Source organism: Acetobacter sp. KSO5 (genome assembly GCF_044094635.1).
Classification (GTDB): Bacteria; Pseudomonadota; Alphaproteobacteria; order Acetobacterales; family Acetobacteraceae; genus Acetobacter; species Acetobacter cerevisiae.
Window position 1 is genome coordinate 1410433 of record NZ_CP172014.1, and the last position, 112461, is coordinate 1522893.

General features: G+C 58.8%; 108 protein-coding genes, 2 tRNA genes and 1 riboswitch (2 of these 111 cut by a window edge). Of the genes, 73 read left to right on the top strand and 37 right to left on the bottom strand.

What is annotated here, in order from left to right:
* The 7 genes from ACHQGU_RS06380 to ACHQGU_RS06410 form a co-directional block, all read right to left on the bottom strand.
* A protein-coding gene (locus ACHQGU_RS06380) for an AAA family ATPase (RefSeq protein ID WP_395496221.1) crosses the window boundary here: on the bottom strand, nt 1-439 show its 5' end (the start). 4088 nt of this gene lie to the left of the window's left edge; the window shows 439 of its 4527 coding nt (coding positions 1-439); it begins with the start codon at nt 437-439; its stop codon lies beyond the left edge, outside the window.
* A 41-nt stretch (nt 440-480) separates the two neighbouring features.
* Complete coding sequence (locus ACHQGU_RS06385) at nt 481-1107, bottom strand: thioredoxin domain-containing protein (protein WP_062140063.1); 627 nt, start codon at nt 1105-1107, stop codon at nt 481-483.
* A gap of 70 nt (nt 1108-1177) precedes the next feature.
* Entirely contained in the window at nt 1178-2125 is a 948-nt protein-coding gene (locus ACHQGU_RS06390) for a hemolysin family protein (RefSeq protein ID WP_062140422.1), read from the bottom strand.
* On the bottom strand, nt 2122-2619 hold the full coding sequence (ybeY, locus tag ACHQGU_RS06395) for an rRNA maturation RNase YbeY (protein WP_395496224.1): 498 nt from the start codon (nt 2617-2619) through the stop codon (nt 2122-2124). The genes ACHQGU_RS06390 and ybeY overlap by 4 nt, the downstream gene beginning before the upstream one ends.
* Before the next feature lie 25 nt (nt 2620-2644).
* Complete coding sequence (locus ACHQGU_RS06400) at nt 2645-3697, bottom strand: PhoH family protein (protein WP_231558335.1); 1053 nt, start codon at nt 3695-3697, stop codon at nt 2645-2647.
* A 65-nt stretch (nt 3698-3762) separates the two neighbouring features.
* Nucleotides 3763-5181 carry a tRNA (N6-isopentenyl adenosine(37)-C2)-methylthiotransferase MiaB gene (miaB, locus tag ACHQGU_RS06405; RefSeq protein WP_395496226.1) on the bottom strand — a complete coding sequence of 473 codons (1419 nt, stop codon included), beginning with the start codon at nt 5179-5181 and terminating at the stop codon, nt 3763-3765.
* A gap of 94 nt (nt 5182-5275) precedes the next feature.
* On the bottom strand, nt 5276-6352 hold the full coding sequence (locus ACHQGU_RS06410) for a lysophospholipid acyltransferase family protein (protein WP_215753616.1): 1077 nt from the start codon (nt 6350-6352) through the stop codon (nt 5276-5278).
* A 334-nt stretch (nt 6353-6686) separates the two neighbouring features.
* Here ACHQGU_RS06410 and ACHQGU_RS06415 point away from each other — a divergent pair, with 334 nt between their 5' ends.
* Both ACHQGU_RS06415 and ACHQGU_RS06420 read left to right on the top strand, forming a co-directional pair.
* Nucleotides 6687-8573 (top strand): autotransporter assembly complex family protein, encoded by a 1887-nt coding sequence (locus ACHQGU_RS06415; protein ID WP_062140430.1) that lies wholly within the window; start codon nt 6687-6689, stop codon nt 8571-8573.
* Nucleotides 8573-12952, top strand: a complete 4380-nt coding sequence (locus ACHQGU_RS06420) for a translocation/assembly module TamB domain-containing protein (RefSeq protein WP_395496229.1) — start codon at nt 8573-8575, stop codon at nt 12950-12952. Before ACHQGU_RS06415 ends, ACHQGU_RS06420 begins: the two co-directional genes overlap by 1 nt.
* Nucleotides 12953-13051: 99 nt before the next feature.
* Here ACHQGU_RS06420 and ACHQGU_RS06425 read toward each other — a convergent pair whose 3' ends face one another.
* Complete coding sequence (locus ACHQGU_RS06425) at nt 13052-13858, bottom strand: exodeoxyribonuclease III (protein ID WP_395496231.1); 807 nt, start codon at nt 13856-13858, stop codon at nt 13052-13054.
* 101 nt (nt 13859-13959) lie between these two features.
* Between ACHQGU_RS06425 and ACHQGU_RS06430 the strand changes: the two genes are divergently transcribed.
* The 6 genes from ACHQGU_RS06430 (at nt 13960) to ACHQGU_RS06455 (ending at nt 19383) form a co-directional block, all read left to right on the top strand.
* Nucleotides 13960-15048 carry a dipeptidase gene (locus ACHQGU_RS06430; RefSeq protein WP_395496233.1) on the top strand — a complete coding sequence of 363 codons (1089 nt, stop codon included), beginning with the start codon at nt 13960-13962 and terminating at the stop codon, nt 15046-15048.
* Between the two features lie 261 nt (nt 15049-15309).
* The gene (gene uvrC / locus ACHQGU_RS06435; RefSeq protein ID WP_253553717.1) at nt 15310-17226 is read left to right on the top strand and encodes an excinuclease ABC subunit UvrC; all 1917 of its coding nucleotides are present in this window, start codon (nt 15310-15312) and stop codon (nt 17224-17226) included.
* A gap of 99 nt (nt 17227-17325) precedes the next feature.
* A complete protein-coding gene (pgsA, locus tag ACHQGU_RS06440) occupies nt 17326-17898 on the top strand; it encodes a CDP-diacylglycerol--glycerol-3-phosphate 3-phosphatidyltransferase (RefSeq protein WP_062140071.1) in 573 nt (190 codons plus the stop codon).
* Nucleotides 17899-18064: 166 nt separating this feature from the next.
* Entirely contained in the window at nt 18065-18601 is a 537-nt protein-coding gene (locus tag ACHQGU_RS06445) for a hypothetical protein (RefSeq protein WP_062140073.1), read from the top strand.
* 37 nt (nt 18602-18638) lie between these two features.
* On the top strand, nt 18639-18929 hold the full coding sequence (gene moaD / locus ACHQGU_RS06450) for a molybdopterin converting factor subunit 1 (protein ID WP_373687411.1): 291 nt from the start codon (nt 18639-18641) through the stop codon (nt 18927-18929).
* Nucleotides 18930-18981: 52 nt separating this feature from the next.
* Nucleotides 18982-19383 (top strand): molybdenum cofactor biosynthesis protein MoaE, encoded by a 402-nt coding sequence (locus tag ACHQGU_RS06455; RefSeq protein ID WP_231874842.1) that lies wholly within the window; start codon nt 18982-18984, stop codon nt 19381-19383.
* A 137-nt stretch (nt 19384-19520) separates the two neighbouring features.
* On the opposite strand, the gene ACHQGU_RS06460 is transcribed toward ACHQGU_RS06455, so the two are convergent.
* Nucleotides 19521-20726: an adenosylmethionine--8-amino-7-oxononanoate transaminase gene (locus ACHQGU_RS06460; RefSeq protein ID WP_395496393.1), complete on the bottom strand. Its 1206-nt coding sequence runs from the start codon at nt 20724-20726 to the stop codon at nt 19521-19523.
* Between the two features lie 202 nt (nt 20727-20928).
* Between ACHQGU_RS06460 and ACHQGU_RS06465 the strand changes: the two genes are divergently transcribed.
* From ACHQGU_RS06465 to bioD, 3 genes are read left to right on the top strand one after another with little or no spacing between them, the layout of a single operon-like run.
* On the top strand, nt 20929-22125 hold the full coding sequence (locus ACHQGU_RS06465) for an aminotransferase class I/II-fold pyridoxal phosphate-dependent enzyme (RefSeq protein ID WP_395496236.1): 1197 nt from the start codon (nt 20929-20931) through the stop codon (nt 22123-22125).
* A complete protein-coding gene (locus ACHQGU_RS06470) occupies nt 22122-22814 on the top strand; it encodes an alpha/beta fold hydrolase (RefSeq protein ID WP_395496238.1) in 693 nt (230 codons plus the stop codon). The genes ACHQGU_RS06465 and ACHQGU_RS06470 overlap by 4 nt, the downstream gene beginning before the upstream one ends.
* The gene (gene bioD / locus ACHQGU_RS06475; protein ID WP_395496240.1) at nt 22811-24259 is read left to right on the top strand and encodes a dethiobiotin synthase; all 1449 of its coding nucleotides are present in this window, start codon (nt 22811-22813) and stop codon (nt 24257-24259) included. Before ACHQGU_RS06470 ends, bioD begins: the two co-directional genes overlap by 4 nt.
* Nucleotides 24260-24365: 106 nt before the next feature.
* Here the strand turns inward: bioD and lexA are convergent, their stop codons facing one another.
* Nucleotides 24366-25031, bottom strand: a complete 666-nt coding sequence (gene lexA / locus ACHQGU_RS06480) for a transcriptional repressor LexA (RefSeq protein WP_043552469.1) — start codon at nt 25029-25031, stop codon at nt 24366-24368.
* Nucleotides 25032-25288: 257 nt separating this feature from the next.
* On the opposite strand from lexA, the gene ACHQGU_RS06485 reads away from it, so the two are divergent.
* Nucleotides 25289-26596 (top strand): carbohydrate porin, encoded by a 1308-nt coding sequence (locus ACHQGU_RS06485; RefSeq protein WP_395496243.1) that lies wholly within the window; start codon nt 25289-25291, stop codon nt 26594-26596.
* A 5-nt stretch (nt 26597-26601) separates the two neighbouring features.
* Here the strand turns inward: ACHQGU_RS06485 and glp are convergent, their stop codons facing one another.
* Nucleotides 26602-27801, bottom strand: coding sequence for a gephyrin-like molybdotransferase Glp (glp, locus tag ACHQGU_RS06490; protein WP_395496245.1), 1200 nt, complete (start codon nt 27799-27801; stop codon nt 26602-26604).
* Between the two features lie 152 nt (nt 27802-27953).
* On the opposite strand from glp, the gene rpmG reads away from it, so the two are divergent.
* Nucleotides 27954-28121, top strand: a complete 168-nt coding sequence (gene rpmG, locus ACHQGU_RS06495) for a 50S ribosomal protein L33 (RefSeq protein WP_003623017.1) — start codon at nt 27954-27956, stop codon at nt 28119-28121.
* A gap of 195 nt (nt 28122-28316) precedes the next feature.
* Here the strand turns inward: rpmG and ACHQGU_RS06500 are convergent, their stop codons facing one another.
* Both ACHQGU_RS06500 and eno read right to left on the bottom strand, forming a co-directional pair.
* On the bottom strand, nt 28317-28646 hold the full coding sequence (locus ACHQGU_RS06500) for a septum formation initiator family protein (RefSeq protein WP_253553350.1): 330 nt from the start codon (nt 28644-28646) through the stop codon (nt 28317-28319).
* A gap of 167 nt (nt 28647-28813) precedes the next feature.
* Complete coding sequence (eno, locus tag ACHQGU_RS06505) at nt 28814-30091, bottom strand: phosphopyruvate hydratase (RefSeq protein ID WP_062272717.1); 1278 nt, start codon at nt 30089-30091, stop codon at nt 28814-28816.
* A 182-nt stretch (nt 30092-30273) separates the two neighbouring features.
* Between eno and ACHQGU_RS06510 the strand changes: the two genes are divergently transcribed.
* From ACHQGU_RS06510 to ACHQGU_RS06540, 7 genes are all read left to right on the top strand, one after another.
* Nucleotides 30274-30750, top strand: coding sequence for a DUF3429 domain-containing protein (locus ACHQGU_RS06510; RefSeq protein ID WP_062272719.1), 477 nt, complete (start codon nt 30274-30276; stop codon nt 30748-30750).
* 77 nt (nt 30751-30827) lie between these two features.
* The gene (locus ACHQGU_RS06515; protein ID WP_395496246.1) at nt 30828-31811 is read left to right on the top strand and encodes an FAD-dependent oxidoreductase; all 984 of its coding nucleotides are present in this window, start codon (nt 30828-30830) and stop codon (nt 31809-31811) included.
* Between the two features lie 67 nt (nt 31812-31878).
* Nucleotides 31879-32076, top strand: a complete 198-nt coding sequence (gene thiS / locus ACHQGU_RS06520; protein ID WP_062140095.1) for a sulfur carrier protein ThiS — start codon at nt 31879-31881, stop codon at nt 32074-32076.
* A 6-nt stretch (nt 32077-32082) separates the two neighbouring features.
* Complete coding sequence (locus ACHQGU_RS06525) at nt 32083-32859, top strand: thiazole synthase (RefSeq protein WP_062272725.1); 777 nt, start codon at nt 32083-32085, stop codon at nt 32857-32859.
* The gene (locus tag ACHQGU_RS06530) at nt 32856-33470 is read left to right on the top strand and encodes a thiamine phosphate synthase (protein WP_395496247.1); all 615 of its coding nucleotides are present in this window, start codon (nt 32856-32858) and stop codon (nt 33468-33470) included. Before ACHQGU_RS06525 ends, ACHQGU_RS06530 begins: the two co-directional genes overlap by 4 nt.
* Nucleotides 33471-33581: 111 nt before the next feature.
* Complete coding sequence (locus tag ACHQGU_RS06535) at nt 33582-33821, top strand: hypothetical protein (protein WP_395496248.1); 240 nt, start codon at nt 33582-33584, stop codon at nt 33819-33821.
* Between the two features lie 67 nt (nt 33822-33888).
* Nucleotides 33889-34191 carry a hypothetical protein gene (locus tag ACHQGU_RS06540; protein WP_062140106.1) on the top strand — a complete coding sequence of 101 codons (303 nt, stop codon included), beginning with the start codon at nt 33889-33891 and terminating at the stop codon, nt 34189-34191.
* A gap of 45 nt (nt 34192-34236) precedes the next feature.
* Here the strand turns inward: ACHQGU_RS06540 and ACHQGU_RS06545 are convergent, their stop codons facing one another.
* Nucleotides 34237-34632 (bottom strand): nuclear transport factor 2 family protein, encoded by a 396-nt coding sequence (locus ACHQGU_RS06545; protein WP_395496249.1) that lies wholly within the window; start codon nt 34630-34632, stop codon nt 34237-34239.
* Between the two features lie 227 nt (nt 34633-34859).
* On the opposite strand from ACHQGU_RS06545, the gene ACHQGU_RS06550 reads away from it, so the two are divergent.
* Nucleotides 34860-35519: an AraC family transcriptional regulator gene (locus ACHQGU_RS06550; RefSeq protein WP_395496250.1), complete on the top strand. Its 660-nt coding sequence runs from the start codon at nt 34860-34862 to the stop codon at nt 35517-35519.
* Nucleotides 35520-35529: 10 nt separating this feature from the next.
* Here ACHQGU_RS06550 and recG read toward each other — a convergent pair whose 3' ends face one another.
* Nucleotides 35530-37674, bottom strand: coding sequence for an ATP-dependent DNA helicase RecG (gene recG / locus ACHQGU_RS06555; RefSeq protein WP_395496251.1), 2145 nt, complete (start codon nt 37672-37674; stop codon nt 35530-35532).
* Nucleotides 37675-37743: 69 nt separating this feature from the next.
* Between recG and ACHQGU_RS06560 the strand changes: the two genes are divergently transcribed.
* Nucleotides 37744-38067: a succinate dehydrogenase assembly factor 2 gene (locus tag ACHQGU_RS06560; protein WP_395496252.1), complete on the top strand. Its 324-nt coding sequence runs from the start codon at nt 37744-37746 to the stop codon at nt 38065-38067.
* Nucleotides 38064-41543, top strand: a complete 3480-nt coding sequence (gene mfd, locus ACHQGU_RS06565; protein WP_395496253.1) for a transcription-repair coupling factor — start codon at nt 38064-38066, stop codon at nt 41541-41543. Before ACHQGU_RS06560 ends, mfd begins: the two co-directional genes overlap by 4 nt.
* Before the next feature lie 132 nt (nt 41544-41675).
* Here mfd and ACHQGU_RS06570 read toward each other — a convergent pair whose 3' ends face one another.
* Nucleotides 41676-42566 (bottom strand): hypothetical protein, encoded by an 891-nt coding sequence (locus ACHQGU_RS06570; RefSeq protein WP_062272873.1) that lies wholly within the window; start codon nt 42564-42566, stop codon nt 41676-41678.
* A gap of 155 nt (nt 42567-42721) precedes the next feature.
* On the opposite strand from ACHQGU_RS06570, the gene ACHQGU_RS06575 reads away from it, so the two are divergent.
* Both ACHQGU_RS06575 and ACHQGU_RS06580 read left to right on the top strand, forming a co-directional pair.
* Nucleotides 42722-43711 (top strand): bile acid:sodium symporter family protein, encoded by a 990-nt coding sequence (locus tag ACHQGU_RS06575; RefSeq protein ID WP_061503240.1) that lies wholly within the window; start codon nt 42722-42724, stop codon nt 43709-43711.
* Between the two features lie 3 nt (nt 43712-43714).
* Nucleotides 43715-45169 (top strand): pyridoxal phosphate-dependent decarboxylase family protein, encoded by a 1455-nt coding sequence (locus ACHQGU_RS06580; protein WP_395496254.1) that lies wholly within the window; start codon nt 43715-43717, stop codon nt 45167-45169.
* A 99-nt stretch (nt 45170-45268) separates the two neighbouring features.
* Here ACHQGU_RS06580 and cobT read toward each other — a convergent pair whose 3' ends face one another.
* The 3 genes from cobT to ACHQGU_RS06595 form a co-directional block, all read right to left on the bottom strand.
* The gene (gene cobT / locus ACHQGU_RS06585) at nt 45269-47212 is read right to left on the bottom strand and encodes a cobaltochelatase subunit CobT (RefSeq protein ID WP_395496255.1); all 1944 of its coding nucleotides are present in this window, start codon (nt 47210-47212) and stop codon (nt 45269-45271) included.
* 36 nt (nt 47213-47248) lie between these two features.
* The gene (locus ACHQGU_RS06590) at nt 47249-48247 is read right to left on the bottom strand and encodes an AAA family ATPase (RefSeq protein ID WP_395496256.1); all 999 of its coding nucleotides are present in this window, start codon (nt 48245-48247) and stop codon (nt 47249-47251) included.
* Nucleotides 48248-48342: 95 nt separating this feature from the next.
* The gene (locus tag ACHQGU_RS06595) at nt 48343-48951 is read right to left on the bottom strand and encodes a DnaJ domain-containing protein (RefSeq protein ID WP_082782772.1); all 609 of its coding nucleotides are present in this window, start codon (nt 48949-48951) and stop codon (nt 48343-48345) included.
* 47 nt (nt 48952-48998) lie between these two features.
* Here ACHQGU_RS06595 and ACHQGU_RS06600 point away from each other — a divergent pair, with 47 nt between their 5' ends.
* Both ACHQGU_RS06600 and ACHQGU_RS06605 read left to right on the top strand, forming a co-directional pair.
* Nucleotides 48999-49334 (top strand): BolA family transcriptional regulator, encoded by a 336-nt coding sequence (locus ACHQGU_RS06600; RefSeq protein WP_253553396.1) that lies wholly within the window; start codon nt 48999-49001, stop codon nt 49332-49334.
* Nucleotides 49331-49882: a hypothetical protein gene (locus ACHQGU_RS06605; protein ID WP_395496257.1), complete on the top strand. Its 552-nt coding sequence runs from the start codon at nt 49331-49333 to the stop codon at nt 49880-49882. The genes ACHQGU_RS06600 and ACHQGU_RS06605 overlap by 4 nt, the downstream gene beginning before the upstream one ends.
* Here ACHQGU_RS06605 and lipB read toward each other — a convergent pair.
* A complete protein-coding gene (gene lipB / locus ACHQGU_RS06610) occupies nt 49860-50549 on the bottom strand; it encodes a lipoyl(octanoyl) transferase LipB (RefSeq protein ID WP_395496258.1) in 690 nt (229 codons plus the stop codon). The genes ACHQGU_RS06605 and lipB overlap by 23 nt on opposite strands.
* A gap of 73 nt (nt 50550-50622) precedes the next feature.
* Here lipB and ACHQGU_RS06615 point away from each other — a divergent pair.
* The 4 genes from ACHQGU_RS06615 (at nt 50623) to moaA (ending at nt 54416) form a co-directional block, all read left to right on the top strand.
* Nucleotides 50623-50709: transfer RNA gene (locus tag ACHQGU_RS06615), tRNA-Leu, on the top strand.
* Nucleotides 50710-51019: 310 nt separating this feature from the next.
* Nucleotides 51020-51904 (top strand): UTP--glucose-1-phosphate uridylyltransferase GalU, encoded by an 885-nt coding sequence (gene galU / locus ACHQGU_RS06620; protein WP_062140130.1) that lies wholly within the window; start codon nt 51020-51022, stop codon nt 51902-51904.
* Nucleotides 51904-53313, top strand: coding sequence for a phosphoglucomutase/phosphomannomutase PgmG (gene pgmG, locus ACHQGU_RS06625; RefSeq protein ID WP_395496259.1), 1410 nt, complete (start codon nt 51904-51906; stop codon nt 53311-53313). The genes galU and pgmG overlap by 1 nt, the downstream gene beginning before the upstream one ends.
* Before the next feature lie 86 nt (nt 53314-53399).
* The gene (moaA, locus tag ACHQGU_RS06630; RefSeq protein ID WP_395496260.1) at nt 53400-54416 is read left to right on the top strand and encodes a GTP 3',8-cyclase MoaA; all 1017 of its coding nucleotides are present in this window, start codon (nt 53400-53402) and stop codon (nt 54414-54416) included.
* Here moaA and ACHQGU_RS06635 read toward each other — a convergent pair.
* Complete coding sequence (locus ACHQGU_RS06635; protein ID WP_395496261.1) at nt 54413-55300, bottom strand: methyltransferase domain-containing protein; 888 nt, start codon at nt 55298-55300, stop codon at nt 54413-54415. The genes moaA and ACHQGU_RS06635 overlap by 4 nt on opposite strands.
* Nucleotides 55301-55378: 78 nt before the next feature.
* Between ACHQGU_RS06635 and ACHQGU_RS06640 the strand changes: the two genes are divergently transcribed.
* The 5 genes from ACHQGU_RS06640 (at nt 55379) to ACHQGU_RS06660 (ending at nt 58842) form a co-directional block, all read left to right on the top strand.
* On the top strand, nt 55379-56164 hold the full coding sequence (locus tag ACHQGU_RS06640; RefSeq protein ID WP_408874602.1) for a double zinc ribbon domain-containing protein: 786 nt from the start codon (nt 55379-55381) through the stop codon (nt 56162-56164).
* A gap of 57 nt (nt 56165-56221) precedes the next feature.
* Nucleotides 56222-56485: a glutaredoxin 3 gene (grxC, locus tag ACHQGU_RS06645; RefSeq protein WP_062272744.1), complete on the top strand. Its 264-nt coding sequence runs from the start codon at nt 56222-56224 to the stop codon at nt 56483-56485.
* Nucleotides 56486-56501: 16 nt separating this feature from the next.
* Nucleotides 56502-56969 (top strand): DUF1178 family protein, encoded by a 468-nt coding sequence (locus ACHQGU_RS06650; protein WP_062272745.1) that lies wholly within the window; start codon nt 56502-56504, stop codon nt 56967-56969.
* 95 nt (nt 56970-57064) lie between these two features.
* Nucleotides 57065-57538 carry a DUF2147 domain-containing protein gene (locus ACHQGU_RS06655; protein ID WP_231874843.1) on the top strand — a complete coding sequence of 158 codons (474 nt, stop codon included), beginning with the start codon at nt 57065-57067 and terminating at the stop codon, nt 57536-57538.
* A 26-nt stretch (nt 57539-57564) separates the two neighbouring features.
* Nucleotides 57565-58842, top strand: a complete 1278-nt coding sequence (locus ACHQGU_RS06660) for a lactonase family protein (RefSeq protein WP_062272749.1) — start codon at nt 57565-57567, stop codon at nt 58840-58842.
* Here the strand turns inward: ACHQGU_RS06660 and ubiG are convergent.
* The gene (gene ubiG, locus ACHQGU_RS06665) at nt 58829-59569 is read right to left on the bottom strand and encodes a bifunctional 2-polyprenyl-6-hydroxyphenol methylase/3-demethylubiquinol 3-O-methyltransferase UbiG (protein ID WP_043552523.1); all 741 of its coding nucleotides are present in this window, start codon (nt 59567-59569) and stop codon (nt 58829-58831) included. The genes ACHQGU_RS06660 and ubiG overlap by 14 nt on opposite strands.
* Nucleotides 59570-59689: 120 nt before the next feature.
* Between ubiG and ACHQGU_RS06670 the strand changes: the two genes are divergently transcribed.
* The 6 genes from ACHQGU_RS06670 (at nt 59690) to prfA (ending at nt 67146) form a co-directional block, all read left to right on the top strand.
* Nucleotides 59690-60943, top strand: a complete 1254-nt coding sequence (locus ACHQGU_RS06670) for an aspartate kinase (RefSeq protein WP_062251090.1) — start codon at nt 59690-59692, stop codon at nt 60941-60943.
* Nucleotides 60936-62021 (top strand): nitronate monooxygenase family protein, encoded by a 1086-nt coding sequence (locus ACHQGU_RS06675; protein ID WP_062272751.1) that lies wholly within the window; start codon nt 60936-60938, stop codon nt 62019-62021. The genes ACHQGU_RS06670 and ACHQGU_RS06675 overlap by 8 nt, the downstream gene beginning before the upstream one ends.
* Complete coding sequence (locus ACHQGU_RS06680; RefSeq protein ID WP_395496263.1) at nt 62014-63399, top strand: RodZ domain-containing protein; 1386 nt, start codon at nt 62014-62016, stop codon at nt 63397-63399. The genes ACHQGU_RS06675 and ACHQGU_RS06680 overlap by 8 nt, the downstream gene beginning before the upstream one ends.
* A 130-nt stretch (nt 63400-63529) precedes the next feature.
* On the top strand, nt 63530-64690 hold the full coding sequence (ispG, locus tag ACHQGU_RS06685; RefSeq protein ID WP_062140149.1) for a flavodoxin-dependent (E)-4-hydroxy-3-methylbut-2-enyl-diphosphate synthase: 1161 nt from the start codon (nt 63530-63532) through the stop codon (nt 64688-64690).
* A 129-nt stretch (nt 64691-64819) separates the two neighbouring features.
* Nucleotides 64820-66091, top strand: coding sequence for a histidine--tRNA ligase (hisS, locus tag ACHQGU_RS06690; RefSeq protein ID WP_281701293.1), 1272 nt, complete (start codon nt 64820-64822; stop codon nt 66089-66091).
* Entirely contained in the window at nt 66088-67146 is a 1059-nt protein-coding gene (prfA, locus tag ACHQGU_RS06695) for a peptide chain release factor 1 (protein WP_061504849.1), read from the top strand. The genes hisS and prfA overlap by 4 nt, the downstream gene beginning before the upstream one ends.
* Before the next feature lie 13 nt (nt 67147-67159).
* On the opposite strand, the gene ACHQGU_RS06700 is transcribed toward prfA, so the two are convergent.
* The gene (locus ACHQGU_RS06700) at nt 67160-67636 is read right to left on the bottom strand and encodes a hypothetical protein (RefSeq protein WP_395496264.1); all 477 of its coding nucleotides are present in this window, start codon (nt 67634-67636) and stop codon (nt 67160-67162) included.
* 32 nt (nt 67637-67668) lie between these two features.
* On the opposite strand from ACHQGU_RS06700, the gene prmC reads away from it, so the two are divergent.
* On the top strand, nt 67669-68556 hold the full coding sequence (prmC, locus tag ACHQGU_RS06705; RefSeq protein ID WP_395496265.1) for a peptide chain release factor N(5)-glutamine methyltransferase: 888 nt from the start codon (nt 67669-67671) through the stop codon (nt 68554-68556).
* Between the two features lie 253 nt (nt 68557-68809).
* A complete protein-coding gene (locus tag ACHQGU_RS06710) occupies nt 68810-69247 on the top strand; it encodes a DUF4167 domain-containing protein (RefSeq protein ID WP_215753651.1) in 438 nt (145 codons plus the stop codon).
* Nucleotides 69248-69487: 240 nt separating this feature from the next.
* On the opposite strand, the gene ACHQGU_RS06715 is transcribed toward ACHQGU_RS06710, so the two are convergent.
* A tRNA-Met gene (locus ACHQGU_RS06715) sits at nt 69488-69562 on the bottom strand.
* Between the two features lie 89 nt (nt 69563-69651).
* Complete coding sequence (locus ACHQGU_RS06720; protein WP_395496266.1) at nt 69652-70110, bottom strand: MlaD family protein; 459 nt, start codon at nt 70108-70110, stop codon at nt 69652-69654.
* Nucleotides 70111-70239: 129 nt separating this feature from the next.
* On the opposite strand from ACHQGU_RS06720, the gene ACHQGU_RS06725 reads away from it, so the two are divergent.
* The gene (locus ACHQGU_RS06725) at nt 70240-71088 is read left to right on the top strand and encodes an undecaprenyl-diphosphate phosphatase (RefSeq protein WP_062140163.1); all 849 of its coding nucleotides are present in this window, start codon (nt 70240-70242) and stop codon (nt 71086-71088) included.
* A gap of 100 nt (nt 71089-71188) precedes the next feature.
* Nucleotides 71189-72718 (top strand): amino acid permease, encoded by a 1530-nt coding sequence (locus ACHQGU_RS06730; RefSeq protein WP_062140165.1) that lies wholly within the window; start codon nt 71189-71191, stop codon nt 72716-72718.
* Nucleotides 72719-72748: 30 nt separating this feature from the next.
* Here ACHQGU_RS06730 and ACHQGU_RS06735 read toward each other — a convergent pair whose 3' ends face one another.
* On the bottom strand, nt 72749-73864 hold the full coding sequence (locus ACHQGU_RS06735; protein ID WP_395496267.1) for a D-alanine--D-alanine ligase: 1116 nt from the start codon (nt 73862-73864) through the stop codon (nt 72749-72751).
* Nucleotides 73861-74436 carry a DedA family protein gene (locus ACHQGU_RS06740; RefSeq protein ID WP_062140169.1) on the bottom strand — a complete coding sequence of 192 codons (576 nt, stop codon included), beginning with the start codon at nt 74434-74436 and terminating at the stop codon, nt 73861-73863. Before ACHQGU_RS06740 ends, ACHQGU_RS06735 begins: the two co-directional genes overlap by 4 nt.
* 220 nt (nt 74437-74656) lie before the next feature.
* On the opposite strand from ACHQGU_RS06740, the gene ACHQGU_RS06745 reads away from it, so the two are divergent.
* The 8 genes from ACHQGU_RS06745 to ACHQGU_RS06780 are packed head-to-tail and all read left to right on the top strand — an operon-like array spanning nt 74657 to nt 82518.
* Nucleotides 74657-75661 carry a lytic transglycosylase domain-containing protein gene (locus ACHQGU_RS06745; protein ID WP_395496268.1) on the top strand — a complete coding sequence of 335 codons (1005 nt, stop codon included), beginning with the start codon at nt 74657-74659 and terminating at the stop codon, nt 75659-75661.
* Nucleotides 75658-76539, top strand: a complete 882-nt coding sequence (locus tag ACHQGU_RS06750) for a septal ring lytic transglycosylase RlpA family protein (RefSeq protein WP_395496269.1) — start codon at nt 75658-75660, stop codon at nt 76537-76539. The genes ACHQGU_RS06745 and ACHQGU_RS06750 overlap by 4 nt, the downstream gene beginning before the upstream one ends.
* A gap of 8 nt (nt 76540-76547) precedes the next feature.
* Nucleotides 76548-77765 (top strand): D-alanyl-D-alanine carboxypeptidase family protein, encoded by a 1218-nt coding sequence (locus ACHQGU_RS06755; protein WP_062272773.1) that lies wholly within the window; start codon nt 76548-76550, stop codon nt 77763-77765.
* A 3-nt stretch (nt 77766-77768) separates the two neighbouring features.
* Nucleotides 77769-78407, top strand: a complete 639-nt coding sequence (gene tmk / locus ACHQGU_RS06760) for a dTMP kinase (RefSeq protein WP_395496270.1) — start codon at nt 77769-77771, stop codon at nt 78405-78407.
* Nucleotides 78408-78411: 4 nt separating this feature from the next.
* Complete coding sequence (locus tag ACHQGU_RS06765) at nt 78412-79359, top strand: DNA polymerase III subunit delta' (RefSeq protein ID WP_395496271.1); 948 nt, start codon at nt 78412-78414, stop codon at nt 79357-79359.
* Nucleotides 79356-80897, top strand: a complete 1542-nt coding sequence (metG, locus tag ACHQGU_RS06770) for a methionine--tRNA ligase (protein ID WP_395496272.1) — start codon at nt 79356-79358, stop codon at nt 80895-80897. The genes ACHQGU_RS06765 and metG overlap by 4 nt, the downstream gene beginning before the upstream one ends.
* Before the next feature lie 11 nt (nt 80898-80908).
* Complete coding sequence (locus ACHQGU_RS06775) at nt 80909-81697, top strand: TatD family hydrolase (RefSeq protein WP_395496273.1); 789 nt, start codon at nt 80909-80911, stop codon at nt 81695-81697.
* 17 nt (nt 81698-81714) lie between these two features.
* Complete coding sequence (locus tag ACHQGU_RS06780) at nt 81715-82518, top strand: MBL fold metallo-hydrolase (RefSeq protein ID WP_253553446.1); 804 nt, start codon at nt 81715-81717, stop codon at nt 82516-82518.
* 143 nt (nt 82519-82661) lie between these two features.
* Here the strand turns inward: ACHQGU_RS06780 and ACHQGU_RS06785 are convergent, their stop codons facing one another.
* Both ACHQGU_RS06785 and pdxH read right to left on the bottom strand, forming a co-directional pair.
* Complete coding sequence (locus ACHQGU_RS06785) at nt 82662-83540, bottom strand: universal stress protein (protein WP_062140187.1); 879 nt, start codon at nt 83538-83540, stop codon at nt 82662-82664.
* Between the two features lie 63 nt (nt 83541-83603).
* Nucleotides 83604-84239 carry a pyridoxamine 5'-phosphate oxidase gene (gene pdxH, locus ACHQGU_RS06790; protein WP_062140451.1) on the bottom strand — a complete coding sequence of 212 codons (636 nt, stop codon included), beginning with the start codon at nt 84237-84239 and terminating at the stop codon, nt 83604-83606.
* Between the two features lie 168 nt (nt 84240-84407).
* Here pdxH and fabI point away from each other — a divergent pair, with 168 nt between their 5' ends.
* Entirely contained in the window at nt 84408-85247 is an 840-nt protein-coding gene (gene fabI / locus ACHQGU_RS06795; RefSeq protein ID WP_061509200.1) for an enoyl-ACP reductase FabI, read from the top strand.
* 8 nt (nt 85248-85255) lie between these two features.
* Nucleotides 85256-86326 (top strand): chorismate synthase, encoded by a 1071-nt coding sequence (aroC, locus tag ACHQGU_RS06800; protein ID WP_062272784.1) that lies wholly within the window; start codon nt 85256-85258, stop codon nt 86324-86326.
* Between the two features lie 3 nt (nt 86327-86329).
* On the opposite strand, the gene ACHQGU_RS06805 is transcribed toward aroC, so the two are convergent.
* Entirely contained in the window at nt 86330-86761 is a 432-nt protein-coding gene (locus ACHQGU_RS06805) for an OsmC family protein (RefSeq protein WP_062140453.1), read from the bottom strand.
* Between the two features lie 257 nt (nt 86762-87018).
* Here ACHQGU_RS06805 and ACHQGU_RS06810 point away from each other — a divergent pair, with 257 nt between their 5' ends.
* Nucleotides 87019-88518 (top strand): malate:quinone oxidoreductase, encoded by a 1500-nt coding sequence (locus ACHQGU_RS06810; protein ID WP_062140455.1) that lies wholly within the window; start codon nt 87019-87021, stop codon nt 88516-88518.
* 54 nt (nt 88519-88572) lie between these two features.
* Here the strand turns inward: ACHQGU_RS06810 and ACHQGU_RS06815 are convergent, their stop codons facing one another.
* The 7 genes from ACHQGU_RS06815 to ACHQGU_RS06845 form a co-directional block, all read right to left on the bottom strand.
* A complete protein-coding gene (locus tag ACHQGU_RS06815) occupies nt 88573-90045 on the bottom strand; it encodes a carbohydrate porin (RefSeq protein WP_395496274.1) in 1473 nt (490 codons plus the stop codon).
* 256 nt (nt 90046-90301) lie between these two features.
* A complete protein-coding gene (locus ACHQGU_RS06820; RefSeq protein ID WP_395496275.1) occupies nt 90302-90826 on the bottom strand; it encodes a 6-pyruvoyl trahydropterin synthase family protein in 525 nt (174 codons plus the stop codon).
* A complete protein-coding gene (gene queC / locus ACHQGU_RS06825; protein WP_253553455.1) occupies nt 90819-91547 on the bottom strand; it encodes a 7-cyano-7-deazaguanine synthase QueC in 729 nt (242 codons plus the stop codon). Before queC ends, ACHQGU_RS06820 begins: the two co-directional genes overlap by 8 nt.
* Nucleotides 91548-91550: 3 nt before the next feature.
* Nucleotides 91551-92195, bottom strand: coding sequence for a 7-carboxy-7-deazaguanine synthase (queE, locus tag ACHQGU_RS06830; RefSeq protein ID WP_253553458.1), 645 nt, complete (start codon nt 92193-92195; stop codon nt 91551-91553).
* A gap of 45 nt (nt 92196-92240) precedes the next feature.
* Nucleotides 92241-93242, bottom strand: a complete 1002-nt coding sequence (gene bioB, locus ACHQGU_RS06835) for a biotin synthase BioB (protein WP_395496276.1) — start codon at nt 93240-93242, stop codon at nt 92241-92243.
* 135 nt (nt 93243-93377) lie between these two features.
* Entirely contained in the window at nt 93378-94418 is a 1041-nt protein-coding gene (locus tag ACHQGU_RS06840) for a threonine aldolase family protein (protein ID WP_395496277.1), read from the bottom strand.
* 54 nt (nt 94419-94472) lie between these two features.
* Nucleotides 94473-94590, bottom strand: a riboswitch (SAM-I-IV-variant riboswitch).
* A gap of 96 nt (nt 94591-94686) precedes the next feature.
* Nucleotides 94687-95460, bottom strand: a complete 774-nt coding sequence (locus tag ACHQGU_RS06845) for an SDR family oxidoreductase (RefSeq protein ID WP_395496278.1) — start codon at nt 95458-95460, stop codon at nt 94687-94689.
* 147 nt (nt 95461-95607) lie between these two features.
* On the opposite strand from ACHQGU_RS06845, the gene ACHQGU_RS06850 reads away from it, so the two are divergent.
* From ACHQGU_RS06850 to ACHQGU_RS06925, 16 genes are all read left to right on the top strand, one after another.
* Nucleotides 95608-96531 carry a LysR family transcriptional regulator gene (locus tag ACHQGU_RS06850; RefSeq protein WP_395496394.1) on the top strand — a complete coding sequence of 308 codons (924 nt, stop codon included), beginning with the start codon at nt 95608-95610 and terminating at the stop codon, nt 96529-96531.
* A gap of 99 nt (nt 96532-96630) precedes the next feature.
* On the top strand, nt 96631-96912 hold the full coding sequence (locus ACHQGU_RS06855; protein ID WP_395496279.1) for a DUF333 domain-containing protein: 282 nt from the start codon (nt 96631-96633) through the stop codon (nt 96910-96912).
* A 1156-nt stretch (nt 96913-98068) separates the two neighbouring features.
* On the top strand, nt 98069-98755 hold the full coding sequence (locus ACHQGU_RS06860) for a phosphoadenylyl-sulfate reductase (RefSeq protein ID WP_395496280.1): 687 nt from the start codon (nt 98069-98071) through the stop codon (nt 98753-98755).
* 49 nt (nt 98756-98804) lie between these two features.
* A complete protein-coding gene (cysD, locus tag ACHQGU_RS06865) occupies nt 98805-99599 on the top strand; it encodes a sulfate adenylyltransferase subunit CysD (RefSeq protein WP_061491034.1) in 795 nt (264 codons plus the stop codon).
* 24 nt (nt 99600-99623) lie between these two features.
* Nucleotides 99624-101516, top strand: coding sequence for an adenylyl-sulfate kinase (cysC, locus tag ACHQGU_RS06870; RefSeq protein WP_062140213.1), 1893 nt, complete (start codon nt 99624-99626; stop codon nt 101514-101516).
* A 136-nt stretch (nt 101517-101652) separates the two neighbouring features.
* Nucleotides 101653-102504 (top strand): sulfate ABC transporter permease subunit CysT, encoded by an 852-nt coding sequence (gene cysT, locus ACHQGU_RS06875; RefSeq protein WP_395496281.1) that lies wholly within the window; start codon nt 101653-101655, stop codon nt 102502-102504.
* Entirely contained in the window at nt 102501-103304 is an 804-nt protein-coding gene (locus ACHQGU_RS06880; RefSeq protein ID WP_062251114.1) for a sulfate ABC transporter permease, read from the top strand. The genes cysT and ACHQGU_RS06880 overlap by 4 nt, the downstream gene beginning before the upstream one ends.
* Nucleotides 103301-104374 (top strand): sulfate/molybdate ABC transporter ATP-binding protein, encoded by a 1074-nt coding sequence (locus ACHQGU_RS06885; protein WP_395496282.1) that lies wholly within the window; start codon nt 103301-103303, stop codon nt 104372-104374. Before ACHQGU_RS06880 ends, ACHQGU_RS06885 begins: the two co-directional genes overlap by 4 nt.
* A gap of 146 nt (nt 104375-104520) precedes the next feature.
* A complete protein-coding gene (locus ACHQGU_RS06890; protein ID WP_062140220.1) occupies nt 104521-104865 on the top strand; it encodes a DUF2849 domain-containing protein in 345 nt (114 codons plus the stop codon).
* 26 nt (nt 104866-104891) lie between these two features.
* Nucleotides 104892-106586 carry a nitrite/sulfite reductase gene (locus ACHQGU_RS06895; RefSeq protein ID WP_395496283.1) on the top strand — a complete coding sequence of 565 codons (1695 nt, stop codon included), beginning with the start codon at nt 104892-104894 and terminating at the stop codon, nt 106584-106586.
* Nucleotides 106573-107061, top strand: a complete 489-nt coding sequence (locus ACHQGU_RS06900) for a DUF934 domain-containing protein (RefSeq protein WP_395496284.1) — start codon at nt 106573-106575, stop codon at nt 107059-107061. Before ACHQGU_RS06895 ends, ACHQGU_RS06900 begins: the two co-directional genes overlap by 14 nt.
* Before the next feature lie 18 nt (nt 107062-107079).
* Nucleotides 107080-109092, top strand: a complete 2013-nt coding sequence (locus tag ACHQGU_RS06905) for a glycosyltransferase N-terminal domain-containing protein (protein ID WP_395496285.1) — start codon at nt 107080-107082, stop codon at nt 109090-109092.
* Nucleotides 109092-110078, top strand: coding sequence for a tetraacyldisaccharide 4'-kinase (gene lpxK / locus ACHQGU_RS06910; protein ID WP_395496395.1), 987 nt, complete (start codon nt 109092-109094; stop codon nt 110076-110078). The genes ACHQGU_RS06905 and lpxK overlap by 1 nt, the downstream gene beginning before the upstream one ends.
* Nucleotides 110075-110995 (top strand): lysophospholipid acyltransferase family protein, encoded by a 921-nt coding sequence (locus tag ACHQGU_RS06915; protein WP_395496286.1) that lies wholly within the window; start codon nt 110075-110077, stop codon nt 110993-110995. The genes lpxK and ACHQGU_RS06915 overlap by 4 nt, the downstream gene beginning before the upstream one ends.
* 138 nt (nt 110996-111133) lie before the next feature.
* Entirely contained in the window at nt 111134-111931 is a 798-nt protein-coding gene (locus ACHQGU_RS06920; RefSeq protein ID WP_062272816.1) for an inositol monophosphatase, read from the top strand.
* A gap of 93 nt (nt 111932-112024) precedes the next feature.
* Nucleotides 112025-112461, top strand: the 5' portion of a protein-coding gene (locus tag ACHQGU_RS06925; protein WP_395496287.1) for a lipid-binding SYLF domain-containing protein. Its footprint extends 418 nt past the window's final position; the window shows 437 of its 855 coding nt (coding positions 1-437); it begins with the start codon at nt 112025-112027; its stop codon lies beyond the right edge, outside the window.

The window sequence follows — 112461 nt, forward strand, 5'->3', positions numbered from 1 at the left end:
TGACCATGGCGGAAGAGCGGGCGCCGGAGGCCAGATCGGCAAACAAAGTCTGCACATCACGCGCGCGGGCGGGTTTGCCGTTAATGCGGTATTCACTGCCGGAGCCGCGTTCAGCCCGGCGGGTAATCTGGAGTTCGTCCTGATCGGCAAAGGCAGCGGGGCCACGGCCCTGCGTGCCTTCCAGCGTGACGGTGACTTCTGCCAGAGAGCGGGCCGGGCGGCCAGCTGTGCCGGCAAAAATCAGATCATCCATTTCTCCGCCACGCAGGGAGCGGGCGGAGGATTCCCCCATCACCCAGCGCAGGGCTTCCACCACGTTGGATTTGCCGCAACCGTTAGGCCCCACAATGCCGGTCAGACCGGGGAGGATTTCCACGGTGACGGGTTCAGCAAAGCTTTTGAACCCGACAATCCGCAAACGGACAAAACGGACGGTCATGCAGAAACGGACTTACTGCAGGATAAAGGGGGAAGAGCGCGTCAGCTGGCGTCTGCCACGTTTTTGGCGAAGGCTTCGTACGTCATGTCATTCGACATCTGGATTTTGTTGTTGAAGCGGAAGGTCGGCGTGGAATCGAAATGATATTTGTTCTGCGCTTCTGTCTGCTGAGACAGGATGAACTGCATCATCTGCTGGTCAGCAACCGTCTTGTCGAACACATCGCCCGGCATACCGGCGAAGGCAGCCATTTTCTTCAGGGCTTCCAGCGGGCTGCTGTCCCGGATGTAAGCCCAGCGGTCCAGACTGGCGAGCAGGGACGCGGTGAACGGCTCATAGCGTTCCGGCGGCAGGGTGCGGGCGACCATGGCGGCCACGGTTGCCAGCTGATCGGTCGGGAAGTCATGGAAAACGTAGCGGATTTTCCCGGTGTCGATCAGGTTCTTCTTCACCAGCGGGAAGGTGTTCTCGGAAAAATGGGCGCAATGAATGCAGGTGAGGGAAAACCATTCTTCCACAACAATTTTCGCGTTCGGGTCACCCAGTTCACGCGTCGCCATGCGCGGGTCTGTTGCGGGAGCCGTATCGGCAAAAGCCAGGCCATGCGTTGCCGTTGCGGCCAGAGCCGTGCCAGCGGTGACAAGGAGTGAGCGGCGGGAAAAGGACATCGGAAATCCTGGCTTCATTACTGGTTGAACAGATCAGAGTTTTAGGGATGACGGCAGAACGGTCTTTCCGTCAACCCGTACGCGGGGTCTCGTCGCCGCGCTCGCCTTCGCTGGGCGTGGGTTCTGCGGCATTTGGGAGTTTGCGGACCCGTACCCTGCGGATATGCCGGGCATCGGCATCAAGCACCCGGAAAACATAGCCGTTTTCGTGCGTCAGCACTTCCCCGCGGGCTGGCACATGGCCCGCCATCCGGAACACCAGACCGCCGATGGTCTCGATTTCCGCTTCCTTTTCAGAGGCGGTGAGAATCGCGCCAATCCGCTGCTCAAATTCCTGCACGGGGCAGCGGGCATCCACGTCATACGTGCCGTCGGGGCGTTCCGTAATCATCGTCACGGCGGGTTCATCATGCTCGTCGGAAATATCGCCGACGATGGTTTCAATCAGATCCTCAATGGTGACCAGACCGTCCACGCCGCCATATTCATCAATCACCAGCGCCAGATGCGTCTGCCGCAGGCGCATTTGCAGCATCAGGTCCATTACCGGGATCTGCGGGGCAATCATCAGCGGCTGGCGGAGCAGGGGTTCGATATTGAACGCCTCGCTGGTGCCAACATAGGCGATGAGATCCTTTACATGGATCATGCCCACAATATCATCCAGCTGGTTGCGATAGACCGGCATGCGGGAGTGGTTTTCCCGCCGCATCATGGCCAGTGCGTCATCCAGACTGATGGAGACCGGCATGGCGACAATATCCGGGCGCGGGATCATCACGTCATCCGCCGAGATGTTCCTCAGGCGCAGGATGTTGGCAATCAGCACGCGCTCCTGCCGGTCCAGCTCAGGTTTTTCGCCTTCCGGCGTTTCCGATTCGTTGGCGGCCTGCTGGACAAGGGCGGCAATGGAGCTGCGCAGGCCGGGAGCCTGCTTCTTACGGCTGAAAAAGGAGAACAGACCGCCGCGACCAGGCGTGTCCTGTCCCTCAGACCGTGTGGACTCGTGCTCGCTCATGCCCGTGGCTTCCATGGATTGGGAATATGCAGCCGGGAGAGCAGGCGCGCTTCCAGCATTTCCATTTCGCGGGCTTCTCCCGCCTGATGATGATCATACCCAGCCAGATGCAGGCTGCCATGAACGATCAGATGCGCCAGATGATGGCTGACGGACTTGCCTGACTGACGGGCCTCCCGCAGCACGGTTTCCAGCGCGAGAATGACGTCTCCGCCGGGAATGCCGGGGGGCGGGTCAAAGGTCAGGACATTGGTGGGGCGGTGCTTGCCGCGGTGCTGCCCGTTGAGGACACGCACGACGCGGTCTGTTGAGAGCACAACGCTGCCGGGCTGCCGGCCATAGCCTTCACAGGCGGCCAGTGCGCGCCGTATCAGGTGTTCCGGGCGGGGCACATAGCAGTGCCACCGCCGGTCCTCTATCAGAATTTCAGGCGTTTCTTCAAACGCGCATGATGGGAAAAACCCTGCAGCGGCAAGACTTTCCGGGCCAGCCACATTCCTTTCGTGAACGTGGCTTGTGCTACTTGGCGGTTCCATTGTTCTCCTGACGGCGATTGTTACGGGGCGATCCCCTGAGAGCCGTCGTCCTTGCATCATACGCTTCCACAATGCGCGCGACCAGTCTGTGACGTACGACATCTGCCGCGTCAAACTGTGTGATGCTGATACCGCGCACATTTTCCAGCGTTTCCAGAGCGTCCTTAAGCCCGGATGTCGTGCCCGGAGGTAGGTCGATCTGGGTGAGGTCTCCGGTAACTACCATGCGTGATCCCGGCCCGAGGCGGGTCAGGAACATCTTCATCTGCGCGATGGTGGTGTTCTGGGCTTCGTCCAGAATGACGAACGCGTGGGAGAGGGTGCGCCCGCGCATAAAGGCCAGCGGGGCGACCTCAATATCGCCTGCTGCCATCCGCCGCACCACCTGATCCCCCGGCAGCATATCGTGCAGGGCGTCATAAAGCGGGCGGAGGTACGGGTCGATCTTGTCTTTCATGTCGCCGGGCAGAAAGCCGAGACGCTCGCCTGCTTCCACTGCCGGGCGGGAGAGGATGATCCGGTCCACCGAGCCCGCCTGCAACATGGCGACTGCCTGCGCCACGGCCAGATAGGTTTTGCCGGTGCCTGCGGGACCAATGCCGAACACCATTTCCTTTTTGGCCAGCGCCTGCATATAGGCCGCCTGACCGGGGGAGCGGGGTTCAATCACGCCGTGGCGCATTTTCAGGGCAGGGAGAGTCGGTGTGGCCTCAGAGCGTGGTGCGGGGGCAGTTGTCTCGGTCTCAGAGCCTGAACGCTGCATATCGGTGTGCCTTGTGCTTTCGCGCAGTTGGGTCATGCGGATGACAGCTTCAATCATGCTGACATCCACCACGCCCCCGGCGGCCAGTTTCTGGTAAAGTGTGCTGAGCGTTGTGCGGGCCAGAGCGACATGCTCCGGCGTGCCCTTGATGGAGATGCGGTTTCCGCGATGGGCGACCTGTACATCCAGCCCTTCCTCCAGATGTCGCAGATTGCGATCATGGTCTCCCACCAGTCGGGCCAGCAGCGTGTTGTCTTCAAACAGCAGGGTCACCGGTTTTTCCGGAGCCGTACCGCCAGAGAGGGAGGGAGCGGAGGAAAGGGGCTGGACTATGGTGCTCAAGCGTAAACTTTCTCCTCTTCCAGAATACCGTTCAGAGAGTTGGTCAGGCGTTCAGTAATGCGTACGGGCACTTCCCGGCCAATCAGATCAGGCGATCCGGTGACGTGCACAGGCTGGAGCCAGGGGGAGCGACCGGAAATCTGCCCCGGCTTACGCCCTTCTGACGTGAACAGGACCGGCACCGTCTGCCCGACCAGAGACTGATTGAAAGCATCCTGCTGTTCCCGCAGCAAGGCCTGCAAGGCTTGCAGGCGTGCGTCTTTTACATCCTCTGGTACCTGCAACGGGGCACCGGCTGCCGGAGTTCCGGGGCGCTGGGAGTATTTGAAGGAATAGGCCTGGGCAAAGGTGACATCCCGCACCAGTTGCATGGTGGCCTCAAAATCCTCATCCGTTTCACCCGGATGGCCGACAATGAAGTCAGACGACAGGGCGAGGTCCGGCCGCGCGGCATGCAGTTTGCGGACAATCTCCCGATACTCATCCGCCGTGTGGCCACGGTTCATGGCGCGCAGAATTTTGTCGGACCCGGACTGCACGGGCAGGTGCAGGTAGGGCATGAGTTCCGGCAGATCCCGATGAGCGGCAATCAGGGCGTCATCCATATCGCGCGGGTGGGATGTGGCGTAGCGAATGCGGTTCAGGCCGGGGATGGCGGCCAGTGCGTACGCCAGACGCGCCAGATCCCAGACCTCTCCGTCCGGGCCGGTGCCGTGATAGGCGTTTACATTCTGGCCCAGCAGGCTGATGTCCTGCACGCCGCTTTCCACCATCCGGCGTGCTTCCGCCAGAACGGAGGTGACCGACCGGCTGACTTCCGCGCCGCGTGTGTAGGGCACCACGCAGAAGGAGCAGAACTTGTCACACCCTTCCTGAATGGTGAGGAAGGCAGTGAGATTGCCGGGCGTCTGCGGCGCTGCGGTGTCTGGCAGGAAGTCGAACTTCTGCTCTGCGGGGAAGTCCGTCTCAATCACCGCGCCACCGGCGCGGGCGGCGCGGGCCACCATTTCCGGCAGACGATGATAGGTCTGCGGGCCGAGCACGATATCCACATACGGCGCACGGGCCAGAATTTCCTGCCCCTCCGCCTGTGCCACGCAGCCTGCGACGGCAATAATGGTCGGCTGGCCGGTGGTTTCACGCGCTTCCTTGATCTTCCTCAGGCGCCCGAGTTCGGAGAACACCTTTTCCGCTGCTCGGTCCCGAATATGGCAGGTGTTGAGGATGATCATGTCGGCAGCGTCAGGAGTGTCTACCGGCTGGTAGCCGAGCGGACGCAGCACGTCGCTCATCCGTGCGCTGTCATACACGTTCATCTGGCAGCCCCATGTGATGACATGCAGGCCGCGCGGGGCGGTGGAAGAAGAAGGAAGTCCAGTCATGACAGCAGGGGCTCCGGCACGCCGCAGGCCCATTCCATACGGCAGGGGGAGGAAATCGGGCCAGTGAGGCCAGAGGTCAAGAGTCTTTTCCGCAAACGGAGGGGTGGTGTGCCATGAAAAGGGGTCCTCACCGGATCTTCAGGTATGAAGCAAAACGTGGGGGCAGTCTGTCAAGCAGACGTTTCATGACACGCGGTTTGTTGTAGGGAATTTCCGACGGCTCGCACCGGCCGGGTTGCGGAACCGGGTTCTGGTTCTGGCGCAAATCGGCCGCGCCGCGCGCGACGGCATTCCATGCGGCCTGCGCCAGAGCTTTTCGGCTGGGGAACAGTTCCGGGTCCAGAGGCTCATGCAGAACAACGGTGGCGCGGGACTTGTGCCACTGCACCAGCTGCCAGAGGTGCGGGCCGAGATCCATATCGCCATACCACGCAAAAACCGGGCGGCGCAGGCGGGAGACGGGCAGGCCTTCCAGCTCATCATACACCACGGAAACCGGCTGAATGATGGGGGACATGCCGGGGGCGTAGGTAATAGGCAGCAGGCTTTTTTCACCATTGCGCAGCCGGGGCAGCTTGGCGATGGCGAAGAAGGCGGACATGAATGGCAGCACGCGGGAGCCGTCGGACGATGTGCCTTCCGGGAAGAGAATGAGATTATCCCCATCCACCATGCGGCGGATCATCAGGTCACGCTCACGTCCGGTGGTGCTGCGCTGGCGGCTGACAAAAATGGTCCGGCCAATTTTGGAGACCAGCCCCATGATGGGCCATTTCTCAATATCGCCTTTTGCCACAAAAACAGATGGCAGCAGCGTGCCCAGCACCAGCACATCCAGCCACGAGGAATGGTTGGAAATATAAATAACCGGACGTTCCCCTCGCGCACGGGCGCGCGCGCCACCCACGGTGCCGGCCCGCTTGCCGATAACCCGGATACGCAGGCCCAGCAGCTTGCACAGCACGCCCCAGATCACCCGCGTCCAGCGGATTTTGACGGTGCCCGGCACCAGCAGCAGGCAGGCTTCAAACCCGACGGAGAGCGGAACCCATAGGGTAATAGCCCCCAGCCGCAGGCCGCCCTGGACCTGGCTGCTGACCTGACACCACTTTTCGACCCATGACGGCAGGGGCGACAGCATGTCACGGCCCGGCGGGGCTGATGTCTCGGAAAACCGCGTCTGAGCGGGGGAGGCACGCTTCATGATCTTGGGCCTGCCTTGCACGGGCAGGGGCTGGGTTTGCGGCAGGAATGGCAAATCATAGGCTCTCATAACGCGAACTGATGCCCTCGGACAATCGTGCTTCGCAAGATGCCTGCAAGATGGCACAAGGGACTATGGGGCGGAGAAATCCATAACGCCTGAAAATGATCTCATTTTTGTCATGGTGATGCGCCATGACGCAGGCCGTGATCATGAAAAGGCAGGATGCACGAGGCGTGAGGCAAGGGAGTGAGACAGGCTGTGAGAGCAGAGGTGCGTGCAGGTGAGCAGTAAAGGCGTTCTGGATGGCCTCGTGCTGACAGCGAATCGTGTGATGACGGGTGTGACGCTGTGGGGTGCGGCAGCAGGCTGCGCCTGGGCGGCGGACCCGCAGCCTTATGTGACCCAGCTTGCAGGCACCGGGCAGGCCGATCTTGATGCTGCCCTGAAATCCTCCTCCGATCTGCTGAGCCTGCAGGCGACGCATGCCGTCGGGCCGTTTGCGCTGGCCGGGCGGGTGCGGAATGAATATGACCGCATGCGCTCTGCGCTGGAGAGTTACGGCTATTACGAAGGCACGGTGCAGATTTCCCTGCATCGGGCGAAGGAAAAAGATTCCGTCACGGTCGATGGGATGTCTCCGGCTCTGTCCGACTGGCTGTCGGGCGTTCCTGCAGGGGAAAAAGTAACCGCTGAGATCAAGGTGCAGAAGGGGCCGCTTTATCACCTTGGGTCGGTGAGGGTTGTGGACCCGAAAACCAATACTCCCGTTACGCTGACACAGTCTGAGCAGACGGCTTTCGGTCTGAAATCCGGGCAGGATGCTGTGGCGCAGGATGTGCTGGGCAGTGGCGGCAACCTGCTGGATGCCTGGCGGGAAGAAGGTCATGCGCTCGCACAGGTGGACAAGCCGCGCGCTTATCTCCAGCCGCAAACGCATACGCTGGATATTGTCTATCCTGCCTCAGCGGGGCCGGTGCTGAATATTGGCAAGATTGATGTGGACGGGTTGCAGCGTGTGCATGAACCTTTTGTGCGCCGCAGGCTGACTGTGCAGGAAGGGGAGCTGTATCAGCCCTCCAAAATTGAGGCGGCCCGTCAGGATCTGAGCTCGCTGGGTGTGTTTTCCAACGTGGGGGTCAAGGACGGGTCCACTAAGCCGGTCAATGGCACCATGCCGCTGGATTTCACGCTCAAGGAAGCCAAACGGCGGTCTGTGGGGGCGGAAGCCGGGTATTCAACAGACCTTGGGGCCCGTGTGGGTGCGACGTGGACGCATTACAACATTCTGGGCAATGCCGAGCGTCTGAAGCTGACGGCTCTGATTACCGGTCTTGGCGGTTCTGCCCAGCAGGGGCTGGGTTATGATGTGTATGCGGATTTCATGAAGCCAGATTTTTACAGTCGCAACCAGAACCTGAGTGTGCGGGTTGAAGCGCTGCGCCAGCTGTTCTGGTCTTATCGCCAGACGGCGTTTCTGGTGAATGCCGGGATTACCCGCAAAATTGATAAAAACTGGAATATCAATTTCGGGCTGGCCGCCGAACAGGAAAATATCGAACAGTTCAATGTGAGCCGGGATTACACCATTGTCTCTGCCCCGCTGGGCGCGACGTTTGACAATACGGGTGTGGGCAACCCCATTGAACCGGCTCTGCATGGCGTCCGTGCCAGCATTAACGCCACGCCGTCTGTCTCGCTGGGGGATAAGGGGAGCGGGACGTCCTTTTTCGCCATTCTGAATGCGTCGGCTTCGACCTATTTTGACCTCCATCATCTGGGTATCAGCAAACCGGGCCGCAGTATTATTGCGCTGCGCGGGATGATTGGCAGCATTCAGGGCGCATCCACTTACGATATCCCGCCTGACCAGCGCATGTATGCCGGTGGTAGCGCCACGGTGCGAGGCTATCGCTGGCAGGGTGTGGGGCCGCAATATGGGCGCACGCGCTACGCCATTGGTGGGACATCGCTGGATGCCGGGTCCATTGAATACCGGCAGAGACTGTTCAAAAGCTTCGGCATGGCCGGGTTTGTGGATGCCGGGCAGGTGGGCAGCAGTAGTATGCCCTTTACCGGCACGCTGCGTGTGGGTGCTGGTGGCGGCGTGCGTTATTATACTCCCATCGGGCCGGTGCGTGTGGACGTCGCCGTACCGTTGAACCGCGCCTATCGTGGCGACAAATGGGATTTGTATATCGGTCTTGGGGAAACGTTCTGATGGCTGAGTCTAACGAGGCAAATCCTGCCCCGCGTCGCTCGGTCCTCCGTCGCGCCGGGCGAGTTATTGGTCTGTCCGCCGGTGTTCTGACAGGTGTTGCCGTTCTGGCTGTAGGCGCCATTCTGGTGGGTGCCAATACCGGGCCGGGCCGTGGGTTGCTGATCAAGCAGACAACGGCGCTGACGGGCGGCACCGTGACGCTTGCCGGGATGTCTGGCCGGTTCCCGGATAATTTCCATCTGGATTCCATCGCCTTGCATGACAAGGACGGAGTCTGGCTCTCTCTGCGGAATGTTGACCTGAACTGGTCCCCGCTGAGCATGGTGTGGCGCACTGCCCGCATTTACACCCTGAAGGCGGATGAGCTGAATATTCCGCGTCTGCCGGTGTCTGACCCTAATGCAGCGCCTGCGGCTCCGGCCTCGACATCAAAGTCTAAACTGGGGCTGAGTGTTGATATCCGCACGCTGGCTGTGCAGCGGATTAACGTGGGTGCGCCGCTGGCGGGTGTGCCTGCCAGTTTCTCTCTGGCGGGGCATGGGAGCCTGTCTTCCATTGACCCGGTGATTGACGGGCTGAGCCTGCCCACACTGCCGAAATCCGATATTGCTCTGCACGTCAAACGGCTGGATGCCAGCGGTCAGATTGATCTGACGACCACCACCGGTGGCGGCAAACTTGGGCTGCATCTGGATGCGCAGGAAGGTCAGGATGGTTTTGCTGCGGCTAAGCTGAAAATGCCGCAGCTCACACCGTTGTCTCTTGCGCTGGATATTAAAGGCCCGACGAACGCGGCTGTGCTGGGTTTTTCCGCCTCTGCCGGGCCGGTGAAGGCCAAAGCGGACGGCGAGCTGAATTTGCTGGCCGGAAACATGGCGCGGTTGTCTGCGCAGTTTGATTCGCCGCAACTCGCTCTGACCCCGGATATCGGCTGGGATACGATTCATCTGGTTGCCCAGCTTAAAGGCAAAATGACTGAGCCAGAGGGCACGGGGCAGTTGCAGGTGGACAGACTGGCGGCCGCCGGAGCCGCTGTGGGGACGCTGAAAGCGACGTTCACAGGTCAGACCGGGCAGTCCGGTGTAACGGACCTGCTGCATCTGGTTATGACGGCGGATGGTGTGCGCCTGCCGGGCAAAGCGCCCAATCTGCTGGCGTCTGCGCCGGTGCAGCTGGATGCTAAGCTCTCACCGCAACCCGCCGGTAAACCGCTGGAACTGGATATCTCACACCCGTTGCTGCATCTGACGGGTTCCATCATGACGGCAGCGCCCCAGCGCGGCACCGTGACGCTGAGCCTGCCGGATCTTGCTCCCATCGGGCAGGCGGCAGGGACGCCGCTTAAGGGGAATGCCGGGGTTACAGCGCAGTTTGACCTGCCGGCGAAAGCGGAGGGTGATACGCACCTGAAAGCGGACGGCACGCTGGCTATTACCGGTGGCCAGCCGCAAGCCGCAGGGCTGATTGGCCCGAAAGGCACATTTGCGCTGGCGGCCACGATGCGTCCGCATGCGGCTCCGGCTCCGGCTCCGGCTCCGGCTCCGGGTGCAACTGTGCCGACATCAACGCACGCGCCTTCTGTCACGCCCAAACAAACGGGTTCTTCGACACCAGATACGTCTGCTCCCACACCTCATCCGGCTGGTTCTGCCGTTGAGACTGAGCAGAAAACGCAGACCACTCAGCCTGCGGCCCAGTCTGCCGGGCAGCAGATTGATCTGGCATCCCTGACTGTGGATGGGCAGGCGCTGCATCTGAAGGCGCAAGGCCGGGTGAACACCGGGCAGGATATGGATGTCACGTCCACGCTGGCGCTGCCTGATCTCGCCAAGGCGCTCCCGTCTTTACGCGGTGGGGTGACGCTGGCGCTGTCAGCCAAAGGGCTGATGCAGGATTTTGCAGCCAACCTGCATCTTGAGGGAGATCCCGGCACGGCCACCATGCCGCGTGGGCCGGTGGTGCTGGACGCGGCTCTGCAACATCTGCCGTCCGCCCCTGCGGGCACAGTGGAGGCCCACGGTTCCGTCAATAAAGCCCCCTTGCTGCTGAATGCCGTTTTTGCGCAGGATGAGAAGGGCAGCAGGCAGCTTGATCTGAAAAAGCTTTCCTGGAACAGCGTGCAGGGGCAGGGGACGCTCTCTCTTGCATCGGGCGAGGTCGTGCCGCTGGGCACACTGGACCTGAAAGTGGGCCGACTTGCAGACCTGAAAGATGTGATCGGGCAGCCGATTTCCGGCGCGCTGGCCGCTTCCGTCAAAACCACGCAGGTTAATGAGAAGCCGCTGGTGGCATTGAAGCTGGATGGTAATGTGGCCATGCCGCAGGCCAAAATTGGGTCACTTGCTCTGGCGGGCACGGTGAAGGACCCGGCTGCGCACCCGGATGCGGATCTGAGCCTGAAGCTGGGTGGGTTGGCCGCCGCTGGCATGACCGGGCAGGCGCGAGTGACAGCTAAAGGGCCGGAAAATGCCATGGCGCTGACGGCGCAGATTGGCCCGGCAACATGGTCAGGCAGCCCACTTGCTCTGGATACGGCAGCTCTGCTCAATCTGCCTGCTAAAGAAGTCAAACTGCAAAAGCTGACGGCGACCGCCAAGCAGGAAAATCTGCGTTTGCAGGCTCCGGCTTTGATCTCCTTTGGCGAGACAATGGGCGTTGACCGTCTGCGTGCCACACTGGGCACGCAGGGGGCTGAACCGGCAACAGCGGATATCGCTGGCCGCATCAAGCCGACGCTGGCGGCCATGGTGGATGTGCGAAACCTGACACCCGGACTGGCTCGTCCGTTCATGCCGGACCTGCATGCTCAGGGCACGTTGGCTGTGCAGGCCAAAGTCAGCGGCACCATAGAGCGCCCGCAGGGGCAGGTGCATCTGATGGGCAATGGCCTGCGGATGCAGGGTGTTTCGGCTGCGGCGTCTCTGCCGCCGTTGCATCTGGACGCTACGGCCGATCTGGCAGGCACGTCCGCCAGGGTAAAAATGCAGGCGGATGCCGGGTCTAAACTCGCACTTGGTCTGGCTGGTACCGCGCCGCTTACCAGCACCGGGCCGGTCAATCTGCGCACCAACGGGCATCTGGATCTGGCGATTGCCAATGGCTATCTGGGCGCGCAGGCGCGGCAGGCTCTGGGGCAGGTTCTGCTGGCCCTGCAGGTGGATGGCACAATGGCCGCTCCGCACATTACGGGCACGGTGGACCTGCAGAATGCTGATATTCAGGACTTTGCGCAGGGTGTGCATCTGTCTGCCATCAATGGGCGCATTGTCGGGCAGGGCAACAGCATTGTCATTCAGAACCTGACCGCCAAAGCGGGCGATGGGACAATGGGCGTGACAGGCTCCGTTGGTGTTCTGGCACCGGGTCTGCCGGTGGATATCCATTTTGTGTCTCGTGATGCCCGCCCCATCTCCAGCGACCTGATTACAGCTGTGATGAATTCAGACATGACCATTAAAGGTCAGGCCGCAGGCCGGCTGGATGTGGCGGGGAATGTTGATCTGCGGAAAGTGGAAATCAATATTCCCAACTCGCTCCCATCCTCTGTGGCCCGGCTGGATGTTGTGCGGCCGGGGGACAAGCCGCAGACTGATGCTGCGACGACGAATGCCAGCGCAAGTGTGATCGGCCTTGATCTGAGCCTGACATCACCGGGCAAGTTCTTTGTGCGCGGCCATGGTCTGGATGCCGAAATGGCGGGCAAGCTGAAGGTAAAAGGCACAAGCTCTGCGCCGCAGGTCAGCGGTGGGTTTGACCTCAAGCGTGGGAACTTCGATCTGGCGGGGATTTCCCTCAACTTCACCAAAGGTCGCGTGGCCTTTAACGGCAGCAGCGTGGACCACAAGCTGGACCCCACACTGGACTTTGAGGCCGACCGTGCTGTGAACGGGGAAACCGCGATGCTGAAGGTTGGTGGCTACGCCAGCGCGCCGAAAATCAGCTTTGAGTCCATTCCGTCTTTGCCGCAGGATCAGGTTCTGGCCATGCTGCTGTTCGGCACGGATGCGCATTCCCTGTCGTCTACTCAGATGGTGGAACTCGGCACGGCGCTGGCTACGCTGACGGGTGTCACCTCTTTCGACCCGATGGGTACCATACGTAAAACACTGGGTCTGGACCGTCTGGCCGTTGGCGGTGGTTCAGGCGTCGGCAATGGCGGCACCACGGTGGAAGCCGGGAAGTATGTAATGCGCGGCGTGTATGTGGGGGCCAAACAGGCCACATCCGGTTCGGGCACGCAGGCGCAGGTACAGGTTGATCTGACCAAGCACCTCAAGCTGAACACGACGGTTGGGACAGGTGGTAACGTGACCGGCTTTACCACGCCGGAAAATGACCCCGGCAGTAGCGTGGGCCTGCTCTGGCAGTATCGTTACTGAGGCACGGGCGCTGGCTGGCTCACAGAGAGCTGGTCAGCATTTGCTCGAATGCGGGATTTTTGAAAGGAGCAGACTGATCTGCTCCTTTCCCCGACACTCTTAAAACTGGAAATCGACTACAACGGGCACATGGTCCGAGGGGCTGGTCCAGTTACGGGCTTCCCGCACGACGGTCATGCCGGTGAGGCTCGGGACCAGATCCGGCGTTACCCACACATGGTCCAGACGGCGGCCGCGGTTGGATTTTTGCCAGTCCCGGTTGCGGTAGGACCACCATGTGTAAAGCTTTTCCTGCGGCGGGATGAAATGCCGCATGGCATCCACAAAGCCTGTATCCAGCCAGCGGTTGAGCCGCTCGGTCTCCGGCGGTGTGTGGCTGACAATTTTGAGCAGCTGTTTGTGGCTCCACACATCATGCTCAAGCGGCGCGATGTTGAGGTCCCCCACCAGAATGGCGCGGGCCGGTTTGCGCTCTTCAAACCACTCGGTCACTTCCTCAACAAAGGCCAGTTTGTGCGCAAATTTGGGGTTGGCGTCAGGGTCCGGAATGTCACCGCCCGCGGGCACGTAAAAATCATGCAGCTCAACGGGGCCGGAAGGTGTGGTGATAACCGCCCCGACATGGCGGCAATCTTCCTTGCCATGCCAGTCCGGCAGATTGTCCAGGGGTGTTATGGGATGGCGGGAGAGGATGGCCACGCCATTATAACTTTTCATGCCTTTGTAATGCAGATGCTCAAAGCCCAAAGAGCGCACGGCGTCTTCCGGGAAGAGGGGATCTGGCACCTTGGTTTCCTGCAGGCAGATAATGTCGGGGGCCAGCTCGGTGACGAGATCTTCAAGCCGGGGCAGGCGCAGGCGGAGGGAATTGATATTCCAGGTTACAAGTCGCATGGGCTGAGGCATTGCGCATCCGGGTTTGCGGAGCAAGAAAAAACAGTCACATAAGAGAAGGCACAGCAGGGCATGCGCCTTGCAATCTTGACTGACAGGACCATTTTTCTCTCATGACGTCTTCCTCACAGGCTCAGCCGGGCCAGCCCCCCGTTCCTTCCGCCGAGGCACACGCGCTGCATCGCGCTCTGTTCACGCTGGACAGCCATATTGATATCCCCTGGCCGGATCGGGGGGATGCGTTTGAAGACACGGAAACCCGTCGGGTTGATCTGCCCAAGATGCAAAAGGGCGGCATGTCTGCCGGCTGCTTTGTGGCCTATATCGCTCAGGCGATGGTGAATGCAGAAGGCCATGCGCAGGCGCAGGCCCAATGTCTGGCCATGCTGGACGTCATCAACGGCATGCAGGGTACCCACAACGGGGTGACGGCGCGCGTCTGTTCTACCGTGGCGGAAATCAGCGCAGCGTATGAGGCTGGCGTTCTGGCGGTCATTCCCGCGGTCGAAAACGGCTACGCCATGGGGGATAATCCGGCAGTTCTGGCGCAGTTCCGCGCCAAGGGGGCCCGTTATGTGACGCTGACCCACAATGGCCATAACGCGTTGGCGGATGCGGCCGTGCATCGACCCAGTCTGGGCGATAAGCCGGAAAATCATGGGGGGCTTTCAGCGCTGGGGCGTGAGGCGGTGCGGGAAATGAACCGTCTGGGTCTGCTGATCGACGTTTCTCATGCGTCCAAAAAGACCATGTTGCAGGCTGTTGCGGCCTCTGCCGTGCCGGTGGTAGCCAGCCATTCCTGCGTGCGGACGCTGTGTGACCATCCGCGCAATCTGGATGATGAACAGCTGGATGCGCTGAAGGAAAGCGGTGGGGTCATTCAGATTACCGCCATGCCAGCTTTCCTGAAGCCGAAAGACGAGAACGGTGCGCGCTCTGCTGGCGTATCGGATTTTGTTGACCATATTGATTATGTGGTGCGGCGGATTGGCGCAGAGCATGTCGGGATTTCCTCCGACTTTGATGGCGGCGGTGCGCTGGCAGACTGGCAGAACGCCACGCAGGGTGTGAACCTGACAGCGGAACTCCTGCAGCGCGGGTATGACAAAAGTGAGATTGCCGCTTTCTGGGGCGGAAACTTCATGCGTCTGCTGGCCAGAGCCGAAGCTGTGGCGGCGGAACAAACCGGGACTATTGGCTAAAAACTGCAGCCAGATTTTTGTGGCATTTGTCCACTTCCGCTCTTGACAGATTTTATTTCAATAAAGTCTTCAGGTGTGATCTGGCTGTTACGTAACGTAAGATATAAAATCGTTTCAAATCAATAGGTTGCTTTGTTTGGCTAAAAAATATGCAATGCGTCAGGACCACGGGAAATCTGCGGATTTCGGGGTGTCAAGCCCGGCTCTTCCACAGACTTATCCACAAAATCGGTGGATGAAATTGTTTTCTCGAAAGAGCGCCTGATGACAGCTGAAAATTCTCCAAACAATTCCCAGCCGGATGCCGCAAAAGACGCGCCTTCTGCCCCGCTGAAAGGCGTGGAGGTCATCCGGCACGCGCTCAAAACCATGCCGCTTTCACCGGGCGTGTATCGCATGCTGGGTGAGAAGGGGGATGTGCTGTACGTCGGTAAGGCGCTTGCGCTGAAGAAGCGGGTGACGTCCTACACCCACGTGAATCGCCTGCCTGAACGTCTGCGCCGTATGGTGTCTGAGACAGCCTCCATGGAGATTGTCACGACCCATACCGAGGCCGAGGCTCTGCTGCTTGAGGCCAACTACATCAAGCGCATGAAGCCGCGCTTCAACATCCTGCTGCGGGATGACAAGAGCTACCCCTGGCTAATGCTAACGGATGCGCATCCGTTCCCGCAGATTGCCAAACATCGCGGCAAGCCGGTGAAAGGGGCAAGCTTGTGGGGGCCATTTGCTTCCGCATGGGCGGTTAATCAGACCCTCAATCTGCTCCAGCGGGTTTTCCTGCTGCGCTCCTGTGCAGATTCTGTGTTCAACAGCCGCTCTCGCCCATGCCTGCTGTATCAAATCAAACGCTGCTCCGGCCCGTGCGTGGACCGGATTGATCAGAACTCCTACGCGAAGCTCGTAGAACAGGCGCGGGAGTTTCTCTCCGGCAAGGATCACGCCTTGCGGGAGGAGATGAGTGCCGAGATGCACCGGGCGGCCGAAGCGCTGGATTTTGAGCGCGCTGCGACCATGCGGGACCGTATCCGCGCTCTGGCGCAAATGCAGGAATCCAGTGTGATCAATCCAGCCTCTCTGCAGAACGCCGATGTGTTCGGCATCTGGCAGGAAGCCGGCCAGGCCTGCATTCAGGTGTTTTTCATCCGGGGTGGGCGCAATAACGGCAACCGTTCGTTTTTCCCGGCCCATACGCAGGATCAGGAAGCCGGTGAGATTCTGGCGTCCTTCATCGCCCAGTTTTATGACGACAAGCCTTGTCCCGCACAGGTGCTGGTGAACCATGAACTCCCGGAAGAAGCCTTGCTGGCGGAAGCGCTGACGTTACGGCGCGAGCGCAAAGTGGAAATTCTTCACCCGCTACGGGGTGAGAAAAAGCAGGTGCTGGACCATGCCGTGGCGAATGCGCGGGATGCCCTGCATCGCAAACTGGCCGAGAGTGCCGGGCAGGCCAAACTGCTGGAGGGCGTGGCCCGTGTTCTGGGGCTGGATGCGCCGCCTGAGCGGATTGAGGTTTATGATAACAGTCACATCATGGGTTCCCATGCCTATGGCGTGATGATTGTGGGCGGCCCGGAAGGGTTTGACCGCCGCGCGTATCGTAAATTCCTGATCAAAGGCCCCGTCACGCCGGGGGATGATTTTGGCATGATGCGGGAAGTGCTGGAGCGTCGCTTTGGTCGGGCTTTGAAGGAGGCCGCCGAGGGCGATATGTCCAACTGGCCGGATGTCCTGCTGATTGACGGCGGGGCAGGGCAGTATTCCGCCGTGCGCGGTGTGCTGGATGACCTTGGGGTGACGGGTGTCAAACTGGTGGGGATTGCCAAGGGACCAGACCGTGATGCCGGGCGGGAATGGTTCCATACGGGGGATGCCCCACCATTCCAACTCGAACCACGAGACCCGGTTCTCTATTACCTGCAACGGCTGCGCGATGAGGCGCATCGCTTTGCCATTACCACCCATCGGGCCGGGCGCTCCAAGACGCTGGTGACATCCGAACTGGATGAAATTCCGGGGGTTGGTCCTGCGCGGAAAAAGATGCTGCTCAATACGTTCGGGTCAGCCCGGGCGGTCAAGCAAGCGGGGCTCTCGGAGCTCGAATCGGCGCCGGGAATTAACCGTGAGACAGCGCGGGCCGTGTATGGTCACTTTCATCCGGACTGGACACCGGCATAGTCCCGGTTTTCAGCCCTGCACTGAACTTCTGGGTGAGTGGTGAAAAGTGGCAGTCAGAAACCATTTCAGCTCTGCCGGAAATAGGCTAGCATTCCGCCAATGCTGACAGACCTGCCGAATGTTCTGACTATCTCGCGTATCGTGGCGATCCCGATCGTGGTGCTTTTTGCCGCATGGGGTTCTCCGCAAACGGATGCGCTGGCCTGTCTTCTGTTCATCCTCGCCGGGGTGACGGACTATTTTGATGGTAAGCTGGCCCGCTCCCGCCACCAGATGTCTGACTTTGGCCGGATGTTTGACTCCATTGCCGATAAGCTGCTGGTAGGCGCCTGCCTGATGGTGCTGGCCGGGCTGGGGCGCATGGCCTATTTCAGCCTGTGGCCCGCCATCATCATCCTCTGCCGGGAAATTCTGGTGTCCGGCATGCGGGAATATCTGGCCGAGCGTCGCGCCAGTCTGCCGGTTACACGGCTGGCTAAATGGAAAACCGGCTTCCAGATGACCGCCATTGGGTTTCTGCTGGCAGGGGATGGCACGGGGATGCTGTTGGGTATGCCCTGGCTGCATGTCGCGCTGATCGGCGCTATCCTTCTCTGGATTGCTGCCGTTCTTACGCTGATCACCGGTTGGGATTACCTTACAACCGGCTTGCGGCATGTTAATCTCTCGTGAACGATCGTTTTAAACGCACATAAGGTGTGTCTCATTAGCCTCAAATGGCTTTCATCGGCTTGTATCCCCTCCGCAAACCGTTATTTAAGCTTTGGACGGCATGTTCTTGCCGGTAGCAGGTCTCTCTGATTTGCCTGCATGGTGTCATGGTTAGCGGAGTCAGGTGATGCGGAAAGCCGCTCTTGTAGGGTTGTGTCTGGTTTTGAGCGGATGTTCCGGCTTCGGGAAATTTGTGTCCGATACCGCGACCCTGCCGGGAGAAAACCCGAATGCGCCCTCCGGGGACAATCTCAATATGCGGCGTGTGCATGGATATTCCACCGCAGAAACGCCGCTGCTGCCTGCTGGCGGGGATATCTGGCCGGGGCCGCCTGCGCCGTTGCCCACGCTTGAAGACGTTGAGAAAGACCGGGCTGGCACCATTCTGGGTGGCGTGCCCAATTCCGGTGGCAAGCAGTTGCAGGACGGCGGGGAAATGAGTGTTGGGGAGCCGGACGGCATGCCTGATACGTCGCAGTCCATCACAGGTAAACTGCCGGATGCGGAGCCTGATGCCGCAGCCAAATACGGCGCGCAGCGTGGCTCTGCCTCGACGATTGAAATCCCCAATGGCGACGGCACAGTCACACTGATCCATCCGGATGGGTCGGTAAGCACAACGCAGGCTAAAAAGAGCGAAGCCCCCGCGACACCCCGGCACTAACGGGAGAAGGGGGTGGCCCCGCGCAGGCCGCTGTCGCGTGAATAAATCAAGTAAGGAAGCAGGTATGGCGCAGGACGTCACAATTTTCTATTTCGCCGCATTGCGTGAGCAGATGGGGCGGGAAAAGGAGACCGTCCCCCTGCCTGCGCAGTCCATAACAGTGGAAGCGCTGGTTACGGAGCTGCGCCAGAAGGATGTGGGCATGGATGAGGTCTTTGCGGCCTCGCCTCGTATCCGGGTTGCCATCAACCAGACCCTTGCGACGTTTCAGGATACCGTCAAACCCGGTGATGAACTGGCCTTTTTCCCGCCCATGACGGGGGGATAAGCCGGTGCTGCGCGTTCTTGTCCAAAACGAGCTGTTTGATATGGGGGCGGAGATGGATCGCCTCTCTGCGGACTCACGGGGGATTGGCGGCATCAGCGTTTTTATGGGGCAGGTGCGGGATGGACCGGATGGGCTGGAAAGCCTCACTCTGGAACATTATCCCGGCATGACCGAAAAAGTGCTGACGGAACTGGCCGCTGAGGCTGTCAAACGGTTCAGGCTTATTGGCTGCACGCTCATTCATCGCGTGGGCACACTCGTTGTGGGGGCACCCATTGTTTTTGTCGGCACGTCGTCCGCGCATCGGGCGGAAGCTCTGGCGGGCACGAATTTCCTGATTGATCGGCTCAAGACCGGCGCGCCTTTCTGGAAGTGCGAACGCTATCAGGATGGACGTCAGGTATGGGTGGATGCGCGGGAAGCAGACGATAAGGCTGCTGCGTCCTGGGATTAAGAATATCCCTTAGCGGTTTGATTTTAAAATTCTTCGAAGTTTCTTTTTGGGTGCACGCATAGGTTTTTTTCACGAAAAACCGTGCCTGCAAAGCCGGATGGCACAACAGGCTTTTCCCTGCCGTGCCTGTGTGGCGTTCAGTTGTCCGTCGATAAAACGCGATAGATTGCGTCCGTCAGGGCAGTCAGGTCTTCCGGCGGAATGGTGAAGGCCGGGGTCAGATAGACAATTGAGCGGAACGGTCTGATCCACACATTTTCCGCAATAAAGCGCTGCCTCAAAGCGTCCGGGTTGGCGATTTTCTCCAGTTCCACCACACCAATCGCGCCCAGAACACGGACATCCTTCACGCCCGGCAGGGTGCGGCAGCGTTCCAGTTCTCTGGTCAGGTGCGCGTTGATGGCGGCAACCTGTTCAAGCCGGGGTTCACTTTCAAACAGATCCAGCGAGGCATTGGCGCAGGCGCAGGCCAGAGCGTTAGCCATAAAAGTCGGCCCGTGCATCAGGGCGTGTTCCGGGTTGTCGGACAGGAACGCTTCAAACACATGCGGGCGTGCAATGGTGGCCGCAAGCGCCATGGTGCCGCCTGTCAGGGCTTTGGAGAGCGTTACGATATCCGGTACAATTCCTGCCTGTTCGCACGCAAACATCGTGCCGGTGCGGCCAAACCCGGTAAAAATTTCATCCAGAATGAGTAGCAGGCCATAGCGATCTGCCGCAGCGCGCAACGTGCGCAGCACATCGGGGGAATGGAAGAGCATGCCGCCCGCACCCTGCACCAGAGGCTCGGTGATGATGGCGGTCAGCTCATGCGCGTGGTGATCCAGTAACCTGAAAAATTCGGCCTCGCTGGCCTCGTCCTGCGGGAGAGGGGCGATGATGTGGTTGGCCAGCACGTCTCCGTAGAGATGGTGCATGCCTTCTTCCGGGTCGCAGACCGACATGGTGGCGAGGGTATCCCCATGATATCCGCCCTTGAAGGCCAGCATTTTGGTGCGTTTCGGCTCACCTTTATTCAGACGATACTGAATGGCCATTTTCATGGCGACTTCCACCGCAACAGAGCCGGAATCTGTAAAGAAAACCCTGTCCAGATCCCCCGGCAGCAGGGCGCACAGGCGGCTGGCCAGCTTTAGCGCGGGCTCATGCACCATGCCGCCAAACATGACGTGCGGCATGGTAGCCAACTGCGCCTCAATGGCTGCGCGGATATGGGGGTGGTTGTAGCCGTGGCAGGCTGTCCACCATGCGGCCACGCCATCCACCAGTTCCCGGCCGTCCGTCAGCTGAATGCGTGCATTATGCGTGCTGCGGGCCGCCAGAGGGGCAGGGGCGGTTTTCATCTGGCTGTAGGGTAGCCAGATATGCGGCAGTCCCTGTGTGTACCACTCCGGCGTGGAGGCAGAGGCGGGAGTGGCGGCCTGCTCTGAGTGCTGAGAAGAGGCTGTGCGGGAGGCCGCAAGGGGATTCTGGGGGGCGGACATTGCGCGAGAACTCCTGCTTAGGTGATTGACCGGCGGTCCCGGCTCCGGCACCACTCGCTTCATGACGCGGTTTGATCATCTTTTCCAGCATGGGCTGGAGGAACTGGCCGAACAGGGGCGTCTTCGCACGCCGCGCAGTCTTCAACCCAGAGCCGATGGGCTGCTGGAGAGAGGAGACGGCACCGTTCTGGTTGATTTTTCCTCCAATGACTATCTCGGCCTGCGGGCGCACCCGCTTTTGCGTGAGCGGGCGCTTGCCTGGGCGGAGCGCTATGGGTCCGGCTCCGGGGCGTCCCGGCTAGTGACAGGCACAGCCCCTGGTATGGTCGCGCTGGAAGCGCGGCTGGCGGCCCTGAAAGGGATGGAGGCGGCCTGCATGTTCTCCTCCGGCTGGCAGGCGAATGCGACTCTGGTGCCCGCTCTCGCTCAGCTCTCGCTGGCGGCGACGGGTGCCGCGCCCACGCTGATTGCCGATAAGTTCATCCATGCCAGTCTGTATCATGGCTGTGCAGCGGCTGGCGTGCGGCCTGTGCGCTTCCGGCACAATGACATGGAGCATCTTGAAAGCCTGCTGCAAAAAGCGGCTGGCCCCGGCCTGAAAATCATCCTGACAGAAAGCGTCTTCAGTATGGATGGAGACAGGGTTGACATGGCGGCTCTGGGTGCGCTGGCTCGCCAGTATGGCGCGTTTTTGTGCGTGGATGAGGCACATGCCACTGGCATTCTGGGGGCGGACGGCAAAGGTCTGGCGGACGGGCAGGCGGACCTGATTATCGGCACGTTCAGTAAGGCTCTGGGCGGAATGGGCGCGTTTATCGCCTCATCATCCGTCGTATGTCGCTGGCTGGTGAACAAAGGCTCGGGTTATATCTATTCCACAGCGCCGTCTCCACTGGTGCTGGGCGCGGTGGATGCAGCACTTGATCTGCTGCCAGATTTGGACGCAACGCGAGACCGTGTTGCAGGACTGGCGGAGCGGTTCCGGCAGCATATGTGGCGGGCCGGGTTGGAAACGGGGCCGTCTTCTACTCAGATTGTGCCGGTTGTGGTGGGGAGTGAACGCACAGCTCTGACACTCTCTCGCATGGTGGAAGACGCTGGTTTTCTGGCGATTGCTATTCGTCCGCCTACGGTGCCACCGGGTGGCTGTCGTCTGCGGGTGGTGCTGCACGGAAACCATACAGAGGCGCAGGTGGACCAGCTGGCGCAGGTGCTCAAGGATGCTGTGTCGCAGTGCGCAGCAATGGGATTTGCATGATCGGGCCCCAGCTTGTTTTTGTGCATGGCTGGGGTTGCGGGCCGGATATCTGGGAGCCGGTGCTGGAGGCGCTTGATCAGCCTTCAGCCTGTGTGCTGGATCTGGGCTATTTCGGAGCCTCGCAGAGCGACACACAGCAGCGGCTGGACGCTGTGCTGCGTGGACCACAGCCCGCGCTCGCCGTTGGTCATTCTCTGGGTTTTCTCTGGCTTCTCTCTCGTGGGGGCTGGCCAAAAGGGACACGCTTTCTAGGCATCAATGCGTTCGGGCGTTTTGCTGCCGAAGAGGGTTTTTCGCAGGGCGTGCCTCAGCGTATGCTGACCCGCATGCAGACAGGCCTGCAGCGCGATGCAGTTCAGGTGGTCAATAATTTTCGCGCTCGCTGTGGCGTAGGGCCGGTTACGCCAAATGCTCTTTGTGTGCCAGCCCTGCAGGACGGTCTGACGGAACTGATGACGCTGGACGCAAGGCCTGCGCTGGCTCGTTTGGCTGAGGTGCCCGGGACCGTAAAGGTTCTGGCTGGGGAGCTTGATCCGATTGTCAGTCCGGACATGACGCAGGCCTCTTTCCCGCCGGGTGTGCCGGTTGAATGGGAATCTGAGGGCGGGCACATGCTCCCGCTGACACATCCACATGTCTGTGCCGAGGCTGTTCGGTGCATGATGTCACAAAATCTGGAAAACTCATGACCGACCGTTCTGCCCAGGCCCGACAGGCTCGCATTCAGCAAAGTTTTGATGCTGCGGAGGGGTATGATGCCGCCGCTGTGCTGCAACGTGTGGCGGCGCGGCGTCTGTTTGATGGTCTCCGGGCGCGACTGGCTGGCCGGGCACCCCGACGCATTCTGGAAGTTGGGTGCGGTACGGGCTTTCTCACGCACATGCTGCATGAGGCATGGCCTGAGGCGGAACTGGTCGCAACGGATGTTGCGACCCGTATGCTGGAACGCGCCCGCAAGCGAGTCGGGGACGGCGTGCAGTTTTGCGTGATGGATGCGGCCCGACCCGATGTGGCAGGAGCGTTCGACCTGATTTGCGGCAATCTGGTTTTTCAGTGGCTGGCTGAACCCTCAGTAGCCTTGCAAACGCTGGCGGACCAGCTGGCCCCCGGTGGTGTGATTGCCGTCTCCACTTTGCTGGATGGCACCTTTGAAGAATGGCGACAGGCCTGCACCGCAGAAGGGCTGATGGCGGCAACACCGGATTACCCGGCAGCTAGGACTGTGCGGGACTGGCAACCCGGCCTGTGCGCCGGGAAATGGACAACAGAGCGGTGCGTTCAGCCCTTTGAAAATGGACTGGCTTTTGTAAAGCATTTGAAGGACACGGGGGCTTCCGTACCGCGTGAAGACGGAAAGGCTTTCTCTCCCGCCGAATTGCGTCGGGTTCTGGCACGCTTTGATCAGGCCGGAGCTATGGTGACATGGCATCTGGCCTATGCCTGTTTTCAAAAGCCTCAACGCGCCGGAGTGTTTGTCACCGGAACAGATACCGGCGTGGGCAAGACGCTGACATCTGCCTGCCTCGTTCATGCGTGGAAAGCAGCCTACTGGAAGCCGTTGCAAAGCGGACTGGCGGATGAAGAAGGCGATACCAGCACGGTTATAAAGCTGAGCAGTTGCCTGCCGGAGGACTGCTTTCCGTCAGCCGGGGCGTATCAGGCCTCTCTGTCTCCTCTGGCGGCTGCCAGGGCCGAAGGTGCGGAGATTGACCCCGCACGTCTGGCTTTGCCTTTAGAGGATCCACAGCGTCCGCTCGTGGTGGAAGGGGCAGGAGGCCTGATGGTGCCTGCGACCGATACGCTGATGATGGTTGATCTGGCTGAACGCTGGGGTTTGCCGGTGGTGCTTGTCGCCCGAAGCGGGCTGGGAACACTGAACCATACGCTGCTTAGTCTGGAAGCGTTGCGTGCCCGTGGTCTGGCCATTGCCGGGGTGGTGCTGAGCGGCCCGCTCAACCTGGAGAACAGCAAGACCATTCAGGAAAAAGGGCAGGTGCGCATTCTGGCAGAATTGCCCCAGCAGGAGACCGTGACTGCGGAGACCGTTGCCGCACTGAGCCGTCTGATTCCCGCATGGGACGATGTGTCTGAAGCAATGCAAGTGGGGCGTAAGGGCGTTTCAGAGAAAGTCTGACGTTTCTACCCGGCCTTGATAGATGGGGTTTCTGCGCCTGAATGGAGAAGCCTCAACCGGGCGGACGCGTGACCTTTCAAAATCACGCTCCGTCTTTCCTCTGGCGTCAATGGTAGCGGCGGATCAGTCCGGCCAGTCGACCCTGAATATGCAGGCGTTCGGCTGGCACAATGCGCGTTTCATAGCGCGGGTTGGCGGGTTCCAGCGCAATGGTGTTGCCCTTGCGGCGCAGGCGTTTGAGCGTGACTTCGCTATTATCAATGAGTGCGACAACAATCTGTCCGTTCTCGGCATCTTCTGTGCGACGGATGATGACGTGATCGCCGTCCAGAATCCCGGCCTCAATCATGGAATCCCCGGTGACTTCCAGCGCGTAATAGTCGCCTGAGCTCACCATATCTTTCGGGATGTCCAGAAAGGTATCCGTTTCGGCCATGGCTTCAATCGGCAGACCAGCGGCAATGCGCCCATAAAGCGGGATTTTCAGCGCGGCGGGCTGCTGGCGGGAGAAATCACCACGCACAACATTGGTGGGCAGCGTTTCGGAGGCAGGCGCCATTTCCGGGAGATGGATGACTTCCAGTGCGCGGGCCCGATGGTGATGGCGGCGCAGAAATCCGCGTTCTTCCAGGCCGGAAATCAGGCGATGAATGCCGGATTTGGAGCGCAGGCCCATGGCCTCTTTCATCTCGTCGAAAGAAGGAGAGAAACCCGTCTGCTTGAGGTGAGAATCAATAAAAAGCAGCAGTTTGTGCTGTTTGCGCGTCAGCATTGCGGCACCCCGGAGCAGATGAGTGTTTTTGTATTTATAGGGGTTTGTTCTATATAAGTTCTCTTTTTTAGTCAAGGGGTTATTCACCCCAGCCAAAAGCACTTCTGTATTTTTTGTGGTGTCTGTAAAGGTTCCTGCAGAAGGCCCGTTGGGGCCTGTGCTTTCAGTCTGGCTATTTAAGCGGGGCCGGTGATCATCGGTCCGAAATCCCTGATGCCGCCTTTGTATGCGGTTCTATAACATATTGAAAAGGTTCGGTGTTTAGGAAAATTATCACGGTTCCGGCAGCGTTTTGTGCCTGTTTCAGCCTGAGTGTGTCTCAGGCTGCGGCGCAGGCGACTGCTCCCGATGCGAATGCGTTCAGCTTCGCAGACCGCCTGACGCGGGACTGGGGCGGTGTACGTCGCACGCTGGCGGAACATGGGGTGGATTTTCAGCTGACGGACCAGAACGAGTTGTGGGCTGTGCCTGTCGGGGGGAGCCAGCCGTCCAATAACTACATTGGCGTGACCACCGGCCAGCTTTCTGTGGATCTTGGGCGCCTGACGCATCTGCCGCTCGGCACCATTGGCATCAGTGGGGTGGATATTCGCGGTCATCCCTTCAGCAACCAGCCGCTTTATGTGTTCAATCAGGTCTCCGGGATTGAGGCGGATATCAACCTGCGTCTCTATGAGGTCTGGTATGGCCAGACCTTTGACCATGACCGGCTGGATATGCGGATTGGGAAGCTTGATCTCAGTCATGACTTCATGGGGAGTGATGGCGCGATGCAGTTCATGAATGCCTCATTCTCCTGGCCCATGGTGCCGGATAACAACCTGTATGATCAGGGGCCGGCGTCACCGCTGGGCACGCCTGCCGTGCGGGTCAAATACAAGCTTTCCAAAAGCTGGACGGTTCTGGCCGCCGTTGCGGATGATAACCCGATTGGCGCTGGTTTTCTGAATGACGCTGACCCGTGGAACCAGAATCAGGACCCCAGCGGCACCCGATTCCATTTTGGCACCGGGGCGCTGATGTTTCTGGAAGCGCAATATCACACGCAGCTCTGGGGGAAGGACGGAACCTATAAGCTGGGTGGTTACGGAGATACCGGCCGCTTTCCGGATCAGGCTGACCCAACTGTTCGCCATAAAGGCAACTGGACGTTTTACGCCGTGGCTGATCAGGTTCTGGCTAATCTCGCAGGTAAGCAGACGGTTGCGGGCTTTGTGCGCGCCACATGGGCACCGCCCGCTAACCGCAACCAGATTGTGAATGCGGTAGACGCCGGATTTTTGTTGAACGCGCCATTCCAGTGCGCAAACGATGTTCTGGGGCTTGGGTTCGGCTATGGCGAGGCCAGCCCGGTTTTGCGGCGGTCAGAACGGCGTGCGGGCACGCTGGCGCAGCACGCCGAATATCATCTGGAACTGACTTATCAGTTTCAGGCGACACCCTGGCTCCTCATCCAGCCTGATCTTCAGGGGATGCTTTCACCCAGCGGCGGTGTACTGGATACCGCAGGTCGCAGGGTGAAAGACGAAGCCATTTTTGGCCTGCATTCCAGCATGTCGTTCTGAAGCTCTCAGGGCAGGCGAAGAATACGGCAGGGCGCGCCGGCTTTCTCGGCTGGTGCGAAGGGCGCGCGAATCAGGAGCGCCTGACTTTGGGCGAAAATATTCAGCTGAGCCGAATCCTGTGAACTGAAGGGTGTTGCCAGTGGAAGTTGTCCATCAGCCTGCGGCGTGAGGCGGCAACGCACAAAATCCTGCCGCTGGTCATTCTCGCCAATATCCGCGCCCAGCACGGCGGATTCCGTTTCCATCTTGTCCGGCACGGGCTGGCCGAGCAGCTTGCGCAGGGCAGGGGCTACAAACACCAGACTACACACCAGCGCCGCGACCGGATTGCCCGGCAGGCCGATAACGGGCGTGTGGCCCAGCTGGCCGAACATCAGCGGTCTGCCCGGGCGCATGGCGATTTTCCAGAAATCCAGCGCCAGACCGTGAGCCTCCAGCGTGCTGCGCACGACGTCATACGTGCCTACGCTGGCCCCGCCGATGGTCACCAGCAGATCCAGCGTATGCGCCTGCCCGATGGCGGCAGAGAGAGACTCGGCATTATCCCGTGCAACAGGGAGCAGGATCGCGTCCGCCCCCAGAGATTTGAGCAGGGCGGTAATCATGAACGCGCCGGAATTAACGATGGAGTCTGGAGAAGCCGGGTCTCCGGGCAGCACAATTTCATCACCCGTGGCCAGAACGCCAATGCGCGGACGGCGCGAGACGGGGAGCCAGATATGCCCGCCAGCCGCTGCCAGCCCGATATCGCGCGGCCCGATTTTTTTGCCTGCCGGAACCAGAATGTCGCCTTTGCGGAAATCCTGCCCCTCTTTGCGGATGAACTGGCCCACGCGCCCGGCGCTGAGCAGCGTTGCATGGTCGCCCTCACGCCGCACATTTTCCTGAATCATGACCATATCGGCGCCTGCGGGGATCTGGCTGCCGGTAAACAGCCGCAGGCAGGTGCCTTTCTCCACGGTCAGGCAGGATGGGTGTCCTGCGGGGGCTTCGCCCACAATGCGCAGTGTGGCGCCATCCTGCGCGTCCTCAGCCTTGAGAGCATAGCCATCCATGGAGGAGATGGAGACAGGCGGATTGGAGAGGCGCGCTGTGAGCGGGGATGCCAGCACCCGGCCACATCCATCGGCCAGAGAGACGGTTTCCGAGCCCCCGGCTGAGAATTTTTCAAGGATTCGGGCGCGCGCAACAGCCACATCCAGCATGTTTTTTTACTCCTTTCGGCTATTCCCACGCCTGAATGATGCAAGAATGCTTGACGTTTGGCTCTTGTATGCGCATTTTGCCGGCACTTGAACACCACCCGACCACGTTTCTGGCGTGGTGCCGGGTTTAACGATGCTCTGCTGAGGAAGCTATGGCCAAGACCAATGTTATCAAAATCCGTCTCGTTTCCACGGCGGACACCGGTTACTTCTACGTCACCAAGAAGAACGCCCGTGCCCACACCGGCAAGATGGAACTGAAGAAGTACGATCCCGTTGCACGCAAGCACGTCGTGTTCCGCGAAGCGAAAATCAAATAATCTCGTCTTTCTGAGGGAAGAGATTATAAAAAAGCGGCTCCATCCGGGGCCGCTTTTTTTTATGGTTGTTGTGCCGAGTGCATAAAGAAAAACCCCGCCAGACGGATCTGCGGGGTTCGAGCGTAACGGGTCATACTGCCGGGGCTATCGCGCGTTGCGGTTTGCCCGATAGCCGGTCGTTAGCGTTTACGGCGTTTAGTAAAGCGGATCATGCCGGTCATACGGCACGACAATATCGTTCTTGTCAGCCAGATTGAGCATCGCGCGGGCGCGTTCATCCAGCGTGTCATTATCCAGAGACTGTTCCCGCAGGCCGTTCACGCGCCGCCGCCAGGCGATCTGCTCTGCCGTGGCATCCTGTTGCGCCTGTTTGGCCTGATCAAGCAGCACCAGCTGGGTCTGATAGGCCTTCATGCCGTGGTCACCCTGCGTGGCGTTCCAGCCAAAATAGACCGCAATGCCCAGAAAAACGGTGGGCGGAACAATGGCGCGCACTGCACGTCTGATAAAGCGGCCGATTTGCACGATTTTAACGTCCCTCTGTCCCGGAAAATGACATTTTGATCAGATCTTTATGTCTAAACCATGAATATCTGCACAGGAAGAGACCTCGGTGGAGAAGGGCATAAAAAAGCCGTGCTCCGAAGAACACGGCTCTGAAAGGCTTGGGCCTGCAGAGGTAGGCCTGTTGCTCAGGACTTCAGAATGGAACGGCCTGCATACTGTGCTGCTGTAGCCAGTTCCTGCTCAATGCGAATGAGCTGGTTGTATTTTGCAGTTCTGTCGGACCGGGACAGGGAGCCGGTTTTGATCTGCCCGCAGTTGGTGGCAACAGCCAGATCCGCAATGGTAGAATCTTCTGTCTCACCGGAACGATGGCTCATGACCGCCGTGTAGCCTGCCTTGTGCGCGACTTCGATCGCTTCCAGCGTTTCCGTCAGAGTGCCGATCTGGTTGACCTTCACCAGAATGGAATTGCCGACACCGGCCTTGATGCCGCGACGCAGGCGCTCGGGATTGGTGACGAACAGATCATCGCCAACCAGCTGAATTTTCTTGCCAAGCGTCTCTGTCAGCAGAGCCCAGCCTTCCCAGTCATCTTCCGCCAGACCATCTTCAATGGAGGCGATGGGGTAACGGCTCGTCAGGTCTGCCAGCCAGCTGACCATCTCGCCCGAATCAAACGTCTTGCCTTCACCCTTCATGATGTATTTGCCATCACGGAAGAACTCGGTGGAGGCGCAATCCAGCGCAAAGGTCACGTCTTCGCCGGGACGGTAGCCTGCGGATTCCACGGCGCGGGTAATAAAGCCCAGCGCTTCGTCAGCCGATTTCAGGGCAGGAGCAAAGCCACCTTCATCGCCGACGTTGGTGTTGTGGCCAGCGGCCTGAAGGTCTTTCTTGAGGTGAGCGAAAATTTCCGCACCCCAGCGAATGGCATCGGATTCTGTCGGCGCACCCACCGGCTGGATCATGAATTCCTGAATATCAATCGGGTTGTCGGCATGTTCGCCGCCATTGACGATATTCATCATCGGTACGGGCAGAGTATGGGCAAACACACCCCCAATGTAGCGATACAGCGGCACATGCAGCTCGGCAGCCGTGGCTTTGGCGATGGCCAGAGACACGCCCAGAATCGCGTTAGCCCCCATGCGGCTCTTGTTGGGGGTGCCGTCCAGATCAATCATCGCATTGTCGATATCAATCTGGTCGGACGATTCGGCACCCTGAAGTGTCGGCAGGATTTCATTTTCAATATTTTCGATGGCCTGCAGAACGCCCTTGCCACCAAAGCGCTTGGGGTCCTTGTCGCGCAGTTCAACGGCTTCATGAGCGCCGGTAGAAGCACCAGACGGCACGGCAGCCCGCCCTTTAGCGCCTGAGGCCAGTTCAACATCCACTTCAACTGTCGGGTTTCCGCGGCTGTCCAGAATTTCACGCGCGATGATATCGACAATGGCACTCATAATTTTTCATTCCCGTTTCAGGCTCAGGCAATTTGGGCTGGCCGAGATGCGTTGTTTTTCTTTTTGCTTCAACGAAACACGGCTGCGCGCGTTTCCTTGCAGTTGCTAGTGGCAGCCTGTTGGGCTTTTCTGTCAACCAGTTCAAGGCCTGAAAGCGTGCAGAGGAGGCACACCAAAAGCTCATGAAGAGACTTCCATTTGTCGCTGTGGTGCTGGCAATCGCGGGGCTTCTGCCCCTGATTCTCTGTGCGTGTGGGATTGTGTTTTTTGCCTCCGGTGTGCCCACCCCCAATCTGATGATGGCGTTTGTGTCTTACTGCGCGGTGTCTCTCGCCTTTTTCGGGGCGGTGCACTGGGGGCTGGCGCTTGAGCCTGCACCCGCGATTGTGACCAGCGGGGCAGACCGGACGGATATCATCCGGCTTGTGCTGGGCGTGGTGCCCGCTTTTGTCGGCTGGGTAGCGGCCTATACGGCGTTTGCGTGGATGCCCGTGGCAGGTGTTGCGATTCTGGCCGTCGCGGTTCCGGTCCTCGCCTTGCTGGAGCGGCAGGGGTGGCGCAGGGGCGCTTTGCCGAGTGGCTATATGGGCCTGCGGTGGATTGTGACGGCTGTTACGGAATGCTGTCTGCTAGTGGTGCTTATCGCGCGCCTCTTCTAGCGCTTCCGGCTACTCTGTTGTTATAACATGAAAATCCGGCGGGAGTGGCCGGGTGGACATGGAAGGATTTGAAGACCATGCACAGCACTCCGCGCATTCTGGTCAAAGGAGCCGGTGTTGCCGGTATGACGGCCTCTGTCACGCTGGCCGAGCGCGGCGGGCAGGTTACGCTTTATGATGCCGGAGGGCGTGTTGGTGCCGGGGCATCATGGATGGCTGGTGGCATGCTGGCCCCGTGGTGTGAGGCGGAATCGGCTCCCGCAGAGGTGACGGCGCAGTCTGTTGATTCGGTGGAGTGGTGGGCAGCTCATGTGCCTGACGTGGTGCGGGCAGGCAGTCTGGTTCTGGCCCCACCGCGGGATGTGGGGGAGATCGCCCGGTTCGGGCGGCGCACTTCACATTTTCACACGCTTGGCACGGAAGACATTGCTCTGCTGGAGCCAGATCTGGCGGGCCGTTTCCATAAAGCCCTCTTTTTTGCCGATGAAGGCCATGTCGATCCTCGCAAGGCTCTGGTTGCCTTGCGGCAAAGTCTGGAAGCCAAAGGTGGCACCGTTCTGCTGGAAGGTGCTCAGGCGCCGGATGAGGCCGAGTTTGACTGGGTGGTGGACTGCACCGGCCTGAATGCCCGCACCAGGCTCACAACGCTGCGTGGCGTGCGGGGTGAGATGATTCTGCTCCGTTGCCCGGATGTTGCGCTGCACCGCCCGGTGCGGATGCTGCATCCTCGTATTCCCATTTACATCGTGCCGCGGGCTGACCATGTCTTCATGGTCGGGGCCACCATGATTGAAAGCGAAAACGCAGGCGGGATGACGGTGCGTTCCATGACCGAACTGCTGAATGCCGTGTGGACGCTGCATCCGGGTTTTGCCGAAGCGGAAATTCTGGAAATGGGCACCGGGCTCCGACCGTCCTACCCGGATAACATGCCCACCGTCGTGCAGGATGGGCAGCATATTTATGTGAACGGCATGTATCGCCACGGTTTCCTGCTTTCTCCCGCGCGGGCGCAGGAAGCGGCGAACATGATTTTTGGAGCGCCGGACAAGGCCGCCTGAACACGATTGCCCCGAAGGGAAATCGTGCTTAAGTCCGGCAGCAGAGGTTTAAGGGGAGAACGCCCACATGCAGATCGTGGTCAATGACGAGGTTCATGAGGTGTCAGCCAGGACGCTGGCAGCCCTGATTGATGAGCTCGGCTACGGCGGTGCGCGGATTGCTACAGCTATGGATGGCAGCTTTGTGCCGGTGCCTTACCGTGCCCGGACCGTCTTGCGGGATGGTGCGCGGATTGAAATTGTTGCTCCCATGCAGGGAGGCTGAGGCCTCATGACAAAATCTTTTTACGGCACAGTTCTGTCTTCGCCGCTCATGCTGGGTACAGCCCAGTATCCATCCCCTGATATTCTGCGTGATGCGGTCAAGGCGGCTCAGCCGGGTGTCGTGACGGTCTCTCTGCGGCGTGAATCCGCGGGAGAACGGGCCGGGCAGGCGTTCTGGGATCTTATTCAGGAACTCGGTGTGCCCGTTCTGCCGAACACGGCCGGGTGCCACACCGTCAAGGAAGCCGTCACCACCGCGCATATGGCGCGCGAAGTGTTCGGCACAGACTGGGTCAAGCTGGAAGTGATCGGGGAACTGGATACGCTCCAGCCGGACGTGTTCGGGCTGGTTGAAGCCGCGCGCATTCTGACGGACGATGGCTTCAAGGTTTTCCCATATACCACAGAAGATCTGGTGGTCGCCGAGCGCCTGCTGGCTGTGGGATGTGAAGTGCTGATGCCCTGGGGCGCGCCCATCGGCTCCGGTAAAGGGTTGAACAATGTCTTCGGTCTGCGCGCCCTGCGCGCACATTTTCCGGACGTGCCGCTGGTGGTGGATGCGGGTATCGGTGTGCCCTCTCATGCCGCACAGGCGCTGGAGCTGGGGTATGATGCGGTGCTGATCAACACCGCGGTAGCCAAAGCCGGAGAGCCAGCTGTGATGGCTGAAGCGTTCCGGTTTGCCGTGCAGGCCGGCATGCTGGCCCGTCAGGCTGACCCTATGGAAGAGCGCGATATGGCTGTTCCTTCAACCCCCGTCGTCGGAAAGGCCATGCTGGCATGACATCCCTCCCGCAGAAAATTTATCCTGTTGTTGATACCGCGCTCTGGGTGGACCGGCTTGGGAGTGCGGGCGCGCGCTTTATCCAGTTGCGCATCAAGGACCTCCCGGAAGACGAACTGCTGGCGGAGATTCGGGCTGCCCACGCTTTTGCAAAGAAGCATGGTGTCTGTCTGGTGCTGAATGATTACTGGCAGATCGCTGTGGCGGAGGGGATTGATTACCTTCATCTCGGGCAGGAAGATCTGGATACAGCGGACCTTGAGGCCATTCGTAAGGCCGGTATCCGGCTGGGGATCAGCACGCATAGCCATGAAGAGCTGACGAGAGCGCTGGCCTGTAAGCCGGACTATGTGGCTCTTGGCCCCATCTGGCCGACCCGCCTGAAGAAAATGCCGTTCGGCCCGCAGGGCACAGAGCGCCTGACAGAGTGGAAAAGCCTGATTGGCGATCTGCCTCTGGTCGCCATTGGCGGGATTACGCTGGAACGCCTGCGGCCGTGTCTGGATGCCGGGGCAGACAGTGTCGCCGCTGTGTCCGACTTCACGCAGCATGCCGACCCGGAAGGGCAGGTGAAGGCCTGGCTGGCGGAGGCCGGGGAGGCTGCGCCTTAAGAAAATGCTAAGTTTTCAGTATATATCTTGTAAGTAAATATCTGTTATAACATTGAGATTTCCTTATTCGTTCCTATCTTTTGTAGAAGTAGACGAATTAAGGAAATCATCATGTCTCACGATAAAGCACCGCATACTTCCAGCTCTCTGCATGATCTGGCTCGTAAAGCGACACATTCTCCCAAACTCCTTACAAAAACAGAAATCATTCAGCTCGCAGATCATGTGCTGAAGGGTGGAGAACACGCTTCCGAGTTTGAAAAGGAAGTCGCCAAGAAGGCCCGCCATAATCCGGAAGGGCTGGAAGAAAACGAAATTATTGCTCTGGGGAAGAAGACACTCTCTGCCTGAGACCCGTCTGATCTGATGAGCACCGCCTGCCAGCAGGCGCACTATTTTTACAAGGGGATTACCGCACATGACGGTTAAAAAGCAGCTTAGCGACGCCATTAAACAGAAAAAAGCAGTGAGCTTTTCTTTTCAGGGCAAGCCCGCATTTGGCTCGCCTCACGCTCTGGGTAAAGGGGATGGAGAAGAACGTGTTCTGATCTATCGCGGGGAAGATTCCCACGAGAAAGAGGTCAAGCCCACAGGCAAGTGGGCCTGCCTGCGGCTTGCGGATCTGAGCAACGTGATGCTGACGGATGAGCCTTTCCATGAGGGCCATCCGGGAGAGCATGACAAAGCCTGTCTGCACGATGTTGAGCTTTCAGTGAAATAAAGCTTCGCGCATTTTGCTCCGGTGGGTGCCGGAGCAAAGTCGTGCTTATTGAAGGGAGCCGAGAGTTTTATCCTCACTGTTCCCTTCAAGAACATGCGTGAGTTCATCGACCAGTGCGATGCGGCCTTCCCTGATCTGAAAGAACGCAATCACCCTGATCGTACTGATATGGCCGGAGGGGCGTATCGCACGGGCGACATGCACCGTCGCCGCCATATCCTCCTCACAGACGATCCGTTCAATTGTAATCTCAAGTGACTGAAGGGCCGCCCGTAAGGCCTGGGCGTGTGTGAGAAAATCCTCCAGCGTCAGTGTGCGCCCATCCACAATCTGCTGGTAGTCAGGCGTCAGGAAAGCTTTCAACTGATCCAGACGGGTACTGAAATCCGTAAAGGTGGCAAACATCTGGCGGATGATCTGTTCGGAAGCGGGGGCGGCCATTTGGGTCTCCTGCTGGTGTGAGGGAGATCCTGTCTTGCCATATGCAGGCTGTGGCCTGTTAATGGGATTACGCCAATCAATACGGGTTAGCTGCCATTTCTGACGCATTTCTCCCTTTAGATGTCCTGAGCAGGGATCAGCCCCTTCTTATCGCGCAGTCTGCGCAGGGGCGGCGTGCGCGGGAGACGGCGGCGCACCAGCATGCACGGGGTCAGCTGATTGGCACGATGACCGGCCTTTCAATGCTCAGCACGTCAGCAGGACGCTGGGCTGTGCCGCCGGCCAGTGCTGTGTGGGTGCCCCCATATCTGGCCCATGAGTTTCGGTCCTATGGGCCATTTCACGGGTGGAGCGTCTATATTGTCCAGTCCGCATGTCGGGCTTTACCGGACAGACCGCAACTCCTCTCAACTTCCCCATTACTGCGGGAAGCTGTTCTGCGGGCTGCTCTCTGGCCGGTGGTAGAGCATTTGACAGCGCAGCAGACGCATGTTGCGCAGGTCATCCTTGATGAGATTACCAACAGCCCACGCGAAGAATTCTGTCTACCTATGCCGTCTGATCCCCGCTTGCTGGCTGTGGCGGAAGCTATTTTGAAAAATCCTTCAGCCCGCGAGAGCATGAGCGCCTATGCGGAGCAGGTGTCTCTCTCAGAACGGACGTTCAGCCGTTGGTATAAAGCGCAAACCGGATTTTCCTTCCGGGTCTGGCAAGCACGCGCCCGCATCCTGCAGGCCATTGAATGGCTCACGGAGGGGCAACCCGTGACGACCGTTGCATTTGACCTTGGCTATGAGACGGTGAGTAGCTTCATAGAGGTCTTCAAAACGCATGTGGGTATGACGCCCGGTCGTTTTGCTGCCGTTGTTGGAGGCGGTCAGCCGTAATCCCAGCCGTTTAGCCTCCGGCAAAAATGCGGGCTGCGTCAGTTTTGTTAAACAAAAGCAGCAGAATTTTCGCTGCCAGCGGAAGGGGCGGTGCGGCGGTCAGCGGTGCGGTGTCGGGCAGGAGTTTTTCCGCCTCCGCGTGGGCGGTTTCCAGCAGCATATCCACCAGAATTTCCGGGGCCATCCGGTATTCCGGCAGGCCGGACTGACGGCGGCCCGTCATGTCGCCCCCACCACGCAGGCGGAAATCTTCATCTGCAATCAGGAAGCCATCTTCCGTCTCGCGCAGGCAGGTCAGCCGGCGGCGGGCAGTCAGGCCCAGCCCTTCATCATGTAGCATCAGGCAATAGGACGCCGCCGAGCCTCGGCCCACACGTCCGCGGAGCTGATGGAGCTGGGCCAGCCCGAAGCGCTCGGCATGTTCTATCACCATGATGGTCGCTGTTGGGACGTCCACGCCCACCTCAATGACGGTGGTAGCAACCAGTATGCGGGTTTTGCCCTGAGCGAATTCCTGAAGCGCTTCCTCACGCACATTGGCGTCCTGCCGCCCGTGCGCCAGCCCCACGACTTCGCCAAATCGTTCCAGAAGGGCCGCCTGCCGGGCTTCTGCTGCGGCAATATCCAGCGCCTCACTTTCCGAGACGAGCGGGCAAACCCAGAAGATCTGTGCTCCTTTAGTCAGAGCGCGGGCCAGCCCTTCAATGATCTCATCCATCACGCTGATGGTGTGCAGAGAGGTTCGCACGGGCTTTCGGCCAGCAGGTTTTCCGTCCAGACGGCTGATCTGCATATCCCCAAAGCGGGTAATCAGCAGAGTGCGGGGGATGGGCGTCGCCGTCATGACCAGCATGTCTGTAGCCGGGCCCTTTTCCACCAGCGTCAGGCGCTGCTCCACCCCAAACCGATGCTGTTCATCAATCACCGCCAGCCCGAGGTCCGCAAACTTCACGGTCTCCTGCACTAATGCGTGCGTGCCGATCACCAGTCGTGCTGTGCCGTCTTCTATCTCCTGCAAAGCTTTCTTGCGGGCTTTGCCTTTGACGGAACTGGAGAGGAACGCAACGGGCACAGGAGAGAGGCGCGCAAAGGTGGCGGCATGCTGGCGGGCAAGAATTTCTGTGGGGGCCATCAGCGCCCCTTGGGTGCCAGCTTCTACGGCACGCAGCATGGCGAGTAAGGCGACCAGTGTTTTCCCTGCGCCCACATCGCCCTGCAGCAAGCGACTCATGCGGTAGGGGGCGGCCATGTCGGCTTCAATTTCAGCCAGAGCCTTTTTCTGGCCGGGGGTCGGCGTATGGCCAAAAGCAGCCAGTGCCTGCCGTTGCAAGTGCCCGTCACCCCGCAGACTACGGCCCGGGCGGGCGCGGGAGGCGTGCAGGGCAATGCGGGTAGCAAGCTGGTCAGCCAGCAGTTCATCACAGGCCAGCCGGGCCTGCGCGCGTGTTTGCTGCGCCCGCCATGCGTCCCCGGCGTCACTGCCGGGAATGCGGTCAGGGAAATGCATCCATGTCAGCGCGGTGATGAAATCTGGCCAGCCTTTCTTTTTGATGAGGGCGGACTCATGCCATTCCGGCAGAGTGGCGGGGAGACGGGCGAGGGCCGCTGTCATGGCTGAGCGGACATTCCCGGCAAACAGCCCTGCTGTGAGCGGCCAGACAGGGTCCAGACCGGGGATGCGGTCTGCCGAGCGTGCAGGGAGCAGATAGTCAGGTGAGGTCATGCACAGGCGTTCACCAAACCGTTCGACCTTGCCTGAGGCGGCAATGGATTCGCCCAACACGACCTTTTCGGCCTGCCATTTGGAGAAAAAAGCGAGTTCCAGCTGGCCGGTGCCATCTGTCAGCGTCACCCGCCATGGCTGACGGGTGCGCGGGGCAGGGGAGCGGATGTCCTGCACGGTGCCGGAGATGGTTGCGATTGTGTCTGGCCTGAGTTGCGCCAGAGTGGGATGCAGACGGCGGTCTACCACGCTTTCCGGCAGGCAGAACAACAGGTCCAGAACCCGGGAACCACCTGCAATGCGGCTTAGCAGCTTTGCCCGCGCTGTGCTGACACCCGGCAGTGTTTCCAGCGGCGCCAGCATGCCGGACAGGCTGGAGCGGTCAAACGGACCGGGCGCCGAAGCGGATGTGATAGGCGGGGGGCTGGACACTGGCGCGACAGAGGCCTCTGTTTGGCAGGCTGACAGAAGAGAACGCCAAGGCTATAGGACACCAGCGCCATGCAACACAATTCAACGACCACTCTTCCGCCCGAACAGGATTCTGAAGAGGCTCTGGCCTCTCGGCGTCGTCGCCTGCGTTTTCGCGCCTCGCATCGCGGCACGTTTGAGACGGACGCCCTGATTGGCGGCTTTGTGGAAGAGAACGTCGATACCATGAACGCGGCGGAGCTTGCGGACATGGAAGCCATTCTGGAAATCCCTGACCCGGACCTGACGGACTGGCTGTTTGGTCGTCTGCCATTGCCGCCAGAGCGGGAGACCCCCATGTTACGCCGAATGGTTGATGCGTGCCGCGCAAAAGGAGTTGGGATAGCCGGATGACGGAAGAGACGAGCGCTGAGGGCCGTATTGCGCCCATCTGGGGCGTGCCTGAAGGGTATGATGCGCTTTTGCTGGCCAAAAGGGCCAGAGAACATAAAGGGCCCGTCCTGCATATTGCGCGGGATGATGCCTCCACAGCCCGGCTGGCAGACATGCTGGCCTATGTGGCGGAGGATGTGGAAACCCTGCGTTTCCCGGCATGGGACTGCCTGCCGTATGACCGCGTTTCTCCCAACCCCGCGATTGTAGCGGAACGCGTTGCAACCCTGACGCGCCTGCTGGAACCGTCAGACGGTCGACCACGTCTGGTGCTGACGACTGTTTCCGCTGCCGTGCAGCGCGTTTCCCCACGTTCCACGTTTGAAGGCCAGTCTCTTACGGTCAAGCAGGGGGAGAGCCTCGATCAGGCTTTTCTGATCGAACTGCTGATTGCCAATGGTTACACCCGCACCGATACGGTGATGGAAGCAGGTGAGTTTGCCTCGCGCGGTGGCATCTTTGACCTGTTCCCCGCGGGGGCGGCTGAACCGGTCCGGCTGGATCTGTTTGGCGATGAAGTCGAGAATATCCGCGCTTTTGATCCCGGCTCCCAGCGGTCTACTTCCAAACAGGATGCGCTGACGCTGCGGCCTGTCTCTGAATTTTCGTTGGATGCGGCCAGTATCTCCCGCTTCCGCACGGGCTGGCGTGATGTTTTTGGCCCCGCTGCGGCCTCTGATCCGCTCTATGAGCATATTTCCGATGGTCGTCGTTATCCGGGCATTGAGCACTGGCTGCCGCTGTTCCATGAGCGGCTGGAAACGCTGTTCGACTATCTGCCGAATGTCTCCGTCTCGCTCGATTATCAGGTCGAGGACGTGCTGAGAAACCGTCTGGAAATGATCGCTGATCATTATCAGGCCCGCCGTCAGCCAGCGCGGGAAGGGGAAACGCCCTACCGCGCCCTGCCGCCACATCTGCTGTATCTGGATTCCAAAGGCTGGGAGGCGATTCTCAGCCGTCTGCCTGTGGTCGCCTTCAGCCCCTACGCCAAGCCTGATGGTGCTGCGGGGATGGATGTTGGTGGCCGCCCCGGCAAGATGTTTGCTAAGATTGTGCCCGGTGCCCAGCGCGAGCAGGTTTTCACACTGCTGGGCGAGCAGGTGCGGGACTGGGGGCAGGTTAAGCGCAAAACGTATGTCACAGCATGGACCAAAGGCTCGCGTGAGCGCATTGGCACGTTGCTGCGTGAACACGGCGTTGCCACCCAGAGCTATGATGACTGGGCTTCCGCCCGCAAAGCCAAGCCAGGTTCCGTTGGTCTGCTGACACTGGGGCTGGAACGCGGCTTCGTTGCGGATGATCTGGCTTTTGTATCTGAGCAGGATTTGCTGGGCGAACGGATTGGTCGCCCGCCACGCCGTCGTCGTCGCGCGGATGAACTGATTGCCGAGGCTGGAGAAATTTCCGCCGGTGATCTGGTGGTTCATCAGGATTACGGGATTGGCCGGTATGACGGGCTGGAGACGGTCAGCGTTGGCGTGGCCCCGCATGACTGCCTGCGTCTGCTCTATGATGGGGGCGAGAAGCTCTATCTTCCGGTTGAAAATATCGAACTGCTGAGCCGCTTTGGTTCAGATCAGGCTGGTGTGCCGCTGGACAAGCTGGGCGGCGTTGCCTGGCAGGGCCGTAAGGCCAAGATGAAGCAGCGCATCCGCGATATGGCCGGAGAGCTGATTCGTACCGCTGCCGCGCGTGCCCTGAAGGAAGCGCCGGTTCTGGCTCCGGCGGAGGGGATGTGGGACGAGTTCTGTGCCCGCTTCCCGTTTGTGGAAACAGATGATCAGTCCCGCGCCATTGCCGATGTGCTGGATGATATGGGCTCAGGCCGGCCGATGGATCGGCTTGTGTGTGGCGATGTGGGCTTTGGTAAGACGGAGGTTGCACTGCGTGCGGCCTTTGTTGCTGCCATGTCCGGCGGACAGGTGGCGGTTGTGGTGCCGACCACGCTGCTGGCGCGCCAGCACTACCGCACCTTTGCCGCGCGCTTTGAAGGCTTCCCCATTAAGGTCGCTCAACTGTCCCGCATGGTGACGGGTAAGGAAGCAACGGCCGTGCGCAAAGGTCTTGCGGACGGTTCCGTTAATATCGTGATCGGTACGCACGCTCTGCTGGCTAAAACGGTGCAGTTTGCCTCGCTTGATCTGCTGATTATTGATGAAGAACAGCATTTTGGTGTGGGGCATAAGGAAAAGCTGAAAGCGCTGCGCGAAGACGTGCATGTGCTCACACTGTCCGCCACACCTCTGCCGCGCACCCTGCAACTCTCGCTCTCCGGCGTGCGGGAGATGAGCCTGATTGCGACACCACCAACCGACCGTCTGGCGGTGCGCACCTTTATCATGCCGTTTGATAGTGTCGTGATTCGGGAAGCTATTCAGCGCGAACGCTTCCGTGGCGGTCAGATTTTCTGCGTGGCCCCGCGTATTGAGGATCTGGACCGTCTGGCGGAGCGGCTGAGCTCCATCGTGCCGGATGCCAAGGTGGTGCAGGCGCATGGCCGCCTGACGCCGACTGAACTTGAACGGGTGATGACCGAGTTCTCGGATGGGAAATATGACATCCTGCTCTCCACCAACATCGTGGAAAGCGGGCTGGATATGCCCGCTGTGAATACGCTGATTATCCACCGGGCCGATATGTTTGGCCTCGGGCAGCTCTATCAGCTGCGTGGGCGTGTGGGGCGCGGTAAGCAGCGTGGTTATGCCTATCTGACCTGGCCGCAAACGCACGCCCTCTCCACCTCCGCTGAAAAGCGGCTGGAAGTCATGCAGACGCTGGATACGCTGGGGGCAGGCTTTACGCTGGCCTCGCACGATCTGGACTTGCGTGGGGCAGGCAATCTGCTGGGGGATCAGCAATCCGGGCATGTGCGGGAAGTAGGGATCGAACTCTATCAGCAGATGCTGGAAGATGCGGTGGCCGACCTCCGTAATGAAACGAGCCGTCGCCGTGCGGAAGATCGGGACTGGACGCCGAATATCATTGTCGGCCTGCCTGTGCTGATCCCGGATGCCTATGTGCCCGATCTGCCTGTGCGCCTTGGTCTGTATCGTCGTATCAGCGGTCTGGCGTCCGATGCTGAGCTGGAAGCGATGGAAGCCGAACTGGTAGACCGCTTTGGTACGCTGCCGCCGGAGGTGAAGAACCTGCTGGATATTGTTGATCTGAAAAGACTGTGTCGCGCCGCAGGGGTGGAGCGTCTGGAAGCCGGACCAAAAGGCATGGTCCTCCAGTTCCGCAATAACAGCTTCAAAAACCCCGCAGGGCTGGTGCAGTGGATGGGCCGCTGGAAAGATGGCGCTGTCCGCCTGCGTCCCGACCACAAAATGGCGGTCGTGCGGGAACTGACCAATGCTCAACGTATTGATCTGGCCCGGCGTGTGCTGCGGGATCTGGTCAAACTGACTAAGAAGGTCCCGGCAGAAGTCGCCTGAACCTTTTGGGCAGACAGGTAATTGCGCTGCGTCCGGGATGGTGGTTTCGGACAGGATACCACGCCCAACAGGCCATACAAAAAAGCGGACTGCTCAGGCAGCCCGCTTTTTTTCGGTGTATATCTTAAGAAATTAGTGAAGCGGGAGAGGGAAGCCGTTCACCGTCAGCACACCCCCTTGCCAGACGGTATTCCACACATTCACATCGTTCTGGCTGTGGCTGACCAGCCGGGCCAGCACGAGGCCTGCGGCCAGTTTCATCTGCTTGGCGGTCCGGGCCTTTTCAATCAGAGCTTCCAGATTGCTGACTTCCAGATGACCGGAGGCCGTCGTGGCATCGACGTTTCCGGTGAGGGTGGCTGTGCCATTGCCTTTCAGCTGCACGGTGTCGCGCGTCGCATTAAAGCTGGAAATGGTGACATGGACTGCGGGGGCGGCGGTGGATTTCCCTCCGATGGCTGCCATCAGAGCCGGCAGTTCGGATGCCGGCAGCGAGAACGCGGCATCAGCAGCGGAGGGGAGCAGGGCTTCATTACTAATCCCCTGATAGCTCAGGCCGGACAGAGCAAGTGTGGCAGCACTGGTATGGGCGGAGGTACTGCCTTCCACCTTGAAATGTGCGGTGCTGCTGGACACGCGGTTAGAGCCGTGCGTCAGAATCGCATTGTTCCATGTGATGTCATACCCACCGCCCGCTTTCAGGGTTGCTGCGGCAGTTTGCCCCTGCTGGGCCAGCCAGTCTGAGCACGCGGCGTTGTGGCGGCCGGTGATGGCGGACATCAGCAGCAGCGAGGCCGCGTCAGCCTGATCATGTGCGGCATCGGCCGAGCTGCCGGTGAAAGTCATCTTCCCGGCGGTCAGCCCGCTGCTGCCATCAGGTGTGCGCACGACCACGTTCTCATACGTCACGCCATGCGCGCTGTCCTGTGCGGAACCGTGTGTAATCACGGCGCAGGCGGCGGGAGGAGCTGCGGCGTGTGTTGCCCGTAACGGAACAACGGCGGCGCAAAGACCAAGGCTCATAAGCATGAGACCAGCGGGGGAAGGAATGGTGTTGTGTTTCATTTGATCGTAAAGGTGGCGTATGCGGGTTCCGGGTGCAATCCGGATCTTAAAAATAATACAGATTTCACGCGTCCGATCCAAAAGCGCGTGTCACATTAAAAAGAGCGCAGCAGATGTTCAGACTGGACCCTTTCCTCATTGGCCTGCTCTGCACCATTTTTCTGGCGACGGTCTTGCCGTGCCATGGTGCAGCCGTGCCGGTTTTTCAGTGGCTTGCCATTCTTGTTATTGCCCTGATGTTTTTCCTGCAAGGCGCGCGCCTGTCCCGCAAGGCGGTCGTTGATGGCGTGATGGCCTGGCGCCTGCACCTGATTATTCTGGCCTGCACATTTGTCCTGTTCCCGCTGCTGGGGCTGGCCGCACATGCTTTGATGCCGGGCCTCTTGCAGAATGATGTCTGGCTCGGGGTGCTGTTCCTGTGCTGCCTGCCATCCACTGTGCAGTCTTCCATTGCGTTCACCTCTATTGGCGGCGGCAATGTGCCAGCGGCTGTCTGTGCGGCCACGGCGTCCAATATTGCAGGGATTTTTATCACGCCATTTCTGGTGGGGCTGGTGCTCAGCAAGCATGGCGGGGCCTCTGGCAATGTGATGAATATCGTTTTTCAGCTACTCCTGCCGTTTCTTCTCGGGCAGCTGCTCCAGCCATGGATCGGCAAGTGGGCGCACCGGAACAAGAAGCTGCTTTCCCTCACTGACCGTGGGTCTATCCTGATTGTGGTTTATACGGCCTTCAGTGAGGCCGTGATGCAGGGCTTGTGGCACCGCCTGCCGTTGAGCCAGCTTGCTCTGATTGCACTGGTGGATTTCCTGCTGCTGGTCTGCGTGCTGGTGATTACGGCTTATGGCAGCCGTCTGGCAGGCGTGCCGCTGCGTGATGAGATTGCCATTGTGTTCTGTGGTTCCAAGAAAACGCTGGCGTCGGGGGTACCAATGGCCAACGTGTTGTTCCCCGCAGCGTCTGTCGGGCTTATCGTCCTGCCGCTGATGATCTATCACCAGATCCAGTTGTTCGTCTGTGCGGTGCTGGCCAGAAAATTTGCCCGCATGACACAGGAAAACGCGGAAGGCCTGCAGGCGGCAGGAGGGCCGCAAAAGGAGTAAAACGTGGCGGGGCTTGATCCGGAAAACTGGGACGCATTACGGGCGCTGGGGCACCGCATGCTGGATGAAATGCTGGACAACGTGCAGAACGTGGGCTCCGGCCCGGTCTGGCAGCCCATGCCGGATACCGTCCGGCAGGGCTTTCGGGATGCAACGCTGCCCACGCAGGAAACCTCTCTGACAGCACTTTACGACCAGTTTTCTCAGTCTGTGACGCCCTACGCGACTGGCAACCGCCATCCGCGCTTTATGGGGTGGGTACATGGCGGCGGCACGGCACAGGGAATGCTGGCCGAGCTTCTGGCTGCTGGTCTGAACGCCAACCTTGGTGGCCGGGACCATGCGCCGATTGAAGTGGAGCGCATGGTCATTCGCTGGGCCGCGACCATGCTGGGCTTTCCGGAAACCGCGACGGGTGTGCTGGTCACGGGCTCTTCCATGGCCAATTTTATCGCCATGATTACGGCAAGCCGCGCTGTGAATGGTGGCCTTGAGATGCGGAGCGCGGGGCTGGCAGGCCGCAAGCTGGTTGGCTACGCGGCTCAAACGGCCCACGGTTGCATTGCCCGCGCCTTTGATATGGCAGGCCTTGGCACGCAGGCGCTGCGCCGGGTGCCGGTCGATGCGGATTTCCGGATGGATATGGCCACCCTGCGGCAGATGGTGGCGGCAGACCGGGCTGTCGGGCTGGAACCGTTTGTGGTGGTGGGTACGGCAGGGACGGTTGATACCGGCTCGATTGATCCGCTCACGGCTCTGGCGGACTTTGCCGAGGCTGAAAACCTCTGGTTCCATGTGGATGGGGCATTCGGTGCTATGGCCCGTCTGTCCCCAGATTACGCTCCGGCGCTGGCTGGCATGGAGCGGGCCAACAGCATTGCGTTCGATTTCCATAAATGGGCGCAGACCCCTTACGATGCCGGGTGCGTTCTGGTGCGCGAGCCGGGGCGTCAGGCTGCGGCCTTTGCGCAGTCTCTGGCTTATCTGTCACGGGAAGATCGCGGTTTGGCTGCGGGAGCGCCGTGGTTTTGTGATCTGGGTCCGGATTTGTCTCGTGGCTTCCGGGCGCTGAAGGTCTGGTTCACGCTGGCCTCGTTCGGAACCGAACGGCTGGGCGGTGTGGTGTCGCAGTGCTGTGCGGTGGCACAGCATCTGGCCAAACGGGTTCAGGCAACGCCCTGCCTCGAACTGCTGGCACCCGTGACACTCAACATCGTCTGCTTCCGGGTTATTGCATCAGACACGGATGAAGACAGCCTGAACGGCGAACTGGTGAAAGACCTGCAGGAAAGTGGCGTGGCAGCGCCCTCAACGACACTCATACATGGCAAGCGCGCCATTCGGGCTGCGATCGTCAACCACCGCACGGTGGAAGCCGATGCAGACCTTATGCTGGAGACCCTGCTGGATCTGGCGGAAAAACGGCTCGGGCATAAGCTGGAGCGTCAGACAGCCTGAGTGATTTTCTTAAGGCAGCCCGAGGGGGCAGCCTCACCCTTCAGCGCAGATGCTGGCATTTGCGTCTGCGCTGAAGTCTGACTGCTCAAAAGCGGGGTTTTACCGCCGTCTGGCTTTGCCGCGGCGACCGGGACGGTTTTGTTTTTCATCAAACAGACCAGAGAGAGCTTGCAGCATGGTGCCGCCCAGTTCTTCCGCATCGGTGATGGTCACGGCGCGCTGGTAATACCGGCCCACGTCATGACCAATCCCGATGGCGGTCAGTTCGACCGGGCTGCGTTCTTCAATCTGATGAATAACGGCGCGGAGATGGTCTTCCAGATAGGAGGCCGGGTTGACGGAGAGCGTGCTGTCATCCACCGGCGCACCATCTGAAATCACCATCAGGATTTTGCGGGATTCAGGCCGGCCCTTCAGGCGTTTCCATGCCCAGAGCAGGGCTTCGCCGTCGATATTTTCTTTCAGAAGTCCTTCACGCAGCATCAGGCCAAGATTGGGGCGTGCGCGCCGCCAGGGCATATCGGCAGCTTTGTAGATGATGTGGCGCAGATCGTTCAGGCGTCCGGGTTCTGCCGGTTTGCCGTCTTTGACCCATTGCTCGCGGCTTTGACCGCCTTTCCACGCACGGGTGGTAAAGCCGAGGATTTCCACTTTCACGCCACAGCGTTCCAGCGTGCGGGCCAGAATATCCCCGCAGGAGGCCGCCACAGAAATGGGACGGCCCCGCATGGAGCCTGAATTATCAATCAGCAGCGTGACAACCGTATCGCGGAACTCCGTTTCCTGCTCACGCTTGTAGGAGAGGGAAAGCATGGGGTTGACCACAATGCGAGAGAGACGCCCGGCATCCAGAATGCCTTCTTCAAGGTCAAACTCCCACGCGCGCGTCTGCTGTGCCATCAGGCGGCGTTGCAGCTTGTTGGCCAGACGGGAGACGACCCCCTGCAAGGTTGCTAGCTGCAGATCCAGCTGATGCCGCAGGCGGTTTAGTTCTTCCGGGTCACACAGTTCTTCCGCTTTGATCTCTTCATCAAAGGCGGTGGTGTAGGCGTGGTAACCGCCAGCGGTTTCTCCCGGTTCGTGCTCAGGGGGGGCACTGGGGCCTGCGGCTTCACCCGTGCCATCTGCGCCACTGCCCTCGCGGTCTTCTTCCATCGCTTCCGGGGAGGATTCACCGCCGCCACCCATTAGCTCAGGCTGCGGGACCGGGTCGGAAGACGAGTCCGGCTCAGGCGGAACATCTTCTTCCTGCGCTCCCGGTGGCGGCGCGTTGCTTTCGTCTTCGTCGGCGGCAGAATCGGAGCCGTTATCATCGGCTTCCATCTCGTCAGATGGAGAGTCATCTTCCGTCAGAGCGCAGGCAGCTAGAAGTTTCCGGGTCGCTTTGGCGTAGGCCGCCTGATCATCCTGACTGAGAGCCAGATTTTCCAGAGCCGTTTGCGCCTGCGGGGACAGGGCAGCCTGCCATTTACGCAAGATAGACTGAGCAGAGTCCGGGGCCGGTTCGCCCGTCAGGCGTTCCCGTGCCAGCAGTTCCAGCGCGACGGCTGGAGAAAGGTCATCAGGATCAGTCATCCGGTCCAGACCGGCAGCCTGACAGTCCTTTTCCAGTCTGTGGCGCAGGTTCGCCGCCACACCACGCATATGCCGTGCCCCAACGGCCTCAATGCGGGCCTGTTCCAGAGCGTCATACACGTCCCGTGCCACGGTATCGTCTGGCTGGCGGGCGCGGTGCAGGTCAAAGTCATGATGTTTCAGCCGGAGCGCCTGAGCATCCGCGACCCCACGGATACGCTCAATTTCTTCCTCATCCATATGGCGGGAAGGCTGGGGAAGGCGGATTTTTCCGGCAAGGCTGATTGGCCCCACAGGCATGTTGCCTGTGTGGAATGAAACCTCTGCCTCCCGCTGGCCGCCGATAGCCCGCAATGTTGCCGCGGTGGCCTGCTTGAAGGCATCAACCCGGTTGGTCTGCTCGGACTCGCTGGCTGGCCGGTTATGGCCAGACGGTGGAGCGTGCGCTCCCTTCCTGCTGTCAGCCATTGATAAAGCCGCTCTCCGTTTGTGCTTCAGGCGCCCTTATTTGGACAGGGGGCTTTTGTTGAAGCAGCGCTGATAATATTCGGCCACCATGCCGCGTTCGGCCTCATCACACTTGTTGAGGAAGGTCACGCGGAAGGCGAACGCCGTATCCTTGAAAATCTTCTCGTTTTCAGCCCAGGCAATCACGGAGCGCGGGGACATCACGGTGGACAGATCCCCCGCCATAAAGCCGGCACGGGTAAGTTCCGCCAGTGCGACCATGCTTTCAATGGTGCGGCGGGCTTCTCTGTCATCCGGGCTGATGCCCATGCGGGAGAGCACAATGCCCACTTCCTGCGCATGCGGCAGATAGTTCAGGGAGGTTACGATGTTCCAGCGGTCCATCTGGCCCTGATTGATCTGCTGCGTGCCGTGATACAGGCCCGTGGTGTCCCCCAGACCAATGGTGTTGGCCGTGGCGAACAGACGGAACCACGGGTGCGGTTTGATCACGCGGTTCTGATCCAGCAGCGTCAACTGGCCTTCCACTTCAAGCACGCGCTGAATGACAAACATTACATCTGGGCGGCCTGCGTCATATTCATCAAATACCAGCGCACAGGGGTGCTGGAGGCACCAGGGCAGGAGGCCTTCCTGAAACTCCGTAATCTGCTGGCCGTCCCGCACCACAATGGCGTCCTTGCCGATCAGGTCGATACGGGAGACGTGGCTATCCAGATTGATGCGCACGCACGGCCAGTTCAGGCGGGCAGAAATCTGCTCAATGTGGGAAGACTTCCCGGTGCCGTGGAAGCCCTGCACCATCACGCGGCGGTTGAACGCAAAGCCTGCCAGAATGGCCAGTGTGGTATCGTGGTCAAACAGATAGGCGGGGTCGATCTCCGGCACATGCTCGGTGCGGATGGAGAAGGCCGGAACCGTCAGCTCAGAATCGATACCAAACACCTCGCGCACAGAAACCTGAAGATCAGGCGCAGAAAGAGCTGAAATCGGGGGAAGATCGCCTGTGGTGGTCAGGCTGGCAGAATCAGTCATTCTTTATCCGTCTGGTAGGTGGGCATTCCGAAAAGACAGTCAGACACGCGCCGGTGTCAGGGCTGCCTCTTTATAATGCAGGCAGCATGGCATGGTTACCCGGCTTTTTCGAGGCCTTCTGCCATAAGATGTGCCCTGAGAGCCGTGAACGCAACATTGATGCTTTTCAGCCGCTCTTCCGAGCGCCGGTCACCATTGTTGGCATCCGGGTGATGCTTGCGGGCCAGCGAGCGGTAACGCGCTTTTGCATCGTCCAGCGTGACAGGCCACGGCAGGCCGAGTGTTGCCAGAGGTTCACGCAGGGCTTCCGGTGCGCCGGGGTTGGCTCGACTTTTCGCGCGTTCCGCACGGGAGCGCCGGTTCTGGCCAAGGATATCAAGCGGGTCCAGCACGTCTTCTTCATGAAACGTCTGCTTGCCGGGCTTCGCACTCTGGCCAAACGCCCAGGATGGCCGATCCCATGCGATATCGGCACGCAGATGCGCTTCAATCTGGCCGGGTGACATCCCTTTGTAGTAATCCCAGCGTGCGTTATACTCCCGCACATGCTCGAGACAGAACCAGTAATACTGGTTAAGGGTCTCGCGTGAGCGGGGGGCACGATAGCCTGCCGGCTTTTCACAATCAGGCATGTCACAGCAGCGCTGGGGCGCATCCGGATCCGGATCGAACGCCCGGTGACGGGTATTCCTTCGCTTCATCATCAGGGTTATGTGCGTGCTGGAGTGTTCTGTGCAAGAGGGAACGTAGGATGACGCAACGCAATTCAGCTTCCACGCCTGAGGCAGACGGCATCCGTGCCCGCCGGGTGAGAGATGCTCTGACTGCTGCCTTCAAGCCGACACGGCTTGAAATTCTGGATGAAAGCAGCCGTCATGCCCATCATGTGGCCATGACGCGCGGCCCGGAAGCCGGGGCGACAGAAACGCATTTTCGCGTTTATCTGGTCAGCTCTCTGTTTGAGGGTGTGAACCGGGTGAATCGCTCCCGCATGGTGCATGATGCGCTGAGCTATGAATTCGGTAGCGGCTTGCACGCACTGGCTCTGACGCTGCGTACGCCGGAAGAAGAAAGCGCTCTGGCATGATGCGCCGTAAGGTTCTGCTGCTGGCACCGGCTTTTCTGGCCGCCTGTGCCACAGGGCGGGGCGGTCAGATGGCCCCGCAGGCCAGTGATACGGGCCGTGTTGAAGCATGGCTGCGCGCCGCAAAGCTGGAAAATGTGCCCTTTACCCAGACATGGCCGAATGGATCCACCGGTGGCGGGGTGCTGACCTATCACGCTGGCTATCTGCACCTGAATTATACCGTGCCGCATAGCATGGATCTTGAGGCGTCTGGCGCGCATGCCGTGTTCAAGGATAGTCAGACCGGGTCTGAAACACGCATGGGGCTGGCGCATAATCCGCTCGGTGTGCTGATGGGCAACCCCATTACGCTTTCGGGCCCCGTGACCGTCACTGATATTCAGAAGCCGCCGGGAATCCTGCAGATTTCGCTGGCCCGTACGGAAAATCCGTCACAGGGGCTGGTGACGCTGATTTTCCGGGATGGCGGGCGTGTTCTGGACCTTTATGAAATCCGCATTCTGGATGAACGGCAACGCACATTGTTCATTCGTCTGGGAGGGGTGTGAGCGCAGAGGGTGTGCTGCCAAAAACAGCCTGCCAGCTTTCCGCGAGCGCGGCATCCAGCTGCGCCATCGTGACATTCAGCCCTAGCTTTTCAAAGCTGGTGACACCAAATTCCCGAATGCCGCAGGGCACAATGCCCTCAAAATCGGACAGGCGGGGATTGAGATTGATGGACACCCCGTGCCAGCTCACCCAGCGTGAGACGCGAACGCCGATGGCCGCAATTTTTTCTTCCTGACCGGTGCTGGGGTCAATGACCCATACGCCGACACGTCCCTCGCGACATTCTCCTTTCAGTCCGAATGTTGCGAGGGTGCGAATCACCCATTCTTCCAGCCCATGCACGTAAGACCGCACATCACGCGCCCGGACCTCGCCGTGCGCGTTGTGCAGATCCAGCATCACATACGCGATTCTCTGCCCCGGCCCGTGGTAAGTCCATTGCCCGCCACGGCCTGCGTCATAAGTAGGGTACTGATGGGGGTTGAATAAATCTTCCGCTTTTGCGGACGTACCTGCGGTAAAAAGTGGCGGGTGTTCCAGTAGCCAGACCCGCTCTGTGGCCTCATTGGCCCGGATTTCCCGCGCCAAAGTTTGCATGCGCGCCAGTGCGGCAGGGTAGGGAACGGGCTTTTTGCTAATTTCCCATAAAAAACGTGCGTTGGTCATTGCCGCGTGATCCCGGTTCGGTTATAGGGCTTCTCACCAAACGGTATCGCCTTTCAGATGCTGGTTGTCACGTGCGGTCGTGGCGGAATGGTAGACGCGCAAGCTTGAGGTGCTTGTGGGGGAATACCCCGTGGAAGTTCGAGTCTTCTCGACCGCACCATTTTTTCAGCTCTCACAAAAATCAGTTTTAAAATTGTTCTGGTTTCTGTGAGAGCTGCTTTTTCTCAAAATATTAAATTTTTAACGGCTTATGGCTGCAAATTGGCTCATTTGGCCATATTCAGGCCCAGCTTTCCCGGTTTAAAAGCAAATAGAGCTAGTGTTGCCGTATGGGTCACACTTTTCTGCGTGTTTGCGCAAAGCACTCTGTTGTTTTGCCGGTGGGTAGGATTGATTTGACGAACGGGCGTCCCCGCGATTACGAGCGACAGAGTTCACTTTTGTTGTAACTTTTTTAAGGTGTCGTATTCGTGTCCAAGCCCAAGCCTTTACGTAAAGCAGTCCTGCCGGTTGCAGGGCTAGGTACACGCTTCCTGCCGGCGACCAAAGCCATGCCGAAGGAAATGCTGACAGTCGTCGACAGACCTCTGATTCAGTACGCGATTGATGAAGCGCGTGAAGCTGGGATTGAAGAATTCTGTCTGATTACGGGCCGTGGCAAAGATTCCCTGATCGACTACTTTGATATTGCCTATGAACTCGAAGCGACACTGCGTGAACGCAACAAGCTGGACACTCTGAAGGCGCTTGAACCCACCAGCATTGAAGCAGGTTCTCTGGTCGCCGTGCGTCAGCAGGAACCGCTGGGGCTTGGTCATGCCATCTGGTGCGCCCGCAGCTTTATTGGTGATGACCCGTTCGCCATCCTGCTGCCGGATGATATCGTGAAGTCTGGCACGTCCTGCGTGAAACAGCTGGTTGATGCCTATAACCAGACGGGCGGGAATGTTGTAGCGGTAACAGAGGTGCCGCGTGAACAGACCAACCGTTACGGTATTCTGGACATCGGCGAGGACGATGGTCGTCTGGTGGAAGTGAAGGGCCTTGTTGAAAAGCCCAAGCCGGAAGATGCTCCGTCCAACCTGTCCATCATTGGCCGTTATGTGCTGACCCCGGATGTGATGACGCATCTGTCCAAGCTGGAAAAAGGCGCGGGGGGTGAAGTGCAGCTGACGGACGCTATGGCAAAAACCATTGGTCATGTGCCGTTCCATGGCCTGCGCTATGAAGGTGAGCGTTTTGACTGCGGGAATAAGATCGGCTTCCTGGAAGCACAGATTGCATTCTCTCTCGAGCGCCCCGATCTTGCCGACGATGTGAAAGCATTCCTGAAAAAATATACGTCTCAGATCTGATGACGTTTACGCACACGTTCAACCCGACCAGTCTCCGCGAATATGATATTCGCGGGATTGTCGGGAAAAGCCTCACGTCTGAAGATGCCTTTGCTATCGGGCGGACGTTTGGCTCTGTTGTCGTTCGTCATGGCGGCAAAACTGTTGTGACCGGTTATGACGGCCGCCTGTCTTCCCCGGATTTGGAAGATGCGCTGGTTAAAGGGCTGGTTGCCTGCGGGTTGAATGTTGTGCGGGTACGCTGTGGCCCGACCCCAATGCTGTATTTTGCGTCTGTCTCCCTGCAGGCTGATGGTGCAGTAATGGTAACGGGGAGCCATAACCCGGCAGATTATAACGGCTTCAAGATGATGCTGGCCGGGAAGCCTTTTTTTGGGCCTCAGATTCAGGAACTTGGCGTTCTTGCTAAAACCGGCGATGTCGTGCCCGCTACACACGGGACGATACGCGGGCTTGATTTGCGTACCGACTACGTGCGCCGTTTGCTCAAAGACTGGGATGGGGGCGAGAAACCCCTGAAAGTTGTCTGGGACAACGGGAACAGTGCCGCAGGCGACGTCCTGCAAAAGCTGGTTGCCGGGTTGCCTGGTGAACATACCGTTCTGAATGGCGCGATTGACGGCCATTTCCCAGCCCATCATCCAGACCCTACCGTTGCGAAAAATCTTGAGCAGCTGATTGCGGAAGTCCGCAGGCAGAAGGCGGATGTTGGTCTGGCCTTTGATGGCGACGCAGACCGTGTTGGCGTGGTGGATGATCAGGGGGAAATCCTCTGGGGGGATCAGATCCTGATTCTGCTGGCGCGGGATGTTCTGAAAACGCATCCCGGTGCGACAATTATTGCTGACGTTAAAGCTAGTCAGGTTCTGTTTGATGAGGTCCGCAAGGCCGGGGGCAAGCCGCTGATGTGGCGAACCGGACATTCTCTCATCAAAACCAAAATGGCAGAAACAGGGTCTCCGCTGGCCGGTGAAATGTCAGGCCATATTTTCTTTGCCGATAAATGGTACGGCTTTGATGATGCCCTGTATGCCGCAGTGCGGCTGCTTGGTATTCTGGCGCGTCAGGACAAGCCTCTTTCCGCTATCAGAGAAGCGCTGCCGCGCACCGTTTCAACTCCTGAAGTGCGCTTTGATTGCGATGATACGCGTAAGTTCAAAGTGATTGAGGAGGTTGCGGCTCGTTTGCGGCATGAGGGCGCGGATGTCTCCGAAATTGATGGTGTGCGCGTCAATACGCCTGATGGCTGGTGGCTACTACGGGCATCCAACACACAGGCTGTTCTGGTCGTACGTGCGGAAGGGCCGGATGAGGCTGCTCTTGAGCGCCTGAAGCAGGCTGTGGTGGCGCAACTGGCGCAGTCTGGCTTGTCCGCACCAGATTTTTCCGGAAATAACGCCGGGCATTAAGAAAACCCTGCCGGCTTGAAGTTTATGGCCGGCATGACCACTTTGGGTTTCGACAAAACGTTTCCTTCCGACTATATAGAGGACCTATGTTGTCCGGTTTAGTGGACCCTGCAGGGCGCCGCATCTCCTATCTTCGTGTTTCGGTCACAGATCGCTGTGACATGCGGTGTACGTACTGCATGTCCGAACGCATGACGTTTTTACCGCGCGCGGATGTTCTGGATTTTGAGGAGTTGCTGCGGCTGTGCCAGGTTTTTGTGAAGCACGGCGTCAAACGGTTGCGGATTACCGGGGGCGAGCCTCTGGTGCGACGGGATATTGGTCCGTTTTTTGAAACACTGGGCCAATGGCTGCACCATCCCGAACAGGCGGGATCTCTCGACGAATTAACCCTGACGACCAATGGCAGCAGACTGGCGCTGTATGCCGAGACGTTGTTTCGCGCCGGGGTGCGGCGGGTCAATGTCAGTCTGGATACGCTGGATGAAGAGCGTTTTGCCAGCATAACGCGGCGGGGTAAACTGGCTGCCACGCTGGACGGCATCAAGGCTGCACGAGATGCCGGTCTGGCGGTGCGGGTCAATGCCGTGGCGATGGCTGGCGTGAATGATGATGAATTTGACGCCATGCTCGCATGGTGTGGAGAAATTGGCGCAGATCTCTGTCTGATTGAAACCATGCCAATGGGGGATACGGGGGAAGATCGCACAGCGCGCTATCTGCCGTTATCAGAGGTTAAGACTGATCTTGCCAAACGCTGGACGCTGGAGCCGCTGGCAGATCGCTCAGGTGGGCCCGCGCGCTATATGCGTGTTGCGGAAACCGGGCAGCGCATTGGGTTTATCACCCCGATGAGCCATAATTTCTGTGCGACCTGCAACCGTGTGCGTCTGTCCTGCACCGGGCAGCTTTATACCTGCCTTGGGCATGAAGACGGTGTGGATCTGCGGGCTATTCTGCGGTCTGGCGGGGATGATACTGCTATTCTGACTGGCATACAGGCAGCTATTGATCGCAAGCCGACGGGGCATGATTTCATGCTGGGCGCAAAGCCAGGAGAAGTCTCCGGGCCTGTGCGTCACATGAGTGTAACAGGCGGCTAAGAACGCTTGCTATCGGTGGGTGATTCAGGCGGAGCAGCGTCAAGAACACTCTCCAGCGTATGTGTAAAGGCACCGGGTTTTAAAGGCTGCTGCTGGGTGGGTGAGGGAGCCCATGCCGTCAGAATAGCCATATGCAGCGGCATGGCGAACGTATCCGCTTCATCCGGATTCAGTTCAGCAGCAGCGGCGGGGAAGAGGAGGCGCGGTGGCACAGTCCTGCTCCGCAGCGCCAGAGCGTTTGTCTCGCCTGCTGCGCGTAAATCCCGCAAAAGCGCCATGAGAGAGCGGTAACGTAAATCCAGCTTTTCCGTATCCACAACCGGCAGGGCAAAGCCTGCACGCTGGAGCAGGTGCGCGCAGCTTTGCTGCGTTGGCAGCGGCGAGACACGCGGCGAGATCCCGTCACATAAGGCCAGCTCGGCATCATCCAGAGCCTGCCTGAGCGGGCGCAGGGTCGGCAGGATTGGCATGCTGGCGAGGAACAGGCCGTCCGGCTTCAAAATGCGGCAAATCTGGCTGAATGTGCCGGGGAGGTCATTAATCCAGTGCAGGGAGAGGCTGGCGGTCACCAGATCAAAGCTGTGCGGGGCAAAAGGGAGCGTTTCTTCATCCGCGCAGATGGCGTGTTCGGGAGCGCACGCCGCCATAGCGGGAGAAAGATCGGATGAGATGACGGGAATGCCGCGTGCCGTCAGCCGTTGCGCCATAACTCCGCGACCGCCCAGATCAAGCGCACAGGTAAAATGCCGGGTGACATCATCAAGCCGGTCCATCAGAATATCCGCAGCGGCATCCAGAATAGGCATGACTGAGGTTTGCTGTCTTGCTGAGCGGGTTCTGTGGGCTTTGACAGCTTTGCGATCAAAAATGACGGGGGCATCCATAACGGGAGACGCTGCGCGTTTCAGGTTGGTTTGCCAAGGGGAGGCGTGGCCAAAATATATGCTGCACGAGGCTTTGTGATGGTGGGGAAATATGCCCGGAAAATAGGGACGGCAGCGCTGGACGTGCTGTTTCCGCCCACGTGCCTGTTATGCAATGCGGATGTCGCGCAGGCAGGACTGGTCTGCACAGACTGTTTCGGGCGACTGCATCCTGTTGTGGCCCCCTGTTGTGATGCGTGTGCCACCCCACAAACTGCTCAGGCTTATATCGGGATGGATGGGTTATGTCCGGCCTGTGAACGCCATCATCCGCTCTGGGCGCATGCTCGTGCGGCATTTTTATATGATCAGGCAAGTCGGGACCTGATTCTGCAACTGAAATATGCGGACCGGCTCGAAAATGCCCGCTTTCTGGCAAACCGTATGGTGCAGGCCGGGCAGGATCTTTTGGTCTCGGATGCCGTGCTGGTGCCTGTGCCGGTGCATCGCTGGCGCCTGATAGGGCGGCGTTACAATCAGGCTGCGATTCTTGCCTGGGCGCTGGCGCGGAGAACCGGATCGCGCTGTGTGCCAGATGCTCTGGTGCGCAGAAAAGCAACGTCACGTCTGGCAAGCTTTTCGCCGCAGGAACGCAAGGCTGAAATGGAGGATGCCATTGCCGTGCATGGGGGACGCATCTCAGAGTTCGCGGGACGATCCGTGGTGTTGGTGGATGATGTGCTGACGACTGGGGCAACCGCAACGGTCTGCACGCAGGTCTTGCTGGATGCCGGTGCGGCCTCGGTTAGCCTGCTGGTGGCGGGGCGGGTGCCTGCGCAAAAAGAAGTTGATCTTGATTTTCCAGTCATGGAAACGACTATGTGAAGAGAAGTGTAGGCATGCCGGATTTGGCTGCCCTATAAAAATGAGGAAAACGGCAGGATGCCAGCAATAGAAATTTATACGCAGCCCGGTTGCCCATATTGCGTGCGCGCTGTGCGGCTTCTTGAGAGCAAGAATGTGCCGTTCAAGGAGATTAATGCTCCCCGAGGCACGCCGGAACGGGAACAGGCATATGAGCGCTCAGGCGGAAGTTCCACTGTGCCCCAGACATTTGTGGATGGGCGACCTCTGGGGGGCTGTGATGATCTGATGCGTCTGGAACGGCAGGGGCAGCTGAACGCCGCTCTTGGGCTGGCGGACTGATCCGGGAAGACGAGGGATGATCTGCTACCGTTTGCGCTGTGCTGTCGGGCATGAATTTGAAGGCTGGTACCGTGACAGCGCAACTTTTGCGCAGTTACAGGCTGGTGGCTTTCTGTCTTGCCCTGAATGCGGCCACGCGGACGTGCAGCAGGCGCTGATGGCCCCCGCCATTTCCAAAAAATGCTCAGACAGCCCGGCCCCTCGTCAGAGTCCTGAGAGCTCGGTTGAAGGTGCTACGGAAAAGCCTGCCAGTGCGGTTTTGCCCGACCAGATGGTCGCAGCCTTTCAGAAAATCCGGCAGGCCGTGGAAACCGGGTGTGAAAATGTGGGAGATCGCTTTGCTGAGGAAGCCTTGCGGATGCACCACAAGGAAGCCCCGGAACGCGGGATCTACGGTCAGGCCTCGGAAGAGGATCGTTCCATGCTGGCGGAAGAAGGCGTGGATGTTTTGAGTATTCCATGGGTGCGCCGTGCTGATGGCTGAATGTTGAAGGGCAGGCTGTAACGTGGCATGACCACCAGCTGGTTCCAGCCCGTACCGCCCTTCTGCTGGCGTGTCTGAAAAGGGAGAAGAGCAGCGTGATTCTCAAAAACGCGTGGATGACGGCGTTTCTCAGCTCGTTTCTGCTCTGTGCCGCAGTGATAGCGCCAGCTCATGCACAGGCAGCTGAAGCGCCGGAAAGCGTCTTTATGGGCTACTGGCTCAGCCAGGGGCATGACGGCGTTTTTAAAATTGGGATGTGTGGCGATACCGTCTGCGGTCAGCTCGTCGGACTGAGCTATCAGGGTGACGATGTGCCCAAAGACCATAAGGGGCAGTCCGAATGCGGCCTTCAGATGCTGACGGACTTCCGTCAGTCGTCCGACGATAAAAAGCGCTGGAACGGCAAGATCCTCGATCCGGATAGCGGGCATGTTTATCAGGCTCAGATCTGGTCTCCTCAGAAAGATGTTCTGAAGTTGCGCGGCTATATAGGCCTGCCACTTTTTGGTGAAACACAGACTTGGACGCGGTATGAGGGGACACTGGGGCCAGTTTGCAAAATGCCCTGAAATAAAAATAATAAGGCGATAACAGTATGACACACTCCTTTTCCCGACGTGTTTTTGGTCTGGGTAGTTTTGCTGGTGCTTTGACTGTCGCCCTGCCTGCACAGGCGGCGGATGATACAGCAAAAGCGCCTTCGCAGGATGAAAAACCAACCCGGCGGACCATCTGTTACATTGGCGGCTACACGAAGCACGGGCCGCCCGGTGGGAATGGAGAAGGCATCAGCGTTTTCGAGATGAATCAGAAAACGGGTGCGCTGACCAACCTGACAACCTTTACTGATATCGCCAGCCCTTCTTACATCACTCTCTCACCCGACCGGCGCTTTCTGTATGCGCTGAGCGAGATTAATGACTTTGACACCTCGCACAGCGGGTCCGTAACGGCTTTTCTGGTTGATCAGGCAACGGGTGGGCTGAAAAAGCTGAATACGGTTGCCTCTGGTGGGGCTGATCCTGCCCATCTGAGTGTTCATCCCTCAGGCCGGTTTGTCATGGTGGCTAATTATACTGGTGGCACCATTGGCATTCTGCATGTGCTGGCCGATGGGTCTCTGGGGCGGATGACGGACCTTATCCATAATTCCGGTCCCCGGATGCCCGACCGCGCTGCCGATAACCCGCCTGGTAACTTTGCCGTGAGCGACCATTCCTCTGCGCATCCGCACATGATCAAGACCGATCCGAGCGGCAAATTCGTGCTGGTTATGGATGCTGGCCTGGACCGCGTGTACGTCTGGACCATCAATCTGGAGACCGGAAAACTTTCTCCTGCTGCCGTTCCCTTTACGACCATGACGCCCGGTTCCGCACCACGCCACTATGTCTTCGGGTCTGAAGGGAAGAAGATTTATCTGCTGTGTGAGCAGGATTCCAAGGTGGTGGTAGCGGATTTTGACCCGCAAACGGGCAAAATTTCCCCGCAGCAGACTGTCAGTTCTGTCACAGCCCACTTCCGGGGTAGCACACTGGCGGCGGGTATTCTGCTCTCCCCGGATGAGCGCTTTTTGTATGTCTCAAATCGTCTGGGGGATTCGCTGGCAGTCTTTCAGGTGTCCAAAGATGGCAGCCTGACTCTGGTGGATGAAATTTGGACCCACGCCGATTATGGCCGGTCTCTGATGTTCGATCCGTCTGGCAGCTATTTGTATGTTGCAAACCAGAGGAGTGATTCCATCACATCATTCCGCGTGGATAAGACAACCGGCAAGATCAGCTTCACGTGGGACTTCACACCAGTTGGAAGCCCCACATGTTTTGAGTTTATGACAATCGCAGCAGACCCGACGGACGTCAGCCCTTCCTGAAGGCTGCGATGTAGTTCACGCTCAGGTCCCGGCTCTCTTTCCACCCGGAAAGAGAGGGGGACATGCCGGCAAGAGCCTGAATGCGCAGGTCGGCCTCCCGGCCAAAACGCCCCAGCTCTGCCGGGGTAAGAAATTTGCGCCATTCATGCGTGCCGATAGGCAGCAAACGCAGCACATATTCCGCTCCGATTTTGCCAACCGCCAGAGAGCGCAGGGTGCGGTTCATGGTGGAGACAATCACAATCCCACCCGGCTCCACCAGATCAGACAGCATCTTCATAAATGCTTCAGGATCAGTGACATGCTCGATGATTTCTAAGGCGACAACTGCGTCAAATTTCGCCTTTTCTTCCACCAGTTCTTCCGCACTGCCAACCCGGTAGTCCAGCGTGCCAGACCCTTCTGGCAGAGGGTGGGCTTCCAGATGCGCACGGGCGGCGGCAATGCCGTCTGCCGAGGCATCCAGCCCCAGAACATCGTGGCCGGCTTTGGCCAGAGCCTCACTGGCAAGACCCGCGCCGCAGCCAATATCCAGCACCCGCACATGGCGTGTGGTGCGGCCCCGCATGGGGAAGTGGCGACAGGCCCAGCTAATGCGCAGGGCGTTCATGGCGTGCAGCGGCCGCATGGGGCCGGTGGGGTCCCACCACTGGCTGGCCAGTGCGCTGAAGCGGGCGATTTCCTCAGGAGAAACGGAAGAGGCAGCGTCTCGGCTGGAGGGATGCATGGAACAAAATTCCTTTCCTGCTGATCTCCCCCGCTGGACGAGAGGGGGCCGGGAAGGGTATGTGACGCGCCTTGTGAAGCTTCGCAACCATTTGCAGCCCGTCTGGTGGAGAAAAAAATTATGCCCGGTTCCGTCCCTCGGATCGTCATGAAGTTCGGTGGAACATCCGTGGGGGATCTTGAGCGCATTAAGGCCGTGGCCGAGCGTGTCAAAAAACAAAAGGAAGCCGGCTGTGATGTGCTGGTGGTTGTGTCGGCCATGGCCGGGGAAACCAACAAGCTTGTCGGCTACTGTCAGAACCTGTCTGACCTGCATGATGCCCGGGAATATGATTCCATTGTGGCAACGGGTGAGCAGGTGACAAGCGGCCTGCTGGCCATTGCGCTGCAAAAGCTGGGCGTGCCCTCACGCTCCTTTGCTGGCTGGCAGGTGCCTATCCGCACCGACTCGGCACATGGCAAAGCCAGTCTGGACACGATTGACGGTGAGCGCCTGCTGGGCTGCATGGCCGAAGGAATGGTGCCGGTTGTCGCAGGCTTTCAGGGCGTGGGGCCTGATGGGCGCGTGACGACGCTGGGGCGCGGTGGGTCCGATACGTCCGCTGTGGCTCTGGCTGCTGCCATCAAGGCGGACCGATGTGATATTTATACCGATGTGGACGGGATTTACACGACAGACCCGCGTATTGTGGCCAAAGCCCGTAAGCTTGAAAAAATCACCTATGAAGAAATGCTGGAACTCGCCTCGGTAGGGGCCAAGGTTCTGCAGACGCGCAGCGTGGGACTTGCCATGCGTGAGCAGGTGCGTGTTCAGGTGCTTTCAAGCTTTGTGGATGGCCCGGCGATGGTTGAAGGTAAACTGCCCGGCTCTCTTGTGGTGGATGAGGACGAAATCGTGGAAAAGAAACTGGTAACCGGCATTGCGTATTCCCGTGATGAAGCAAAGCTGTCGGTCAGGCGTATTCCTGATCGTCCGGGTATTGCCGCGGCCATTTTCGGCCCGCTGAGCGAAGCCAACGTGAATGTGGACATGATTGTGCAGAGCACGGGTGCTGATGGCACAACGAACATGACATTCACCACCAGCAAGACCGACCTGCCGCGCGCTATCAGCACGCTGGAATCTGTGCGGGATGCCGTGCAGTATGAAGAGCTGGCAACAGACGATGATGTGGTGAAAATCAGCGTTGTCGGCACAGGCATGCGCTCGCATGCCGGCGTAGCTGCCACCATGTTCCGGACGCTGTCTGAACGGTCTATCAATATTCAGGTGATCTCTACCAGCGAGATCAAGGTGTCCGTCCTGCTGTCTGCCGAATATGCAGAGCTGGCCGTGCGCGCCCTGCACACAGCCTATGGACTGGACAATGTCTGACATGCTCGCTCTCGACCTGAACGCCCCGCCGACCGAGGCTGAAAAAGCCCGCGCCCGGAAGCGCTTTGACCATTTGTGTCGGCGCGGCACGGAGTTTCTCGGCACGGACTACGCCATTCTTGGCGGTGCGATGTCCTGGGTGAGTGAGCGGAATCTGGTTTCGGCCATTTCCAACGCAGGCGGGTTTGGCGTGATTGCCTGCGGTGCGATGCAGCCCGAACGGCTGGCGGAAGAAATTGCTGCAACCCGTGCGATGACAGATCGCCCGTTTGGCGTGAACCTCATCACCATGCATCCGCAGCTGGATGAGCTGGTGCAGGTCTGCCTGAACGCTGGCGTAGGCCATATTGTTCTGGCCGGTGGCATTCCGCCGGGTGCTGCCATTAAAGCGGCGAAGGAAGGTGGTGCAAAGGTTGTGGCCTTTGCTCCGGCACTGGTTCTGGCCAAACGTCTGATTAAAATGGGTGTTGATGCGCTGGTGATTGAAGGCGCAGAAGCAGGCGGCCATGTCGGCCCTGTTTCTCTGACGGTGCTGGCGCAGGAAATCCTGCCGCATATCGACCAGGTTCCGGTGTTTGTGGCTGGCGGTCTGGGCCGTGGGGATGCTCTGGTGTCCTATCTGGAGCAGGGGGCATCCGGTGGCCAGCTGGGCACACGTTTTGCCGCTGCGGCAGAAAGCATTGCGCATGAGAAATTCAAAAAGGCCTTTGTGCGTTCCAATGCGCGCGACGCCATTACGTCCGTTCAGCTGGATGAGCGTTTCCCGGTTATCCCGGTACGTGGACTGGTGAACGAAGGGAGCCGACGTTTCCTTGCACATCAGGCTGAAGTTATTAACCGCTTCCAGAGCGGTGAACTGACGCGTGAAGAAGCTCAGCTTGATATCGAGCATTTCTGGGCTGGCGCGTTGCGCCGTGCTGTGATTGATGGTGATGTTGAAAACGGATCTGTCATGGCCGGGCAGTCCGTGGGTATGGTAAAGGCCGTTCAGCCTGTGGCTGAAATTATCTCTGACCTTGTTGAGCAGGCTGTTGTGGCGCTCGTCCGCCAGCAGCGGCGCATGGATTGTAATGGCTGAATCCGGTTCTGTTCCAGAGCAGGAACTTCCTGCTTTCACCTCCCCTTTGCCTGATGTTGAAAGCCTCGGGGTGGGGGCGGCGTTGCGTACGCGGCGGGAACAGCTTGGATGGTCTTTACCGGATGTCGCAGCCTGGCTGCGGATCCGTGAATCTTATCTGGAAGCACTGGAAAGCGGGCGAGCTGGTGTTTTTCCTGCAGAAGCTTATGCACTGGGATTTTTGCGCACCTATGGGGCCGCTTTGGGGTTTGATGCCTCAGCGCTGGTCGTGCGCTATAAGCGGGAAGGGAAAGGCGGGGGGCGTAAGCCGGACCTGACATTCCCCGCACCGCCGCCTGACAGGCGCATCCCGCCCGGCGTCAGCGTCTCTCTTGGGCTTGCAGTTATCCTTGCGAGTTATATCGGCTGGTATCACTTCATCGGCCATGCTCCGCCACTGCCGGAGCATGTACCGCCGGTTGCCACCATTATTCCCGGTGCACAGACCAATAACGCGCCGTCCCCGCAGGTCGCCTCCATTCTGCCGGGGCCAGGTGCTGTGCCATCTCGCAGGCCAGAGGATCAGGCTTCTTCCGGGGTAAATGGTGCCAGTGCGCCTCAGGCGCAGGCTGGCAGCCCGCCGTCTCTGGATCAGAACGGCAATCCGGATTTCTCAAAGCCGTCATTTCCTGCGACGCAGGGTGAAGCGACGCCTGATGCCGGGGCGGTTGCTGGCGTAACCGGAGAGACTGCTACCGGAAACAGTGGGGCGGCAGGGGGCACGCAACCTGTGTCAGATCAGCCGGGCACCATCGCTCCCGCAGCTCTGCCGGATAATCAGGTTGTTCTCAAGGCCATTGCTCCCAGTTGGGTGCAGGTGAAGGACGCCAGCGGCAAGGTTGCGTACGATCACATCATGCAGGTGGATGATCAGTGGACCGTGCCCGCAGAAGGCGGCCCGTATAGCCTCACTGTAGGCAATGCAGGCGGTATTGTGCTGAGCTCAGGGACCGTGACGACGCAGCCGCTGGGGCGGAACGGGTCCGTGCGCAGAAAGCTGGTGCTGACGCCTGAGGCTGTAAAGGACGGCTCTCTGGCCGCTGCACAGGCTGCGTCGTCAGCCGGTGTGTCTGGCCCGGGCCCGAGTGTAAGCCCCGCGGCACAAACGGGTAACGGTGTGCCTGCCGTGCCAGAGAGCAGGCGGCCTGCCGGAGTGAGCGGTGAGGGTCCTGCATCGACTGTCGGGGCGGATGGACAGCCGCTGTCACCCCCGCCAGTTGCGGATGCACCGCTACCAGAGTCACCCAAATCCCGGCCTCGGCATCGCCCTGTAGAAAAGCCTGAACCCAGTGCGGATGATCTGAATGCTCGTCAGCTTCAGGGGATAAGCGGGCACTGAAGGACTGTTTTTCGTGCTTTCATGTAGCCAACGCGCATTGATTTTGGCAGGAAGGCATCAAACGTAATGGGCAGGCGCGTGACGGAACGCGGTTTGCCTGACAACTGTCGTCGCGACAAAAGGATGTAACATGAGTGGCTACCGGCCTTACCAGCATATCGAGCGTCGGAAATCACGGAAAATCCATGTCGGCAAAGTTGCCGTCGGTGGGGATGCGCCGATTTCCGTCCAGACCATGACCAACACCCTGACCAGCGATGCGCAGGCCACGATCGAACAGATCCGCCGTGCAGAACTGGCAGGCGTGGATATTGTGCGTGTGTCCTGCCCGGATGAAGACAGCACCAAGGCGCTGGAAGAAATCGTGCGCGAAGTGAATGTGCCCATCGTGGCCGATATTCACTTCCACTACAAACGTGCGATTGAAGCCGCCAAAGCCGGTGCTGCCTGCCTGCGCATTAACCCCGGCAATATCGGCAGCCCCGACCGCGTGCGTGAAGTGGTTCAGGCCGCCAAAGACTATGGCTGTTCCATCCGTATTGGTGTGAATGCCGGCTCTCTGGAAAAGCACCTGCTGGAAAAATATGGTGAGCCGAACCCCGAAGCGCTGGTGGAAAGCGCTCTGGAACACGCCAAAATTCTGGAAGATCATGACTTCCGTGAATTCAAGATCAGCGTGAAGGCTTCTGACGTGTTCATGGCCGTTGCAGCCTATCAGCAGCTGGCTGATGCCTGTGACTATCCGCTCCATATCGGCATTACGGAAGCGGGCAGCAAACGTGCTGGCACCGTGAAGTCTTCTATCGGTCTGGGCAATCTGCTGTGGGCCGGTGTGGGTGACACCATGCGTGTTTCCCTCTCCGCAGCGCCTGAAGAAGAAGTGCTGGTAGGCTGGGATATTCTGAAATCCCTCGGTCTGCGTCATCGTGGCGTGAAAATCATTTCCTGCCCGTCCTGTGCGCGTCAGGGCTTCAACGTGGTTGAGACGGTGCAGACGCTGGAAGATCGTCTGGCCCACATCAAAACCCCGCTGACCCTTTCCATCATCGGGTGCGTGGTGAATGGACCGGGTGAAGCGCTGATGACTGACCTCGGCGTGACCGGCGGTGGCTCTGGCCGCCACATGGTCTATTCCGCTGGCAAGCAGGACCATACCGTGCCGGGTGGCGACATGATTGAGCATGTTGTGGAACTGGTGGAAGCCCGCGTGGCGGCCATTCAGGCAGAAGAAGCTAAGGAAAAGGCTGAAGGCGTAGTGCCGGAACTGCCGGAAATGTCTTCCGCCAAATAAGGTCTCGGACAGGTGCGTGCGCGAGCTTTCTGCCTGCCACGCCCCCGAGAGATTTTTCCTTTTTTATTACAGATCAGGACACGATATCCGGCGGTCTGAACCGTGCGGATGTCAGGTCGGGAGTCATTCGTGAGCAGCATTCAGCCCGTTAGAGGAACGCACGACCTTATTGGGGAGCAGCAGCGCCGACACGCCCATGTGGTGTCTGTCGCCCGCCATATTGCTGGCCTTTACGGGTTTGATGAATGGGCGACCCCGATCTTTGAAGAAACCCGCGTGTTCTCCCGCTCTCTGGGCGATACGTCGGACGTGGTTTCCAAGGAAATGTATTCCTTTAATGACCGCGACGGGGAAAGCCTGACCCTGCGGCCGGAAGGGACAGCAGCAATCTGCCGTGCGCTGGTAACCAATGGCCTGACCCAGTCTTTGCCGCAGAAGGTTTTTTATGCCGGCCCGATGTTCCGGTATGAGCGCCCGCAGAAAGGCCGGTATCGCCAGTTCCACCAGATTGGTGCGGAGCTTCTCGGCGCAGCGGAGCCGCTGGCTGATGCAGAAGCCATTGCTCTGGCGCATCAGCTCCTGACAGCACTTGGCGTTGCGGATGACGTGACGCTGGAACTGAACACACTAGGTGATACAGCCAGCCGTGACGCCTGGCGGGCGGCGCTGGTGGCGTATTTCTCCGGCCATAAAGACAAGCTTTCCGAAGACAGCCTGAACCGTCTGGAAAAGAACCCGCTGCGTATTCTGGACAGCAAGGACGCCGGGGATCGCGTTCTGGTAGCCGATGCGCCGATGATGGAAGAATTCCTGACACCGGAAGCGCGCGCGTTCTGGGACGGTCTCCGGCGTACGTTGGACGGGTTCGGGATCGCCTACAAGGTCAACCCGAGCATTGTGCGCGGGCTGGATTACTACAACCACACGACGTTTGAGTTCGTCACGCGCCGCCTTGGCTCTCAGGGCACGGTGCTGGCTGGTGGGCGTTATGACGGGCTTGTGCAGCAGATGGGTGGCCCGGAAGTGCCGTCTATCGGGTGGGCTGCCGGGGTGGAGCGCCTTGCCATGCTGCTTGAGGAAGCGCCTGCTGCACCGCGTTCTGTGGTGATTGTACCGGTTGGATCGCCGGATGAAGGGGCTCTGCTGAGCATCCTGCAAACGCTGCGTCAGCAGGGCGTCCGGGTAGAAATCGGCTATCGTGGCTCCCTGCGTAAGCGCATGGAGCGGGCCGGCAAACAGAATGCCAGCCACGTGCTGTTCCTGGGCGACGATGAACTGGCGCGAGGCAGCTTCCGTGTGAAAAACATGGAAACGGGCGAAGAAGCAGAAGTCTCGCGCGATACGCTGTTCTCCAACGCTGCCAGCGTGTTTGCCAAAGCAGGTGAGTCTGCCGCGCAATGACTTTAGACGAACGGCTGGACAGAATTGTTGGCCGGGCGCTGGAGCTTGAAGCCCTGCTGGCAAGCGGTGTGAGCGGTGAGGCCTTTACACAGGCCTCACGGGAGTACGGGGAAATAGAACCCGTCGTCTCCCGCATTAATGCCCTGCGGGCGGCGGAGCAGGAAGCCCGTCAGGCGGAAGCCCTGCTGGCTGATCCTGAAATGAAGGAACTGGCTGAAGCCGAGCTCTCCGAACTGCATGAAACACTCCCGCAACTGCGGCAGGATGTCCGTCTGGCCATGCTGCCGCGTGATGCGGCGGATGAGCGCAGCGCCATTCTGGAAGTCCGTCCTGCGGCGGGGGGTGATGAGGCCGCTTTGTTTGCCTCAGAACTGTTCGATCTCTATCGCCGTTATGCGGACCTTCGGGGCTGGCGCTTTTCCGTCATGGATTATGATGAAAGCGAGCTTGGCGGCCTGCGCTGCGGCATTGCAGAAATTACCGGCAAAGGCGTGTTCGCTCGCCTGAAATATGAATCCGGCGTGCATCGGGTGCAGCGTGTGCCCGCTACGGAAAGTCAGGGTCGTATCCATACCTCAACCGTGACGGTGGCTGTGCTGCCGGAAGCGGAAGAAGTGGATGTGACCATTGATGAAACCGATTTGCGCATCGATGTCTATCGCGCCTCCGGTGCTGGTGGGCAGCATGTGAACAAAACGGAAAGTGCGGTGCGCATCACTCATATGCCCAGCGGCATTGTGGTGGCCATGCAGGAAGAAAAAAGCCAGCATAAGAACAAGGCTAAGGCCATGAAGATCCTGCGGGCGCGGCTGTATGAGCGGGAGCGTGCGCAGGCGCATGAATCCCGAGCAGCAGACAGGCGTTCTCAGGTTGGTACGGGTGATCGGTCCGAGCGTATTCGCACTTACAATTTCCCGCAGGGGCGGGTGACGGACCATCGCGTGAACCTCACCCTCTACAAGATTGATCGCATCATGCTGGGTGAGATTGATGACTTTGTGGATGCGCTGACGCAGGAAGAGCAGGCGGCTCTGCTGGCGGCCGAAGGCTTGTAAGGCCCCCGGTCTTTCAACTGACCGGGGTTGCGCAGACGTTGGACTGGCCGGGGTGATGTTCCGCTGCGTCCAGATCATCCGGGTCCTGCAGGAAAAACTCGGTAAAATTGTCGGACCCCAAAGCATAGAAATGATGATGGTCGGGGTTATGCAGCGTGCCGTCGCTATTCACCTCATGTGTTTCCACACGGCCTTCCGGCGTGCGGATCGTAATCTCTCCACACAGGGTATAGGTGTGCTCAAGGCGGCCTGCGGGAGTTGTCACCCGAATGGTTTTTTCCGGGGTCTGGTCATTTAGCCGGATGGTGGCCGCGAGTGTGCCATCAATATAAATGCGGGAGACTTCCGAGATTTCAGCACTGGCCTTGCCGTCCGTCACGGTAAATTCGCCAGCCAGCGCAGGGGCTGCGGCAAGTGGCGCTGTGACAAGAGCGGCACAAACCGTTAAGGCCGTGCGGGAGATGGGGAGAATGCTGAAAAAACGCGTCATGGAACCCGAACCGCTGACAGGAAAGTACTCTTGTGACTAGAGCAGAAAACAACCAGACCGGCCAGACTCTGGAGCAACTGCTCGCTCTGGGCACGCAGCAGCTGGCCGAAGCCGGAATTGAGTCGCCCCGGCGTGAAGCCCGACTGTTGCTGACCTATGCTCTGGGACTCACGCCGGAACAAATGCTTTCTCGTTCCCCGCGTGATCTGGTGCCGGAACAGCCTTTTCTTGTGTATCTGGCACGACGGGCGGCGCGGGAGCCTATGGCCTTCATTACCGGTAGCAAAGGCTTCTGGACGCTGGATCTGGCGGTTTCCCCCGCCACTCTGGTGCCGCGTGGCGATAGTGAAACGCTGCTGTCCTGCCTGCTGGACTATTGCCCTGAGACACAAAGCCCGAAAGCCATGCTGGATCTGGGAACGGGAACCGGTTGCCTGTTGCTGGCCGCACTGGCGGAATATCCCCACTCCTGGGGCATTGGGGTTGATATCAACCCGGATGCTGCTGTGCTGGCGCAGGAGAATGCCCGGCGCTGCGGTCTGGCGGACAGGGCGCTCTTCATGGCCGGGGTATGGGACAATGCCCTGCAGGGGCAGCGCTTTGACGTGGTGCTGAGCAACCCGCCCTATATCCCTACAGCTGATCTGGCGGAACTGATGCCGGAAGTGCGGCTGCATGAGCCTCTGGCCGCGCTGGATGGCGGAGATGATGGAATGGCAGCCTATCGGGTGCTCTGTGCCCGTATGCCGCATGTGCTGGCGCAGGATGGGGTAGCGATTTTTGAAATCGGGATCGGGCAGGGGGAGGACCTGCGGGCTGTGGCGGCTGAGGCAGGGCTTGAGGTGCTGGAAATCCGTTCCGACTTTGGAGATGTGCCCAGAGCCGCAGTTTTGCGGGTCTGTCGTGAAATGAGTGCATAAAAAACAGGTTGGCTTTATGGCTGCTGATTGATAATATGCCGAAAGCTTATCCTTTTGGTAGCGATGGTCTTCTTTTAGCCGCTACCCGGACAAGCCATGGGGCTTTTTTACTCAGCAGCGGTTTTCTCTGCGCTGGACTAAGCCCGTTCCGAAAGACAATTCGGCCTTCAGTCAGGAAACGCGTCTTAACACAATAGTCTTGGACTGTTTCTTCATGCAGAACGCCATGAACAGGAAAGTGCTGCGATAGCTCATGAATGTAAAACGGATGCGAACCAGAAATCATCGCTCCAGCGGTGGGAGTGGTGGTACTTCCCGGCATCTGAATGGTCAGATCCCGATGAACCGGAACCATGTTTTTGATAGCCATGGACCGGATGTCCGTGTGCGTGGGACAGCCCAGCAGCTTTTTGAAAAATATCTTCAGCATGGTCGCGACGCGACAGGCGCGGGTGACCGTGTTGCGGCTGAAGCCTATTTTCAGCATGCCGAACATTATTTCCGTATCATGAACGCTATGGCGCAGGCTGCTCAGCAGAGCCAGCAGGAGCGTGCGGAACGTCAGGCAGCGCGTCAGAGCCGCCCGCAGATGAATGCAGGCGACGAGACTAACGACAGCCGTCAGGATGGTGATGACGCTCAGCCGCCACACGGCGAAGCCGAGCCTCAGCCGGAATTTTCTGAGCACTGAGAAAAAAGACCATGTGCTTCAGCCCGCTTTGATGATGGGCTGAAGGGCAGGGCGTGATGTGTTCCATGCTGTTTTTGCGGCGTGGAAACAGCATTACGGCGGTGACTGCGCGCAATGTGCAGTGGTTGCCAGCTCAGCTATTTTTAAAAAAGAAAAGACCGAACCCTTTAAAATCAGTCCGGCATATCGCGGGTAAGTCTAAAACTTACTGCGCCTAAACGCCTGATTTTTAAGGAAAGATGGTAGCGGCGGACGGATTTGAACCGCCGACCAAGGGATTATGATTCCCCTGCTCTACCGCTGAGCTACGCCGCCATCGTTCGGTGGAGGTGATCTACTATCGTGAGGGGGAGGCCGTCAAGACGTGAAGTCTGAATTTGTTACAAAAAATGTGCAGCCTCGTCTTACTGGCCCAGATTTCCACCGCCGAAGATATAATTGCTGACCTGCTGCTCCAGGCTGGATGGCTCGATCGTGTGGGTCATCATGGTGCCGGGGGCGACGGGGGTGTGAGATTTGCCCGGTTCGATAATCAGAGCGTTGTCGGATGAGAGCGTGCTGCTCCCGATTGTCAGCGTGCTGTCTTCCGGCAGCTTCAGTTCCGAATTCAGGCGGAAGCGCACAATGGCCATCTGGGAGACCGGGTCCAGCGCGACGGAAGAAACGCGGCCAACATTTACACCGGCGAGAGCCACATCCGCACCACGGTTCAGGCCGTTGGCGGAGACAAAGCGGGCGGAGAGGTCATACCGATCCTGCCCCGGTGCTGTCTGGGTGGCGCGGGCATAGAGCGCAAACGCCAGAGTGCCAGCCAATACTGCGCCGCTAAAAATGCTCGCGCCTGCGCGGCCACGTCCAATCATGAGTGTAATCTCTCCATTTGTCCTGCCGTGGCGTGGTGCGCCTGAGCCCATCAATGCTTGCAGCACGTACGCACATGGTGCAAGGACAACCTTCCTTCTTTGATGCGGCCAAATCAGGGTTTGTTACGGATGTCTTTCATTCAGGCGATGATCATAGCGCTCCTGCAAGGGGCGACGGAGCTTTTTCCAGTCAGTAGTCTGGGGCATGCCGTCATTCTGCCTGCGCTGCTGCACTGGTCTTTTGACCAGCATGCTCCGGCATTCCTGCCATTTCTGGTCATGCTGCATCTCGGTACCTCCGTCGCATTGCTGATCTTTTTCTGGAAAGACTGGGCTGCTCTGGTCAAAGGGGCGCTGGGGCAGGCGGGGCAAAGTTTGCAAATGCAGAGCCTGCATATCCTGAGTCTTCTGGTGGTTGCGACCATTCCGGCAGTGATTATCGGCGGCCTGTTTGAGCATATGTTGCGCAGCCTGTTCGGCTCCGCCTCTGCCGCCGCAATTTTCCTGTTCCTGAACGGTTTCATGCTGCTTCTGGCGGAAAGACTGCGCGGTATTTCCGGACGGACAGACGTGCGCACCGTGGCGGATATGACCTATAAAGATGCGGTGATTATTGGCCTGTTCCAGTGTATTGCATTCTTCCCCGGTTTCTCCCGCTCAGGGGCGACAATCTGCGGTGGCCTGCTGCGTGGCCTGCGGCATGATACAGCAGCCCGCTTTTCTTTTCTGATGGCAGAGCCCGTCATTATCGCTGCGACGGTGCGTGAGGCTTTCAAGCTGCGCTCCGAGCCGTTTGATCCGGCCCAGATGCATCTGGCGATGATCGCCGCTGTCGTGTCCGGCATCACTGCGCTGGCCAGCACGGCTTTCCTGATGCGGTATTTCCGTGACCATGATCGGTGGGCGCTGTCCCCATTTGCCTATTATTGTATGGCGGCTGGCGCGATTGCGACCGTGATTTTTCATTTCTCTTCGTGAACGAATAACCTACGCTGTGCCGGGCGTAGGATAATACTGTAGTGGCAAGCCGGGCTGGATGATCAGGCCCGGTTTTTGGTTGGAGGTTACACAGGCTCTCATGGGGTTTTCATCCTGCCCGGATACAGGGCGGTCTCGTCGCAAATCACTTGAGAGAATTGAGCAGGAAAACGGTGCTCAACGGCTGAAGAGAACGCTGGGACCTGTGCAGCTCACCATGCTCGGGGTTGGTTCGACCATCGGGGCTGGCATTTATGTCATGACCGGTACGGCGGCTGCCAACTATGCCGGGCCTTCCATTCTGCTCTCCTTTATTGTGGCAGGGCTGGCGTGTCTGTTTACCGCCCTGTCTTACGGTGAGCTGGCATCGGCCATGCCGGTTTCAGGCTCAGCTTACACCTATGCTTACGTGTCCATGGGCGAGGCCTGCGCATGGGGTGTCGGGTGGCTGCTGCTGCTGGAATACGGTATTTCCTGCGCTGGCGTTGCGGCAGGCTTTTCCGGCTATGCTGTCAGTCTGCTTCAGGATTTTGGTATCCAGATCCCGCATGCTCTCACCACCACGACCTTACAGGTCATCTTTGATAGTGCCGGTCGGCATATTTCCGGCGGCGGTCAGCTGGATCTGGTGGGAGCCTTTTCCATTCTTGTGGTGACTGGCCTGCTGATTCTGGGGGTTAAGGAATCCCTGCGGATCAATACAGCCATTGTCTTCCTGAAGGTTGGGGTGCTGGCGGTCTTTGTGGGGGTTGGCCTCTGGCAAATTCACCCTGCTTACTGGACACCCTTTATCCCGCCGCATGAAGGTGGCTTCCGATACGGCATTCCGGGGATCTTCCGGGCCGCGTCCATTATTTTCTTTGCCTATGTGGGGTTTGAGGCGGTTTCAACGGCATCCTCCGAAGCGCGGAACCCCCGGCGGGATATTCCGGTCGGGATTATCCTCTCGCTGCTGATCTGCACCGCAGTCTACATGATTGTGGCGGCTGTGCTGATTGGGGTCGTGCCCTGGAAGCTGCTCGACGTAGCGGACCCGCTGGCGGTGGCAGTGAATGCCATGCATCAGCCATGGCTGGCGTTTTTTGTAAAAATCGGCGCGGTGATTGGCCTGTGCTCCGTGCTGTTCGGGCTGCTGTATGCGCAGAGCCGCATCTTTTTTGCCATGGCAGAAGACGGCTTACTGATGCCGCTTTTCTGCAAGCTGCACCCGCGGTACTGCACGCCGTGGATCGGTACCATTCTGCTGGGTGTGGTGGTGGCTATTGCGACCGCGACGCTGCCGATTGATATCATTGGCGATCTTGTCAGTCTGGGCACAGCCACAGCCTTTGGGATTGTTTGCTTTACGGTCATCTGGATCCGCAATACGGCCCCGGACTTCCCGCGCACGTTCAGTGTGCCGGGAGGCGGCTTTACAGTGAAAGGGATCTGGATTGGGTACGCCCCGCTACTGGGCATCCTGTTCTGCCTGATCATGGCAGCGCCCCTGTTTGTCGACATGATTTTTGCGCTGTTTTCCGGGGACCCGGTGCCCGCCACTCTGCTGGCGGTTTATTGTGGGATCGGCTGGGCCAGTTACCGGTTTTATGGTCGTAAACATTCCCGGCTAGGGCGGGAACTGGCCGATTGAAGGTGTCGAGAGGCTGCTTAAGGCAGCCTCTTAGTCGTTCATGGGGTAGGAAGCCAGCAGGCGCTTCTGCCGCCGCCACAGGCGGACACCGTGCCACAGGCCGCTGGATTTCCAGCCTTCCTTTTTCTTCTTGGCCCCAATGCGAAATGTTTCCCGGTAATGGTGGAACTGGGCCGCATAGGCTTCCCGCAGGGTCGTGCTGGAATCCCAGATATGGGTTGCTTCCGAGCCGACACCGTTGATCTCGATAATCTCGAATTTTTCGCCCTGTTTGAGCGCCTCAACGGACTCGAATTTCACATCTACCCGGCCAAAATGGAAATCGGGAATGTCCTGCATGATCTCATCCAGTCGATTGACCAGAGCCGGGGTGATATCCGCAGCACCATTATGGAAAATGGCGCCTTTGCAGTGGTTGCCGGCAAAAACGAGGTCGAGCGTTTCCCCTTGCGCCAGCACGTCATTCAGGCGCGCTTGCAGGCGAGGGGTGTAGATATGCAGCAACAGGCTGGTGCGCGGGTCCTGCTTGAGCAGGTCCAGCACCGTGGAACGGCCATCTCCGACCAGCACGGGAATATCTTTGTAGGTGAGAGAGGAAATCTCACCGCGCGGGCTGTCCGGGTGGCGGATATAGAACAGGCCAGCTTCATGCTTGTAGGGAATAAGACGCTGGAGGACGAGTTTGATACGGCGTGGGAAGGCCGCCAGAGCCGCCGTCAGTTCCGCTTCCGTGCGGGCCAGTTTAACGCCGGTACCGTTACAGCCAACGTCGGGTTTAACCACAACAGGAACACTCAGCCCTTTGTCTTCTAAGGCTGCCAGTGCACGCTTTGTATCATCCGTGCCTGTGATGAGTGTGGTGTAGGGCGCAATCCAGCGGGAGGCAACGCTACCCGCCATATCCAGAATGCCGCTTTTGCTCTCACCGCACAGGCCGCCGGTTTCAATCCGCGGATTGGCGGCCGTCGGGGTGCTGAAGTCTCCGTAACGGATACCCAGCAGGATCCAGTAAATGACAACGGGCGTATAGAACGCCCAGCCCGGCCAGAACTCAAAGCTGGACAGCGGAGAGCTGGGTTTGCTCCGGGCCTGTCCTGATGGAGTGGAAGCCTGATGAGGCTGAGACGATGTGGACAGCTGGGTCATTTTCCCTGCTTCTGAATGCGGGCGGCAATGCGACCCATAATGATAATGACCAGCACAAAGCCGAAGATACCGACCCAGCGCCAGGTTCCGAGATGGGCCAGCAGAAACCCACCGATGCGCAGCGATAGCGCAAAAAGGGCAGATGTCCAGATCATGGTGGCGAGAATGGTGGCCAGAGTGAAGGTGCGCAGACCTGCATTGAAAAACCCGCAGGCCGTATAGAGCGGCAGACGGGTGCCCGGCACAAAGCGACTGATAAACACCACCTTGAACAGTTTTTGGGTCAGCCACTGCCGCTGCACGTCCCGCTCCGGGGTTTCAATCCATCTGCGGGCAGGGGGCCAGCGCGCGGCCAGATAGCCCAGCCCGTATAGTCCGACATCTCCTGCAACAATTCCGACATAAAGCGCGATTAAAGCTGTGCCCGGCGCCAGTGTATGGAGCTTGACCTGTATGGCGGTAAGAACTGTGGCAGCATCTTCAAGAATAAAAGTAGCGATGATGACAATGAGAACCTGAAAAAGCGGCTGTGTTGTTGTCAGTTCAAGAAAATGGTCCAGAGATCCGGGCATACAGAAAAAGGGTCCACAGGTCGGAGTGCGGGAGTGTCACAGGATGCGGGGAGAGAAGGAGTCTCCACACGCCCGAATGTCAAGCAATACAGCAGATACAAAGGCGCACGGAGTGCGAAACATGCCGTATGGGTGTATCTGAGAGACAGACAAGATGTGGGAGGATAAAGTGACGTCCTGTCCCGCTGGTTTATGCGTGTAACAACAGGGCTGATACGGAATGCTGAGAAGACGATTTCTTGTGGGCGGGGCTGTGTCCGCCGCTGTGGCGACCCCGGCTTTTGCAAAAAGCAAAGTGACGCACGCCTCATCTTCTGCCGCTGAGCAGGGGAGCTATGCCGCGTTTCTTGCCGGTGTGCGGCGGGAAGCCATTAGCAAAGGCCTGTCCGCTTCTGTGGTGGACGACGCGCTGGCGTTAACGTCCGAACCCAACGCGAAGGTTTTGAAGGCAGACCGGCATCAGCCGGAATTCACCCTGACATGGGCGCAATACAAGGCGCGGGTGATTACCGATAAAAAGATTTCAGACGGGCAGGTGGCTGTTAACAAGCGCGAGGCGCTGCTGGGTAAGGTGAGCCAGCTTTATGGCGTGGATCGCGGTGTGATTGCCGGCATCTGGGGGCTCGAATCTGCTTACGGCACCAAAATGGGCACGTTCCATGTGGTCGATGCGCTTGCGACTCTGGCATATGACGGACGCCGGGCCGCCTTTTTCCGCACGGAACTGTTCAAGGCGCTGACTATTCTGGGGCAGGGCGATATTACGCCTGCGGGCATGCTGGGGAGCTACGCCGGGGCTATGGGGCAGCCGCAGTTCATGCCCAGTGCGTATGAGCAGTATGCGGCCAGTTTCCCCGCCGGTGGCCGGCGCGATATCTGGACCAATGAAGGCGATGTGTTTGCCTCTATTGCCAACTATCTGGCCAAATGCCACTGGATTGCCGGTCAGCCGTGGGGCGAGGCTGTCGATGTGCCGGATTCCATTGATCAGGGGCAGATCGGGCGGACAATCGTGCGTCCGGTTTCCTACTGGGCAACGCAGGGTGTGCGGCCGCAAGCGGGCGGTGACTTTACCCATATGGGGCTGAGCGGCGCCATTATCCGGCCTGATGGCGTTGGGGGTGAAGCCTATATGGTGTACCACAATTTCAATGTCATCCGGCGGTATAACCCGTCTGATTTTTATGCTCTTGGTGTTGGTCTTCTGGGTAGTGCCGTGGCGTGAAAAAAGCCGTTCTTTTCTGTTGCGTTGGTGTGGCGGCCTGTTCCAGACCGCAGCCGCCAGCGGTAAAGCGTGATGTGCATTATGTGGTTGGTCCCGCCTGGCAAGCTGGAGCGGCATGGCTGTATCCGAGAGAGGATTTTTCCTATCAGGCTATGGGGCTGGCTGTTCGTCAGCCAGCGTCTGCTCAGCCACTGACCACAGACGGAGAAGTGCGGAATCCGCTTTCCATGACAGGAAGCCATCCGACCTTGCAGCTGCCTGCGGTCGTGACGGTGATCAATCTGGACAATGGGCGGGAAATTACCATCCGCGTGAATGATCGCGGTCCGGCGGAAGCCGGGCGCGTTCTGGGGCTGTCACCCAAAGCGGCGGATCTGCTTGGGGTGGGCGCGGAGCCTGCTCGTATCAGGATTGTGGAGGATGAAGCGGCCAGTCGTCAGCTGGCGGAAGTGCTGCCCGGTGGCCCGATGTTGCAGATTAACGCCGCTCCGCGGGAAGCTGTAAGACAGACGGACCTTGGTGGTTCGGGTGCTATCCTTCAAAATACAGGCGTATCCCCTCAGCCGGAACAGCAGACAGCCTCCGCAGGGCAGGCTACGGCTCAGACAGCTGTCCAGTTGCCGGCGCTTCCGGTCCAGTGGCGGCAGGGGCAAGCCGTTCCGACTCAGCTTTGGGTTGAGACGGCAGATTTTACAGCGCGTGGGGCAGCAGCAAGGCTGGCCGCGCAGGATGGAGGCTCGGTCTGGCCTTCTTTCACACCACAAGGCAAGATGTGGGCTGTCCGACAAGGACCTTTTACGACTATAAGCGACGCGGATGCGGCCTTGAAGCGTGCACTCGCTGATGGCTTGACCGGATCTCATATCGTCGTCGAATAGGAAAGAACGTGCAAACTCGACGGTTTCTTCTCGCAGGGGGCGCAGCCCTCCTCTCAGGTAGTTATTCTCTGACTGCTTTTGCCCGTAAGCCAAAGGGAGCGCACCCGCATGCGGCTGCTCCTGCCGCTGCGGCGCCTCAGCCTGATGGAGTAGCGCAAACACCTGCGACCACGCCTGTCGGCCCGCTGGATACACTGGCGCGCTGGGCGTGTATTATTGACTATAAGAGTGGCGCAACCCTGCTTGAAAAAGCAGCGGACGAACGCATGCCTCCGTCTTCTCTGACCAAGATGATGACGGCTTATGTCACGTTCAGCATGCTGAAGGCTGGCCGCCTGCGGCTGGATCAGGCACTGCCGGTGAGCGAACGCGCCTGGCGAATGCAGGGTTCCCGCATGTTCGTGCCGTTGGGGCAGAGCATTCCGGTGCAGGACCTTATTCAGGGCATGGTCATTCAGTCCGGCAACGATGCCTGTATCGTGCTGGCGGAAGGGATTTCCGGGTCTGAAGAACAGTTTGTCACGCTGATGAACGACATGGCGGGCAAGCTGGGGCTAACCAATTCCCACTTCATGAACGCCACAGGCTGGCCTGCAGAAAACCACTACATGACCGCCCGCGATGTCGCCTATCTGGCGCTGCGGCTGATCCATGATTTCCCGGAATACTACCATTATTTCTCGGAAAAAGAGTTTTTCTTCAACAAGATCCATCAGGCAAACCGCAACGCGCTGGTTGTTAAAGGTCTGGCTGACGGCCTGAAGACCGGCCACACGGATGCTGGTGGGTTTGGCCTGTGTGCGTCGTCTGAGCGTGAAGGCCGCCGGGTTATCATGGCCATTAACGGCCTGCCGACGGATGGGGCCCGTGCGCGTGAGGGTGAACGCCTGATGGGCTGGGCCTTTGCGAATTTCGAATCTGCGACCATCGTGTCCAAAGGCGATGTTCTGGAACAGGCGCCCGTCTGGATGGGCACAAGCCAGACCGTGCCGCTGGTAGCCGCGCAGGACTTCACCATGATGCTGCCGCACGGCTGGCGGAATGGGACCCATCTGTCTCTGGATTATCAGGGACCACTGGCGGCTCCCATTCAGCAGGGGCAGCCGATCGGGCAGTTGACCGTGATGCTGCCGGGTGGCCGGCAGGCGCTGGTGCCGGTGGTGGCCGGGCAGAGTGTGCCGGCGCTTGGTGTTCTGGGGCGTGCTGCGCGCCGTCTGCACCTCTGAGCCATGGCAAAGGGTCTGTTCGTTACACTGGAAGGCAGCGAGGGGGTGGGGAAATCAACCCAGCTCCGCCTGCTTCAGTCTGGTCTTGCCTCTTTGGGGCATGATGTTCTGACTACGAGGGAGCCGGGAGGATCTCCGGGGGCGGAAGATTTGCGGCAGCTTTTGCTGTTTGGCAAAAATCCGCTTTCCCTGCGGGCCGAGATCCTGACGCATTTTGCTGCCCGTGCTGACCATCTGGATCAGATGATCACGCCGGCGCTGGCCGAAGGGCAGATTGTGATCTGTGACCGGTTTACGGATTCCACCATGGCCTATCAGGGTTATGGGCGGGCGGAAGGCGAGCCGGACGTGCTTGATATGATCTCCCGCCTGCAAAGCCAGCTGGGGCGTGACCCGGACGTGACCTTTCTTCTGGAAGCACCGCGGGACGTAGCCCGGTTGCGGCTGGCTGCACGTGGTGCCCCGGTGGACCGGTATGAGCAGTCTGACGAGGCGTTTCATGCGCGGGTCAGCGCCGGGTTTCGGGAAATTGCCCGGCAGAATACCGGGCGGATCCGCCGGCTGCAGACGGATGCACATTCAGCTGAAGAGATTAACAGTCTGATTGTGAAAGATATTCTTTCTCACATCGCGCAGGCTTGAGCCGGTGCAGGGTGACCCGCGTCAGGCTTCCTTGCATCTGCATGGGCATACAGAGCCTTTGCAGGCTTTCCGCAAGATTTTTGAGAGCGGGCGTCTGCCGCATGCCTGGCTGATTACCGGCCCGCCGGGGATTGGCAAGGCGACCTTTGCTTTCCGTCTTGCCCGGATGATTCTGGGCGGAGAAGAACCGGAAAGCCCGGCAGGGCGGCGGGTTTCTGCTGCCACGCATGCGGACCTTCTGGTTGTTAGTCGCAGTTTTGATGAAAAAAAGCAGCGCTATCGCGGTGAGATCGTCGCGGACGAGGTTCGGCCTATCAATGCCTTTCTCCGCCGCACGGCGGCTGAAGGGGGCTGGCGCGTTGTGATTGTGGATGGCGCAGAATGGCTCAACCGGAGTGCCGCCAACGCGCTGCTGAAAATTCTGGAAGAACCGCCCCCAGCGGCTGTGCTGCTGCTGACATGCTCCGCACCGGGGCGTCTGCTGCCGACCATCCGGAGCCGGTGCCGCAGGCTGGAACTGGAGCCGCTGGACAGCATGGATATGATGGCCGTGTTGCGGGAGATCCAGCCCGAGGCCTCTGCTGAGGAAATCAGCCGCGTGCAGGCGGCGGCCCACGGTGCACCCGGACGCGCTGCTGCCTTTCTGGCTGACCAGCATGGTCAGATTGCCAGTCTGGTAGAAGAAACTCTGAATGGGATTTCGGCCAGCCGAGGCTATGAAATTGCCGAAATCGTTCTCCGTAAGGATGGCGGTTTTAATTTATTTTTCAGTCTGTTATCAGATTTTCTTCAGGAGCGTGCGCGTCAGGCTGCCCGGCAGGGGAATGCCGCATGCGTTGCGCTGGCAGACGCATGGGAAGCGATCATGCGTCTTCAAAGCGAGACGGAACGCTTTAATCTCGATAAACAGGAAACACTTCTCGAAGCCATGACTATTGCGAGCATTGCATGACCCGCCCTTTCTACGTCACGACCCCGATTTATTATGTGAACGGCGCGCCGCACATCGGCCATGCCTACACCTCCGTTGCGGCGGATGTGCTCGCACGCTTCCATCGTCTGGCCGGAGATGATGTGTTTTTTCTGACCGGCACCGATGAGCATGGCCAGAAAGTGGAACGGGCAGCGCAGGCGGCGGGTGTGGAGCCCAAGGCGTTTGCCGACCGGGTGTCTGATGACTTCCGCAGTATGGCCGACGCCATGGCGATCTCCTACGATGACTATATCCGCACCACCGAGCCGCGCCACATCAAAGGCGCGCAGGCGCTGTGGCAGAAAGTGGCGGAAAATGATGCCATTTATCTGGGGGCGTATGAGGGCTGGTATGCTCTGCGCGATGAATGCTTCTATGGCGAAGATGAGCTGATTGACGGGCCGAATGGCCAGAAAGTCGCCCCGACCGGTGCGCCTGTCGAATGGGTGAAGGAGCCGTCTTACTTCTTCCGCCTGTCTGATTTTCAGGACCGCCTGCTGGCCTATTATGAGGCAAACCCGGACTTCCTCGGTCCGCATGGCATGAAGCGGGAAATCGTCAGCTTTGTGAAGCAGGGGCTGCGGGATCTGTCTATCAGCCGCACCAGCTTTAACTGGGGTATCCCGGTGCCGGGTGACGACAAGCATGTGATGTATGTGTGGTTCGACGCGCTGGCGAACTATCTTAGCGCACTGGACTATCCTGATACATCAGCGCCGCGAGCCCGTTTCTGGCCTGCGAGCCAGCATCTGGTGGGGAAAGATATCGCCCGTTTCCATGCTATTTACTGGCCAGCTTTCCTGATGGCTGCCGGGATTGAACTGCCGAAGAAGATTTTTGCAAACGGCTGGTGGACTGTTGAAGGCCAGAAGATGAGCAAATCTCTGGGCAATGTGGTCGATCCGCGTGATCTGGTGAAAGAGTTCGGGCTGGATGCCGTGCGCTTCTTCCTGCTGCGGGAAGTGCCCTTTGGTGGTGATAGCGATCTCTCTCGCAAGTCTCTGATTATGCGGAATAATATCGAGCTGGCGAATGATCTGGGCAATCTGGCCCAGCGCACGCTGTCTCTGGTGGCCCGCAACTGTGGGGGCGTTCTGCCGGAACGCCGCACGCTTACAGAAGAGGACACGCAGCTTCTGAACCACGTGGCCGTCCTGCCGGAACTGATGGCCAGCCAGATGGACCGGTGTGCCCTGACGGACGCGCTGGAAGATGTGTGGAAAGTCATCCGTGCCTGTAATGCCTATATCGACCATCAGGCCCCGTGGGCGCTCAAGAAGACCGACCCGGAACGGATGAGCGATGTGCTGCGCGTGCTGGTGGATGCCCTGCGCGGAATTGCCACCGTGCTTCAGCCTTACATGCCGCAAAGCATGGACCGGATGCTGACCCAGCTTGGTGTGACGGAAGAGGAACGTACCTTCGCTGCTCTGGAAACGCCGTTGCCGGGAGGCCGTCAGCTGCCAGCGCCGCAGGGGATTTTCCCACGTTATGTTGAAGCCGCTGACCCTGCGTGAATGAGACGAGTATGACTGGACTAATCGACTCCCATTGTCATCTGGATCACTACACGGATGAAGAACTGCCCGCTCTGCTGACGGCGGCCAAAGAGGCTGGCGTTGCCGGGATGGTGACCATCGGCACCCGTCTGGCTCGGGCCGATGAGCAGAAACGTTTGACGACGTTCAATACGCCGGATGTGCGGGTATGGTGCACGGTTGGCACGCATCCGGACCATGTTGAAGAAGTGCCGGTGCCATCCGTGGAAGAGATTGTCGCAATCGCAGATGCGCCGAATGTCGTTGGGATTGGCGAGAGTGGTCTGGATTATTTCCACGGAGCGGAAGAAGTCAGGCCGCTTCAGCAGGAGAGCTTCCGGCAGCATATTGGCGCCGCCCGTGCGCTGAATGTGCCCATTATTATCCACGCCAGGCAGGCCGATGAGGATGTGGCGCAGATTCTGCGGGACGAATCAGCCAAAGGCGCCTTTCCCATCCTGCTGCACTGCTTTGCCTCCAGTGTCGATCTGGCCCGGTGTGTGGTGGAGCTGGGCGGCTATGTCAGCTTTTCCGGGATTGCGACCTTTCCGAAATGCGGTGAATACCGCGAGGTTGCGCGGGACCTGCCGGCAGACCGTATTCTGGTAGAAACCGACTCCCCCTATCTGGCTCCTGTGCCGCGCCGTGGAAAGCGGAATGAACCGGCCTATGTGGCCTATACGGCAGCCTGCCTTGCGCAGGAGCGTGGGCAGGATCTGGCTGATTTCACACAGATGACGACCGATAATTTTTTCCGTCTCTTCCGTAAGGCGGTCTGAGCAGAAAGACAGACGGTATGAAGGTGACAATTCTGGGGTGCGGCGGCTCCGCCGGTGTGCCCATGCTTGGCGGTGAAGACGGCCACGGCATCTGGGGACAGTGTGACCCGAAGGAACCCCGGAATATCCGTACCCGCGCTTCTATTTTCATTCAGATGGAAGACGGGGAAGGAATTCTGGTGGATACCGGGCCGGATATCCGTGCCCAGTTGCTGACGCACGGGATTAGCGCCTTCAAATCCATTTTCTACACCCACGCTCATGCCGACCATATTGCGGGGTTAGATGAGGTACGGGGGATTAACCGCGTGGTGAAGCAGCCGATTACGGCTTACGCCACGCCCTCCGTGCTGGAGGAAATCCAGACGCGCTTTAACTATGTGTTCCAGCCCTGGACCCCGCCCCATTTCTTTCGTGCCGTGGTTGAAGCACATCCGGTGCCGTTGCATGGGGATGTGGTGATGGGGGGGTACAAGGTCTCGCTGTTTGAGCAGAGCCACGGGCGTATCCCGTCATCGGGTCTGCGTTGTGGGGAGTTTGCTTACAGCACAGATGTTGTGGAACTGCCTGAAGCCTCATTCGAGGTGCTGGCCGGGGTTGATACGTGGATTGTCGATTGCTTCCAGAAGGAGCCGCATAGCGCCCACGCCTGGCTGGACCGGGTGCTGGAATGGAAAGATCGTATCCAGCCGCGCCGCCTGATTCTGACCCATCTGGGGCCGGATATGGACTGGGCGTGGATGCAGGCCAATCTGCCGGATGGGGTAGAGGCTGCCTGCGACGGCCTGTGCTTTACGCTGCCTGACCCGGAAAAAGCCTGAGGACCGTTTGCGGTCGGCGTTTTGTAAGAGGGCTGGCTGCTATAAAATGGCAGCACTGAATAAAAATATCCCCCGGACTCTTATGCAGTCCGGGGGATATTTTTTATCTACTGATAGCTGTGAAGCCTGCTGAAATGCCGATTTTACCGGCTCATCAGCACCGTCAGATCGGCATGTTCCAGAATATAACGCGTCACGCCGCCCAGAATGAGCTGACGCAGGCGGGAGTGGGAATAAGCCCCCATGGCCAGCATATCCGCATCAAAATCGTGGCAGGCGGCCAGCAGGCCCTTGCCGACATCCCGGTCTACCGGCGGGAAATCAACAGAGTCGGCTTTAATACCGTGGAAAGAAAGATAGTCGATCACATCGCGCGCCTTGGGGCCGCGACGCTGATAATCCTCACAATGCAGAACCCGCACCGCTTCTGCCGTCTGAGCCCATGCCAGAGCGCCACGCAGGGCTGAAGAGGATTCAGCCGTGCCGTTCCAGCCAATGCAGACGCGCTTAATCATGCCTTTGGGGGGCGTGCGGGGCGCGATGACAACAGGGCGGCCACTATCAAACAGAACCGCATGCAGCGTTTCGGAAGACGAGACTTCCGCGCCTGAATCCGGATGCGGCACCAGTGTGAAGTCCGACAGACGGGCGTGAGAGGGAACAATCTCACTTTCCGCACCATTGATGATGTTGAAGCTGATGCTCGGCTTGTCCCACGGGAAAACCGAGTGAGGAGAAATCACTTCAATATCCGGGTGCGCCGCCACAAAGCGTTCAAAAAGGGCTCGCACTTCATGCGCATGACGTGAGCTTTCATGCTCGGCGGTGCGCATCAGATCTTCCACCATCGCGCCGGACAGGCCTTCACCGGCCAGCGGCGCAATGTCCCGGCCGTCCGGCCGGACATGCAACACAGCCAGATGCGCGCCAAAGCGGCGGGCAAAATTGTAGCCCCGAATCAGCGCGGCTTCCCCATTGGAGGTGCTGACCATGGGGAGCAGGATTTTACGGACGTCTTTCATTGTTCTTGTTCTCCGCGTTGATAAGAATCGGGCTGGTCGACCGGTTGACCTGTTCCGTAAGAGTTATGGATATAAACGCGTGACATTCCAGTGGTTTCCGTCCCGCGTCCATGTTGCGCGATCATGCAGGCGGTAGGGTCTTTCCTGCCAGAACTCAAAACAGGTCGGTGTCACCCGGTAGCCAGACCAGTTTTCCGGACGCGGAATGAGATCCTGCCCCTCGTAACGGGCTTCCACATCCTTCAGGCGCTGCTCAAAAATCGCGCGGTCCGCCAGCGGGCGGGACTGATCAGACGCAACAGCCCCCATGCGGGAGATACGGCTCCGACTCGCAAAATAGGCATCGGCTTCTTCCGCGGTAACCGGGGTTACCGTGCCTTCAATCCGGATCTGCCGACGCAGGCTCTTCCAGTGAAACAGCAAGGCGACATGCGGATTTTCCGCCAGTTCGTTCCCCTTGCGGCTGTCGTGATTGGTGTAGAAAACAAACCCACGACGATCCATGCCCTTCAGTAGCACAATCCGGGCTGAAGGGTGGCCATTCGGCGTGCTGGTGGCAACGACCATGGCGTTTGGATCTGAGGGTTCGGTTTTTTCAGCCTCCTGCATCCATTCGGAAAACAGAGTGAACGGATCGGCCGCAAGGTCGATCAACGCTGGCGAGGAGGCCGGGGAGGGAGTGGAGGTCGATTCAGTCATACCCTGTTCTTTCAGCATCGAATAAAGCCGCTCTTCACGCTTTGTATCGAAAGGCAAGAATGGTTTGAAGCGTTACGCAAGCGCTTTGGTCTTGTTTAGCAGGCTGTGGTATGCGACCAACCGCTACAGTTTTTAGAGCACACTCAACAGACAGGTCGAGGTCACAGCATGTCTTCCAACAACACCACATTGCCCGCCCAGGGAACATTGATGCAGGGCAAAAAAGGTCTGGTAATGGGTGTTGCCAATGATCGTTCCATTGCCTGGGGAATTGCACAGGCGGTTGCGGCTCAGGGTGGTGAGATGGCGTTCACCTACCAGGGGGAAGCACTGGGCAAGCGCGTCAAGCCGCTGGCTGAAAGCATTGGGGCCTCTCTGGTTCTGCCGTGTGACGTGACGGATGAGGCTGCTCTGGATGAGCTGTTTGCCACGCTGGAGAAAAAGTGGGGCAAGCTGGACTTTGTGGTGCATGCTATTGGCTGGGCCGATAAGCAGTTCCTGCGTGGGCGGTATGTCGATACCCCGCGTGAGGCCTTCCTGACGGCCATGGATATTTCCTGCTTCTCCTTTACCGCAGTCGCTCAGCGCGCCTCTGCTCTGATGAAGGATGGCGGCTCTCTGCTGACCCTGACTTATCTGGGTGCCGAACGCGTAATGCCGCATTACAATGTGATGGGTGTTGCCAAGGCTGCTCTGGAAGCATCTGTTCGTTACATGGCGGCCGATCTGGGACGTGATGGTATTCGCGTCAACGGTATTTCTGCCGGCCCCATCAAGACGCTGGCTGCCAGCGGCATTGGCGATTTCCGCTACATTCTGAAGTGGAACCAGTATAATGCGCCGCTGGAACGCAACGTGGCTCTGGAAGAAGTGGGCGGGGCAGGGCTTTATATGCTCTCTGACCTGTCTTCCGGCGTGACGGGTGAAATTCATCACGTGGATTGCGGCTATAACATTGTGGGCATGAAAAACCCCACGGCTCCGGATATCTCTGTAGCAGGCGACTGAGGTTTACTGTGTCCTACAACAGCTTTGGCCATCTTTTTCGCGTCACCACCTGGGGTGAAAGCCATGGACCGGCCATTGGCTGTGTAGTGGATGGTTGTCCGCCCCGCCTGCCTCTGACAGAGGCTGATATTCAGCCGTTTCTGGATCAGCGCCGGCCCGGTCAGTCTGCCTTTACCACCCAGCGTAAGGAGCCGGATGCCGTGCGCATCCTCTCCGGCGTGTTTGAAGGGCAGACAACAGGTACCCCCATTTCCCTGCTGATTGAAAACACGGACCAGCGGTCCCGTGACTACGGCGATATTGCTCAGACTTATCGCCCCGGGCATGCGGATCTGACGTATGACCTGAAATACGGTATCCGTGACTATCGTGGTGGCGGACGGTCTTCCGCGCGTGAGACGGCGTGCCGGGTGGCGGCAGGTGCTGTGGCGCGGCAGGTGCTGGGGCAGGGCGTGCGTATTCGCGGTGCTCTGGTGCAGCTTGGTCCGCACAAGATTGATCGTTCCCGCTGGGACTGGGATGAAGTGACCCGTAATCCGTTTTTCTGCCCGGACGCAGCCTGCGTGCCGGAATGGGAAGAGTATCTGGCTGGTATCCGTAAGGCGGGGCTGTCCATCGGTGCGGTGATTGAAGTTGTGGCTGAAGGCGTTCCGCCCGGTCTTGGCGCCCCGGTTTACGGCAAGCTGGATTCGGACCTGGCTGCTGCGCTGATGAGCATTAATGCCGTCAAAGGCGTGGAAATTGGGGATGGGTTTGCGTCAGCCGCTTTGACCGGCCTTGAGAATGCTGACCCGCTGTCCATGCAGGATGGCCAGATTGCTTTTGGTGCGAACCATGCTGGCGGCATTCTGGGTGGTATTTCCAGTGGTCAGCCGGTTGTAGCGCGGTTTGCGGTCAAGCCGACCAGTTCAATGCTCGCACCGGTGCCATCTGTGACGCGTGATGGTCAGAATAAAGACGTCATTACCAAAGGGCGGCATGATCCGTGCGTTGGGATACGTGCCGTACCCGTGGGGGAAGCCATGATGGCCTGCGTGTTGGCAGACCATCTTTTGCGGCATCGCGGACAGGTTGGCTAAAGCTTAGCCAACCAGTTTGGCGTCCAGCGTAATGTTGGCTTTGAAGAGTTTGGAAACCGGGCAGCCAGTCTTGGCTTTGTTCGCCAGTTCCTGAAACTGTTCGGGTGTTGCGCCCGGCACTTCGGCTTCCAGCTTGAGGGCTACCGCATCAATCTCAAATCCATCAGCGGCCTTGTTCAGGCTTACTTCGGCGGTGGTGTCGATAGATTTTGCTGTCAGACCGGCATCTCCCAGAATGAGGGAGAGCGCCATGGAAAAACAGGCTGCGTGCGCAGCACCCAGTAGCTCTTCCGGGTTGGTGCCCGGCTTACCCTCAAAGCGCGTATTAAAACCGTAAGGCTGGTTTTCAAGGGCATGGCTTTCCGTGGAAATAGTGCCGCGCCCTTCTTTGATGGTGCCTTCCCAGTGGGCAAAGCCATGTTTTTTGATAGCCATGATATCATCCTTTTCTTCGTCGGGCGGAGAGTGCACAGAACGCGGCCTCAGCCGTTAAGTTCACGCAATGCTGCTCCGCTCTCGCAGAGATGAGAACCGTGGCGGACTGAAAATGTGGCATAGGATATGCGCATAACCACACGGGTTACCTCACGCCCGCTCTTGCACCGGAGCGGGAACCACGGCATGCGGGAAAGACCTTCTGCCCGTCTCCTGCTTCCGATGGGAAGAAATGGGCTGATAATGCGGAGACCATGATGAGTTCCACCACGACCGATCCTTCTTCATCCGTTGATGTCGCCCTGATTGGTGGGGGCGTGATGAGCGCCACCCTTGGGGTGTTTCTCCGGCAGTTACAGCCGGACTGGCGCATCAGCATTTTTGAGCGTCTGGATAGTGTGGCGGAAGAAAGTTCGGATGCGTGGAATAATGCCGGTACCGGCCATTCAGCACTGTGTGAGCTGAATTATACGCCGCAGAAAGCCGATGGCAGCGTGGATATCAGCAAAGCTGTTGCGGTGAATGAGGCGTTCCAGATCTCCCGCCAGTTCTGGTCCCATCTGGTTGAGAACGATATTATTGCTTCTCCACGTGATTTTATTACGCCCGTGCCGCACATGAGCTTTGTCTGGGGGGAAGCGAATGTTGCCTTCCTGCGTAAGCGCCATGAGGCCCTGAACGCCCACCCGCTGTTTTCTGGCATGGAATATTCTGAAGATCCCGCGCAGATGGCGCAGTGGATGCCGCTTGTTATGCAGGCGCGGCCACCGGGGCAGCCTCTGGCTGTAACGCGGAGCCTGAACGGGACGGATGTGAACTATGGCGCGCTGACGCGCCTGCTGTTCAGCTATCTGACAGAAACAGGCGGCTGCACCCTGCATACCAAACATGATGTGCTGAATATCAAGCGCGGACCGGATGGCCGGTGGCAGATTCTGGTGCAGGATCTTCGTCTCAATACGCAGCGTACGGTCAATGCTCGCTTTGTCTTTATTGGGGCAGGGGGCGGTGCGCTGTCTCTGCTTCAGAAAACGGGTATCCCGGAAGCCAAAGGGGTCGGTGGGTTCCCGGTCAGTGGCCAGTTCCTGCGCTGCACGAACCCGGAGATTGTGGCGCAGCATCGGGCCAAGGTGTACGGGAAGGCTTCTGTTGGTGCGCCGCCCATGTCCGTGCCGCATCTGGACACTCGCATGATTGACGGCAAGCCCGCGTTGCTGTTTGGGCCGTATGCGGGCTTCTCAACCCGTTTCCTCAAACATGGGTCTCTGATGGATCTGCCCCGCTCCATCCGTCCTGATAACATCAAGGCTATCCTGTCCGTCGCGCGGGATAACTGGCCGCTGACCAAATATCTGATTGAGCAGGTCATGCAGTCCAATAGTGAACGGATGAATGCCCTGCGGGACTTTGTCCCTACCGCGCGGTCCAAGGACTGGGAACTGGTGGTGGCTGGCCAGCGTGTGCAGATTATCAAGAAAGACGCTCAGAAGGGCGGGGTTCTGCAATTTGGGACGGAAGTGATTTCCAGTCAGGATGGTTCAATCGCCGCTCTGCTTGGGGCGTCTCCGGGGGCTTCCACCGCAGCACCCATCATGCTGACCGTGCTGAAAAAATGTTTTGCCGAGAAGCTGCCGGAATGGGACGCAAAACTGAAAGCCATGATCCCGTCTTATGGTCAGACGCTGGCGAATAACCCGGACCTGTGTGCTGAGCTGCGGGATAAAACCACGAAGGTTCTGGAACTGGCAGACGTCTGAGGTTTTGTAATCCTTCGCTGCGGGCCATGGAACACTGGCCCGCAGCAGAGGGCTTCAGAAAATTTCGATATGGCTTTTAAAGCCAAGCATGGCAGCGTCAGGCAAATTGCCTTGTCCATTGGGCCGGAAATAATATTCAAAAACCGGCTGGAAGATGACGCCGCGCATGACATGGATGGCGTAATTCACTTCCAGAACGCTGGTATGCCGCTGGATGCCGGAGGCGTGGTTGATCATGGTCTGATTTTGGCTCTGAAGAAGCGCCTCGGTTTTCTGCACATTTTTGGCAATATGCGTGTAGCTGAATGCAATACCGATGGTGTCATAAGGGCGGTTGCGCCAGAAACCCCGGTTAATCAGCGCGCCGTAAACTTCATAATCTCGCAGAGCAGTATGCGGGTCATTATAGATCAGCCCACCAAGAACCGTGATCCCTGAGTTTTTCTGGCTTTTACGATAGCGCAGAAGCTGCTGATCCAGCATGAGCCAGCTTGACCAGCTATATTGGCGTCGTGCCGGTTGGGCACCCGTCAACACGTAGGGCTTTCCCATGTTGTCGCGGTAAGTGTCCGCAACTGATACATCCTGCAAGGCGGCACCAATTTTGTAGTGGCCGGGTAAGCTGTGGCTCCGTCCTGTTTTTGGTTCCCAGCCGACTTCAACCGGCACAACATGGCCGACGATATTGGCTCCATTGAACTTGAAGCCTGTGCGGTGCTGCGCCACCTGATAAATGCCGTCTTCCGCAAAATAGACGCCCGTTTGCACGTAAACATCACGCGTCGGTCTTCCGCGTACGCGGAAGGCCCACGTGGCTGCGGGATAGCCTGGATAGTAAGAACTGTCTGAAATTCCCTTGGGGCGGCCGCAGATGCTGCCGTTCATGAAGTTGCAAAACAGTTCACTGGCGGCAAAATCTGAAAGCTCGGCCATGCGGCCGCCCGCTATGGCAAGGCGGTTACCAAACAGGTTTTCTTCCGCATAGAGCATGACGAGATGCACGGCCACGTTCCCAGCCCCGCCATAATCTTCTGAACTATGGTTGAGCCAGTCTCCAAACATGCGGTTTGCCGTGGTGCCATAACGCCCGGTCGTAATCATATGCGTGGCCAGTCCTTTCAGGCCGGCCAGCATTTCCCAGTCGATATTCAGGGAGGCTGCATATTGGCCGGCATTACTGGCCCCTTGCCGGTAAGTGCGAAATTTCTCGCCGCGGGCCGGTTTGGTGATGGCTCCTGCAAATTCATTAGTGTTGGCGAACAGAAAGGCAATGCCGCGCCGTCGCAACCAGCTTGTCATGCCGCCGGGGTCTGCAAATACGGCTTCTGGCCGGGTAAAGGGAGGTACGGTTGAGGGGGGAGAGCCTTTATCCGGCAAAGGCGTATCAACCCGGATAGCGGGTTCGTTCCTCAGTTCCTGATCATCTGTCTGGGCATAAGCCGGGGTCAAAACGAGAAAAGAGAAGAAAAAGACGAAAAAAAGCGTAAGGGCTGAAGCCCATTTTTTGACGTGTTGAGACCAGATCATATCGAAAAACGGGATTTTATGAAGAAAACTCCAGAAGGAGTATGCGAGTTTTTCCAAAAATCAGCCTATTTATTTTGTTTTTATGGGTTTTCTTAATTATTCATGCAATTTCTTTGGAATTGAAGGAAGAAAGGTAAGGGTCAAGAAAATGTGTTCATCCGGCCGGCCTAAGCCGTGGATGACTGCAATTTGTGGGAAGGGTTTGGATGCCGCCGATACTGGTTAACAAAAACCATGCGGCACGGCGGTGCAGTCGTCAGTCGGAAATCGACATATCCGCACGGTGCCACCAGCAGGCCTCAGGCGGGCGAACGGCCGGGATCATGTCATCCGGGTTGCCGCTGAAGGTTACGGTATTGGTCGGTGTTTCCTGCAGCGAGACTTCCGTGCAACGGAGCACGTCGCCATCTGCACGCAAAAAGGCGCTGAGTTTCGCCATCATCAGGCAGACCATCAGTTCCGTTGTCGGGTCACCCGGTGTGATGACAATGCGCTGCGCCCGGGCAGGCTCGTTGGTCTGGAACCATACCAGCAAGGGATCATCTTCCGCCAGTTGCAAGGCGTGATCCAGTTTTTCATCCACAAAGCGATGCCATGTGCTTTTTGCCCGCTGGAACGAGACCGGCATATTGCCTTTTCCATCCAGCCGTGCGCGGGTCGTGGGGCTGAGGCGTACAGTTACAAATTCATTGTGCCCGTGGGGCAGGGCACAGGATTCACTAGCTCCGTGGATCAGCCGGTGGCCCATGGAAAAGCGACGGGTAAAAACCAGATCAGGCATTGGTCTTCTCCGCCACATACTCTTCCCACCCGGCCCGACGCAGGGCGCAGGCGGGACATTCTCCACAGCCATGCCCCCACGGGTGCAGGGTGCCGCGGTCTCCCAGATAACAGGTGTGGCTTGCCTCATTGATCAGGGACACAAGCGGAGCCCCGCCCAGGTCTTCAGCCAGTTTCCAGGTTTCGGCTTTATCAATCCACATCAGCGGTGTGTGCAGCACGTAGCGTGAGTCCATGCCAAGGTTCAGGGCGACCTGCACGGCTTTAATGGTGTCATCCCGGCAGTCGGGATAGCCGGAATAATCTGTCTCGCACACGCCGGTGACAATGTGGCGAATACCGCGGCGGGCGGCGAGGGCTGCGGCAAAGGTCAGGAAAATGATGTTGCGACCGGGCACGAAGGTATTAGGCAGGCCATCTTTTTCCATGGCGATTTCTGCATTGCGGGTCAGGGCTGTGTCAGAAATATCGCCCAGTGCTCCCAGAGCAAGGGTGTGGTCCATGCCCAGCCGCTCTTTCCAGAGCGGATTTTGGGCGCGCAGGCCGTCTCGCAGGGTCTCCCGACACTCCAGTTCTACGGCATGGCGCTGCCCGTAATCGAACCCCAGCGTTTCCACTCGTCCAAAGCGGGCGAGGGCCCACGCCAGACAGGTTGCGGAATCCTGGCCGCCGGAAAACAGGACCAGAGCAGCTTCTTCAGAGGCGCGTGCGGGAGTAGACATGGGTCAGGGAATACCGGTCAGCTTGTGGGTCTGTAAAGAAAGGCCCCATTTGGGGTGGGCCAGACAATAACGGATGGCAGCCTGTATATTGTCGTTCTGGTTCGGCCCGTCCATGGGTTGGAGCCAGAAATGCGTGAAATCAAGATGTTCCAGCGTGGCCGGATCAAGCCCCGGCTGCGGATAGACCAGCTTGAGTTCTGTGCCGCTCGTCTGTTCCAGTGCCGCGCCCTCTTTGGGGCTGATGCATAGCCAGTCGATGCCCTCCGGTGCGTGCAACGTGCCATTGCTTTCCACCGCAATGGTGAAATTGCGGGCATGCATGGCGTCAATCAGAGCCGCATCCAGCTGAAGCAGCGGTTCACCACCGGTAAAAACCACCAGCCCCGGCACCGTCATGGCGTTGCCAGACACCGGCCAGAAGCCGGCGATGGTCTCGGCCAGCTTCTCGGCGGTTTCAAACTTGCCGCCGCCATCACCATCCGTGCCGACAAAATCGGTATCACAGAACTGACAGATAGCCTCGGCCCGGTCAGCTTCCCGACCAGACCACAAGTTACATCCTGCAAAACGACAGAAGACAGCCGGTCGCCCGGCCTGTCCACCCTCACCCTGCAGGGTGAGGAACATTTCCTTGACCATATAAGACATGCGACAGCTCCTGACGCAGATCAGGCAAGGAATGCAAGAGACATTTTAGACAGAAATGCCAGTTGTATGCATGCCCAGCTTATCCAGCAGCTTGCGATCCCGCGAAGCCTGCGGGTTTGGCGTGGTCAGCAGGCGCTCACCGTAGAAAATGGAATTGGCACCGGCAAGGAAGCACAGGGTCTGTGTTTCATCGCTCATATCTTCACGGCCAGCGGCCAGACGGACCCGGCTTTTGGGCATGCTGATACGGGCCGCAGCAATCATACGGACAAAATCCAGCGGATCGACTTCTTCAGAGTCACCCAGCGGTGTGCCTTTCACGCGTACCAGCAGGTTGATCGGAACGCTTTCCGGGTGCGCGGGCAGAGAAGCGAGGGCAGCGATCAGCCCGGCGCGATCTGTCTCATTTTCACCCATGCCGACAATGCCGCCACAGCAGACATTAATGCCCGCATCCCGCACGTTGGACAGCGTATCCAGCCGGTCCTGATAGGTGCGGGTGGTGATGATGTCGCCATAATAATCGGGCGAGGTATCCAGATTGTGGTTGTAGTAATCCAGTCCGGCATCACGCAGCTTGCCAGCCTGTCCGGCATCCAGCATGCCCAGTGTAACGCAGGTTTCCAGACCAAGGCCTTTGACGCCTTCAATCATGGCGCAAACGGTTTCCAGATCATGCTCCTTGGGGGAGCGCCATGCGGCCCCCATGCAGAAACGGCTGGCCCCGGCGTCTTTCGCCTTGCGGGCTTCCGTCAGCACGGCATCGACAGCCATCAGACGCTCGGCCTTTACGCTTTTTTCGTGCAGCGCGCTCTGCGGGCAATAGGCGCAATCTTCCGGGCAGCCACCGGTTTTGATGGAGAGCAGCGTGGAAATCTGCATTTCCGTGGGGTCAAAATGCGCCCTATGTGTTGCCTGAGCACGGAACATCAGCTCCGGAAACGGAAGGTCCAGCAGGGCCTGAATTTCCGGCACCGTCCAGTCATGACGGACTTCCGGCAAAGGGGCTGAGGGAGAACGCGTTACAGGAGAAGAACCGTCAGGCATGCGCAAAGAACCAGATTTTAAGTGGAAAGTAGGACTGAATATATCCGGTTTACCCCGGCAAGACCAGCCTGCAGAACGTCGGGGATGGCCCGGATTGAGATTTCATTTCGGGCCATAGGGAAAAGGAATATCCGGTTAGAGGGCTGCATGCAGGCTTTTAATATCCGCTGCCAGCGCATCGACCTGAGTAAGATCCGCATCCCACGCGAACATGAAGCGCGCGCCACCGCCAATAAAGGTGTAAAAGCGCCAGCCTTTCTCTCGCAGGCCCTCCAGCAGAGTTGCCGGGGCTTTCAGGAAGACAGCATTGGCTTCTGGGGGGAACATCAGTTCCAGCCCGTCAAGCGGGGTAATCTGTTTGGCCAGATGCGCAGCCGCAGCGTTGGCGCTTATAGCATTGCGGAGCCATGCCCCGCGTTCCAGGACGCCAACCCACGGGGCGGCCAGAAAGCGCATTTTCGACGCGAGTTGCCCAGCCTGTTTGCAACGGTAATCGAACCCTTCCGCCAGATCGCGATCAAAAAACAGAATGGCTTCCCCAACGGCCATGCCGTTTTTTGTGCCGCCAAAACACAGCACATCTACGCCGGATTGCCATGTCATCTCCGCCGGCGAGCACCCAAGGGCAGCGCAGGCATTGGCAAAACGGGCACCGTCCATATGCAAACGCAGGCCCAGATCACGGCAGACAGCGGAAATGGCCTGAATTTCAGCCAGCGTATAAACCTGCCCGGTTTCGGTCGGTTGGGTAATGGTAACGGCGCGGGGCTTGGGGAAGTGAATGTCCGTTCGTTCTGTTGCCAGCGTGCGGATGGCGTCAGGCGTCAGCTTGCCGCCCTCTGTGGGGGCAGGCAGCAGCTTAGAGCCGTTGGAGAAGAACTCCGGTGCGCCGCATTCATCGGTTTCCACATGGGCCAGAGCAGAGCAGATGACACTGTTATAAGACTGACACAGCGAGGCGAGGGCCAGTGCGTTGGCTGCGGTGCCGTTGAAGGCAAAAAAGACATCGCAGTCTTTTTCAAACAGGGTGCGGAAGGCGTCCGCCGCGCGGGTGGTCCAGATATCCTCGCCATAGGCTGGCACGTAGCCCTGATTGGCCTCCTGCATGGCGGCAAGAGCCTCGGGGCAGATTCCGGCATAGTTATCGCTGGCAAACTGTTGGGTAATCTGTGTCATGTTTGATCTCTTCAAAACGGTACGAGATCAAAAGACAAAGCGACGACGCGCGTGGCATGGTTCCGTTATTGCCGGTCTTCTGGCCACATCCCTTCACTGCAACGCAGGGAAGGCACCACCTTGCACGGACGCAGGTTGGTGTCAGGCGTCGGCCTGACTCTTGATGCTTCTGACCCTACTCATAAATATTCGATGAAAAAACACAACAATTTGTTGGAAAGGCGTGGGGGAAGGAGCGGTGCGTGCGCTCCTTCCCAAAAAGGCCGGGTTATTTAGTGGTGTAACCGCCATTGACCAGAATGGTCTGGCCCGTCATCCACCAGCCTTCCGAGACCAGAAAACGGACGAACGGTGCAATATCTTCAATGTCCGTCAGACCCGTTTTACTGAAGGCAGACAGGGCTGCTGCGGTTTTATGATACGCCACGGCCTCCGGTGCTTCCTGACCGTAAAAGAACGGCGTGTCCATCGGTCCCGGACCAATGGCGTTCACCGAAATGCCGCGTGCGCCAAACTCCTTGGAGGCTGCCCGCGTGAAATGTTCAACCGGAGCCTTGGCACCTGCGTAGGTGGAATAGAATGGGGTGTAAGCCCCCAGCAGGGACGTGACGAGGGTCAGTAGTTTGCCGTTGTCATTCAGGTGCAGTCCGGCTTCCTTGATGAAGAAATAGGCCGCCTTGGAATTGATGGCGAACATCTCGTCAAACTCGGCTTCCGAGGTTTCCACGATCGGCTTTTTCAGCACTTTACCGACGGTATTGATGGCAATATCGGGCTTACCGATGGCGGCAATGGTGTCCGCAAACAGTTTGCTGTTAGCGGCTGCGGTCGTCAGGTCTGCCTGCAGGGCAACGGCCTGCACACCGGCGGCTTTCAGGTCGGCCAGAGTTTTTTCGGCCTCGGGGCGGCTCGCGTCACTATTATAGTGAATGACCATGGCCTTCACGCCATGCGCAGCGAGATCGCGGGCAATCAGGCCGCCAAGGTTCTTGGCGCCGCCTGTAATCAGAGCGGTTTTTCCTTTGAGACTGTGGTCTGCCATATCCGGTTGTCCTTTCGTTGAAAGACACCGCAGGATGCGGACTTTCATGAGAGAAACAGTATCATCTCGTTTTCATCAATAAATAGGTGTCTTTAGACAACACTTGTCGTATAATCCGAACAATGGAGTGTGCTACCCGAGGGTGTTGTGGATCGGATTGATCTTTTTCGTATTTTCCTGCGTGTTGTGGAGACTGGCAGTTTCTCAAGGGCTGCGGATACACTCAACATGCCCCGGTCTTCCGTTTCTACAGCCATTCAGGCGCTGGAAAGCCGGGTAGGGGCGCGCTTACTGTCCCGCACAACACGCACCGTTTCCACCACGGCGGATGGTCGGGCATTTTATGATGTCTGCCTGCGACTGGTGGCCGATGTGGAAGAGGCAGAAGGCCTGTTCCGCCGAGATAAAGCTGCGCCGCGTGGCGTTTTGCGCGTGGATATGCCCGGGCGGATCGGGCGGTTGATTGTGGCACCGGCGTTGCCGGATTTTCTGGAGCGCTATCCTGAGATTGATATTGAACTGGGGGTAACGGACAGGCCTGTCAATCTGGTGGAAGATGGGATTGATTGCGTGCTGCGCATCGGGCCTTTGCAGGATTCCGGGCTGATTGCCCGCAAGGTGGGCGAACTGGCGTTGATTAACGTTGCAAGCCCTGTCTACCTCGCTCGTTACGGCATGCCAGGCACTCCCCAGGATCTGCCGAAGCATCTTGCTATCGGCTATGCGTCTGCCTTCAGTGGGCGCGTAGAAGAATGGGAGTGGCAGGAAGGCGGGCAGCTACACACCTGTGCCATGGCTAGCCGTGTGACCGTCAACAGTGCGGAAGCCCTGATAGCCTGCTGTCTGGCCGGGTTGGGACTGATTCAGGTGCCAGCCTATGATGTGCAGCACCACTTGAAGGCAGGGGAGCTGGCGGAAGTCCTGCCTGCGTGGCGGGCAGAGCCTATGCCGATGACGTTACTCTACCAGCACCGTCGACATTTTTCTCATCGCTTGCAGGTCTTTGCGGACTGGCTGTGCGCGTTGCTGGAGCCATGTCTGCATGATGCAGGTGAGGGGCGATCTGCGTGAAAAACGTGGAAAAGGTGCGCAGAGGGCTGTGCAGGGCGTGACAAATCCCGACCCATACGAGAGACTGTCTTTCAGATAATCAAAACAGGACGCACTGCCATGACCCTTACGTTTTCTCGTCTGACCCGAGCCGCACTGGCGGTTTGTGCCGCAGGGATGCTGGCAGGGTGTGAGCATAATACGCAAGACCAGAGCCGCAACAGCGTTCGGCCGCTCCGTATTCCCAATCCGGCAGCGCTTTATTGTACCAAAAAAGGTGGCACGCTGAGCATGCAGCAGGACGCGAGCAAAGGGCAGGTTGGCTACTGCCATCTGCCGGACGGCACAGTGATGGACGAATGGGAACTGTTCCGCCGGGATAATCCCAAGCCGACAAAATAACAGCGGATCGCAGAGAACGTCCGCCAGGTCTGATCGGTCTGCCACGGCAGGACTGCTTATCTGGCGGGTGTTGATGCTGTGATTTATTGAAAAATTAAGGGCAGGGCCTGTATCAGGGCTTTTGCTTTGAATGGTTTCTTAGCGTGGAGCTGATTCTGGAGATCCGTTCAGTGCAATAAGCCTGAGATGATGGTCGACAGATCCGGTGAACAAAGGCGCATAAGAGAGCGTGGTTTTGCGAGGGTCGGTAGTTCTGGCGCGTCCTGAGGTGCCACGGCCTCATTAGAAACGCTCGCTGTGCGCAGGCCAAGTGATGATGAACAACCGGTCCTGTGCTACGTCTGGTGCGCCGATCCAATAGGATCATCGGAGCTGATCAGACTGAGAACCGTGGGACCTTCAGCTTCTAATTACTGGCGTGGAGCACATGCATCCCCATACAGAAAGCCCACAGCAGATCATGACAGTTGAGGGGAATGGATCTGGCGGGATTTTTGATGTCTGACCCGCTAGGACATAAATCGCATAAGATATATTATGCCAACTAAATGATATCCGAGGGTGGATATGGTGGCGGATTATGCCGGCTGTCGACCGCCACACAACGGGCTTGTTGGGCCTGCCGGCTTCTTTAGGTGTTTGAGGAGTTCTGCAGACCGGCTGCGCGGAAAGTATCCTAGTGCATTGTTTTGGAATAATTTTTCTGGATCAAAGCGACTTCAGATGCATGTCAGGTGTCTATAGAGAGCCGGAGAGTGCTCTGAAGTGTTTTCCGCGATGAATAGTCTCGGTGACGTTGTTTGGCTCTGTGAGCCTCTTTGACGGGACTCTCCTGCTCGCCGTCGTGTGTGCGCCTCTTCCGCCTTCTGCATGAACGCGCAGTTCCGTACCATCCCACGAGACAACGCTGGCTCCGACATTCGATCCGCTTGTTTTTTCAGTAGCTTATGCCGATCAGATTGTTTCAAAAATGACAAATAACATTCCGGCAAAAGACATAGCGTGCTTTTCAGGCTAGAAAACATCATCTGTGTATGTGGAATACCTTACCTGCAAAATACGAAATTCTTTCGTGGAGAATGGGCTTGAAGCGGCATCTATTTACGTGCAATATCCTGTAAATACTATTTCACGTAGTTGTTATTGGAATTCCCGAATGTCTGTTGCCCGGTCAGTTCTGACAGTCTTGCGCTCCCAGGCCCAGGATCCTGTCAGACTTCTCAGCACAGCATCTGCTCAGCTTGGTAAAAAGGTGGGCGTGCTGTCCTCCTTTGGCGCGGAATCAGCCCTTTTGCTGGCTTTTGTGGCGGAAGTAGACCCGGCTATGCCGGTGCTGTTCCTGGAAACGGGTAAGCATTTTCCAGAAACACTGGCGTACCGGGCGGAACTGGCGCGCTTCCTTGGCCTGAAAAACGTGATTGATGTTCGTCCTGCACAGACCGAGGTGCAGGAACGTGACCCAACCGGCGAACTCTGGGCGTTTGACCCGGATGCCTGCTGCCGTCTGCGGAAAGTTGAACCGCTGGATCTGGCAACGTTGCCTTATGAGGCACTCATAACCGGTCGCAAGCGCTCTCAGGCTTCCACCCGTGCCGCTCTGCCAGTGGTGGAAGAAAAGGAGAATGGCGAACTCCGCCTGAACCCGCTGGCGCTCTGGGAGGCTGAAGACATTACGCGGGAAATGGCCCGCCGCGGCCTGCCCCCGCATCCGCTGGTGGCGGAAGGCTACCTCTCTATCGGCTGTGCACCCTGCACGCGCCCTGTTGGTCAGACTGCAGACCCGCGCGCCGGGCGCTGGGCCGGACTGGCCAAGACAGAGTGCGGCATTCACACGGCTTCCTGAACGTTCAGGACACCTTATCTCTCTTCTCAAAACAGGTTTGACCAGACAAATGGACCATCTTGATCAGCTCGAGGCACAGAGTGTCTTCATCCTTCGGGAAGCCTATCGCAAGCTTAAGCCTCTCGCCATGTTGTGGTCTTTGGGGAAAGATTCCAACGTCATGGTCTGGCTGGCCAAAAAGGCTTTTCTGGGCCGCGTGCCCTTCCCCGTCATGCATGTAGATACCGGCAAAAAATTCCCGGAAATGTATAAATTCCGGGATGAATATGCCAAAAAATGGGATCTGGACCTGCTGCTGGGCACCTGTCCGCCGGTTGAAGAGATGGATCCGTCCCTGCCGCCAGCAGCCCGCTCTGCTGCGCGCAAGACGGCTGGTCTGGCCGCGATGATTGAAAAGCACAAGCTGCAGGGCGTGATTGCCGGCATCCGTCGTGATGAACAGGGCACACGCGCCAAGGAGCGCGTCTTCAGCCCGCGTGGTGCCAGCCACAAGTGGGATATCCGCAACCAGCCGCCAGAATTCTGGGACCAGTATGCCACCCCGCATGAGGAAGGTATGCATATCCGCGTGCATCCTCTGCTGTCATGGCGGGAGATTGATATCTGGCGCTACATCGAGCGCGAAGGCATCCCGCTGGTGGATCTGTATTTTGCCAAAAACGGCAAGCGGTATCGCTCTCTGGGCGATCAGGACATTACCAACCCGGTTGAAAGCAATGCCAGCACGCTGGCTGAGGTTATTGCTGAACTGGAAACCACCCGTACGTCCGAACGGTCTGGTCGGGCCATGGATCATGAATCCGAAGATGCCTTCGAGCGGCTGCGCGTCGCCGGTTATCTTTGAGCCTTAGCGGACTGGAATAGAATTATGACGAATACGCTTTCCCCCTCTGTGGCTCAGTCTCAGGAGCCAGCGACGCCGATCGTTATCGTCGGTCACGTCGACCACGGTAAATCAACCCTGATTGGCCGCCTGCTGCATGACACGGATAATCTGCAGGACGGTAAGGTCGCCCAGATTATTGCCTCGTCCAAAAAGCGCGGACTGAAGGTTGAGTGGAGCTTCCTGCTCGACTCCCTTCAGATCGAGCGCGATCAGGGTGTGACGGTTGATTCCACCCGCATCCCCTTCCTGCTGAATAAGCGGGAATTTGTGATTGTGGATGCGCCGGGTCATCGCCAGTTCCTGCGCAACATGATCACCGGCGCTGCGGATGCGGAAGCTGCTGTGCTGGTGGTGGATGCGGCTGAAGGTGCTCGGGAACAGACCCGTCGCCACGCCATGCTGCTGCACCTTATCGGCATCCGGCATGTGATTGTTCTGTTGAACAAGGTCGATCTGCTGGACTTCGATCAGGCCAAGATTGAAGCTGCAGAAAAATCTGTCTCCGAACTCCTCACAAAGCTGGATCTGGAAGCCGCTCTCTTTATTCCGGCCTCTGCGCGTGATGGTGATAACATTGCCAGCCGTTCCGACCGGATGCCCTGGTATAGCGGCCCGACACTGACGGAAGCTCTGGCACAGGTCCCCTCGCCTGCATCCCGCGCGGAACTGCCGCTGCGTTTGCCGGTGCAGGATGTCTATCGCTTTGACGACAAACGCTATGTGGCCGGTCGCATTGAGCGTGGCCGGGTGCGCGTGGGCGATACAGTGATTATCGGCACGCAGAAAACCCCTGCGAAGATTTCTTCCATCGCAAGCTGGCACACTGCGCCGCAGATTTCTGCTGCTGCGGGTCAGTCCGTCGCTGTTACGCTAGAGCCGGATGTGATCCCGGACCGTGGGGATCTGCTCCACAAATCAGAAACTCCGCCGGTTGCGGCCTCCCGCATCCGTACGCGCCTGTTCTGGCTGCGTCAGGAGCCACTGCGTGTGGGGGAAAGCTTCCATCTGCGTCTGGCGACAGCGGAACATGCCGTGACGGTGACGTCCATTGACTCCGTCGTGAATCTGGACGACCTGCAAAAATATGCTGGCGAGGAAGTCCCGGCAGAAGGTTTTGCAGAAATCACGCTTTCGGCTGCAGAAACCATTCTGTTTGACCCCTTCGTGCCGGGCACGGCAGACGGGCGCGGCGTTCTGGTGGACCGTCAGCAGCGTATTGTGGGTGGCGCGCCGCTTCTGGGGCCTGCGGCTATCGCTGATGGTGAAAAGGTTATTCACCCCACAGGAAGCACCGTGACGACGCAGGACCGTACGCGGGCCAAGGGGCATCGTGGCGGCGTGTTCTGGCTGACGGGGCTTTCCGGCTCCGGCAAAAGCACTCTGGCACGCGCAACGGAAGCAGCTCTTTTTGCTGATGGTGTGGACGTTACCGTTCTGGACGGCGACACTCTGCGTGCCGGCCTGTGCAAGGATCTGGGCTTCTCTGAAGCAGACCGGACTGAAAATGTTCGTCGGGCTGCGGAAGTCGCCCGAATTCTGCGCGATGCTGGTCAGGTTGTGCTGGTCGCACTGATCTCCCCCCTGCTCTCTGACCGCGCTTTGGCTCGTCAGATTCTCGGGGAAGAGTTTGCTGAAGTCTTTGTGGATGCGGACCTTGCAACCTGTGAGCAGCGTGACCCCAAAGGGCTGTATGCTGCGGCACGGTCTGGCAAGATCAGCGGCTTTACTGGCATTGATGCGCCTTACGAAGCACCGGTCAGCCCTGCCCTGCACCTGAAAACCAGCGCAGGAAGTGTTGAATCCGAAACGAAAACGCTTGCATCCTTCATCAAAGACACCGTCAGATTGTCAGGTGCGCTGAAAGCCCGCTCTTAATCAGGGCGAAGCACGGGTCAGAATAGAGTGTTGCCGTGCGCAACCTGTGTTCTGGCTCGTGCGCTTTCAGGGCTGTGCCTGAGGATGGTGGCAGGAGAAGGATGAAGATGAGTTCCGGTCAGGCTCTTAACGCGGCATGAAGCAGGCTGTTTTGTCCTTTTTGCGGGGTGGCGGGTCCGCCTTGCCCGGTTATCGACTGGCGCTAGGGGTAACCCTTCTCTGGACGGGCTTTTTTATCGTCCTTCCCTTGTGCGCGCTAATCATCCGCCCCTGGCAGGATGGTGTGGGCGCTATGGTCGCGGCAACGCATGACACGCGTATGTTTGCCGCTCTGTGGACCAGTTTTTCCAGTGCCTTTCTGGCAGCCTTACTGAATGTGCCTCTTGGGTTGCTGCTGGCGTGGGCGCTTGTGCGCGGGGATTTGCCGGGTCGCCGGGTTGCGGATGCGCTGATTGATCTGCCTCTTGCCCTGCCGACCGCCGTATCAGGCATTACACTCGCCACGCTTTACGGCCCGCAGGGCTGGCTTGGCGCCCCCCTCGCAAAGCTTGGTCTGGTGCTGGCTTATAGCCGGACCGGCATTGTGCTGGCTCTGATGTTTGTCGGCCTCCCCTTTGTGGTGCGCACGGTTGAGCCTGTGCTAAAAAACCTGCCGCGCGATATGGAAGAAGCCGCCGTTCTGCTTGGGGCCAGACCCTGGCAGGTGGTCACGCGCGTCGTCATTGCCCCTCTGCTTCCAGCTTTGGTGACAGGCTTTGGTCTGGCCTTTGCGCGGGGCGTTGGGGAATACGGCTCTGTGATCTTCATTGCAGGCAATCAACCCTTCAAGAGTGAAATTGCCCCGCTGCTGATTGTCGTCCGCCTTCAGGAATTTGATTACGCGGGAGCCACGGCTATAGCGCTGATCCTGTTGCTCACTTCCCTGCTCGCGCTGGTTCTGGTCAGTCTGGTGCGCAGGCGGTTGTCTGTGTGGGGGGAGCAGAGATGAGAAAATATTCTCTCTGGGTTCTCACATGGGGATTGATTGTTCTGGTGCTGCTTATGCCTCCTGCGGTGGTGGTGGCGGAGGCTCTGAAGAACGGTCTGGCTCCGGCGCTCGCTTCTTTGTCTGACCCCGACGGTCTGGCGGCCATCTGGCTGACGCTGGAGGTTACGGTTGTCTCCGTGCTGGCAAATACCGTTTTTGGGGTGATGGCCGCCTGGGTGCTGACAAAATATCGCTTCCCCGGCCGGTCTGCTCTGCTGGTGCTGGTTGAATTGCCGCTGAGCATTTCCCCGGTTGTGTCGGGCCTTGTCTGGCTCCTGCTGTTTGGTGCTCAGGGCTGGTGGGGGCCTGCGCTGGAGCAGGCAGGTATTCATATCGCCTTTGCCGTGCCCGGTATCATGCTGGCCACCATCTTTGTCACCTTGCCTTATGTGGTCCGCACCCTTGTGCCGCTGATGGAGCAACAGGGGCGCGATGCGGAAGAGGCTGCCATGCTGGCCGGAGCCGGGTTCTGGAATATTCTCTGGCGGGTCACGCTGCCCGGTGCGCGGGTTGCCCTGTTTTCCGGCATTTTGCTCACCACGGCGCGGGCTATGGGGGAGTTTGGTGCGGTTTCCGTCGTGTCCGGCCATATTCCGGGCATGACCGAGACTATGCCGCTGCATATTGAAAGTCTTTATAATGGATACCAGACCGTTGCGGCCTTTAGCATGGCTGCACTGCTGGCCGGCATGGCGATGATGGCCGTCTTGCTCCGCTCCGCGCCGGAGTGGCTGGCCCGCTGGAAGGAGAAGCAGGCATGAGTGTGCAGGTTGAGCATCTGGTGCGCTATGCACCGGGGAGCACGCGGCGTCTGCTGAATGATGTCTCTCTGGATGTACCAACAGGGGCGTTTGTGGCGCTGGTTGGTCCCTCAGGTGCCGGGAAAACAACCCTGCTCCGGGCTATTGCGGGCTTGGATACGTTTGAGCAGGGCACCTTGCTGCTGGATGGGCAGACGATGGGCAGTATGCGGGACCGTGCCCGCAAGATTGGCTTCGTTTTTCAGAATTACGCCCTGTTCCCGCACATGACGGTGGCAAAAAACATTGCCTTCGGACTGGATGTGCTGCCCCGTTCCGAACGTCCTTCCCGCTCCGCTATTGCGGCGCGCGTGCAGGAACTACTGGACCTTATGCAGATCCCGGACGCCGGAGCGTCCTACCCGGCGCGGCTTTCCGGCGGGCAGCGGCAGCGTGTGGCGCTTGCCCGTGCATTGGCAACGGGGCCTAAACTTCTGTTGCTGGATGAGCCCTTTGGGGCGCTCGACCCTATTGTACGGCGCTCCATCCGCACATGGCTGAAAGCCCTGCACGAACGTCTGGGGCTGACCACCATTCTGGTCACGCATGATCAGGATGAAGCCGTAGAAATAGCAGACCGTATTGTCGTGATGCAGCATGGACAGATTGTGCAGGATGCCACGCCGGAAGGACTGAACCGTAACCCGCAGACAGCGTTTGTTATGGAGTTCCTCGGGGAAGCGCCATCTTTTAACGGCATCGTGCAGGATGGTCTGATGGTGCCGGATGAAGCGGGCCTTCTTCCCTTTGCGGTCGATGCGTCTGTTTCTCCCGGCCCGATAACGGCCATGCTGCGACCTTATGAAATTCAGGTATGCAGGCCTGACGAGCGTTCAGCGCAAGAACCTGCTCTCTCCCTCATCCCAGAGGGAGCGCGGAACGGTTATCGGCATTATAGAGCGCAGCTGGCTGAGCGTTCTGTACCGTTCAGCATTCCTGATTGCACAGAAAATACTGTGGAAATTCAGGCCTCTGGCCTGCTTGATATCAGCCGGGCCCGACTGTTTCGGGATGGAGAACGGTGCGGATAAACGGTTTTTGCTGAGCGGCAACGTTATTTTATCACGAAGCGACGTGCTTCATTTATGATCACTCAAAACGGCGCGTGGTATATTGATAATATATCACGCATGATGTAATTTCTTTTCCCAAGGATCGTTCCGGAAAGGGATATGCTGTGGATCGCAGAAACAGTCGCCGGGATGCTGAAGGCACCAGCGTCATCACCGCCAATCGTCTTCTGGATGGCCGCATCGTCTGGCTGGCTGCCGATGGCCAGTGGACGACGCTGATTCAGGACGCAAAACTCTATCCCAACAGTGCAGTTGAGGAGGCTTTGAAAGCCTGCAATGCCCGCGCGCAGCAAGAGGCTCTGGTGGGGATTTATGGCGTTCAGGTTACCGAGACGGCGTCTGGCCCGCTCCCTGTCACCAGTCGTGAGCGCATCCGCGCTGCGGGCCCCAGCGTGCATCCCAATTTTACGCCAGACTGGCACGCGCCTCACCCTGCTCCGTACGCCTGAACAGACGATCAAGATTGGCTTTTTCCATGTCTCATTCTCCATCTGCCGCACTGCCCGTCGGGCATTATGCTTACGATGACGTTGACCGCACGTTTCTGAAGCAACGCGTTGCTCAGTTTAAAGATCAGGTTGAACGGCGTCTGTCCGGTGCTCTGACGGAAGAAGAATTCAAGCCGCTCCGGCTGATGAACGGCCTTTATCTCCAGTTGCATGCCTACATGCTGCGGGTCGCTATTCCGTACGGCGTGCTTGATGCGAAGCAGATGCGCACGCTCGCGCATATTGCCCGCACGTATGACCGTGATTACGGGCATTTCACCACCCGCCAGAATATTCAGTTCAACTGGATACGGCTGGAAGACACGCCGGAAATTCTGAACGTGCTAGCCGATACGGACATGCACGCCATTCAGACCAGCGGGAACTGCATCCGCAACGTGACGGCAGATCAGTTTGCCGGGGCGGCTGCGGATGAAGTGCTGGACCCGCGTGTCTATGCGGAAATTCTGCGGCAGTGGTCTACGCTGCATCCGGAATTTACGTTCCTGCCCCGTAAATTCAAAATTGCTATTTCCGGCAGCCAGCAGGACCGTGTTGCCGCGCGCTTCCACGATATCGGCCTGATTGCGCGTGAGGGCGAAAATGGTCGTCCGGTGTTTGAAGTCTTTGTCGGCGGCGGTCTGGGTCGCACGCCAATTATTGGCGTCAGGCTGCGGGATGACCTGCCGGAAGAAGATCTGATTGCGTATCTGGAAGCCGTTCTGCGCGTCTATAACGCGCATGGGCGGCGCGACAATATCTATAAGGCGCGCATCAAGATTCTGGTTCAGGCTCTGGGCACGGAAGAATTCCTTAATCAGGTGAATGCAGAATTTGCCGCCATGGACCGGGCTCGCTACCGGCTACCCGAAGCGATCGTTGAGGCAATCCGCGCACGGTTTGGCGCGCCGGATTTTGCCCCGGCAGGCAATGCGGCGGAAAAACTGGCCGCCCAGCGCAAGGCCGACCGGGCATTTGATGCATGGGTCCATACCAACACTCATCCGCACAAGCAGCCGGGTTATTGCTCGATTACGATCTCCTGCAAACCGGCTGGCGGTATCCCGGGGGATGTGACCTCAGCACAGATGGGCCTTCTCGCCGATCTGGCGGAACGCTACAGCTTTGGGGAGCTCCGCATCACGCACCTGCAAAATGTAGTGCTGGGCCATGTGCGGCAGGATGCGCTGTATGATGTATGGCAGGCGCTGGAGAAAAACGGGCTTGGGGAAGCGAACATCGGTTTCATTACTGATATCGTCGCCTGTCCCGGTCTTGATTACTGCGCACTGGCCAACGCCCGCTCCATCCCCATTGCCCAGAAGCTGAGCTCCCGTTTTGCAAATGCTGATCTCCAGCGGGAAATCGGGCCCCTGCGGCTGAATATTTCCGGCTGCATCAATGCCTGCGGGCATCATCATGCCGGGCATATTGGCATTCTGGGTGTTGATAAACGCGGCGAGGAAGCCTTCCAGATTACGCTGGGTGGCTCCGCTGGAGATGGCGATGCCTCCATCGGACAAATTCTCGGCTCTGCCATGTCGGAAGATGAAACGGTTGATGCAATCGCCCGGATCATTGATACGTATCTTTCCAGACGAACGGCGGGTGAGCGGTTTATTGAAACGTGCCGCCGTTTAGGCACAGCACCATTCAAGGACGCCGCATATGCCACTGCTTGAGAACGGCCAGATTATTCAGGACACATGGCAGATTGCCGTTGAGGGAGTCTCTCTTCCGGCAGGCGATGTGCTGGTGCCGTTGGCTCGCCTTTCTGAAGGGCTGGGCCGGAATAGCGATGCGCGGCTTGGTGTGGTGCTGAGTTCTGCTGACGAAGTCGAAACTCTGCGAGACGCCCTGCCCCGGCTGGACGTTGTGGCGCTGACCTTCCCTGTGTTCCGGGATGGCCGCCCGTTTACGCAGGCAAGGGCCTTGCGTGAACATCTGCACTTCAAGGGGGAAATTCGGGCTGGCGGGCATGTGCTGCCGGACCAGTATGAATTTCTGCTCCGGTGCGGGGTCACGGCAATAGATTTACCCGAAGGCTCTGATCCCGCTGTCTGGCAGCGGGCGCATGAAGCCTTCACGGTGGCCTATCAGCCTTCCATTCTGAAGGAACAGGCGGAGGGGTTTGCCTTTAGGCGGAGGCTGGCCTAGCGCGGGAGATCTGGCACTGTGGCGCGTCTTCCGCATTCCGCCGGATCTTTTATTCGAAAAATTCTTGTCAGCACAATCCGGGGCTATCTGGGGCTGACCCTGCGCACTACGCGCTGGACATTTAGTATCGACCCGGAGGCCCGCGAGGTCCTCACCTGTCAGGATGGTCGCACAGCTGTTGTTGCCTTCTGGCATGAGGTTCTGCCGCTCACACCAGCCTTGTGGTGGTGGGCAGAACCGCAAAACCCCGCCATGCGACTGCACGTACTTATCAGCCGGAATCGGGATGGGCGCCTGATTGCCGATATTGTTGGAAAATGGCGCATCTGGTCCATTGCCGGCTCTTCCGATACACGGGGTAAAAACAAAGGCGGTGCCGCCGCCCTGCGCCGCATGCGAGCCAGATTGCGGCATGGCGGCATTGTTGCCATTACGCCGGATGGGCCAAGAGGCCCGCGTAGACAAGCCCAGCAAGGGGCCACGGCGCTGGCTGCCCTTGTCAGAAAGCCGATTGTGCCCGTTGGTGCGACGTGCCGGGGCATCCGCCTGAACTCCTGGGATAAAATGATTTTGCCGCTGCCTTTTGGACGCGGTCATTTTGTGTGCGGCGCTCCGCTTATTCTCCCGCGTGAGAAAGAGGCGCAGGCCGAACATAGTGCAGACCGGCTGCTGGCCGAGGCGATTACGCAGGTCACGCTGGAAGCTGAGCGGCCATGGGTGGACCATCCGGGCCGCCAGAAGGAAAAAGTCTGGCTTGCACCGTTATCTCTTCAGCCGTCACGGGTCTGGGGCTGGGTGGCTACGGGGCTTGCTCCTGCACTGCCTTTCCTGCTGCGCTGGCGGCAGACACGCGGGAAGGAACTGCCGGACCGGGTGCGGGAGAAGATGGGCTTTGCCTCGCACGAGCGCCCGGCAGGGTCACTGGTCTGGTTCCATGCAGCCAGTGTGGGTGAGCTGGTGTCGATTCTGCCGCTTGTGCAGCTCTGTCTGGAGAAAAAGCAGGCTCTGACAGTGCTGGTCACAACCGGAACCGTCACGGCGGCGCGCCTTTTGCAGCAACGCCTGACGCATCCCCGGCTGGTTCATCAGTTTGTGCCGCTGGATGTGCCGCGCTGGGGGCAGCGTTTTCTGGCGCATTGGCGGCCACAGGCTGTGGTTTTCACGGAAAGTGAACTCTGGCCAAACCTGATTGGCCTGTGCCACCGGCAGAATGTGCCTGTGGCCCTCGTCAATGGGCGGATGTCGGAACGCTCTTTCAAAAACTGGGATAAATTACGCCCTGTTGCCCGGCGGATGCTGGAACGGTTTGCATGGATTGCAGCCCGCTCCGAAGAGGATGCCAAGCGGTTCCGTCAGCTTGGCGCCCGGTCTCTGACGAAAGCAGGCGATCTCAAGACAGCTGCTCCACCTTTGCCGGTGAATCAGGCTGAGTTGCTTGCAGTTCAGCAGCAGCTTGCCGGGCGGCCGGTGTTTTTGGCAGCGTCCACGCATGATGGAGAAGAAGACGCACTCCGGCAGACGGTCCAAACCTTGCGGACACGTTTTCCGTCACTTCTCACCATTATCGTACCGCGCCATCCAGAACGCGGTGCTGCCGTTAGCGCTCTTTTTGGCGGAGCGCCCCGAAGGGCCTTGGGGCAAGTTCCTGCGCCGACCGATACCGTATGGGTGTGCGATACACTGGGCGAACTGGGGCTGTTTTATCGGCTGGCTGGCATTGTCTTTATCGGCAACAGTCTGCCGGAGGTGCGAAAAGGTGGCGGCGGCCATAATCCGTTTGAACCCGCTCGTCTGGACTGTGCGCTCGCGACCGGCCCGCGTGTTCAGAATTTTCAGGAGGCCTTTGCCGTTCTGGGGCAGAGTGTTGCGATTGTTCAAACTGCGGCGGAACTGGCTGAGTGGGTGGGCGCTATGCTGAACGATCCGGGGCGTCGTCAGGTCTGTGCGGAACAGGCGCAGGCCGTAGCGACCGCCAATATGGCTCTGCCAGAGCAGTTGGCGGATAAAATTCTGGCGCTTCTGTCATCATGATCCGCCCTCCCCGTTTCTGGTCAGATCCGCAGGCCAGAGTGTTCCCATGGCTGCTTTCGCCCCTCTCGGCGTTGGTGGCGGCCTGTGCGGTGAAGAGGCAGAAGAAAGCCGGCTGGAAAGCTCCCGTGCCGGTCTTGTGCTGTGGCAACCTCACCACTGGTGGCACAGGGAAAACAACCGTGGTGCTGGATCTCGTGGCCCGGCTGAAAAAGCGGAAGATTGCTGTGCATGCTCTCACACGCGGTTATGGTGGGCGTATCAAAACGGCTACGCAGGTTGACCTTGCTCGCCATTCAGCCCGAGATGTCGGGGATGAAGCCCTGTTGCTGGCCCAGCAGTGCCCCACATGGGTCGGCGGAGACCGCGCTGCATCGGCTCAAGCGGCCGTAGAGGCAGGAGCTGCCTGCCTTATTATGGATGATGGCTTTCAAAATCCTGGCCTGCACAAGGATGTGTCTCTTCTGGTGGTGGATGGTGTGGTCGGGCTTGGCAACGGGCATGTTCTGCCTTCTGGACCATTGCGTGAGACCCCGGCATGTGCGTTTGTGCGGGCCTCGGTAGTTCTGCTGATTGGGCCGGATAAAACCGGTTTTCTGGCGCAGTATGCGGACTTATTGCCAGATGTTATGCGGGCTGATTTGCAAACCGCATCGGAAGCGCGGGTGCTCAAAGGGGCGCGGTGCATTGCTTTTGCCGGACTGGGCCGTCCCTCCAAGTTTTTTGATGGGCTGCGGCAGGCTGGGGTGAACCCGGTGGAGTGTCTCGCTTTTCCAGATCATTATTTTTATAAAGATGGGGATATGAACCATCTTGCTACACTGGCCCGGCAGGCAGACGCACAACTCGTGACGACCCCTAAGGATACGGTCCGGTTTCCTCCCGCTTTCAGAAAACAACTGCGGACCGTGGGGGTCGGTCTTGTCTGGCAGAATGAGGCTACGCCCGAGGCCTTGCTGGACCAGCTTTTAAGCCAGAGGCCCGCATGAGCGCCGTACGCATAACGCGCCTGATGCGTCTGGAGGCGCGGATTGCTCAGGCGTTGCTGAACCTGTTTTTACGGATGGGGCCTGCGCGGGCGTCCAATTTTGCGGGACGGTTCTGTCGGTTCATCGGACCATTGCTGCCGGTTTCCAAAATAGCAGACAAAAATCTGCAACTGGCCATACCGGAGCTGAACGCCCCGGAGCGCGCCCGGATTGTGCGCGGCGTGTGGGAAAATCTAGGCCGCACGGTGGGCGAACTTCCACATTTATCTTGCTTGCAGGAAAACACCGCCAGCGGGCCGGGCTTTGAGGTGCAGGGGGCTGAGTATCTGGAAGAACAGGCCCGGCGCGGCGGCGCGGTTCTGTTTGTGTCCGGCCATATCGGCAACTGGGAAATGCTGCCGCCCGGCGTCGCCCGGCATGGCACGCCCTTTGCGTCCTTTTATCGGGCTGCGGGCAACCCCCTTATTGACGCCATGATCCGCAACTTGCGGGATACCGCCATGGCCCCCACCCCCATGCCCCTTTTTGCCAAGGGCGCGCGCGGAGCGCGGGAGGCTCTGGCCTATGTCTCCAAAGGGGGCCGGCTGGGCATGTTGGTGGACCAGAAAATGAATGACGGTGTTGAAGCCACATTTTTTGGTCGCCCTGCCATGACAGCACCGGCACTGGCGGCCATGGCCTTGCGCTATCGCTGCGCGGTCATCCCCGGCTATGTGGAGCGGCTTGGTCCGGCTCGCTTGCGGATTGTGGTCGAACCCCCGATGGAACTGCCGGATACGGGCGATAAGAAGCGGGACCTGAGCCTGCTGGTGCAGGCAGTGAATGATCGGCTGGAAAGCTGGATCAGGCGAAAGCCGGAAAGCTGGCTCTGGCTGCATCGTCGCTGGCCGAAAGACCTCTACAAAAAGAAAAAATAAACCGATCTGGAGCAGGTGGTGTTTGTTTCCTGCGTCGGACATGCTGCACATTCGGCGGGGAGAAAGGCGGTCGCTTCTGCACGGACTTCGGGCTATGATATTATTTTATAATATTTCTTAATCTGGAGCCTGTTGCCCATGTCTTCACCCAGCCCCGCCCTCGCCTATCGTCTTGAAGCTGCTCGGGCTGTGGTGCAGGACGCCGCGCGTCTTGCCATGTCCATGCGTCCCGCCCCCGGTGGCCCGGAAGGCAAGCAGAAGTCGGCGCAGGACTGGTTGACAGAAGCCGATGGTGCCGTGGAAAGCTTTATTGCCCAGCGGATGCAGACTCTGTTCCCGGATGATGGCTTTCAGGGGGAAGAAGGGGGCGTTGCCCGTGCAGGCAGCTTGCGCTGGGTGGTGGACCCGATTGACGGCACGTCCAACTATGCCCGCGGCCGGAACCGCTGGTGTGTGTCTCTTGGCCTTCTGGATGGGGATGAGCCCGTGGCCGGGGTGATCGAAGCGCCAGCCCTTGGCGAGGTTTATACCGCTCTGCGTGGTCAGGGCGCGTTCCTCAACGGCAAACGCATTCAGGCCTCGCCGGTCAAAGATCCGGCCAGCGCCATGATTGAGATGGGCTGGAGCAACCGGGTCCCTAAGCCGGTGTTTATGGAAAAAATCGACGCCATTATGGATTTGGGGGCTATGCCTCGCTCCGGTGGGTCAGGCGCGTTGGCGCTGGCGGACGTCGCATGTGGGCGGCTGGATGGCTATATCGAAATTGTCATCAATCTGTGGGATGTGGCCGCCGCTCTTCCTCTGCTGGCAGAAGCCGGGGCCTGTGTATCACCTTTCCTGAAGGAAGGCGGACTGACAGGACCCGCGACAATTTTAGCAGCAAACCCGCATATTGCGCAGGCTCTGTCCTCTGCCGTAGGAATTTCTCTGGATTAAAAGCGGTGGGGTCTGGCCTTCGGGCCATTCTGCCGCCACAAACGAGACGTAAGGCTAGGCCAGTAATTTAGGCCCATAATGGAGACCACCAGAATGCGGTCAGTTTACCGTTTTTCCTCCTTTTCTCTTGCTCTGGGGATGGCAACCGCTCTGAGCTGTGCGCCGCTGCAGGCACACGCGGCTGACAGCGGGCAGACGCTAGTCGATAAAGCTGCGCTGACGGTGCAGGACATTTTTGTGGGGGCTACGGCGCAAAGCACCGTGGCCGTTAACCTGGGGAAGGCCCGCGCCGTCATGGTGTGTCCTTCCATTTTCCGCATGTCCATTGCCTTTGGTGGGGCTGGAGGCGGCTGTCTGCTGCTGGCCCGAGACGCTCGCGGATCATGGTCAGACCCGGCTTTCTATACGCTCAGCACGGCATCCTTTGGGATTCAGCTGGGTGTGCAGAATTCTCAGGCGATGTTCTTTGTCATGACGGACCGGGGACTACAGGCGCTGCTGGATAGTCAGTTTCAGTTTGGGGCCAACGC

Coding starts and splice junctions, on each gene's coding strand:
- miaB (WP_395496226.1), bottom strand. CDS start 5,181: ATGGGCCTGCGGCGTGCCGGAGCCCCTGCTGTCATGACTGGACTTCCT.
- ACHQGU_RS06575 (WP_061503240.1), top strand. CDS start 42,722: ATGTTCAGACTGGACCCTTTCCTCATTGGCCTGCTCTGCACCATTTTT.
- ACHQGU_RS06810 (WP_062140455.1), top strand. CDS start 87,019: ATGAGTTCCACCACGACCGATCCTTCTTCATCCGTTGATGTCGCCCTG.
- ACHQGU_RS06900 (WP_395496284.1), top strand. CDS start 106,573: ATGCCACTGCTTGAGAACGGCCAGATTATTCAGGACACATGGCAGATT.
- ACHQGU_RS06595 (WP_082782772.1), bottom strand. CDS start 48,951: ATGATGAAGCGAAGGAATACCCGTCACCGGGCGTTCGATCCGGATCCG.
- ACHQGU_RS06720 (WP_395496266.1), bottom strand. CDS start 70,110: ATGATTGGACGTGGCCGCGCAGGCGCGAGCATTTTTAGCGGCGCAGTA.
- ACHQGU_RS06445 (WP_062140073.1), top strand. CDS start 18,065: ATGCGGAAAGCCGCTCTTGTAGGGTTGTGTCTGGTTTTGAGCGGATGT.
- pdxH (WP_062140451.1), bottom strand. CDS start 84,239: ATGACTGAATCGACCTCCACTCCCTCCCCGGCCTCCTCGCCAGCGTTG.
- thiS (WP_062140095.1), top strand. CDS start 31,879: ATGCAGATCGTGGTCAATGACGAGGTTCATGAGGTGTCAGCCAGGACG.
- ACHQGU_RS06410 (WP_215753616.1), bottom strand. CDS start 6,352: ATGAAGCGTGCCTCCCCCGCTCAGACGCGGTTTTCCGAGACATCAGCC.
- fabI (WP_061509200.1), top strand. CDS start 84,408: ATGTCTTCCAACAACACCACATTGCCCGCCCAGGGAACATTGATGCAG.
- ACHQGU_RS06425 (WP_395496231.1), bottom strand. CDS start 13,858: ATGCCTCAGCCCATGCGACTTGTAACCTGGAATATCAATTCCCTCCGC.
- ubiG (WP_043552523.1), bottom strand. CDS start 59,569: ATGCATCCCTCCAGCCGAGACGCTGCCTCTTCCGTTTCTCCTGAGGAA.
- bioB (WP_395496276.1), bottom strand. CDS start 93,242: ATGCCTGACGGTTCTTCTCCTGTAACGCGTTCTCCCTCAGCCCCTTTG.
- ACHQGU_RS06530 (WP_395496247.1), top strand. CDS start 32,856: ATGACATCCCTCCCGCAGAAAATTTATCCTGTTGTTGATACCGCGCTC.
- bioD (WP_395496240.1), top strand. CDS start 22,811: ATGACCGACCGTTCTGCCCAGGCCCGACAGGCTCGCATTCAGCAAAGT.
- mfd (WP_395496253.1), top strand. CDS start 38,064: ATGACGGAAGAGACGAGCGCTGAGGGCCGTATTGCGCCCATCTGGGGC.
- ACHQGU_RS06745 (WP_395496268.1), top strand. CDS start 74,657: ATGCTGAGAAGACGATTTCTTGTGGGCGGGGCTGTGTCCGCCGCTGTG.
- ACHQGU_RS06560 (WP_395496252.1), top strand. CDS start 37,744: ATGCAACACAATTCAACGACCACTCTTCCGCCCGAACAGGATTCTGAA.
- ACHQGU_RS06590 (WP_395496256.1), bottom strand. CDS start 48,247: ATGACTGATTCTGCCAGCCTGACCACCACAGGCGATCTTCCCCCGATT.
- ACHQGU_RS06550 (WP_395496250.1), top strand. CDS start 34,860: ATGACCGGCCTTTCAATGCTCAGCACGTCAGCAGGACGCTGGGCTGTG.
- ACHQGU_RS06725 (WP_062140163.1), top strand. CDS start 70,240: ATGTCTTTCATTCAGGCGATGATCATAGCGCTCCTGCAAGGGGCGACG.
- ispG (WP_062140149.1), top strand. CDS start 63,530: ATGAGTGGCTACCGGCCTTACCAGCATATCGAGCGTCGGAAATCACGG.
- grxC (WP_062272744.1), top strand. CDS start 56,222: ATGCCAGCAATAGAAATTTATACGCAGCCCGGTTGCCCATATTGCGTG.
- rpmG (WP_003623017.1), top strand. CDS start 27,954: ATGGCCAAGACCAATGTTATCAAAATCCGTCTCGTTTCCACGGCGGAC.
- ACHQGU_RS06885 (WP_395496282.1), top strand. CDS start 103,301: ATGAGTGTGCAGGTTGAGCATCTGGTGCGCTATGCACCGGGGAGCACG.
- ACHQGU_RS06895 (WP_395496283.1), top strand. CDS start 104,892: ATGTCTCATTCTCCATCTGCCGCACTGCCCGTCGGGCATTATGCTTAC.
- ACHQGU_RS06680 (WP_395496263.1), top strand. CDS start 62,014: ATGGCTGAATCCGGTTCTGTTCCAGAGCAGGAACTTCCTGCTTTCACC.
- ACHQGU_RS06785 (WP_062140187.1), bottom strand. CDS start 83,540: ATGAAAGACGTCCGTAAAATCCTGCTCCCCATGGTCAGCACCTCCAAT.
- ACHQGU_RS06650 (WP_062272745.1), top strand. CDS start 56,502: ATGATCTGCTACCGTTTGCGCTGTGCTGTCGGGCATGAATTTGAAGGC.
- pgsA (WP_062140071.1), top strand. CDS start 17,326: ATGCTGACAGACCTGCCGAATGTTCTGACTATCTCGCGTATCGTGGCG.
- ACHQGU_RS06840 (WP_395496277.1), bottom strand. CDS start 94,418: ATGACACAGATTACCCAACAGTTTGCCAGCGATAACTATGCCGGAATC.
- cobT (WP_395496255.1), bottom strand. CDS start 47,212: ATGGCTGACAGCAGGAAGGGAGCGCACGCTCCACCGTCTGGCCATAAC.
- ACHQGU_RS06700 (WP_395496264.1), bottom strand. CDS start 67,636: ATGACGCGTTTTTTCAGCATTCTCCCCATCTCCCGCACGGCCTTAACG.
- ACHQGU_RS06455 (WP_231874842.1), top strand. CDS start 18,982: ATGGATCGCCTCTCTGCGGACTCACGGGGGATTGGCGGCATCAGCGTT.
- ACHQGU_RS06775 (WP_395496273.1), top strand. CDS start 80,909: ATGACTGGACTAATCGACTCCCATTGTCATCTGGATCACTACACGGAT.
- tmk (WP_395496270.1), top strand. CDS start 77,769: ATGGCAAAGGGTCTGTTCGTTACACTGGAAGGCAGCGAGGGGGTGGGG.
- ACHQGU_RS06460 (WP_395496393.1), bottom strand. CDS start 20,726: ATGAAAACCGCCCCTGCCCCTCTGGCGGCCCGCAGCACGCATAATGCA.
- ACHQGU_RS06510 (WP_062272719.1), top strand. CDS start 30,274: ATGAAGAGACTTCCATTTGTCGCTGTGGTGCTGGCAATCGCGGGGCTT.
- moaA (WP_395496260.1), top strand. CDS start 53,400: ATGTTGTCCGGTTTAGTGGACCCTGCAGGGCGCCGCATCTCCTATCTT.
- ACHQGU_RS06730 (WP_062140165.1), top strand. CDS start 71,189: ATGGGGTTTTCATCCTGCCCGGATACAGGGCGGTCTCGTCGCAAATCA.
- ACHQGU_RS06515 (WP_395496246.1), top strand. CDS start 30,828: ATGCACAGCACTCCGCGCATTCTGGTCAAAGGAGCCGGTGTTGCCGGT.
- ACHQGU_RS06860 (WP_395496280.1), top strand. CDS start 98,069: ATGTCTGTTGCCCGGTCAGTTCTGACAGTCTTGCGCTCCCAGGCCCAG.
- ACHQGU_RS06880 (WP_062251114.1), top strand. CDS start 102,501: ATGAGAAAATATTCTCTCTGGGTTCTCACATGGGGATTGATTGTTCTG.
- ACHQGU_RS06545 (WP_395496249.1), bottom strand. CDS start 34,632: ATGGCCGCCCCCGCTTCCGAACAGATCATCCGCCAGATGTTTGCCACC.
- ACHQGU_RS06820 (WP_395496275.1), bottom strand. CDS start 90,826: ATGCCTGATCTGGTTTTTACCCGTCGCTTTTCCATGGGCCACCGGCTG.
- ACHQGU_RS06660 (WP_062272749.1), top strand. CDS start 57,565: ATGACACACTCCTTTTCCCGACGTGTTTTTGGTCTGGGTAGTTTTGCT.
- lipB (WP_395496258.1), bottom strand. CDS start 50,549: ATGACCAACGCACGTTTTTTATGGGAAATTAGCAAAAAGCCCGTTCCC.
- metG (WP_395496272.1), top strand. CDS start 79,356: ATGACCCGCCCTTTCTACGTCACGACCCCGATTTATTATGTGAACGGC.
- ACHQGU_RS06600 (WP_253553396.1), top strand. CDS start 48,999: ATGACGCAACGCAATTCAGCTTCCACGCCTGAGGCAGACGGCATCCGT.
- ACHQGU_RS06525 (WP_062272725.1), top strand. CDS start 32,083: ATGACAAAATCTTTTTACGGCACAGTTCTGTCTTCGCCGCTCATGCTG.
- ACHQGU_RS06855 (WP_395496279.1), top strand. CDS start 96,631: ATGACCCTTACGTTTTCTCGTCTGACCCGAGCCGCACTGGCGGTTTGT.
- ACHQGU_RS06465 (WP_395496236.1), top strand. CDS start 20,929: ATGACGCGGTTTGATCATCTTTTCCAGCATGGGCTGGAGGAACTGGCC.
- ACHQGU_RS06635 (WP_395496261.1), bottom strand. CDS start 55,300: ATGGATGCCCCCGTCATTTTTGATCGCAAAGCTGTCAAAGCCCACAGA.
- ACHQGU_RS06815 (WP_395496274.1), bottom strand. CDS start 90,045: ATGATCTGGTCTCAACACGTCAAAAAATGGGCTTCAGCCCTTACGCTT.
- queE (WP_253553458.1), bottom strand. CDS start 92,195: ATGTCTTATATGGTCAAGGAAATGTTCCTCACCCTGCAGGGTGAGGGT.
- ACHQGU_RS06535 (WP_395496248.1), top strand. CDS start 33,582: ATGTCTCACGATAAAGCACCGCATACTTCCAGCTCTCTGCATGATCTG.
- ACHQGU_RS06390 (WP_062140422.1), bottom strand. CDS start 2,125: ATGAGCGAGCACGAGTCCACACGGTCTGAGGGACAGGACACGCCTGGT.
- eno (WP_062272717.1), bottom strand. CDS start 30,091: ATGAGTGCCATTGTCGATATCATCGCGCGTGAAATTCTGGACAGCCGC.
- ACHQGU_RS06915 (WP_395496286.1), top strand. CDS start 110,075: ATGAGCGCCGTACGCATAACGCGCCTGATGCGTCTGGAGGCGCGGATT.
- lexA (WP_043552469.1), bottom strand. CDS start 25,031: ATGCTGACGCGCAAACAGCACAAACTGCTGCTTTTTATTGATTCTCAC.
- queC (WP_253553455.1), bottom strand. CDS start 91,547: ATGTCTACTCCCGCACGCGCCTCTGAAGAAGCTGCTCTGGTCCTGTTT.
- ACHQGU_RS06420 (WP_395496229.1), top strand. CDS start 8,573: ATGGCTGAGTCTAACGAGGCAAATCCTGCCCCGCGTCGCTCGGTCCTC.
- ACHQGU_RS06415 (WP_062140430.1), top strand. CDS start 6,687: ATGACGGGTGTGACGCTGTGGGGTGCGGCAGCAGGCTGCGCCTGGGCG.
- ACHQGU_RS06540 (WP_062140106.1), top strand. CDS start 33,889: ATGACGGTTAAAAAGCAGCTTAGCGACGCCATTAAACAGAAAAAAGCA.
- ACHQGU_RS06675 (WP_062272751.1), top strand. CDS start 60,936: ATGTCTGACATGCTCGCTCTCGACCTGAACGCCCCGCCGACCGAGGCT.
- ACHQGU_RS06430 (WP_395496233.1), top strand. CDS start 13,960: ATGACGTCTTCCTCACAGGCTCAGCCGGGCCAGCCCCCCGTTCCTTCC.
- cysC (WP_062140213.1), top strand. CDS start 99,624: ATGACGAATACGCTTTCCCCCTCTGTGGCTCAGTCTCAGGAGCCAGCG.
- ACHQGU_RS06640 (WP_408874602.1), top strand. CDS start 55,379: ATGGTGGGGAAATATGCCCGGAAAATAGGGACGGCAGCGCTGGACGTG.
- ACHQGU_RS06385 (WP_062140063.1), bottom strand. CDS start 1,107: ATGTCCTTTTCCCGCCGCTCACTCCTTGTCACCGCTGGCACGGCTCTG.
- ACHQGU_RS06735 (WP_395496267.1), bottom strand. CDS start 73,864: ATGACCCAGCTGTCCACATCGTCTCAGCCTCATCAGGCTTCCACTCCA.
- ACHQGU_RS06920 (WP_062272816.1), top strand. CDS start 111,134: ATGTCTTCACCCAGCCCCGCCCTCGCCTATCGTCTTGAAGCTGCTCGG.
- prfA (WP_061504849.1), top strand. CDS start 66,088: ATGACTTTAGACGAACGGCTGGACAGAATTGTTGGCCGGGCGCTGGAG.
- glp (WP_395496245.1), bottom strand. CDS start 27,801: ATGCTGGATGTGGCTGTTGCGCGCGCCCGAATCCTTGAAAAATTCTCA.
- ACHQGU_RS06710 (WP_215753651.1), top strand. CDS start 68,810: ATGAATGTAAAACGGATGCGAACCAGAAATCATCGCTCCAGCGGTGGG.
- ACHQGU_RS06470 (WP_395496238.1), top strand. CDS start 22,122: ATGATCGGGCCCCAGCTTGTTTTTGTGCATGGCTGGGGTTGCGGGCCG.
- ACHQGU_RS06670 (WP_062251090.1), top strand. CDS start 59,690: ATGCCCGGTTCCGTCCCTCGGATCGTCATGAAGTTCGGTGGAACATCC.
- ACHQGU_RS06740 (WP_062140169.1), bottom strand. CDS start 74,436: ATGCCCGGATCTCTGGACCATTTTCTTGAACTGACAACAACACAGCCG.
- cysD (WP_061491034.1), top strand. CDS start 98,805: ATGGACCATCTTGATCAGCTCGAGGCACAGAGTGTCTTCATCCTTCGG.
- ACHQGU_RS06845 (WP_395496278.1), bottom strand. CDS start 95,460: ATGGCAGACCACAGTCTCAAAGGAAAAACCGCTCTGATTACAGGCGGC.
- ACHQGU_RS06605 (WP_395496257.1), top strand. CDS start 49,331: ATGATGCGCCGTAAGGTTCTGCTGCTGGCACCGGCTTTTCTGGCCGCC.
- ACHQGU_RS06780 (WP_253553446.1), top strand. CDS start 81,715: ATGAAGGTGACAATTCTGGGGTGCGGCGGCTCCGCCGGTGTGCCCATG.
- ACHQGU_RS06805 (WP_062140453.1), bottom strand. CDS start 86,761: ATGGCTATCAAAAAACATGGCTTTGCCCACTGGGAAGGCACCATCAAA.
- pgmG (WP_395496259.1), top strand. CDS start 51,904: ATGACGTTTACGCACACGTTCAACCCGACCAGTCTCCGCGAATATGAT.
- cysT (WP_395496281.1), top strand. CDS start 101,653: ATGAAGCAGGCTGTTTTGTCCTTTTTGCGGGGTGGCGGGTCCGCCTTG.
- ACHQGU_RS06570 (WP_062272873.1), bottom strand. CDS start 42,566: ATGAGCCTTGGTCTTTGCGCCGCCGTTGTTCCGTTACGGGCAACACAC.